Source organism: Lactobacillus kefiranofaciens (assembly GCF_900103655.1).
In the GTDB taxonomy this organism is placed as follows: Bacteria; Bacillota; Bacilli; order Lactobacillales; family Lactobacillaceae; genus Lactobacillus; species Lactobacillus kefiranofaciens.
This window is the reverse complement of record NZ_FMXC01000003.1, coordinates 1-115,343: the sequence shown is the minus strand read 5'-3', so window position 1 is coordinate 115,343 and position 115,343 is coordinate 1. Positions and strand designations below refer to the sequence as shown.

102 protein-coding genes, 2 tRNA genes, 1 other RNA gene and 7 pseudogenes (1 of these 112 running past the window's edge) are annotated in these 115,343 nt (G+C 37.1%); 16 read left to right on the top strand and 96 right to left on the bottom strand.

All coding sequences use genetic code 11. The features are described from left to right. The 8 genes from BLP58_RS02730 to ezrA form a co-directional block, all read right to left on the bottom strand. Positions 1–765 carry the 5' portion of a helix-turn-helix domain-containing protein gene (locus BLP58_RS02730; RefSeq protein WP_025084086.1) on the bottom strand. It extends 15 nt beyond the left edge of the window, so only the first 765 of its 780 coding nucleotides appear in the window; its start codon is at positions 763–765; its stop codon lies off the left edge, out of view. Between the two features lie 149 nt (positions 766–914). Then, complete coding sequence (locus BLP58_RS12265) at positions 915–1,307, bottom strand: hypothetical protein (protein ID WP_226908564.1); 393 nt, start codon at positions 1,305–1,307, stop codon at positions 915–917. Positions 1,308–1,318: 11 nt separating this feature from the next. Next, positions 1,319–1,741 (bottom strand): helix-turn-helix domain-containing protein, encoded by a 423-nt coding sequence (locus BLP58_RS12260; protein ID WP_025084084.1) that lies wholly within the window; start codon positions 1,739–1,741, stop codon positions 1,319–1,321. A gap of 14 nt (positions 1,742–1,755) precedes the next feature. After that, complete coding sequence (locus BLP58_RS02720) at positions 1,756–2,466, bottom strand: pseudouridine synthase (protein WP_003626193.1); 711 nt, start codon at positions 2,464–2,466, stop codon at positions 1,756–1,758. Positions 2,467–2,748: 282 nt separating this feature from the next. Further along, a complete protein-coding gene (locus tag BLP58_RS02715) occupies positions 2,749–3,333 on the bottom strand; it encodes a helix-turn-helix domain-containing protein (protein WP_226908565.1) in 585 nt (194 codons plus the stop codon). A gap of 57 nt (positions 3,334–3,390) precedes the next feature. After that, entirely contained in the window at positions 3,391–4,608 is a 1,218-nt protein-coding gene (thiI, locus tag BLP58_RS02710; protein WP_013854356.1) for a tRNA uracil 4-sulfurtransferase ThiI, read from the bottom strand. Then, positions 4,608–5,768, bottom strand: a complete 1,161-nt coding sequence (locus BLP58_RS02705; protein WP_013854357.1) for a cysteine desulfurase family protein — start codon at positions 5,766–5,768, stop codon at positions 4,608–4,610. Before BLP58_RS02705 ends, thiI begins: the two co-directional genes overlap by 1 nt. An 87-nt stretch (positions 5,769–5,855) precedes the next feature. Continuing rightward, the gene (gene ezrA / locus BLP58_RS02700) at positions 5,856–7,568 is read right to left on the bottom strand and encodes a septation ring formation regulator EzrA (RefSeq protein WP_013854358.1); all 1,713 of its coding nucleotides are present in this window, start codon (positions 7,566–7,568) and stop codon (positions 5,856–5,858) included. A 282-nt stretch (positions 7,569–7,850) separates the two neighbouring features. Between ezrA and rpsD the strand changes: the two genes are divergently transcribed. The 5 genes from rpsD to BLP58_RS02675 all read left to right on the top strand — a co-directional run bounded on the left by rpsD (position 7,851) and on the right by BLP58_RS02675 (position 11,453). Beyond that, complete coding sequence (gene rpsD / locus BLP58_RS02695; protein ID WP_013854359.1) at positions 7,851–8,462, top strand: 30S ribosomal protein S4; 612 nt, start codon at positions 7,851–7,853, stop codon at positions 8,460–8,462. A gap of 87 nt (positions 8,463–8,549) precedes the next feature. Then, entirely contained in the window at positions 8,550–9,017 is a 468-nt protein-coding gene (locus BLP58_RS02690) for a YueI family protein (protein WP_013854360.1), read from the top strand. Beyond that, the gene (locus tag BLP58_RS02685) at positions 9,017–10,312 is read left to right on the top strand and encodes a replication-associated recombination protein A (RefSeq protein ID WP_013854361.1); all 1,296 of its coding nucleotides are present in this window, start codon (positions 9,017–9,019) and stop codon (positions 10,310–10,312) included. The genes BLP58_RS02690 and BLP58_RS02685 overlap by 1 nt, the downstream gene beginning before the upstream one ends. A 333-nt stretch (positions 10,313–10,645) precedes the next feature. Further along, on the top strand, positions 10,646–10,927 hold the full coding sequence (locus BLP58_RS02680; RefSeq protein WP_013854362.1) for a hypothetical protein: 282 nt from the start codon (positions 10,646–10,648) through the stop codon (positions 10,925–10,927). A 61-nt stretch (positions 10,928–10,988) separates the two neighbouring features. Further along, a complete protein-coding gene (locus BLP58_RS02675; RefSeq protein WP_013854363.1) occupies positions 10,989–11,453 on the top strand; it encodes a universal stress protein in 465 nt (154 codons plus the stop codon). Between the two features lie 59 nt (positions 11,454–11,512). On the opposite strand, the gene BLP58_RS02670 is transcribed toward BLP58_RS02675, so the two are convergent. The 8 genes from BLP58_RS02670 to BLP58_RS02635 form a co-directional block, all read right to left on the bottom strand. After that, positions 11,513–14,503: an SEC10/PgrA surface exclusion domain-containing protein gene (locus tag BLP58_RS02670; protein WP_013854364.1), complete on the bottom strand. Its 2,991-nt coding sequence runs from the start codon at positions 14,501–14,503 to the stop codon at positions 11,513–11,515. A gap of 233 nt (positions 14,504–14,736) precedes the next feature. Continuing rightward, on the bottom strand, positions 14,737–15,921 hold the full coding sequence (locus tag BLP58_RS02665) for a zinc ribbon domain-containing protein (protein ID WP_013854365.1): 1,185 nt from the start codon (positions 15,919–15,921) through the stop codon (positions 14,737–14,739). Between the two features lie 14 nt (positions 15,922–15,935). Further along, a complete protein-coding gene (locus BLP58_RS02660; protein WP_013854366.1) occupies positions 15,936–16,364 on the bottom strand; it encodes a hypothetical protein in 429 nt (142 codons plus the stop codon). 39 nt (positions 16,365–16,403) lie between these two features. Further along, positions 16,404–16,982 (bottom strand): hypothetical protein, encoded by a 579-nt coding sequence (locus BLP58_RS02655; protein ID WP_013854367.1) that lies wholly within the window; start codon positions 16,980–16,982, stop codon positions 16,404–16,406. A 240-nt stretch (positions 16,983–17,222) separates the two neighbouring features. Then, entirely contained in the window at positions 17,223–18,494 is a 1,272-nt protein-coding gene (locus BLP58_RS02650; RefSeq protein WP_013854368.1) for an RNA-guided endonuclease InsQ/TnpB family protein, read from the bottom strand. 324 nt (positions 18,495–18,818) lie between these two features. Further along, positions 18,819–20,600, bottom strand: coding sequence for a Rib/alpha-like domain-containing protein (locus BLP58_RS02645; RefSeq protein WP_013854369.1), 1,782 nt, complete (start codon positions 20,598–20,600; stop codon positions 18,819–18,821). Between the two features lie 53 nt (positions 20,601–20,653). After that, positions 20,654–21,493: a zinc-ribbon domain-containing protein gene (locus BLP58_RS02640; RefSeq protein ID WP_013854370.1), complete on the bottom strand. Its 840-nt coding sequence runs from the start codon at positions 21,491–21,493 to the stop codon at positions 20,654–20,656. Continuing rightward, positions 21,441–21,632 carry a zinc ribbon domain-containing protein gene (locus BLP58_RS02635; RefSeq protein ID WP_158306207.1) on the bottom strand — a complete coding sequence of 64 codons (192 nt, stop codon included), beginning with the start codon at positions 21,630–21,632 and terminating at the stop codon, positions 21,441–21,443. Before BLP58_RS02635 ends, BLP58_RS02640 begins: the two co-directional genes overlap by 53 nt. A 527-nt stretch (positions 21,633–22,159) precedes the next feature. On the opposite strand from BLP58_RS02635, the gene BLP58_RS02630 reads away from it, so the two are divergent. Further along, on the top strand, positions 22,160–23,317 hold the full coding sequence (locus BLP58_RS02630; protein ID WP_013854372.1) for a glycoside hydrolase family 3 protein: 1,158 nt from the start codon (positions 22,160–22,162) through the stop codon (positions 23,315–23,317). 33 nt (positions 23,318–23,350) lie between these two features. On the opposite strand, the gene BLP58_RS02625 is transcribed toward BLP58_RS02630, so the two are convergent. The 21 genes from BLP58_RS02625 to BLP58_RS02530 all read right to left on the bottom strand — a co-directional run bounded on the left by BLP58_RS02625 (position 23,351) and on the right by BLP58_RS02530 (position 39,495). Next, positions 23,351–24,322 carry an Lreu_0056 family protein gene (locus BLP58_RS02625; RefSeq protein WP_013854373.1) on the bottom strand — a complete coding sequence of 324 codons (972 nt, stop codon included), beginning with the start codon at positions 24,320–24,322 and terminating at the stop codon, positions 23,351–23,353. Positions 24,323–24,337: 15 nt separating this feature from the next. Next, complete coding sequence (locus tag BLP58_RS12725) at positions 24,338–24,565, bottom strand: Lreu_0056 family protein (protein WP_373852435.1); 228 nt, start codon at positions 24,563–24,565, stop codon at positions 24,338–24,340. Between the two features lie 10 nt (positions 24,566–24,575). Then, the gene (locus BLP58_RS02620) at positions 24,576–25,361 is read right to left on the bottom strand and encodes a hypothetical protein (protein WP_013854375.1); all 786 of its coding nucleotides are present in this window, start codon (positions 25,359–25,361) and stop codon (positions 24,576–24,578) included. A gap of 110 nt (positions 25,362–25,471) precedes the next feature. Next, positions 25,472–26,665, bottom strand: a complete 1,194-nt coding sequence (locus BLP58_RS02615; protein WP_013854376.1) for an FtsW/RodA/SpoVE family cell cycle protein — start codon at positions 26,663–26,665, stop codon at positions 25,472–25,474. Positions 26,666–26,686: 21 nt separating this feature from the next. After that, positions 26,687–26,914 carry a DUF2969 domain-containing protein gene (locus BLP58_RS02610; RefSeq protein ID WP_013854377.1) on the bottom strand — a complete coding sequence of 76 codons (228 nt, stop codon included), beginning with the start codon at positions 26,912–26,914 and terminating at the stop codon, positions 26,687–26,689. Between the two features lie 8 nt (positions 26,915–26,922). After that, a complete protein-coding gene (gene yidD, locus BLP58_RS02605; protein WP_025084080.1) occupies positions 26,923–27,216 on the bottom strand; it encodes a membrane protein insertion efficiency factor YidD in 294 nt (97 codons plus the stop codon). 16 nt (positions 27,217–27,232) lie between these two features. Beyond that, complete coding sequence (locus tag BLP58_RS02600) at positions 27,233–28,222, bottom strand: rod shape-determining protein (protein WP_013854378.1); 990 nt, start codon at positions 28,220–28,222, stop codon at positions 27,233–27,235. Between the two features lie 86 nt (positions 28,223–28,308). Beyond that, positions 28,309–28,539 (bottom strand): DUF1146 family protein, encoded by a 231-nt coding sequence (locus BLP58_RS02595; protein WP_025084079.1) that lies wholly within the window; start codon positions 28,537–28,539, stop codon positions 28,309–28,311. Between the two features lie 62 nt (positions 28,540–28,601). Next, positions 28,602–29,063: a F0F1 ATP synthase subunit epsilon gene (locus tag BLP58_RS02590; RefSeq protein WP_013854380.1), complete on the bottom strand. Its 462-nt coding sequence runs from the start codon at positions 29,061–29,063 to the stop codon at positions 28,602–28,604. 11 nt (positions 29,064–29,074) lie between these two features. After that, positions 29,075–30,514 carry a F0F1 ATP synthase subunit beta gene (gene atpD / locus BLP58_RS02585; protein WP_013854381.1) on the bottom strand — a complete coding sequence of 480 codons (1,440 nt, stop codon included), beginning with the start codon at positions 30,512–30,514 and terminating at the stop codon, positions 29,075–29,077. Positions 30,515–30,536: 22 nt separating this feature from the next. Then, on the bottom strand, positions 30,537–31,499 hold the full coding sequence (locus BLP58_RS02580; RefSeq protein ID WP_013854382.1) for a F0F1 ATP synthase subunit gamma: 963 nt from the start codon (positions 31,497–31,499) through the stop codon (positions 30,537–30,539). 12 nt (positions 31,500–31,511) lie between these two features. After that, complete coding sequence (gene atpA / locus BLP58_RS02575) at positions 31,512–33,023, bottom strand: F0F1 ATP synthase subunit alpha (RefSeq protein WP_013854383.1); 1,512 nt, start codon at positions 33,021–33,023, stop codon at positions 31,512–31,514. A gap of 14 nt (positions 33,024–33,037) precedes the next feature. Then, positions 33,038–33,586 (bottom strand): F0F1 ATP synthase subunit delta, encoded by a 549-nt coding sequence (locus BLP58_RS02570; RefSeq protein ID WP_013854384.1) that lies wholly within the window; start codon positions 33,584–33,586, stop codon positions 33,038–33,040. After that, positions 33,586–34,095, bottom strand: a complete 510-nt coding sequence (gene atpF / locus BLP58_RS02565) for a F0F1 ATP synthase subunit B (protein ID WP_013854385.1) — start codon at positions 34,093–34,095, stop codon at positions 33,586–33,588. The genes BLP58_RS02570 and atpF overlap by 1 nt, the downstream gene beginning before the upstream one ends. A gap of 55 nt (positions 34,096–34,150) precedes the next feature. Continuing rightward, positions 34,151–34,375: a F0F1 ATP synthase subunit C gene (atpE, locus tag BLP58_RS02560; protein ID WP_013854386.1), complete on the bottom strand. Its 225-nt coding sequence runs from the start codon at positions 34,373–34,375 to the stop codon at positions 34,151–34,153. 20 nt (positions 34,376–34,395) lie between these two features. Continuing rightward, the gene (gene atpB / locus BLP58_RS02555; RefSeq protein WP_013854387.1) at positions 34,396–35,109 is read right to left on the bottom strand and encodes a F0F1 ATP synthase subunit A; all 714 of its coding nucleotides are present in this window, start codon (positions 35,107–35,109) and stop codon (positions 34,396–34,398) included. Positions 35,110–35,232: 123 nt separating this feature from the next. Then, positions 35,233–35,862 (bottom strand): uracil phosphoribosyltransferase, encoded by a 630-nt coding sequence (gene upp, locus BLP58_RS02550; RefSeq protein WP_013854388.1) that lies wholly within the window; start codon positions 35,860–35,862, stop codon positions 35,233–35,235. Positions 35,863–35,947: 85 nt separating this feature from the next. Beyond that, positions 35,948–36,949 carry an L-threonylcarbamoyladenylate synthase gene (locus BLP58_RS02545; protein ID WP_013854389.1) on the bottom strand — a complete coding sequence of 334 codons (1,002 nt, stop codon included), beginning with the start codon at positions 36,947–36,949 and terminating at the stop codon, positions 35,948–35,950. Positions 36,950–36,955: 6 nt separating this feature from the next. Continuing rightward, complete coding sequence (prmC, locus tag BLP58_RS02540; RefSeq protein ID WP_013854390.1) at positions 36,956–37,798, bottom strand: peptide chain release factor N(5)-glutamine methyltransferase; 843 nt, start codon at positions 37,796–37,798, stop codon at positions 36,956–36,958. Further along, positions 37,791–38,879 carry a peptide chain release factor 1 gene (gene prfA / locus BLP58_RS02535; protein WP_013854391.1) on the bottom strand — a complete coding sequence of 363 codons (1,089 nt, stop codon included), beginning with the start codon at positions 38,877–38,879 and terminating at the stop codon, positions 37,791–37,793. Before prfA ends, prmC begins: the two co-directional genes overlap by 8 nt. A 16-nt stretch (positions 38,880–38,895) precedes the next feature. Next, positions 38,896–39,495, bottom strand: a complete 600-nt coding sequence (locus tag BLP58_RS02530) for a thymidine kinase (RefSeq protein WP_013854392.1) — start codon at positions 39,493–39,495, stop codon at positions 38,896–38,898. A gap of 181 nt (positions 39,496–39,676) precedes the next feature. On the opposite strand from BLP58_RS02530, the gene BLP58_RS02525 reads away from it, so the two are divergent. Continuing rightward, entirely contained in the window at positions 39,677–41,029 is a 1,353-nt protein-coding gene (locus BLP58_RS02525; RefSeq protein WP_013854393.1) for a Mur ligase family protein, read from the top strand. Between the two features lie 85 nt (positions 41,030–41,114). On the opposite strand, the gene BLP58_RS02520 is transcribed toward BLP58_RS02525, so the two are convergent. Then, positions 41,115–41,187 (bottom strand) — tRNA-Gln (locus BLP58_RS02520). 8 nt (positions 41,188–41,195) lie between these two features. Continuing rightward, a tRNA-Glu gene (locus BLP58_RS02515) sits at positions 41,196–41,267 on the bottom strand. A 91-nt stretch (positions 41,268–41,358) separates the two neighbouring features. On the opposite strand from BLP58_RS02515, the gene BLP58_RS02510 reads away from it, so the two are divergent. After that, on the top strand, positions 41,359–42,372 hold the full coding sequence (locus tag BLP58_RS02510) for a serine hydrolase domain-containing protein (protein WP_025084078.1): 1,014 nt from the start codon (positions 41,359–41,361) through the stop codon (positions 42,370–42,372). Positions 42,373–42,452: 80 nt separating this feature from the next. On the opposite strand, the pseudogene BLP58_RS02505 reads toward BLP58_RS02510, so the two are convergent. The 3 genes and pseudogenes from BLP58_RS02505 to BLP58_RS02495 all read right to left on the bottom strand — a co-directional run bounded on the left by BLP58_RS02505 (position 42,453) and on the right by BLP58_RS02495 (position 45,995). Then, positions 42,453–43,842: pseudogene (locus BLP58_RS02505) on the bottom strand (MFS transporter). A gap of 125 nt (positions 43,843–43,967) precedes the next feature. After that, positions 43,968–45,305: a glucose-6-phosphate isomerase gene (locus BLP58_RS02500; protein WP_013854395.1), complete on the bottom strand. Its 1,338-nt coding sequence runs from the start codon at positions 45,303–45,305 to the stop codon at positions 43,968–43,970. A gap of 87 nt (positions 45,306–45,392) precedes the next feature. Then, complete coding sequence (locus BLP58_RS02495) at positions 45,393–45,995, bottom strand: VanZ family protein (protein WP_013854396.1); 603 nt, start codon at positions 45,993–45,995, stop codon at positions 45,393–45,395. A gap of 145 nt (positions 45,996–46,140) precedes the next feature. Between BLP58_RS02495 and BLP58_RS02490 the strand changes: the two genes are divergently transcribed. Continuing rightward, positions 46,141–48,318: an LTA synthase family protein gene (locus BLP58_RS02490; RefSeq protein ID WP_013854397.1), complete on the top strand. Its 2,178-nt coding sequence runs from the start codon at positions 46,141–46,143 to the stop codon at positions 48,316–48,318. Between the two features lie 26 nt (positions 48,319–48,344). Here the strand turns inward: BLP58_RS02490 and BLP58_RS02485 are convergent, their stop codons facing one another. From BLP58_RS02485 to BLP58_RS02410, 16 genes are all read right to left on the bottom strand, one after another. Then, entirely contained in the window at positions 48,345–49,799 is a 1,455-nt protein-coding gene (locus tag BLP58_RS02485; RefSeq protein ID WP_013854398.1) for a sensor histidine kinase, read from the bottom strand. Positions 49,800–49,801: 2 nt separating this feature from the next. After that, the gene (locus BLP58_RS02480) at positions 49,802–50,524 is read right to left on the bottom strand and encodes a response regulator transcription factor (RefSeq protein ID WP_013854399.1); all 723 of its coding nucleotides are present in this window, start codon (positions 50,522–50,524) and stop codon (positions 49,802–49,804) included. Then, a complete protein-coding gene (locus BLP58_RS02475) occupies positions 50,524–50,916 on the bottom strand; it encodes an SdpI family protein (RefSeq protein WP_013854400.1) in 393 nt (130 codons plus the stop codon). The genes BLP58_RS02480 and BLP58_RS02475 overlap by 1 nt, the downstream gene beginning before the upstream one ends. Before the next feature lie 34 nt (positions 50,917–50,950). Further along, entirely contained in the window at positions 50,951–51,916 is a 966-nt protein-coding gene (gene manA, locus BLP58_RS02470; RefSeq protein ID WP_013854401.1) for a mannose-6-phosphate isomerase, class I, read from the bottom strand. A gap of 160 nt (positions 51,917–52,076) precedes the next feature. Continuing rightward, positions 52,077–52,445: a transfer-messenger RNA gene (gene ssrA / locus BLP58_RS02465) on the bottom strand. A 51-nt stretch (positions 52,446–52,496) separates the two neighbouring features. Next, on the bottom strand, positions 52,497–53,681 hold the full coding sequence (locus tag BLP58_RS02460) for an acetate/propionate family kinase (protein WP_013854402.1): 1,185 nt from the start codon (positions 53,679–53,681) through the stop codon (positions 52,497–52,499). Between the two features lie 24 nt (positions 53,682–53,705). Beyond that, positions 53,706–54,707: a class I SAM-dependent methyltransferase gene (locus tag BLP58_RS02455; RefSeq protein ID WP_013854403.1), complete on the bottom strand. Its 1,002-nt coding sequence runs from the start codon at positions 54,705–54,707 to the stop codon at positions 53,706–53,708. Positions 54,708–54,879: 172 nt separating this feature from the next. Further along, positions 54,880–55,398, bottom strand: coding sequence for a ComGF family competence protein (locus tag BLP58_RS02450; RefSeq protein WP_013854404.1), 519 nt, complete (start codon positions 55,396–55,398; stop codon positions 54,880–54,882). Further along, the gene (locus tag BLP58_RS02445) at positions 55,388–55,657 is read right to left on the bottom strand and encodes a hypothetical protein (protein WP_013854405.1); all 270 of its coding nucleotides are present in this window, start codon (positions 55,655–55,657) and stop codon (positions 55,388–55,390) included. The genes BLP58_RS02450 and BLP58_RS02445 overlap by 11 nt, the downstream gene beginning before the upstream one ends. Next, a complete protein-coding gene (locus BLP58_RS02440; protein ID WP_013854406.1) occupies positions 55,657–56,076 on the bottom strand; it encodes a hypothetical protein in 420 nt (139 codons plus the stop codon). Before BLP58_RS02440 ends, BLP58_RS02445 begins: the two co-directional genes overlap by 1 nt. Next, positions 56,066–56,410 carry a competence type IV pilus major pilin ComGC gene (gene comGC, locus BLP58_RS02435; protein WP_013854407.1) on the bottom strand — a complete coding sequence of 115 codons (345 nt, stop codon included), beginning with the start codon at positions 56,408–56,410 and terminating at the stop codon, positions 56,066–56,068. Before comGC ends, BLP58_RS02440 begins: the two co-directional genes overlap by 11 nt. A 5-nt stretch (positions 56,411–56,415) precedes the next feature. Then, the gene (locus tag BLP58_RS02430) at positions 56,416–57,420 is read right to left on the bottom strand and encodes a type II secretion system F family protein (protein WP_013854408.1); all 1,005 of its coding nucleotides are present in this window, start codon (positions 57,418–57,420) and stop codon (positions 56,416–56,418) included. Then, positions 57,386–58,360 carry a competence type IV pilus ATPase ComGA gene (gene comGA, locus BLP58_RS02425; protein ID WP_013854409.1) on the bottom strand — a complete coding sequence of 325 codons (975 nt, stop codon included), beginning with the start codon at positions 58,358–58,360 and terminating at the stop codon, positions 57,386–57,388. Before comGA ends, BLP58_RS02430 begins: the two co-directional genes overlap by 35 nt. A gap of 190 nt (positions 58,361–58,550) precedes the next feature. Beyond that, positions 58,551–59,279, bottom strand: coding sequence for a YebC/PmpR family DNA-binding transcriptional regulator (locus BLP58_RS02420; RefSeq protein WP_013854410.1), 729 nt, complete (start codon positions 59,277–59,279; stop codon positions 58,551–58,553). A gap of 83 nt (positions 59,280–59,362) precedes the next feature. Continuing rightward, positions 59,363–59,884: a VanZ family protein gene (locus BLP58_RS02415; protein ID WP_013854411.1), complete on the bottom strand. Its 522-nt coding sequence runs from the start codon at positions 59,882–59,884 to the stop codon at positions 59,363–59,365. Between the two features lie 86 nt (positions 59,885–59,970). Next, entirely contained in the window at positions 59,971–60,159 is a 189-nt protein-coding gene (locus BLP58_RS02410) for a type Z 30S ribosomal protein S14 (RefSeq protein WP_074484237.1), read from the bottom strand. A 376-nt stretch (positions 60,160–60,535) separates the two neighbouring features. Here BLP58_RS02410 and BLP58_RS02405 point away from each other — a divergent pair, with 376 nt between their 5' ends. After that, positions 60,536–62,161, top strand: coding sequence for an APC family permease (locus tag BLP58_RS02405; protein WP_013854412.1), 1,626 nt, complete (start codon positions 60,536–60,538; stop codon positions 62,159–62,161). A 48-nt stretch (positions 62,162–62,209) separates the two neighbouring features. On the opposite strand, the gene BLP58_RS02400 is transcribed toward BLP58_RS02405, so the two are convergent. The 4 genes and pseudogenes from BLP58_RS02400 to BLP58_RS02385 form a co-directional block, all read right to left on the bottom strand. Next, positions 62,210–63,166: an alpha/beta hydrolase gene (locus BLP58_RS02400; protein ID WP_013854413.1), complete on the bottom strand. Its 957-nt coding sequence runs from the start codon at positions 63,164–63,166 to the stop codon at positions 62,210–62,212. A 154-nt stretch (positions 63,167–63,320) separates the two neighbouring features. Then, positions 63,321–64,796, bottom strand: a pseudogene (locus tag BLP58_RS02395) (glycoside hydrolase family 1 protein). Positions 64,797–64,869: 73 nt separating this feature from the next. Further along, on the bottom strand, positions 64,870–66,858 hold the full coding sequence (locus BLP58_RS02390) for a beta-glucoside-specific PTS transporter subunit IIABC (RefSeq protein WP_013854414.1): 1,989 nt from the start codon (positions 66,856–66,858) through the stop codon (positions 64,870–64,872). Positions 66,859–66,985: 127 nt separating this feature from the next. Further along, complete coding sequence (locus BLP58_RS02385) at positions 66,986–67,822, bottom strand: PRD domain-containing protein (RefSeq protein WP_013854415.1); 837 nt, start codon at positions 67,820–67,822, stop codon at positions 66,986–66,988. A 227-nt stretch (positions 67,823–68,049) separates the two neighbouring features. Here BLP58_RS02385 and BLP58_RS02380 point away from each other — a divergent pair, with 227 nt between their 5' ends. Beyond that, positions 68,050–69,195: a glycerate kinase family protein gene (locus BLP58_RS02380; protein WP_013854416.1), complete on the top strand. Its 1,146-nt coding sequence runs from the start codon at positions 68,050–68,052 to the stop codon at positions 69,193–69,195. 11 nt (positions 69,196–69,206) lie between these two features. On the opposite strand, the gene BLP58_RS02375 is transcribed toward BLP58_RS02380, so the two are convergent. From BLP58_RS02375 to murB, 12 genes and pseudogenes are all read right to left on the bottom strand, one after another. Further along, positions 69,207–69,674 (bottom strand): low molecular weight protein-tyrosine-phosphatase, encoded by a 468-nt coding sequence (locus tag BLP58_RS02375; RefSeq protein ID WP_013854417.1) that lies wholly within the window; start codon positions 69,672–69,674, stop codon positions 69,207–69,209. Further along, complete coding sequence (locus BLP58_RS02370) at positions 69,671–70,387, bottom strand: hypothetical protein (RefSeq protein ID WP_013854418.1); 717 nt, start codon at positions 70,385–70,387, stop codon at positions 69,671–69,673. The genes BLP58_RS02375 and BLP58_RS02370 overlap by 4 nt, the downstream gene beginning before the upstream one ends. Before the next feature lie 12 nt (positions 70,388–70,399). Continuing rightward, on the bottom strand, positions 70,400–71,209 hold the full coding sequence (locus BLP58_RS02365) for a Cof-type HAD-IIB family hydrolase (RefSeq protein ID WP_013854419.1): 810 nt from the start codon (positions 71,207–71,209) through the stop codon (positions 70,400–70,402). Positions 71,210–71,218: 9 nt separating this feature from the next. Next, entirely contained in the window at positions 71,219–72,034 is an 816-nt protein-coding gene (locus tag BLP58_RS02360) for a Cof-type HAD-IIB family hydrolase (RefSeq protein WP_013854420.1), read from the bottom strand. Between the two features lie 100 nt (positions 72,035–72,134). Next, the gene (gene glmM, locus BLP58_RS02355; RefSeq protein WP_056956868.1) at positions 72,135–73,511 is read right to left on the bottom strand and encodes a phosphoglucosamine mutase; all 1,377 of its coding nucleotides are present in this window, start codon (positions 73,509–73,511) and stop codon (positions 72,135–72,137) included. A gap of 30 nt (positions 73,512–73,541) precedes the next feature. Continuing rightward, positions 73,542–74,501 carry a CdaR family protein gene (locus tag BLP58_RS02350; protein ID WP_013854422.1) on the bottom strand — a complete coding sequence of 320 codons (960 nt, stop codon included), beginning with the start codon at positions 74,499–74,501 and terminating at the stop codon, positions 73,542–73,544. After that, entirely contained in the window at positions 74,498–75,340 is an 843-nt protein-coding gene (cdaA, locus tag BLP58_RS02345) for a diadenylate cyclase CdaA (protein WP_013854423.1), read from the bottom strand. Before cdaA ends, BLP58_RS02350 begins: the two co-directional genes overlap by 4 nt. A 38-nt stretch (positions 75,341–75,378) precedes the next feature. After that, a pseudogene (locus tag BLP58_RS02340) lies at positions 75,379–76,452 on the bottom strand (ABC transporter substrate-binding protein). Next, on the bottom strand, positions 76,449–77,264 hold the full coding sequence (locus BLP58_RS02335; RefSeq protein ID WP_013854424.1) for an ABC transporter permease: 816 nt from the start codon (positions 77,262–77,264) through the stop codon (positions 76,449–76,451). The pseudogene BLP58_RS02340 and the gene BLP58_RS02335 overlap by 4 nt, the downstream one beginning before the upstream one ends. Then, a pseudogene (locus tag BLP58_RS02330) lies at positions 77,261–78,074 on the bottom strand (ABC transporter permease). The gene BLP58_RS02335 and the pseudogene BLP58_RS02330 overlap by 4 nt, the downstream one beginning before the upstream one ends. Further along, complete coding sequence (locus BLP58_RS02325; protein WP_034536155.1) at positions 78,064–79,161, bottom strand: ABC transporter ATP-binding protein; 1,098 nt, start codon at positions 79,159–79,161, stop codon at positions 78,064–78,066. The pseudogene BLP58_RS02330 and the gene BLP58_RS02325 overlap by 11 nt, the downstream one beginning before the upstream one ends. Positions 79,162–79,226: 65 nt before the next feature. After that, positions 79,227–80,123, bottom strand: a complete 897-nt coding sequence (murB, locus tag BLP58_RS02320) for a UDP-N-acetylmuramate dehydrogenase (protein WP_013854427.1) — start codon at positions 80,121–80,123, stop codon at positions 79,227–79,229. Between the two features lie 98 nt (positions 80,124–80,221). On the opposite strand from murB, the gene BLP58_RS02315 reads away from it, so the two are divergent. Further along, positions 80,222–80,755: a 3'-5' exonuclease gene (locus BLP58_RS02315; protein ID WP_013854428.1), complete on the top strand. Its 534-nt coding sequence runs from the start codon at positions 80,222–80,224 to the stop codon at positions 80,753–80,755. A gap of 36 nt (positions 80,756–80,791) precedes the next feature. Here BLP58_RS02315 and tsaE read toward each other — a convergent pair whose 3' ends face one another. Genes tsaE through BLP58_RS02300 form a run of 3 tightly spaced genes read right to left on the bottom strand, consistent with a single transcriptional unit; the run spans position 80,792 to position 82,970 of the window. Then, complete coding sequence (gene tsaE, locus BLP58_RS02310) at positions 80,792–81,271, bottom strand: tRNA (adenosine(37)-N6)-threonylcarbamoyltransferase complex ATPase subunit type 1 TsaE (protein ID WP_013854429.1); 480 nt, start codon at positions 81,269–81,271, stop codon at positions 80,792–80,794. Next, positions 81,271–82,260: a phosphate acetyltransferase gene (gene pta, locus BLP58_RS02305; protein ID WP_013854430.1), complete on the bottom strand. Its 990-nt coding sequence runs from the start codon at positions 82,258–82,260 to the stop codon at positions 81,271–81,273. The genes tsaE and pta overlap by 1 nt, the downstream gene beginning before the upstream one ends. Before the next feature lie 11 nt (positions 82,261–82,271). Continuing rightward, the gene (locus BLP58_RS02300) at positions 82,272–82,970 is read right to left on the bottom strand and encodes a uracil-DNA glycosylase (protein ID WP_013854431.1); all 699 of its coding nucleotides are present in this window, start codon (positions 82,968–82,970) and stop codon (positions 82,272–82,274) included. Between the two features lie 67 nt (positions 82,971–83,037). Between BLP58_RS02300 and BLP58_RS02295 the strand changes: the two are divergent. Both BLP58_RS02295 and BLP58_RS02290 read left to right on the top strand, forming a co-directional pair. Further along, positions 83,038–83,913, top strand: a pseudogene (locus tag BLP58_RS02295) (Cof-type HAD-IIB family hydrolase). Positions 83,914–83,925: 12 nt separating this feature from the next. After that, entirely contained in the window at positions 83,926–84,447 is a 522-nt protein-coding gene (locus tag BLP58_RS02290; protein ID WP_013854432.1) for a hypothetical protein, read from the top strand. 332 nt (positions 84,448–84,779) lie between these two features. Here the strand turns inward: BLP58_RS02290 and tpiA are convergent, their stop codons facing one another. The 5 genes from tpiA to BLP58_RS02260 form a co-directional block, all read right to left on the bottom strand. Beyond that, the gene (gene tpiA / locus BLP58_RS02285; RefSeq protein ID WP_013854433.1) at positions 84,780–85,538 is read right to left on the bottom strand and encodes a triose-phosphate isomerase; all 759 of its coding nucleotides are present in this window, start codon (positions 85,536–85,538) and stop codon (positions 84,780–84,782) included. 25 nt (positions 85,539–85,563) lie between these two features. Further along, a complete protein-coding gene (locus BLP58_RS02280) occupies positions 85,564–86,775 on the bottom strand; it encodes a phosphoglycerate kinase (protein ID WP_013854434.1) in 1,212 nt (403 codons plus the stop codon). Between the two features lie 112 nt (positions 86,776–86,887). Further along, positions 86,888–87,904 carry a type I glyceraldehyde-3-phosphate dehydrogenase gene (gene gap, locus BLP58_RS02275; protein WP_013854435.1) on the bottom strand — a complete coding sequence of 339 codons (1,017 nt, stop codon included), beginning with the start codon at positions 87,902–87,904 and terminating at the stop codon, positions 86,888–86,890. A 53-nt stretch (positions 87,905–87,957) separates the two neighbouring features. Then, on the bottom strand, positions 87,958–88,989 hold the full coding sequence (locus tag BLP58_RS02270; RefSeq protein WP_013854436.1) for a sugar-binding transcriptional regulator: 1,032 nt from the start codon (positions 88,987–88,989) through the stop codon (positions 87,958–87,960). 413 nt (positions 88,990–89,402) lie between these two features. Next, entirely contained in the window at positions 89,403–90,893 is a 1,491-nt protein-coding gene (locus BLP58_RS02260) for an LBA0864 family S-layer associated protein (protein ID WP_013854437.1), read from the bottom strand. Between the two features lie 159 nt (positions 90,894–91,052). Between BLP58_RS02260 and BLP58_RS02255 the strand changes: the two are divergent. Then, positions 91,053–92,499: pseudogene (locus BLP58_RS02255) on the top strand (APC family permease). A gap of 21 nt (positions 92,500–92,520) precedes the next feature. Here the strand turns inward: BLP58_RS02255 and BLP58_RS02250 are convergent. Beyond that, entirely contained in the window at positions 92,521–94,149 is a 1,629-nt protein-coding gene (locus tag BLP58_RS02250) for an SH3-like domain-containing protein (RefSeq protein WP_013854438.1), read from the bottom strand. 192 nt (positions 94,150–94,341) lie between these two features. Between BLP58_RS02250 and clpP the strand changes: the two genes are divergently transcribed. Next, a complete protein-coding gene (gene clpP / locus BLP58_RS02245) occupies positions 94,342–94,926 on the top strand; it encodes an ATP-dependent Clp endopeptidase proteolytic subunit ClpP (protein ID WP_013854439.1) in 585 nt (194 codons plus the stop codon). A gap of 49 nt (positions 94,927–94,975) precedes the next feature. On the opposite strand, the gene whiA is transcribed toward clpP, so the two are convergent. The 13 genes and pseudogenes from whiA to glgB form a co-directional block, all read right to left on the bottom strand. Further along, positions 94,976–95,911, bottom strand: coding sequence for a DNA-binding protein WhiA (whiA, locus tag BLP58_RS02240; RefSeq protein ID WP_013854440.1), 936 nt, complete (start codon positions 95,909–95,911; stop codon positions 94,976–94,978). Then, on the bottom strand, positions 95,904–96,947 hold the full coding sequence (locus BLP58_RS02235) for a gluconeogenesis factor YvcK family protein (RefSeq protein ID WP_013854441.1): 1,044 nt from the start codon (positions 96,945–96,947) through the stop codon (positions 95,904–95,906). Before BLP58_RS02235 ends, whiA begins: the two co-directional genes overlap by 8 nt. Positions 96,948–96,958: 11 nt before the next feature. Then, positions 96,959–97,840 carry an RNase adapter RapZ gene (gene rapZ / locus BLP58_RS02230; RefSeq protein WP_013854442.1) on the bottom strand — a complete coding sequence of 294 codons (882 nt, stop codon included), beginning with the start codon at positions 97,838–97,840 and terminating at the stop codon, positions 96,959–96,961. Between the two features lie 89 nt (positions 97,841–97,929). Further along, on the bottom strand, positions 97,930–98,472 hold the full coding sequence (locus BLP58_RS02225) for an HdeD family acid-resistance protein (protein ID WP_013854443.1): 543 nt from the start codon (positions 98,470–98,472) through the stop codon (positions 97,930–97,932). Between the two features lie 66 nt (positions 98,473–98,538). Further along, positions 98,539–101,379 (bottom strand): annotated as a pseudogene (gene uvrA / locus BLP58_RS02220) (excinuclease ABC subunit UvrA). Further along, the gene (uvrB, locus tag BLP58_RS02215; RefSeq protein ID WP_013854444.1) at positions 101,369–103,417 is read right to left on the bottom strand and encodes an excinuclease ABC subunit UvrB; all 2,049 of its coding nucleotides are present in this window, start codon (positions 103,415–103,417) and stop codon (positions 101,369–101,371) included. The pseudogene uvrA and the gene uvrB overlap by 11 nt, the downstream one beginning before the upstream one ends. 104 nt (positions 103,418–103,521) lie before the next feature. Beyond that, on the bottom strand, positions 103,522–105,246 hold the full coding sequence (locus tag BLP58_RS02210) for a phospho-sugar mutase (RefSeq protein ID WP_013854445.1): 1,725 nt from the start codon (positions 105,244–105,246) through the stop codon (positions 103,522–103,524). A gap of 107 nt (positions 105,247–105,353) precedes the next feature. Beyond that, positions 105,354–107,129 carry a glycoside hydrolase family 13 protein gene (locus tag BLP58_RS02205; protein ID WP_013854446.1) on the bottom strand — a complete coding sequence of 592 codons (1,776 nt, stop codon included), beginning with the start codon at positions 107,127–107,129 and terminating at the stop codon, positions 105,354–105,356. Next, positions 107,129–109,522, bottom strand: coding sequence for a glycogen/starch/alpha-glucan phosphorylase (locus tag BLP58_RS02200; protein WP_013854447.1), 2,394 nt, complete (start codon positions 109,520–109,522; stop codon positions 107,129–107,131). Before BLP58_RS02200 ends, BLP58_RS02205 begins: the two co-directional genes overlap by 1 nt. A 10-nt stretch (positions 109,523–109,532) precedes the next feature. Then, a complete protein-coding gene (gene glgA / locus BLP58_RS02195) occupies positions 109,533–110,963 on the bottom strand; it encodes a glycogen synthase GlgA (RefSeq protein ID WP_013854448.1) in 1,431 nt (476 codons plus the stop codon). Between the two features lie 3 nt (positions 110,964–110,966). After that, positions 110,967–112,115: a glucose-1-phosphate adenylyltransferase subunit GlgD gene (gene glgD / locus BLP58_RS02190; protein ID WP_013854449.1), complete on the bottom strand. Its 1,149-nt coding sequence runs from the start codon at positions 112,113–112,115 to the stop codon at positions 110,967–110,969. Continuing rightward, positions 112,105–113,250 carry a glucose-1-phosphate adenylyltransferase gene (locus BLP58_RS02185; protein WP_013854450.1) on the bottom strand — a complete coding sequence of 382 codons (1,146 nt, stop codon included), beginning with the start codon at positions 113,248–113,250 and terminating at the stop codon, positions 112,105–112,107. The genes glgD and BLP58_RS02185 overlap by 11 nt, the downstream gene beginning before the upstream one ends. Before the next feature lie 5 nt (positions 113,251–113,255). Then, a complete protein-coding gene (glgB, locus tag BLP58_RS02180) occupies positions 113,256–115,172 on the bottom strand; it encodes a 1,4-alpha-glucan branching protein GlgB (RefSeq protein WP_013854451.1) in 1,917 nt (638 codons plus the stop codon). Between the last annotated feature and the right edge of the window lie 171 nt (positions 115,173–115,343).

The window sequence follows — 115,343 nt, the reverse complement described above, 5'->3', positions numbered from 1 at the left end:
CCAAACCAGATAATTATCGTAGCCGTTTTTCTGTAACACTTGAATTATTAAATTTAATCGTTTTTGATCATGATTAATTAAAGCTAGATAATATATGGCAACTAACTTTTGGAACATAATCACAGGATTAGTTGGCAAATCCTTTATAAAATGGATAGTTTCTAGCACTGCGCCGAGAGCTTTTTCCTGATACAAGCGCCCTAAATAATTCATCATTACATTTGCTAGTGCAACTAACGTTGAAGAGTTATTCAAGTTGATGCTGTCCCTATTTTCCCAAATATCTGTAATTAAAATTTTTAACTCATTCGTATCATACAAAGACATAAAACTAGCCATATTCCATAACGCAGTTTCATCCCACTGACCTAATCTACCAAAATTGCTTTTTATTTTTCTCCGAGCCGCATCAGAAAGATGAGCCTTCTTATTCAACAAGGTAGCAATAATTGCGGTTAACTCTACCTCAAAACCAGGTTCGTCTGTCTGCACTTTTTTCAGCCATGCAAGATTGCGATTATTAATAGCTGACTGAATGCAGCAATATTGAATGCTGCGTTGCATTGACTGATCAAACACGCCGAAGAAATCTCGTATAGAAACATGATTTTGCTTCAAAATCGCTAACAGATCATCGATATTAATTTCACTTTTTCTATTTTCTACTCGAGAATAAAAAGATTCCGTTACTACTCCAGCACACATCTCTTTCTGCGTTAAGTTCAAAGAATCTCGTATTTCTCTTAGTTGTTCTCCAATAGTCAAACTTTTTACCTTATTTGTTTCATATTTTTAATATATAAACAATTGAGATAAAAGTCTCAAAATCTTCCAAAACGACTATTTTTATTAAAAAAAGCAAAAAAATCGCATCCCTCAAGCTAAAAAATAGCTCAAAAGATGCGATTTATTTATTAATCAATTTCGATATCATCAATTATTGACGCATAACCACAGTCTTGAATAATTGATTTTAAAGATCTGGCTTTCTGTTCATCACCACTAAAAACAGCTTGATAGAACTTACCTATCAACTTTTCCAAGCCAATTGCAGGATCTACCGGCAATTCTTGCAAAAACTTAAATGTACTTTCCGCATAACTTTTATCAGCATCTTGATGATAGCAACAATTCAAATAATTTATCGTAATAAAAGCCATAAACTGCAAAGTAAAGGTATCGGTAGCGGGATGTTTACGATATGCAGCATAAGCAGCCTCTACGAACTGCTTTGAATCATTAACATCCAAGAAAATTACTACCTGACTCAAAAAATGATAAGATGTCTGATCCCAACTTTCATTCAAAAACAACTTCTTTATTTTTTCTTCATTTCAGGAGAAATTTTATCATTTGAACGTAAGGCCCAAGCATAAGCTAACTCAAGTTTGAATTTGAGCCATTGCGGAACTTGTACCCCACCATCTTCAATTCTCTGTTTGATTTTATCTAACGCCTTTATATCTCTTCTATTTTGAGCAAAAGTAATCTCACTAGTTAACTCAAAAAATGGTCCAGTAGATGACTGATTATTAATTTGTGCAAAAAAGCCAGTAACATCAAAACGATGAACCGACAAAATGATGAACCGACAAAATTCAATTAAAGTTTCAGCATCAATCGCATGGACACCGCGTTCAACTTTAGAATAAAAAGATTCACTTACAATTCCCGCTGCCATTTCTGTCTGACTTATTCCTGCATGCAAACGCACACTTTTTAGTGCCTCACCGATTGTCATCTCTTTATTCCGTCCTATTTAATCTTGCTTACATCATCTAAACTCAATTCAATATAATTACCGCGCTTTAAATCTTTCGGCAACTTCAATTTACCCATTGAAATTCGTTCAAGTTCAACTACTTTCATCCCTACCGCACCAAACATGCGCTTAATTTGATGATATTTTCCTTCACGAATTTTAATCTCAATTTCAGAGCTATCATGCTCTTCATCTTGGGCAAGAATCTTCAACTCTGCTGGCTTAAGTTTAGTTCCATCACCTAAAGTCATGCCACTAGCAAAGGTCTTCACCGTTTCGTCATCAGCCACACCCGCAATTTTGGCACGATAAATTTTATCAACGTGCTTATTAGGTGCAAGCAATTCATGATTTAGTTGACCATCATTAGTAAGTAACAGCAAGCCGGTTGTATCTTTATCCAATCGTCCTACCGGCGTAATTCCTTGATATTGATCCTGCGGCTTGAGCAATGAGATTACCGTTCTTTGACTACGGTCTTCAGTCGCTGAAAGTACGCCCTTGGGCTTGTTCATCAAGAAGTAATGATATTTTTGATAATTGACCTCTTGGCCATCTACCAATACTTCATCGGATTCCTTAACCTGCTGTTTTGGTGTTTTTACCACATCACCATTTACAGTGACAATGCCTTTTTTAATTAAAACGTGCACTTCTTTTCTGGAGCCGACATTCATATTAGCTAAATATTTATCAATGCGCATGAGAACTATCCTTTTTAGTAATCGGTACATTTTGCAAACAAAAAGTAAAATTATCTTCCTCCAATAAGCGGGTATAGAAATCTACTTTCTCAGTATCATTGTCAAATAAAGCCTTATAAAGTCTGATTATTACTCTACGTTGATAAAAGCTTGCTTCATATGGAATATTTTTATCAAAAAAAGCAAATGTTTCTGCGCATAATTCCTTATTAAAGTTGTGTATATACGCATACATTAAGAAATCGATTGTTAAATCAGCAATGCCAACTATATTTGTATAACTTAAGGTATTTTCTGAGTTTTTTCATAGCTTTGATAAGCAGTATGAGAAAAATTGAGTACTTGTTCTGGAGTTAAGGCAATAAAAGCCATCCCTAAATATTCATAGTTAATAAATCCCCAATTATCTCCTTTATATAAATGCTTAATCTTCTTTTTAACCGGTTCTGATATATCATCGGTTGAATGAGTTATCCACGTAGTCATTAACTCCAATACATAAGAGATCCAAATATAATACGGTTTACCTTGTTCTTCAGCTTGATCAATCTCTTTTTTTAGTTGACCTAATTTCTCTAGATCTCTTTTATTAGCACTACGTACTATTTTTTTCACCATAAAGCCAGCATCCAATATACTCTTTTTATGCGGTGATTCCTGCATTGGACCATCCAGCGTTCTGGAGAAGAATTGAACTGGATTAATATGATTTGCTTTCAAAACCTCAACCAAGGTATCGGCATCAATATTATGGACACCTCGTTCAACTTTGGAATAAAACGATTCTGAAATAGCTCCTGCCGCCATTTCAGTTTGAGTAAGTCCAGCTACCAATCTAGTTTCTCTTAGTAATTTTCCGATCTTCACTGTTTTTTACCTTTTTCTACAAAAAATGCCAACAGATCATTCTGTCGGCATAACTTTTTACAACAAATCTTGATCTTCTTCGATCTTATCGTTGATAAATTTTTCATTTGGATAAATTGGCATTACTTCAATTCCATCCATCGCTCTTTGAATCAAGCCTTCAACATCAAGACGAGCTTCGTATTCACGAGCCTTATCAAGCTTTGGCTTAGTCTTAGGACGTGGTGGAGCAAAGATAGTACAACAATCTTCAAATGGTTGAATTGAAAGATCAAAAGTACCAATATCTTCTGCCAATTTAATAATTTCAGTCTTATCCATTGTAGCAACTGGACGAATAACTGGTGTAGTTGTCACATCGTTAATAGCAACCATTGATTGCAAAGTCTGTGAAGCAACTTGACCAACAGATTCACCGTTAAAGATTGCAAGACCACCGCGCTTAGCACGAATACGGTCTGCAAGTTGCAACATGAAGCGACGTTGTACAGTCATCAAGTAACCTTCTGGCAATTTTTCCTTGATAGTTTCCTGAATTTCAGCAAATGGCACAGCGATAAAGTTAATCTTACCTGCATAGTTTGCCAAAATACCAGTTAATTCCTTAGCCTTAGCTAAAGCTTTTTCAGTAGTGTAAGGTGGACTGAAGAAGTGCACCATTTCAATATCAACCCCACGCTTCATTGCAAGATATGAAGCAACTGGTGAATCAATACCACCACTAAGCATCATCACAGCCTTGCCAGCAGTACCAACGGGCATCCCGCCGATACCATGAAGCAATTGGTTAGAAATATAAACAGCATCTTGACGCACTTCGATTCTAAGTACTAAATCAGGGTGCTTCATTTCAGCCTTCAAGTGGTCGATATGATCGAATAAATAATCACCAACCAAATTGTTAAGTTGGTTAGTATCATATTCAAACTTGTGATCACTACGCTTAGTATTAACCTTAAAAGTCATGCCAGGCTTAAAAGTTTCCTGCATTAATTCTAAAGAAGTCTTTTCAATATCTTCCAAAGTCTTAGGAATTTTGATAGCTGGTGAGTAGGTTTGAATACCAAATACTTTCTTAAGGCGCTTATCTACTTCCGCAAAAGGTGCGCCATTTAAAACAATATGCATCCGGTCGTGACGAGGGTGAAAGTCAATTTGAGGAAAATCTTTTAAAACTTTTTCAATGTTGCTAGCTAAGCGATTGATGAAGTCCTTGCGATTCTTTCCCTTAGTTGAGAGCTCCCCATAACGGACCATAACTTCTGTATATTCCATTAATTTTCTCCCAAATGATTAATTTTAGCAAAATGATTGTAAATCTTATCAAAGACCTTGATAAATTCGTCTGCTTCAGCAAGCGTATTAGTTTCATCAAAACTCAATCGAATTGCACTCGTAGCAATCTTATCATCAATTCGCATAGAAACCAAGGTGCTGGCTTCATCTGCAGTCTTTGATGCACAAGCAGAAGTAGTTGAAGTATAAATATCTTGATCTTCCAAAGTATGGACTAAGGTTTCACCACGAATTCCTTCTAATGCAAAGCAAAGAATATGTGGTGCAAAACCGTCACTTACTGGTGAAAAGATATCAATTCCTGGCTTATCTTTCAAATAGTCAACGATTTTTGCCTTAATTGCTGCTTCGCGGTTTGCTTTTTCAGGTTCATTTTCTAACAAAAGGCGGATAGCCTTAGCCATCCCGGCAATTGCTGGTAAATTCTCGGTACCAGAACGCAATCCTTTTTCTTGACCACCACCATCATGAAGTGGAGACAGCATCTTGCCTTCTTTTTTATAAAGAATGCCAATCCCTCGTGGTGCATGGAACTTATGAGCTGACAAACTAGACAAATCAACTCTTGGCGTAAATATCTTATCCCAAATATTCTTTCCTAATGCTTGTACATTATCTACATGGAATTGAATAGTTGGATAATTCTCTAATAAGTCGCTAATCTCATCAATCGGTTGGATCGTGCCAATTTCATTATTAACTCCCATGATTGATACCAAGGTTGTATCAGAATCAAGTGCGTTTCTAAGGTCATTAACATTAACTCTGCCTTCTTTATCAACTGGCAAACGTGTTACACGCCAGCCTAAATCCTCTAAGGCAGTAAAACTATTAGCAACCGAAGCATGTTCAACACTAGAAGTAATAATGTGTTTGCCAAACTCACGCTTTTGAATCGCGGTTCCCTTAATTGCAGTATTATTAGATTCCGTGCCACCAGAGGTGAAGAAAATTTCATGCTGCTTAGTTCCCAATAAATCTGCAATTTGTTTACGTGATGCTTCAAGCAATTGATGAGCACGATCTCCCATCTTATGCAAGCTTGAAGGATTACCCCAAATATTAGTTGCTACCTTATTATATGTATCTAAAACTTGAGGATCGATTCTTGTTGTTGCACTATTATCAAAATAAATCACGATCAAAACTCCCCTATTAAAAAACGGTCAAATCTTTGACCGCTTCAATGACTATTAAATTTTAGCTTAAATTATCCAATACTTCAATTATTCATTCTTTTGTTCTGAATAATAAGCATTTTCTAGTCTTTGATAACTACCTGGCTCTGCTTTTTCCAATGCAGTAGCAATTGTATCTAAGGCTTCCTTATAATTAAACTCATCAAACAACTGTAGGGCTCTCTTTTGTGCCTGCTTCATTGTATCTTTATCAGCGTATTTGTTTGAATATTGCATAGTCAACTCAACCAAATTAGCCGAATTAATGATATCATCAGCTTCACGCTTTAGCCGTTCAACGTCATCTGAAATTTGAATCAATTCAGACGAGATTTTTTCCATATTAATTCTAACTTGACTAAGCTCATCACTAACATGACCAATCTCATTTACGACCAAAGTATACATCTGCACAAAACTGTCTGGATTACCAGGCAAATTGCGTCTTTCTAGTCGGCGATAGACTAGAGAAACTTCTTGCTTAAAGCGCTTGATTGAATCATTAGCAACATTTTCCGAATCATACAGACCATCAACGTCAGTGGACATCTTCGCTTGTTCTTGATCAATCTCACGCAGACGATCAAGCATCTGAAGCCAAGAATCTTGAATAGCGGAATAAACACCCTTGCCATCGGCAATACTTTGCGTGTCAACAGTATATTGCCGGTTCATGTTGTTGACTTCTTGTTCTAATTCCTTGCTCTTCTCTAGCTCACCATGAGTTAGTTCATAGCTTTCATCAATGTGCTGCAACTTTTCTACCAACTTTTTGGAAGCAGCTTGTTGATGCGCAATTAGCGTCAACATTTTATTCTGATTTTTTTCAACGAAAGGGCGAGCCTTATATTCCTTAGCTAGCACGTCATACAGCTGATCAATTTCACCAGAAATCTTCTTATTAGCTTGATCCAGATCTTCAACCTTGGTTTCTGCTAATAGTTTGCATGCTTGATCGATTTCATCATGAATTTCTTTGATCCTAGCTAAAACATCAATGTCAGTAATATAGTACTTTTCTGAAATCATCTTTTTATATACATTTGATAATTCCTTTAATTGATCTTGAAATACTACTGCTAATTGATGGTAAGCCTCTTTAATCTTAGGCAATCTCTTTTGCAAAGCTCCTAATGACATACGAATCTTAGACAGAACTCGCTTAGCCTCAACATGATCTCCTTGAGAAGAAAGATTCTTAGCTTCCTCAAAGTCCCTTTCCATCGACGCCAATTGGTCCTCAATCTGATCAATGGCATCACCATATTCAAAAGACCCTGCTAAAACTGATTTTCTTAATTCACGGTAAACCTTAATCAGCGCATCATACCGAATTTGATTTTCCTTATTGGACTCAAGCAATTCAGTAAAAACTGCCTTAGTATTACGAGCATCTTCCAAGGTGGGCTTGATAATTTCTTGGGCTTGCTTAATATTTTTTCTAGATTTAAAGAGCTTATAACTAGTATTTTCGTTTGCAGCTTCCTCAATTAATTTTTGCACCTTTGGCAATTTCTTCGTGGATGCTTCAACGTAGCTTTTGCGCCAAGTATTTAATGTGGTTAAACTTTCGCCAGCCAGATCCATCTTATCTAATCGTTCAATTGCGTTCTCTAGATGCATGTTTTCAATTTCATTTAAAGCTGCATCAACGACTTCAATCTCGCGCAGCTGCTTGCGATTAGTTAACAGCATAGCTGCAATAACGACAATGATCAGAATCACAACGGCAATGATAATAATAGCTTGAATTGATGACATTGTTTATCCTCCAAAACTAACATAATTATAACAAAACATGAGCTAAAGAGGTGGAAAAGCTGATCTATTTCTTGATTTATTATTCTAAAGCCTCTATAATACTATTCGTGTAAAATATTTGCAGCAATAAGTGACAAGAACGTCAACATCTTGAAACTCTTAAGTGAACGAGTAACCCGCGCTGCATTGGGCGAAAATGTAAATCCAAGATGCACGAATGTTGAGCTTATTCGTAATATTTTACTCCAGAAATTATTATTTTAAATTTTATGGAGGATTTTTATGTCAAGATATACAGGTCCAAGTTGGAAACGTTCAAGAAGATTGGGTATCTCCCTTTCAGGTACTGGTAAGGAAATTTCCCGTCGTAACTACGCTCCAGGTCAACACGGTCCTAACAGCCGCGGTCGTTTGTCAGAATACGGTCAACAATTGCACGAAAAGCAAAAGTTACGTTGGATGTATGGCTTAAACGAACGTCAATTTAGAACTTTGTTTAACCGTGCTGGTAAGATTCGTGAAGGTGAACATGGTACTAACTTCATGATTTTACTTGAACGTCGTTTGGACAACATCGTTTACCGCCTTGGTTTAGCTACTACTAGAGAACAAGCTAGACAATTAGTTAACCACGGCCACATTACCGTTGATGGCAAACGTGTTGACATTCCTTCATACGAAGTCAGCGTTGGTCAAGTCGTTGGCTTGAAGGAAAAGTCAAAGAACTTGCAACAAGTTAAGGATGCCTTAGATGCAGTTACTGCTCGTCCATCATTTGTTTCATTTGATGACAACAAGATAGAAGGTACTCTTGTACGTTTACCAGAACGTGACGAAATGGAACCAGAAGTTGACGAAGCTCTTGTCGTTGAATGGTACAACAAGTTACTTTAATACTTACATTTTATTTTGTCAGAAAAGCCTTTCCCCACGTCGGGAGAGGTTTTTTTGTTACAATAATTTAGAAGAAAGGATGGTTCGATGACTGAAGATTTAAATAAACGTGTTGAACAAGCTGCACAAGGGATCACCCCTCAAACTAAACCCGATGAACGCCGACGTTATTTAGGTTCTTTGCGTGAGCGAGTTTATGTACGAATGAATAATACCGAAGTTAAAGATTCTAAGTTAACTGCACTCTTTTTGCAGCATATCGCTGATTTTAAGAAATATACGATTTTAATTAACGGTAATATTACCGATGATGGCTTCTTAGGTGAAGTTGAAGCCAATTGTAGCAAATATAGTATTCCTTTTACTTTAGTTAATAATGAAACGGCGAAGACTGGCCCTGAAGATTCAGCCGTCCTGGTAGTGGCTAAATATGCAATTAACCGGCCACGAATTGAAATTGCACAAGTTTTTGCACCAGAAATACCTAAAAGTGAATTAACTGCGCCAGAGAAAAAAGAAGGCTTTTTCCACCGCTTATTTCATGGAGATAAATAATGAAACCATTAGCTTACCGCATGCGCCCACAAAATCTGGATCAAGTTGTGGGGCAGCAGCACTTAATTGGTCCCGGTAAAATAATTCGGCGAATGGTCGAAGCACGTTTGCTTTCGTCTATGATTCTTTATGGCCCACCTGGCATTGGTAAAACAAGCATTGCTAGTGCCATTGCTGGATCAACTAAATATGCTTTTAGAAAACTTAATGCAGCTACTGATAGCAAAAAGCAACTGCAGCAAGTAGCTGCCGAAGGCAAAATGAGTGGAACTGTGGTTTTATTATTAGATGAAATTCATCGTTTAGATAAAACTAAGCAGGACTTTCTTTTGCCTTTACTTGAATCTGGACAAATAATTTTAATCGGAGCTACTACAGAGAATCCATATATTTCAATCTCCCCTGCCATTCGTTCACGTTGTCAAATTTTTGAATTAAAGCCTTTATCTAGTGAAGATGCTTCCCATGCAATTGATCGTGCATTAACAGATAAGGAAAACGGCTTAGGCAACTACCAAGTTAAACTAACTGATGATGCCCGCAAATTGCTAATTGAAAAAGGAAATGGTGACTTACGATCAACTTTAAATAGCCTAGAATTAGCAGTTCTATCTACTAAGCAAGAGCTAAAAGATAATCACCAAGACGATTCACAAATCACGATTACGCAACAAGAAATGGCTGATTCCATTCAAATGAAAGTGCAAAACTTTGATGCTTCAGGCGACGGTCATTATGATCTTGTATCTGCCTTTCAAAAATCAATTCGTGGTTCTGATACAGATGCAGCTCTGCATTATCTTGCCCGTTTAATCGAATCAGGAGATTTAATCTCAATCTGTCGTAGGCTAACGGTTATCGCCTATGAAGATATCGGCCTGGCCAATCCTTCAGCTGCCCAACATGCAATTACCGCCATCAATGCAGCACAGACGATTGGCTTGCCTGAGGCTCGAATTCCTTTAGCCAATGCCGTGATTGAACTAGCTTTATCAGCTAAGAGCAACAGCGCAATGACTGCCATCGATGCGGCCATTAATGATGTAAAAACTAAAAAGATTGGTTCTATCCCTGATAACCTAAAAGACGCCCATTATTCTGGCGCTAAAAAATTAGGTCATGGTCTCAATTACATCTATCCTCACGATTATCAAAATGACTGGGTAGCACAACAATATTTGCCTAATAATCTAAAAAATGTCAGTTACTTTGCTCCTAAAGGCAATTCTAAGATCGAAGCTAGGTACAAAGCAATCTATCAAAAATTAAGGCAAATGCAACGAGATAATTTGTAAATTCTTACTCCGGCTATTAAGTTAGCGCATTCATTAAGGTTGACAAATCGGAATTGATCCCTTAGTATAATAAGTAATCTGAGTTGATCGACAAGCTTAAATGTATAAAGTTGACCGATCAAACTATAAGACGTGGGAGTTAGCAAATAACTACCGAATCGGAATACTACCTCTGCGTAGGATCCATATTCGCTGCGATGTTAACTCAAATTTTGAACACTGCGGGTTCAACAAGCGTCATTATGCTATGTTTAGTCAACTCGGATTTTTTTAGAATATTAAGGAAGACGGTCTTAGTTGACCGTCTTTTTCTGTAATTGGAGTTTTCAATTTATGATAATTAAAATTGTAATGATCATCTTTATCCTGCTCTTGCTACTGACAGCTAGCTATATGTGGCGCCAACGTAACGAACGCTTCCTAACCTATGATGCTAGTAGCGATCCACGATTAAGCAATCTTTTAAAATGGACTGCTATTGCATTAGTAATTGAAAGCGTAATTGGCATAATTCTTTTAGCTTTAGGCAATAAATATTTAAATCTAATCACGCTAGCTCTAGCCTCTTTAACCATTCTGGCCTTTAGTTTATCAATTACCTCCAAGAAAGAATAATTATTTTCTAATAATAGGTGAAATTTTGGTAAAATAGATATTAGGAAGAGGTGTTTAGAAAATGCTTTCACAATATAAAAATATTCAAGTTTCTGTCGATGGTTCTAAGGAAGCTGACTTAGCTTTTAGTAAGGCTGTAGCCATCGCCAAGCGTAACCACGCAACTCTAGAAATTTTACATGTAATTGATACTCGTTCTTTCCAAAATGTTTCCAGTTTTGACTCAGCTATGGTTGAACAAGTTTCTAAAGATGCCGAAAAGAGAATGAAGGACTACAAGGCTCGCGCTGTTAAGGCCGGTGTTGCAGATGCTCATTACTCAATTGAATTTGGTTCACCTAAGACGATTATTGGTCATGACTTCCCTAAGAAGCATAATGTTGACTTAATTGTTGTTGGTGCTACTGGCCTGAACGCGGTTGAACGGTTATTAATCGGTAGCGTTACCGAATATGTAACTAGAACTTCTAAGTGTGACGTTTTAGTTTGTCGTGCTGAAGAAATTGCAAACGCTTTGGAACAATAATTATTTATCCAAAAAGAAAGGGATTCAAGTTTTTGATGCTTGAATCCTTTTTTGCTAGATTAATTTTCTTTTATAAAAGTTTTTACATATTTAATTGAAATCCATTGCTTTTCTGTTCCTAAGCGAATCATCTCTTGACCATCAATCCACTTAATTGCCCAGACTTTCCAGCTGGTACCTGGCTTTATAAATTTATCCGTAAAATTACCATTGGCATCTAATAATGGAATTTGATCCAGATTATTGATTAATTGAACAATTCCTAAGAATTGATGTTCATCGTTAAACTTACTTGAAAGCGATGCAACTTTTTTTACTTCATCGGCAGATACCCATACATTAGCTAAAATTCTGTAAAAATATTTTCCATTAATTTTCTTTTGATCTAAAATTTGCCAATAAGAATCAGTAAAAATTCCCACAGCGTCTTTTTGACCTTGATCATTATAAGAATCAGCTGTCCAGTTGCAATTATTATTAACAATTGGCAAATAAACTATTCTATTATCTTCTTCACCAGCATCATTTGAGGCTTTAGATTCATGATCCAATTGAGGCTTAATTACTAAAACTGGTCTTTTAACATGATCCTGTGCTAGAGCTATAACTCGTGTATTAACTTTTTTAGCTTGAGTAATTGGTTGCATCTTTATCTTTTCTTTATTTTGCTGCTTAACATTGACCATTTTATGACTATTCTGTTTAATTTCTTTTTGTTCTTCAGCTACTCTTTGCATCTTTTGCATCATTTCTACATTTTGCTTAGCATTTGACTCATCTTCTGCCACTTTTTGTAATTTACTTTGTTCCTTCTTTAAAAGATCCTTTGCTTGATCAAAAACTGCTTTTTGTTTATCAAACTGCTCCTGCAGCTTTGTTGCTTGACCCTGAACAGTCATTATTTCCTCCTGATGCTGTTCTTCTTTGTCTAAAACATTCTGAGATAATTGAACTGCCTTTTCGGCTTCATTAGTAAAACTAATTAACTTATTCTGCTTTTCGATCATTTGCTCCAAATTTTGTTTTTGATGTTGCACCTTTTTAGCTAAATTGTCTAATACTGTCTTTTGTTTCTGATATTCTGCCTTTTTTTGCTGATAATCTTGAACATACTTATCTTGAATTGCATTAAACTTTTTCAATTTATCTTTAGCTTCTGTCAGAGTACTATTATCACTTACCAATTTTTGTTTTAAATCAATTAAGTTCTTCTTACCAGTTGCTAATTCCTGTTGTTTCTTGCCTAATTTAGTTTGAAAATTAACCAAATTAGCTTTAATTTGTACAGCTTGAGCTTTAGTACTCGAATAAGAAAGTTCAGCATTCATGGCTTTATTCGTTAAATCAGATAATTGGTTTTTAAATTGATTTAACACTGCTAATTGATTGCCTTGTTTTTGCTCTAACTGAGTAATCTCATTCCTAATCTCAAGATCAGCATCTGGATCCTTAATCCAGCTGCCACCATTGTGCTTAGAAATATCAGCAACACCAGTATAAGCAGTTCCACCCCCAGCTATTGCATGTTGACCTGATGTTACATTAATAAAATGAGTGGTCACAAAATCATAATCATTTTCTTTTTGATTAGATAAACTCAAAGCATAAGTAGCAGGATCTTCTTCTAAGAAATTATTAGCGTGGTGATACTCAGGATTAGAGCCCGGATTGCACACATTGCCTAAAAGCATCCCCTTTAAATTATCATAAAGATTTCTCTTAGCATCAGTCATCGTAATCGGTTTATCCAATGGAGCAAAGAATGCATACATATCTTCAATATAATTATTATTAATTTTCAGCCCATGCTTATTTGCTTCACGCACAATTCCTTCAACATAATGTCCTTGCCTATTCGATCTACCATGATCATCATAATCTTTAGCAATATCATCTGCTAAAGACTGGGTATTCATACCATAAGTCCATACAGGCAAATTCAGCTGTTGACGAGCATTATTAATAATCCGCATAGTGTATTCGCTCAATTGGCGTTCCTGAATGAGGGTTAAATGCTTAGGATTAACCAGTTCATTATCTTCGTCTTGATTCTCACGCTTAAATTGGTTTTGACTTTCATGATAAGCATTCTCAGATTTTTTAACAATTGCAGCCCAATTTTGGTCAGTTGACTGATCGTCCGCATCTCTTAATTCTTGCAAAGTATACGGCAAACGGACTGAATTTTGATATTGAACATTTTCATCTAATTTAATTCTTAAATTAGCTAATTTCCCTTGTTTACCATAAATTTGATCATACTCGATTTGCTGTTTAGTAACTTTGGCTTGTTGCTTATTTTTAGCTTGTTGTGCTTGTTGATTAATGCTAGCTGCTTTACTTAATTCTTGGTCTGTCTGGTTGTTTAACTTAGTTGCCGATTCTAATTTTTTATTCAAAGCAGCAATCTCTTTTTGATTAGCAGTATTCCGACTAGTAGTTACTGCAATATCTTGATTATCTTGTTCTACCGCTTTTTGAGCTGAAGCATAAGCATTAGTTAATCTTTCTTTTTGCTCATTGTCAAGCTTAAACTGGGCCTTTTGAGCTACTTGTTCAGCATTGGCAGTTATCTTTTGTTGCTTAGCTAAATCAGTTTGCTTGTTAGTATAATTTGTTTTAGCTTGTGCTACCACTTGTTTTTGATTAATTACATCTTGCCTTGCTTGAGAAGCAGTCTGCTTATTCTGCTCAACTACTTGGTTTTGATTATTAATCTTAGCTTTCGTCTGTGCCAAATTGCCTTGTTGGTTTAGTTCATTTAATTTATCACTAGTTTCACTCAAGTTTTGCTTAGTAACATTTACGTTGTTTTCAGCTACCTTGGTTTGAGTTTGAGCTGAAGTGACAAATGCCTTTTGCTGCTTATATTTTGTTTGTACTTCCTGTAATTTATTTTGGGATTGAGCCAAATTTCGTTGTTGATCTTCACTGCTAATCGTAGCGGCAGAAACCGTATTGGGTTGTTGAACCGCAGCTAATGTAACACCCGCCCCTAAGGCTGCACCAGCAAGTACTACAGATTTAACATCGACTACTTTTTTGGTCATAATAAAAAAACCCTTCTCAAAAATCTAAGTAGCTAATGATACTTAATTTAAAGAAGAGGCTTTCTAATTTTAATTACAAAAAGACGACATCAAAACTAAGAAAGCTTCAATGTCGTTTAATTTCTTAATTAAATACGATTGAGTTTTCTCTTCCTTAAAAATTAGTATTAAGCTTTTGTTTGAACACTTTTACTGTATAACTTTTAAGAAGAAAATTCAATCTTTATTTTTAATTAATCTGCATTATCGGAATCATCGCCATTAACTATTTTGGCAAAACCATTTTTCAGATCTGCATTTTCAGTTTCCTTGACAGATACATCATCACCGTTTGTAGTCTGATCAACTAAGACAACAGGCTGATTATCATGAATACAGAACAAATATGTGATATGTGATTCATCACTATCCCCATCATAATTAAAGATAGAAACAACATGATAGTCATCGTCTTTCTTTAATTCTGGATCCCAGCCAATATTAATAACCTTATTATCATCGGTCAATTTAAAGTCTGTATCTTCAAAAATATCAGGATACTTTTGACCCGCATTCGTCTCTAGAGCGTCATCACCATTATACTCATCATAATCTTGATCCATTTTATCGCCGAAATCGTCCATAAAATCTGCTAGCTGCTTTTCTTTAGCATCATCCCAAGACAACTTATCTCGACTCTTAGTTTTTGAATTTAGCTCACTATCAGATTTTTTAGGAGTTGTTTTTTTAGTAACAACTTCAACTTTTTTGCCTAAACTTCTGACTTCATTTTTATGAGGACTATGAGCTACTTTTTTAGCTAAAGTATGGAAATATACTGGCTTTTCTGCTCCTTTTTTACTGTTAATATATGTTATTTGCGCATCGCTAGGATTATTAACGTCAGAAACCACGTATCCTAAATCTGGTGTAACAACATATACTGCTCCGCCTTGAGGTGCCTTGACATCATAGTCACCGAAATTATATTCAGGATACGAAGAAATATCTAACTCTCCCATTTGACATTTATCATAAGCTTGCGCCCAATCTGAATCATCAGGAAAGTTCATATGAGCATAAGCAATCGTAAACCCAGCAGTATCTTTAGAGGACATTTTCTTATTAGGCGTATACCCAATTCTAGCTGCAGCGTGGTCAGTTTTTTCCTTACGAGAAATAAACGGTAACGAATTATTCATATTTTCACTCTGCAAGGTGAAGAATACCACTCCTGCCGCTGTTAACATTACTACACAAGCAACAATTATCAGGCAATTGCGTCGTAGTTTACTGTTTTTAGTCTCTACATTATTTGTTTGTACTCTCTGCACATTCTCAAGCTGAGAGGTAGTAACATTAGAAACATCCGTCCCACATTTGTCACAATATTTATCATTAGTCGTTAATCTATTACCACATTTAGGACAATATTTCATTTATTGAAATCCCCTTAATTCATCAATTTCTTTAATAACGCATTTTCATGTTTCTGATATTTTTGAGTAAAACGCTGCGCATCGCTACCATTTCTAAAATATAAACCAGCTGGTCCAGTTGAACCTTCTAACAAACACTGTACACCATCTATATTAATCAAACTATATGCCATTGCATCAGTTTGTAAGGCTTGAGCTGGAACACACGCAATCCCATCATTATTTTCTCGCACGGCAAAAAGCTTATTGTGATACTTTTCGCCAAATTGCTTCAAACTTTTAGTAGAATTAGGCATTTTATTCAACTTATAAATAGTTTTTCCATCAATAGCATTAACGGTAATTGGCAGTCTCTGCCCTAGCTCTTCTGTAAACAATCCCGCAGCTATCCAATTGCCTTGTAATTTAGAAGAAATGGTAACTGGCTGCAGACCATTATTCAAACTAGTTGATCGACGTGAACTAGAATTTGATTGCGTACTTTAACTATTTTGCTTAGATTGACTCTCCTGTTGCGTTGCCATTTGTGTTTCAAGATGCATTTTTTGACTAATTGCTTTTGCTACAGCCAATTTACCTTGCTTCTTGACATATTTATATATCATATGTACATTTGTGGTTTCCAATTTTTGCTGATCATTACCTAAAATAATTTTACCTTGCATTGGCGTTTGTTGATTGGTGAAAATCAAATATGCTTCTTTATTTACAATATAAAGAGCTTGATTATTTTGTGGAGTCACAGTGTAATTATCAAACTGATATTTAAGATAACGATCAACTTCAAGCTCGCCATTATTAGCAGCTTGATAAATCTCACTCCAGCTTTGATCATCTTCATATCGTAAATGAGCATAAACAATAGCTAATCCAGCAGCTTGCTTAATAGTTAAATCAGCAATTTTATCATTCTTTTTACTAATATTGGTAGCTGCTTTGTGAGTTACTACCGTCTTTTCACTGTTATTTCTTAAAAAGAACAGTGTTAAGAAAATTCCCAACAGAATTAGTACTACTATTATTAAACTAATTAAAATTTTTCTCTGTTTCTTTACATCCATATCCAAATCCTTATTAATACTATCAAATTTATTTTACTACGATTTAAATTATGACCTGCCACCCATCAAATAGATGGGTGGTCTCTTTGTTAGAGCTTTTCTGCGAACAGCCTGACTTGTACTCTCCATTCAAAAATGTCTGCTCAAATATGCTTGAGCTTTGTGGCTTTTTAATTCCCACCAGAGCATAGCGGTCGGCCTATCTTAGCAAGGCTTGGCCCCAGCCTGTATTGTTTTCTTTTAGTTAATTGCCTTCGCCAAGATGTTCTTGGAGGCATTCACGTCCCGATCATGATCTGCCTGACAAAACGGGCAAGTCCAGCTTCTGACTGCCAGCCAGTCTCTAGTTTTCATGTGGGCAAACTGCGGATTTTTTCTGCCGCATGCCGAACAAATCCGGCTAGTGTACTGTGGCGCTACCACAATCAGCTTCTTGCCGTACCATTCGCATTTATAAGCCAGCAATCTTCTGAACGTTGCCCAAGAAGCATTGGCGATATTGTGAGCCAGCTTGTGATTGCCCAGCAGATTCTTGACTTTCAAATCTTCAATGGCAATCACATCGTAGCTTTTAACCAGTTCAGTGGTCACTTTCTGTAGGTAGTCATATCTGACGTTTATGATCTTAAGCTGGTACTTGCTTTTGGTCTTTCTCAGCTTTTGCCAGTTGGCATAGTCGTACTTGTCTATCTTATTCTCACGTTCATGATTGAATCGAGCTACTCGCTTCTCGATCGCTGTGCGATTGCGGTCGCAATGACTTTGACGCTTGATCATTTCTTTTTCCAGCTTAAAAGTATCAGGCACATTAAAGCGGCGGCCATCACTGGTTACTAACCACTCTCTCCCAAGCCCGACATCAATACCAACCATCTTGCCTGTCTTGGTAGATTTTGCACTATATTGAGCCAACTGTCGCTTGTTTTTCACCACGGAAAAGCTGATATAGTAGCGGTCTAAATCTTGTCGATAGGAAATTACGGCTTTCTGAATGCGAACATTTCTCAAATTATGCAAAGAACTGGTTCTCAGAATAATGCCATTCTTCCTGCCAATTCTTAAATGATGCGGGCTAAGCACTTTAATCTGCGCCTGAGCACCAGCTTTAGTTTGATACTTAACGTTTTTAATCGTGGCTGTTTGAGAATAATACTTACGGCTTTTAAACCTAGGCTTGCCTTGCTTGATCTGCTTTTTAGTTAAAAAGGCCCACATAGCATCGCTAAAGCGTTCGACCGTGAATTGCAAGGAGGTGCTGTTAATCCGCTTGAGCCATTCATGCTCTTTACGCATTAAAGGCAGCCAACTCTTCAAGATTCCAATCTTGGGAAACTTAAGCTGAGAATTAGCCTTATAGCGTGCCTCAAAAGTAGCTACGAATTGGTTCCAGACAAAGCGGTTGGCGCCAAACAGCTGCCAAATCCAGGCGATTTCTTCGCCCTTTGGATAAATCCGATACTGTCTAGTGCCAAGCTGAATTTCTTGTTCAGCCAGCTTGGTTTTAAAAGCCATAATTTCATCTCCTTTTTTTGAAAATAATGACATTATTTGCGTATTTAATTTTACCATTGAAAGAATAAATTTAGGCAAAAAAGGAGGAGAAAGACCAAATTCATCCCCTCATCAATAGATGGGGAGGTATTCTTTGTTCTTTCTCCTAACTGTTTGTTCTTATTGCATAAAACTCACAAAAAAAGTCCCGAATAATCGGGACCAACTCAATCTTAAAATATAAAAATGTTCAAACAAAAAATACTAATTTTTAAGAAAGAGCATTATGAGGATTTACCTCACGAGTAGTATAGCAAAAAAATGACTAATATGCTAATGAAATTCTTAGCTTTCTGATTCATCTGTGAAAACTAACTTTTTTGCTAAGCTATTAATTTTTTTCATGCTATTTACTACTTCTAACATTTGATAATCATACGCACGAACAGGTTCACTTTCATTTGCATCAAAAAATGACACCAAACGTTGACTACCTTTGTCTTGGTAGCCAATACCTACGCCTTTTTCAAAAAGATAAATATAATTTTTCCCTTGGGCTGTGACAGTGGCATCCCCAAACGTATAACTATCGTAACGTCCAATATTGTAATTATTATTGCTTACTGCATCATAAATATTCTGCCAATTACTGTCTAGTTTAGAATCATCATTTCGATCAGCATAAATCAAACTTAAAGCAATTAATTGTTTAGTAGACAATGCCGCAGCCTTTTCCTTAAGTGTTTTTGGCTGCTTGGTTGTAACTTGGGATTGAGGCGAATTATTAGGATTCATCATTTGGTAGACCTCATAGCCTATTCCTGCTAAAACTATCACTCCAATAGCAGCAAAACAAGAAATTAAAATTTTCATTCCTTGTCCTGTTTTCTTCTTAAGCTGAGAAATATTTTTTTGAACTTCTGGACTAGGAGGGGTGGCAACTACCTGAACTGGTCGCGTTGGTTGACGCACCGGTCTTTCTTTATCTTCTACGTATTCTTTATAGGTAGAGACACCAATTGGGTTAAGCTGCGGCTTTTTATACCAATTCGGATGCTTAGCTTGGTCGTCGGTAATTTGCACATCAACATAGGGCCACTTTTCATCTTGATAAGTATTAGTTAAATAAACTAACAGATCATGATATTGCTTTAAATTTGCTAAAGCCGATGTATGATTAAAGATTGCCTTACTATTATGAGATCCAATATTGCCATAATTTTTAATTGAAAAGCACAAATCCATCATTCGTTTAGGCAATAAACGCAAATGAGCAATATAACCCAATTTATTATTTAAATTTGCGGAATTCCAATTTTCACCCGGATTAATCTGATTAAGATTCAATAACTGATCGGTAAATGACTCTAGGCCCTTTCTAATAGTATTAGCCATTTGACTATAGAAGCCATGTTCATATAATTCTACAGCCTGTTTGACATTTTTAGATAAAGCATCACCTACAACAATATTATTTTTTAAGAAATCAAAATTGAAGTCTTTCAGAGTCAAGTTTTTTATTCCGGAAGCATTTTGCTCAGAAGGATGAGGATCGGCTGGCGTTAAATGTGGCACTACATTAGATACATCTTTTTTTGACTGCTCTGGTGACTGAGAATGCGAAATCAAATAATGTACCTTACGTTCCTTAAATGAGCCATCAGGAAAAATTACTTTAATTTTGGCATTTGTATATTTATTTTGACTGGTATCAGGCGGATAAACCCATTCATACTTTGTATTACCTGGAAAATCCTTACTATTCTTAAAGACTTTGTGCATTCCTTTAGAGCCAGGAATAGAACTGCCATGTTCCAATACTAAACCATTTTTTACACTTAAATTATACTTATCAGCATCTTTTTGACCAGTAGTCTCATCATTCTGTGATAAAACAGTTCCATAATTAGTATCGTTCTTTAAAAGCCATGATTTTTGATCACCAACACGATAAAAAGTTTTATCATTAATCTGCTTAACTTCAAATACTGTTAAAGATTCTCCATTTCTTTTAGTTTGCTTCTGCTTAATACCACTAGCATCATACAGATACGCATCTTTTCGATCTGAAGTTACTACTTTTATCGTTGAACCAAAACTCGGTTCTTGATTATGATCATTATTCATGACTATTTCTCCTCGTATCACTTATACCATAAATTATAGCAGAAAAAATACTGTTAAATCGGAATTGACTTAACAGTAAAATGGTATTTACCGGGAAATACTAATTGCAATTTCTTAGCATACTTTCCATCATCGCTGCTCAACTTACCAATATTTTTACCATTCATAGAAACTTCAGAATTACCATGATTAGTTTCTACTTGTGGTTGGAAAGTTTTTACTTGTAACTGATACTTAGGGAAGATCAACAAATAATGTCCATTCTTAACCAAAGAAATTTGATCATTAGGATCGATATCTTCCTTAAGTTTCTGCGCCATTTTAGTAACAGCCGTTTGATGATCTTTATAATAATTTTGCAAAGGTCTAACCGTATCATCAGTTACCTTCATTGAAGGCGTATCAGCAGTAATATATTGAGCCATGCCTTTATTAGGATCTCTTAAGCTCGAAGTAATCCACTCGATCTGATTATTCTTGCTGTAATGTTGCGTACCCCATGCATAAAATGCGATGAATGCTACTACTAAAACTCCTAATAATGACAATAAAACCTTAGTAAGAGGCTTCATTGGCTTACGTACTTTTTGTGTCACTTGCGGTGTAGCTACTTGTTGACGAGTTGCCTGAGGTTGAGACTTAGGCATTTGTTTGGTAACTAAATTATACCCACAGTTATTACAAAAAGTTGCTCCCTGCTTTAATGGATGTCCACAGTTGGGACAAAAGATCTGCACTTTAGGATGAGATGTTGAACTCTTAGGCTTTTCAGCTGAAGCGCCATTCTTCTCAATTGGTTCTGCCTTTTTATCAGAAACTGGTTTATCTTTTTTCTTTTCGTCAGAATGAACTGAATCCTTCTTTTGGCTCAGAAGTTTCTTTTCTGTTACCAACCCGAGTCATTTTAGGCTCACTTGCTTGTACACTATGTTCTTCTGAATCTAATGGTACATTTCTAAGATCTGCACCACAATTAGTACAAAAATTAACACTCGGTTCCATTTTAGAACCACAATTTGGACATGTCTTCATCTTAAATTCCTCCATGTATCTATGTCTAAACACTATTCTATTCTAAGCTAAAAACCTTTATAAAAAAACAATATATTTAAAGTTTTTCTAAAAAGATTTAAATTTTGTAAAATTTCACCACTACCCACTTCATTATTTAATGTACAAACAATGAAATTTTGTCTGTTTTTCCAAAGCATCTTCAACCTGGGTTAAAACAAGTATCCAAATAAACTTCATTTGTTCCAATTTACGCATCAAAAAACTCCCTTCTATACACATTAGAAAGCCAAATGCAAACAGATAGAGAGTCATTAATCTATTTTAAGACATAGAAAAAACACTGAAAGAAGAAAACTTCAGTGCTCACCTAATAATCATTAAAAGCGTAGGTTGAGTTTTCTCTAACTTAAAAATTAGTATTTAGCTTTTGTTTGAACACTTTTATCCTAGTCCTTAAGTTTCAAAAAAGCAATATATTTTTAAATTTCATTTCACTAAAAACCGACATGCGATAAACTAAAGATTGTAATACGAGGAAGGAACAAATGAAAAAGAAAACATTATTTTTTATTACATTAGCAAGTGCAATATTATTAGTTACTGGATGTAGTCATGAGGTCAAAAAGGTGTCTAAGTCTTCTAATAAAACCAGTCAAGTGGCTAAGCCAAAGAAGAAAACTAAAAAGCCAGATCGAATTAAACAAATTATGAGTAAAATGACGCTAGATGAAAAAATCGGTCAATTATATTTTGCTCATAGTACTGGTAATTTTTCGCAGATGAAACATAATGTTAATAAGTATCATTTAGGTGGCACAACGCTTTTCGCACCTGATTTCAAAAATAAATCAAAAGTGCAATTTATCCAGGAAATGAGAGAATACCAATCATCGAGTAATCACGGCTTGTTAATTGCAACTGATCAAGAAGGCGGTACGGTCACCCGAATTGACAGCAATCCTAAGATTTCTTCTAGAAAGTATCCTAGCCCACAAGAAGTTTACAACTCACATGGTCTACAAGGAATTCAAAAAGAAGACAGTGAAGTGGCGCATATTCTCCACCAAAACGGAATTAACATGAATTTCGCACCTGTGGCTGATGTTGCCAAGAATAAAAATAGCTTTATCTACAATCGAACTTTAGGTCAAAATTATGAGATAACTGCTAAATATATTCCTGTTGCAGTAAAGGCGATCCAGAGTCAAAAAGTAGCTAGTTGTTTGAAACATTTCCCAGGTTATGGTGATGCAGGTGATACTCATACCGGTTTTGCTCAAATCAACAAGCCTTGGACTAACTACGAAAATGAAGATTTGTTACCGTTTAAAGCTGGCATTAAAGCAGGAGCAGATGGGATTATGGTCTCACATATCGTAATTAAGAATCTAGATTCCAATTTACCAGCATCCCTCTCCCCAGCCGTACATAAATTGCTACGCTACAAGTTAAAATACAATGGTTTAATCATTACCGATGATCTACAAATGGGGGCTATTACTGATTATGCCAAAGAACATCATACTAATGCTGATCTTTTAGCACTAAAGGCTGGTAATGATATGTTACTTGGTGGCAATTATCAAACAGGTATTTCCATCATTAAACGTGCAGTTCAGAATGGATCGATCAGTAAAAAGCAAATTGATCGCTCTGTTAGAAGAGTTCTATTGTTGAAAGAAAAATTAGGTATTTTAAAATAAAGAAAGATAGGAGTTCTACTCCTATCTTTTCTTTTATCTTATTGATTTATCTGGTGTTAACTTGCTTGCTAATTTGTCGACGTATTCTTTTTGCTCATTAGTTTGATAATATTCCTCTAATAAGTCTTGAAGTTGTATTCGTATCTTCTTTGTTGGCGCATCCGCTTCATCTGCAGCCTTATCTAAATCAAGATATTTAACAGTTACCATATCTCCATCTATTTTAAATTCAGTCGCACTACCACCATCAGCACCTAATTGTAAGCGATAATATTCACCACCATTATATAAATCCGTTGAATGATCTTTTAAGTTCAAATCTATACTTTCTTCAAGATCATTGCTTTTTGCATGACTAAGCGCTGCCATAATAGCTAACTTTCGTACAGGAACTGCTGGTACTTGCCTTATACGATTTATCTTGTTTAGTTGCTTTAGATTATTCTTTTTGATTTCATTATATGCTTCAATTGTATTCACTTGACCCAAAGTTCTCTTGCCGTCTGAAAGTACCAATTTAGAGTCACTATTCTTCTTATTTTTATCAGTAGTAAAAACTACTCGATTATTGATCACATAAATATAGCTATTTCCCTTAGCTGTTATAGTAGCTCCATTTATATCAATTTGTTTGGTACGCTGAACCACCATGTTGCCTTTAAGTGCTTCATTGTAAGTTTTATCCCAAGCTAGATTCTTATAATGATTATGCGCATAGACTATACTTAATCCTGCTAAATCTTTTTTAGGCATTTTATTAACTGCAGCAATATTTTGTTGTTTATTATGATAAATGTAAAAGCCTACTGCCCCAGCACCAACTATAAATAATAGGAGAAATAAAATAATGATTCCGCTTTTTTTAATACCTTGACGCGACTTGAGCTTAACATCACTATCACCAGAATTAATACTTAACTCATTCTCTAGCCTTTGCCCACAATAAGGACAAAATTTGGAATTTGGCTCAAGTGGCTTACCACAATTAGGGCAAAAATTATCCATTTTGTTTTAACTTTCTTATTTATTAGATGCTGCCTTAAGCTTGGCATCATATTGTTGTTGCGTTAGTAATCTATTAGCTAAATTATCAACTTCGGCTTTTTCATCATCAGTTGAATAATACTTTTCTACCAATTTCGTTAACGGAATACGCTTAGTGATCATTGGCGAATCTCCTACACTTTGACCCGTCAGATCATTATGCTTAGTTATTAAAATATCTCCTTCTCGTTTGAATTCTACAATAGTTGTTGGATCACCATGTCCATCTATATAATATGCTGTCTTTATAATATGCTGTCTTTTTGGAATTATATCCTACACACATTGTCCCCGTTAAATTTGTTGGATCTAATTTATTACTCTTTTTAATACAATCTCTTACCCATTCTTTATCCCCACGGGCAAAACCGGCAAAAATTGCTAATTGCTTAATTGAAAATTGAGGGATCTTACTTTTGGTTGCTGATGAACTCTTTTCATTATCAGTTACATGACTACCTTGTGAGATATTCTTAATCATTGCCTTAATCTTATCAGCATACGCACCGAATTTTTCTTTCAACTCAGACTTGGCATTAATCGTTTCACCATCATTAGTAACCTTGACGTCATCTTTTTCAACTTCAACATCAACACTGCCGAACTTATTAGTCAAAGTATATGTATTACTTGAATTTCGCTTAGCACTCAAATCACCATTATTCAGATCTTCACTAATATCATCAACTAATTCAGCATTATTTTTTATATGGCGACTTTGAACGTAATTATCATGGGCATAAGCCATATATCCCATCAGCATCCATTCATCGATTGAATACTGATCATTATTTTCAGTAGTCTTTTGAATATTGGGCTGACTATTTTGATTATTTCGGCTTCTTGTATTTCTCTTATTTTTCTTGATCGTTAATCCCATTGCACTTTGATGTGAACCCTGTTTCACTGTAGCTTTTTGATTTCTATTAAAAATCAGAAAAACACAACCCACAATCACGACGATTCCAATGACTATACCTATAATCGCTTTCTTTTTCATATTATCCTCCATCAAATTCTACAATAATTCCATTCTACACCCAATTTAAAAAGTAAAATAAAAAAGTATCAAACAATGCTATGTTTAAATACTTTTTATTATATTCAATTTTAAAAATCGCCAGCCGTACTAAACATGTAGTCACGGTTATGAAACTTCATGGATAAGATTAATCCAATACCGATCATATTCCCTAATAATGCAGAACCACCTTGGGAAACAAACGGTAAAGGAATACCGGTTAGTGGCAATAAATCAATGTTCATCCCAATATTTTCAAAAACATGGAATAAAATCATCATAATTACGCCAGTAGAAATATATGAATAAAAAATATTTCTAGTATCAAATGAGATCTTGACCATTTGAATAATTAAGTACAAATAAACCAAAATCAAGGCTACACAACCGACAAAACCAAAATTCTCACCAATTACTGAGAAAACCATGTCTGAACCACGAACGGGTACATAAACACTGGCCTTGCCAAAGCCATTACCAAAAATCTGACCAGAGCCAATGGCCTTCATACTCTGCCATAATTGATAGGCACCGGATGAAGTATCTCCAGATGGGTCAAGCCAAGACTTAATTCTCTCAAACTGATAGGCTTGGAAAAAGTGTCCTAAGAAAGCTTGTCCACCGGGCGTTACTACTAACAAAATAACAGCAACTGCACCTACAATAACAATACCGTACAACGGAATAATAATTTTCCACGAGATGCCCGATACTAAAACTACGCCACCAACGATAGCAATGAAAACTAGCATAGTACCGAAATCATTTTGCAATTTTAGCAAAACTGCAACTGGAGCTAGCCAAGCAATGATCTTACCTAGCAATAACCAATCAGTTTTAATGGTATGACCGTACTTGTCATTATGGTCTTTAACTACACGCGCCAACATTAAGATGAAGGCAGGTTTCATTAATTCTGATGGCTGAAAGGTAACTGGTCCTAATTTAAACCAACTCTTAGCACCAGTATCAGCTGCTACACTACGATTATATAAGAATAAAACCGCAATCAGTAAAAATATCCCAATACCAAAAAATATGGGTGCAATCTTAAATAGCTGTTCAGCATCAAATTGCATCACTACGATGACAATTACAGCTGAAATTAGATACCAGACTCCCTGCATTAGTACTGCTCTAACTGGCGAACCAATATGATTTGGATCTCCCAAAGCAGCTACATAAATACAATACAGGCTGATCAGAGCCAGGATAACCACAGGAATAATGATATTCCAGGCCAATCGGTCCATCAGACTTGTTTTATTTTCAACTTTTGCCATTAAATAATCACTACTTAAATATTACTTTTCATGTAATGTGAAGTATGAAAGCAAATCATTAATACTACTTTCAAGACTATTAGCAAATAAAACATTGCTAGTCTTAGAAGTGGTAGCACGATAACGACCTTCACCTTTTTCAATTAAACCAATGGACTTCTTGTTAGGAATAACAACTTCCCAAGTTGGCAAACTCTTACCTTTAAGTTCATTAACTTCAATATCAATATTTTCTAACTTTTTAGACATAAATCCTCCTACTTGCTTTCCGGATGAAACTTTGAAGCAATAATCTCGTCTTCATATCTCTCCGGATGTGGATTTCGAAAAATAGTAAAATTATCAGGAACTGGGTCCACCCCACCTCGAATAAATGGGTTACATCTTAGTATACGACAAATCCCCATAATTAACCCTAAAATTGGACCATGTTTTTTTAAGGCATCGATCATGTAATTAGAGCATGTAGGATAATACCTGCAACTAGGTGGAAAAAGAGGTGAAATCAGCGTTTGATAGATTTTTACAATAAAAATCAAAATTTTACGCAAGTATTTTTCTCCTTACTTAGTGTCGTTGATGTTTTTCAATATTCTTAAGCAACGTACCAGTACCTAAAGCAACAGCTTCCAAAGGATGATCAGCTGTTAATACTGGAACCTGCAAATAATAGGAAATCAACTTATCAATATTCTTAAGCAGTGCTCCACCACCCGTTAACATAATACCACGATCAATGATATCAGCTGAAAGCTCAGGTGGGGTAGTCTCTAAGACCTCCTTGGCAGCAGCAATGATTGACATTAAGCCACTGTGCAAGGCTGACTGAATCTCAGGTGCGGTAACTGTCGTCTGTTTAGGCAAACCATCAACTACATCACGACCGCGAACTGTAATCTCTTGATTCTCATCAGGCTCAAACGCACTACCAATTTCAATTTTAATTTGTTCAGCAGTTCTTGAACCAATCAGTAGATTATGCTTATTCTTGATGTAACTAATTACGGCTTGGTTCATCCGATCACCGGCATAACGCAGTGAACGTGAAGTAACAATCTCGCCCATTGATAAAACTGCAACATCGGTCGTACCACCACCGATATCAATTACCATATTGCCTTGCGGCTTAAAAATATCTAGGCCTGCACCAACTGCAGCTACCTTAGGTTCAAAATCAAGATAAACCTTGCCGCCCCCTGATTTTTCAGCGGCCTGAATAATTGCCTTTTGCTCAATCGACGTAACTCCAGTAGGAGCACAAATCAGAATATTAGGCTTAGACATAAAGCCTTTAACGTTTAATTTTTCAATAAAGTATGACAGCATTTCCTCGGTAATATCAAAATCTGCAATTACTCCATTCTTCAATGGACGAATCACCCGAATATTACCTGGAGTTCTACCAACCATCTCATAGGCTTCTGAACCAACTGCAACTACCTTGTTAGTATTAGTATTTACAGCAACAACAGAAGGTTCATTTAATACAATACCTTTACCATAGACATTGATTAGTACATTAGCTGTTCCTAAATCAATTCCTATATCTCGTGCCACAACAATAGCCCTCCATAATTATTCATGGTCCATTTTACCATAAATAACCTTGAGTTTCCTTTACTGATCTTGTTTTAAAACAATCTTTAAAACAAATTACTTAATTGCATTGAAGTATCGATAAAAGTAATCACAAAATTACCAACCAAAAATCCTAATGCAATAGCTAAGAATAAATACAGTAATTGTGTCTCAAAAACATGTCCTTTACGAATAATTTTTTCTAATTGAACAGCCTTCATTGCCTGAAATGAAAAACCAATAGCAATTAGATAAATAATAATACTAATAATAGCGTGAACGCCTAATTGAAACATATCTTTTCCTTGTTAAATTAAAAAAAGACGGATGCAGATTTTGCATCCGTCTTCTCATTATGTTAGTGTCCTCTAGTGTTGTAAACACTGATTCTGTTAAGTGCCCGTCTTAAAGCAACTGCAGCACGTTTCTCAGTACGTTCATCATGTTTTTCACGTGCTTCTTTCAAACGTTTTTCGGCTCTTTCCTTAGCGGCTTGAGCACGAGAAACATCAATATTTCTAGCACGTTCCGCACTATCAGCGATAATCGTAGCTACGTTATCCGAGAACTCAATATAACCGCCACTAATAGCGATATGATCAATTCTTGAATTCATCTCACGACTACGCTTAACCTTCACTTCACTAATGACAAGAGGCGTTAATAACGGTACGTGATTGTACAAAATTGAACGCTCACCATCAATAGCACGGACATCAACGATGCTTCCACGGTGGGAATAAATCATTCCGTTTGGAGTTACAACATCTACTTTAAAAAGTTTCTCTGGATCTGCAAAAAGTTTCTCTGGATCTGCCATTTGACATCACCCTACTTTTCTAGCAATGCTTTTGCTTCTGGATCACTTGGAGTGACTCCCATCTTTTGTGCTTTTTGCAAAACATCTTCAATAGGACCAACGCCACGGAATGCATCTTCTGGTAAATCATCAAGGTGTCCATCCAAAATAAGTTTGAAGCCCTTGATAGTTTCCTTAATTGGTACATATGAACCTGGCACGCCAGTAAATTGTTCTGCAACGAAGAAGTTTTGTGATAAGAAGAATTGAACTTTACGTGCACGAGCAACAATCAATTTTTCTTCATCTGACAATTCATCCATACCCAAAACAGAAATAATATCCTGTAATTCGTGGTAACGTTGCAATACATGCTGTACCCGAGTAGCAACTTCATAGTGTTCCCTACCAACAACTTCTGGGTCAAGAGCACTTGATGAAGATTCTAGTGGATCAACGGCTGGATAAATACCTTGTTCAACTAAGCTACGTTCCAAGTTGGTAGTAGCATCCAAGTGTGCGAATGTTGTAGCTGGAGCTGGGTCAGTATAGTCATCAGCAGGAACATAAACAGCTTGAATTGAAGTAATTGAACCCTTCTTAGTAGAAGTAATTCTTTCCTCCAATTGACCCATTTCTGTTGCCAAAGTTGGCTGATAACCAACGGCACTAGGCATACGACCAAGCAAAGCGGAAACTTCTGAACCAGCCTGAGTAAACCGGAAGATATTGTCGATAAAGAGCAAAACGTCTTGACCTTCAACATCTCTAAAGTATTCAGCAAGCGTCAATCCAGTTAAAGCAACACGCATTCTGGCACCAGGCGGCTCGTTCATCTGACCAAATACCATGGCCGTCTTACTTAAAACGCCTGAAGCTTTCATTTCAAAGTAAAGGTCATTACCTTCACGGGTTCTTTCACCAACACCAGTAAATACGGAAATACCACCGTGTTCTTGAGCGATGTTATGAATTAATTCCTGAATGATAGTAGTCTTACCAACACCGGCACCACCGAACAAACCAACTTTACCACCACGTACGTATGGTTCAAGCAAGTCAATAACTTTAATACCTGTTTCAAGAATCTCACGACTGGTAGTTAAGTCTGCGTACTTAGGTGCATCTTTATGAATACCTTCACGTGGATGGTCTTTAGGAAATTCTGGACCACCATCGATCGGTTGACCTAATACGTTAAATACACGTCCTAAAGTGTCTTCACCAACAGGAACTGAAATTGGGCCGCTAGTGTCTTCGACCTTCATTCCACGACGAAGACCATCGGTAGATTCCATGGCAATCGTTCTTAAGACACCATCACCAAGCTCAAGCGTAACTTCAAGGACAATGCTATCATCCTTGGATTTGATTACACGCAAAGCATTGTTAATATCAGGTAAACTCTTATCAATTGGGAATTTTACATCGACAACTGGTCCGATTACTTGAACGATTTCACCTTCACTCAAAACATCTACCTCCTTTTCTTTTTTACTCTAAGGCATTAGCACCACTGATAATTTCAGTAATTTCAGTAGTAATTTGTGCCTGTCTAGCACGATTCATTTTTGTAGTTAAATTTGAGACCAAATCATTTGCATTATCAGTCGCACTCTGCATTGCTGTCATTGAACTAGCATGTTCAGCAGTCTTGGCATCCAAGATGGCACCATAAATAGTTGAACGTGCATATTGTGGCAGCAACTTCATCAATACACTGTTAGCATCTGGTTCGATATCATATTCTAATTCTTTATGAGCTTCAGCTTCTTTAACGCCAATGTCTAAATCGACGATTGGCAACATCTTTTCAACACGAAAAGCAGATGATAATGAGTTAACGTGGTGAGTATAACATACGTAAAGTTGGTCATAAACACCATTTAAAAACATCTTAATCGCGGTTGAAACGATTGGTAAAGATTCATCGAAAGTTGGTACATCAGAAACTCCATCCTTTTCGTAAACAACATTAATGTTGTTCTTCTTAAAGAATTGAGCACCTACTGAACCAACAGCAAGAACTTTGATCTCGTGTCCCTGAGCACGTTCGTCCTCAAAGATACTCATCATATTCTTGATTACATTACTGTTATAAGAACCTACAAGACCACGATCCCCACTGATTACTAAGAAACCAGTAGTTTTAATATCCTTGCGAGGCTGAATCATATCAGCTGTAATTCCCAAGCCAAAAACATCAGTATAATCGATTTTGGCAATGTTGTTTTTATCGATCGCAATATCTTGTTCACGTAAACTATCAACAACTTGAGAACTAATCAAACGAGAAATAGTCTGACGAATATGATCATTATATACTGTATAACCTTTATCATGACCTTCTGTTTGATTCAACTTTGATGCCGAAACCATGTGCATGGCTTCGGTGATCTTACCAGTTTGTTTAACTGAAGCAATTTTTTTCTTTAACTCAAGTAAAGATGCAGGCATATATTCTACCTCCTATTTCTCACTTGGTGTAAAGCTCTCACTGAATTCCTCAACAACTGCTGACAACTTCTTGTCATCTGGCAACTTACCAGTCTCACGAATAGTCTTCAGTAAATCAGCATGACTACTGTCAAAGTTATCAAATAATTCACTTTCAAAACGACTAATATCTTCAACTGGAACTGAGTCAAGATAGCCGTGAGTCAAAGCATAAAGAATCAACACTTGTTTTTCAACAGGAATTGGGTCATGAAGTGGTTGCTTCAAAACTTCAACCGTTCTTTGACCTCTGTTCAGTTTAGCTTGGGTAGCTTGATCAAGATCACTACCAAATTGAGCGAAACTTTCAAGTTCACGGTAAGCTGCAAGATCAGTACGTAAAGTACCAGCAACTTTCTTCATTGCTTTAATCTGCGCATTACCACCAACACGAGAAACTGAGTTACCAGCATCGATAGCTGGACGAGTACCAGCAAAGAACAAATCACTCTGCAAGAAAATCTGACCATCAGTAATGGAAATTACGTTAGTTGGAATATATGCAGAAATGTCGCCGGCTTCAGTTTGAATGATTGGCAAAGCAGTCAATGACCCACCACCAAGTTTGTCACTCAACTTAGCACTACGTTCAAGTAAACGTGAGTGTAAGTAAAAGACGTCACCAGGGTAGGCTTCACGACCAGGCGGACGACGAAGCAACAAGGAAAGTTCGCGGTAAGCGACAGCTTGTTTGGATAGGTCATCGAATACGATTAATACGTCCTTGCCATTGTACATAAATTCCTCACCCATAGCGGTACCAGCATATGGTGCAATGTAAAGCATTGGTGCTGGTTCACTTGGGCCCGCTTCAACAACAATGGTATAATCCATCGCGCCAAAGCGCTTTAAAGTTTCTACTTGAGTTCTAACGGTTGATTCCTTTTGACCAATAGCAACGTAAATACAAATTACGCCTTGTCCCTTTTGGTTAAGAATGGTATCAATAGCCAAACTAGTTTTACCAGTTTTACGGTCACCGATAATCAATTCACGCTGTCCACGACCAATTGGAACTAAGGCATCGATAGCCTTAATACCAGTTTGAAGTGGTTGCTTAACTGATTGACGGTCCATAACGCCTGGAGCTTTAGCTTCAATAGGACGAGTCTTATCAGCCTTAATTTCACCTAAACCGTCAACTGGTTGACCCAATGGGTTAACTACTCTACCGATTAAAGAATTACCTACAGGAACTGACATGATTCGACCAGTTCTTTGAACACGGTCACCTTCACGAATATTGTCAAATTGACCTAAAATAATGATACCAACATCATTAGAATCAAGGTTTTGGGCAATACCGTAAGATCCGTTATCAAATTTTAACAACTCACCGGCTAATGCATTATTAAGTCCGTGAACACGGGCGATACCATCACCAACATAAGTTACAACACCGACTTCGTTGATGTCGAGCTTATCATCGTAATGTTCAAGTTGTTGCTTGATCAAGGAGCTAATTTCTTCCGCTTTAATGCTCAATGGTTTCACCTCTTTTAATTATTATCAATTATTTGCGCGCGGATCTTATTCAGCTTAGTTTTAACTGAACCATCGATCACGCGATCCTTCACTTGAAGAACCACGCCGCCTAAAATACTTGGATCAACTTTATTCTCAAGACGCACAGCATTCAAATTATATTTCTTAGCGAAACTATCACCTAAACGCTGTAGTTGATCATCATCCAATTTAACTGCAGTAGTTGCAGTACCAGATGCAATCTTTTTTTCATCATCATAAAATGCTACGAATTGATCAATAATATCAACCAAATCTGCAAAGCGGTTATATTCAAGTAGTAAATTCAAAAAGCCTTGAACTTCTTCTGAGAAGCCCTTTTCAACTGCCGTTAAAACCGACTTTTTATCCTTACTGCTTAAAATAGGATCACTTAAAACGCTGATAATTTGTGGATTAGCAAGTACTGCCTTTTTTAATTCCAACATTTCATCATAAACGTTATCTAGCACTTTATTATCTTGCGCATAGCCGAACAAAGCGGCACCGTAGCGTGCAGCTACTTCTTCTCTACTTAAAGCCATTAATCATCCAACCCCTTAATAAATTGGTCGACTAAATCTTTTTGGTCTTCAGCAGATAAATTCTTAGCAATTACTTTTTCGGCAATTGCTACAGAAATATCAGCAACTTGGTCACGTGCAGAATTCAAAGCATCTGATTTAGCTTTAGCGGCTTCTTCATTAGCCTTCTTGACAATTGCTGCAGCATCATCATTGGCACTTGCTACGATTTCTTTACTTATGTTTTGCGCATTGTTTTTAGCTTCAGAGAGAACCTGTGTTGCTTCTTGTCTTGAGTTCTTCAAGGCAGCTTCACGCTCGTTAGCAAGCGTTTCAGCTTTTTTACGATCACTTGCGGCTGAATCCAAGTCATTAATAACTTTTTGCCGCCGTTTTTCCATCATATCAGATACTGGACCCCAAGCATAGTGCTTAATGAGAAGCATCAAGATGGCAAAACAAATCAAATACCAAATGGCATTGCCCAGGTAAATGTGATGTGAGGCTGCAAATAATGTTTGAATAGTCATTTACTGCCCTTCTCTCTTTATACTTAAATTCCTTTAGTTAAAAACTTTTTTCTGATTAAAGGAAAAGAATCAAGAAGGCAACAACGATAGCCAAGATAGGAAGGGCTTCGATCAAACCAACACCGATAAACATTGTTGATCTTAAATTACCTGCACTTTCAGGTTGGCGAGCCATACCTTCAAGAGTCTTTGAAATAACCTTACCGTTACCCCATGATGCAGCTAAAGCTGCTAAACCAGCTGCAATGGCTGCAGCAAGATATTGAAAAGCTTGTGACATAAATTTATACCTCCAAAAACTTATTCTGTAGTAACTTTTCTACCAATGTAAACCATTGATAAAGTTACGAAAACATATGCCTGGATAGAGCCAATGAAGACAGAGAAACCTTGCCAAATCATGGCTAATGGAGCTGCAAGAATCAACGTAAATGGTCCACCAGCATGTGCTAGATCATTACCGATTAATGTTAGCAGAACTTCACCAGCATAAATATTCCCATATAGACGCAACGATAAGGTTAAGAAGTTGGTAAACTCTTCAATTAAATTAATTGGGAGCATAAAACCAACTGGCTGCGTGTAATTCTTTAAATATCCGCCTACGCCAAATCGTTGAATACCAAATGTGAACGATAGAAGCAAGGTCATCATTGCAAACGACATTGTCGCTACTGGATCAGCAGTTGGTGATTTTACAAATACCCAATCATCCACTTTAACTTCAAGAAACATCCCTAATTGGTTCATAAACCAAATGAATAGGAATAAAACGAAAGCATATAATGACAAGTGGTTCTGCGCATCTGGATCACTAACATTAGATTTTAGAATGCCATTAGTGAAATCAAGTAAATACTCGAACACATTCTGTCTTTTATTAGGTTTCATTTCAACTTTCCGTGAAAGCCAAATGCAGATAAATAAAACTGCTAAAGCCATTAGCGTTGAACTAATGATCCCAGTAAGATCAAAATCCAAGCCTATGAATTTAAAAACAAATGATTTCTCCATTACTTCGTGACCTCCCTTCTCGTGTTGAATAAAACTCGAACACATAAATCATCTTAACACCAAAAAAGTTATTTGTGTAAAATGAAAGCGCATTTTAGAGTAAATTTTTCTTAAAAAGAGAGATTACTTAGTACCAAATAATCTGTCCCCTGCATCACCTAAGCCTGGGAAGATGTAGCCATTAGACATTAATTTTTCATCTTCGGCTGCGGCGTAGATATCAACATCAGGGTTAGCCTTTTGGACAGCCTTAATACCTTCTGGTGCTGCTACCAAAACTGCCAGCTTAATTTCCTTAACGCCACGCTTTTTCAATGCAGCGATAGCATCATTAGCTGAGCCACCAGTTGCAAGCATTGGATCAACGACCAAGCACTCACGTTCAGCAATGTCCTTTGGAGCCTTAAAGAAATATTCATGTGGCTTCAAAGTCTTTTCATCACGATACATACCAATAACCGCAATCTTAGCTGATGGTACCATTTCAAGGACGCCATTCAGCATCCCCATACCAGCACGCAAAATTGGCACAATTGTCAACTTCTTACCAGCAATTCCTTTTTGAACCGTCTTACCCATTGGTGTTTCAATTTCGACATCTTCGAGTGGTAAATCTCTGGTGATTTCATAAGTCATCAAACCACCGATTTCACCAACGATTCTACGGAATTCATTTGATCCCGTATCCTTGCGACGAATAATTGTCAATTTGTGTTGAATCAATGGGTGATCCAAAACTACGAACTTTCCCATATATGCCTCCTATAAAAAAATAATCTAGTCATTAAATATTTTAATCAAAAACGCAAAGGGTTTAAAGCCCTTTGCGTCTTATTTTTTATTTATTGAAATGATGTCCACCTGCAGCTTTATTCAAACGATTCATATAGGCCAAACTTTCTTCGCCTTCATCGAATCCTTGAACATAGATGGTTTCGATATCATCTTTATCGTCAAAATAACGTAGACCACCAAACAAATTATGGTCAGCATCAACCAAATTATTGCCCAAATCAAATTTATTTTCGCCAGGCAAGTCAATTTTATCCAAAACAGATTTTAATGCTGCCACTCCAGTTTTAGCATTAAAATCAATCTTACTAAAGTCAGCTGGATTATCAACAACAGTAACTGGTTCACTCGGCGCATAATGACGATACTTCATTCCTGGAGCCTTTGGCACTTCTTTATCTGAGACTTTACCAGTATTAATCAAAACTTTTTCGCCTAAAACTTTACTTAATTCTTCTGGCGTAATTTCACCTGGACGAAGTACGATAGGCGTTTTTACTGACAAATCAATAATTGTTGATTCAAGACCTACGCGAGTCGGACCATCATCAATAATCCCAGCAATCTTGCCCTTTAAATCATGATAAACATGCTCAGCAGTCGTTGGACTAGGCTTAGTAGAAGTATTAGCAGATGGTCCTACAATTGGATAGCCTAATTTAGCAATTAAATCATGCGTCAATTGATCATCTGGGCAGCGAAAGGCTACTGTATCTAACCCACCAGTAACAGCAGTAGGAAGAGTACCTGGCTTTACAAATAAAAGCAAAGTCAACGGACCTGGCCAGAAATGCTTAATTAGCTTCTTAGCTCTTTCAGGTACTTCTTTAGCGTAGCGTTCCATCGTCTTTTCATCAGAGACGGTCACAATTAGCGGATTATCGCTAGGACGGCCTTTAGCAGCATAAACGCCCTTAACAGATTTTTCTTTTGTTGCAATCGCACCTAAGCCATAAACAGTTTCAGTTGGAAAAGCTACCAATTCGCCTTTTGTAAGTAAATCAACGGCTTCATCAAGTTGATCTTTCTTAAAAATCTTTGTTTCCATAATCTTTTATTTTTGCCACCTTCCATGAACCATGCGTGGCTTATCTGCCATGTCGTTTCTAAATTCAATCTCAAAATCAGGTAATTCTTTAGCAAACAATTCTTTTAATTGTTCTTCTTCGCTAAAACCAAATTCTAAGAAGAATTCACCATGACTATTTAAGTGCTCACGCACCTGTTTTGCAAATTTTTTATAAAAATCTAAGCCATCCTTACCTGCAAATAAGGCTTCTTTAGGTTCATTTTGCAAAACATTTTCATCCATGACGTTTTTCTCGGTCGTCTTAATATAAGGTGGATTAGAAATGATTAAATCGAATTTTTCCAAACCGATTAATACATTGGCTTTGCGCGTAGTAACATCCAAACCATAAGTCAAAAAGTTCTCTTCACTTGTTCTTAAAGCGGTATCAGTTATATCGCTAGCATATAAAATTAAATCTGTAATGCTTTTTTTCTCAGCTTCTTTAGCTAGTGCTACAGTAATGCACCCTGAACCGGTACCCAAATCTAAAACCTTATCTCCCGTTTTAAGTGATTTAAGCGCCCATTCGATTAATTCTTCTGTTTCAAAACGCGGAATCAAAACACCACGCTGCACCATAATCTTATAGCCTAAAAACCAAGCATAACCCAAGATATATTGCGGTGAAACGCCCCTAGCTAATTTCTTGATATCCTTATTAGCTTGCTTGATTTGATCTGCAGTTAAGACCATGTCCTGCTTCATCTCAAACTCGCTTGGCGTTAGATTAAGTTGCTCGGCTAATAGAAAGTCAATATCTTCTGGACGCGCATTTTCAGCAGCCTCTCCTGCTTTAATACGCAGCTCCTTCAATGTTTTAGGCATTTTGATCAGCCAACTCCTCTAATTGTTTCGTTTGATTATAAAGAATCAATGCATCAATAATTTCATCAAGTTCACCGTTCATTACTCGATCAAGCTTGTTAATAGTTAAACCAATGCGGTGATCAGTAACCCTATTTTGTGGGTAGTTATACGTTCTAATTCTTTCTGAACGATCCCCAGTACCAACGGCATTCTTACGCTTAGCATCATATTTAGCCTGGTTTTTGCTTTCATAATAATCGTAAACACGTGATTTCAAAATTTGCATGGCTTTTTCACGGTTTTGCTGCTGACTACGTTGATCCTGCATCGCAACTACAATTCCAGTTGGCAAGTGAGTCATTCTTACGGCACTTGAGGTCTTGTTAATATGCTGACCACCGGCACCACTTGAACGGTAAACGTCAACCCGGATATCCTTAGGATCAATGTCAATATCTACCTGTTCATATTCTGGCATAACAGCAACAGTAGCAGTTGAAGTATGAACACGGCCCTGAGATTCAGTTACTGGAATACGCTGAACACGGTGAGCCCCGTTTTCATACTTTAATTTTGAATAAACCTTGTCCCCCGTAATCATGATGGCAACACGCTTATAACCACCAACTTCTGTTGGTTCAGAATCAATCATTGAAACCTTCCAGTTTTGCCGTTCTGCGTATTTTTCATACATTCTCAGCAAATCACCAGCAAACAATGAGGCTTCATCACCACCAGCGGCACCACGGATTTCCATAATGATATCCTTATCATCATTAGGATCCTTAGGCAGCATCAAAATCTTAATTTCATCTTCCAGTTTAGGAATTTCCTTTTCGATTTCCGCATTTTCTTCTTTAGCTATTTCAATCAAATCATTATCTGATTCGTTGGCAATAATTTCTTTATTATCAGCGATTTCCTTTTTATCTGCCTTGTACTTCTTGTATTTTTGAACAACTTCGCGCAAATCGGCTTCTTCTTTAGAAATCTCCATGTAGCGCTTGGTATCATTGATAACTTCTGGATCGGCCATCATTTCTTGAAGTTCTTCATAGTGAGCTACCAAGCCCTCTAATTGAGCCATAACTTTATCCATAAATTACTAATCCTCTCTATTTCTTAAGACCTGGGTGAAAATAGTGATAACGGCAAACTGGGTAATAGCTTTCATCGCCACCAATTTGTACTTGTTCACCTTCATATACAGGCTTTCCATTATTAATTCTTAAATTCATTGTTGCCTTGTGACCACAATAATGGCAAATGGTCTTCATCTCTTCTATCTTATCAGCAAAAATCAATAAATTTTCGCTACCTTCAAATAGATGATTTTGAAAGTCATTCTTTAAACCAAAAGTCATCACTGGAATATTAAACTCATCCACAATTTTAGCGCATTCTAAAACATGATGTCTTTTTAAAAACTGCGCTTCATCAATTAAAACACAAGCTAGCTTTCCATCACCATCAGCAAGGTCTTCATCATTCATTTTTTTAATATAATCAAACAAATTCATTTGCTCGGTAATTGGAATAGCCCGACGGTGCAACCCAATTCTAGAAGCTACGGTCCCTACGCCACTACGGTTATCAAGTCCACTAGTCATCAGGGCAATCTTGCGACCTTGAGCTTCATAGTTGTGCGCCACTTTCAAGATTTCAATTGTCTTACCGCTACTCATCGCGCCATAACGAAAAAATAATTGCGCCACTTTTTGGCTCCCCCTCTCTTTGAAAAAAGTCTTCGCTTTACTCCCCCTCTCTTTGAAAAAAGTCTTCGCTTTAATAGTATAGTTGAAAAATTAATTTTGTGCAGTCAAATAAACATGAAAAACTCGTTTTCGTGCATGCTCTATGCTAAACTTAGACATAGTTTTAAAGTGAGGGATGTACATGAGTTTTAAATCAGGAATCGCTAAAATTGCCGGAAAATCCAGTTACTGGTTCTTGCATAACGTCTTAAAGGGCGGCACAAGTTTTCCCGGTAAATTAGCAATGAAAATTGATCCGGCAGTCCTTAACTCTTTAGCTAAGGGTTATGAAACAGTTATCGTTACTGGAACCAACGGTAAGACAATGACAACTGCATTAATTGTTGAAGCCTTAAGAAAAAAATATGGCGACGTATTAACCAACCCTTCTGGCTCAAATATGCAGCAAGGAATTGTTACTGCCTTTTTGGCTCATAAACATAAACGAGTTAAACGCAAAATTGCGGTTCTAGAAGTTGACGAAGCCAACGTAAAGATGGTTACTAAATTGCTCCATCCTAGTGTCTTTGTTTTAACTAATATTTTTCGGGATCAAATGGACCGCTACGGTGAAATCTATACTACTTATGACAAAATTGTAAACGGAATTAAGTTAGCACCTGAGGCAACAATTATCGCCAATGGTGATGCAAGCATTTTTTCTTCGGTAGAATTGCCTAATAAAAAGATTTTCTATGGTTTCAAGTTAGCTGATGATCAACCAGCTAATGATTTTAAGGCTCCAGTGAATACCGATGGTGTCCTTTGTCCTAAGTGCGACCATATTTTGCATTATCATGAACGCATCTATGCCAACTTAGGTGATTTCTTCTGTCCTAACTGCGGCTATCATCGCCCTGATTTAACCTTTACAGTGAATAAAATTGTTGATCAAACCCCTAACAGCCTAAAATTCCAAATGGGCAATAAGCAATACTCCATTAATATTGGCGGTACTTACAATATTTACAATGCTTTAGCTGCTTACTCCGTTGCCCGTCACTTTGGTTTAACTGAGGCGGAGGTTGCCCAAGCATTTGCTGAAAATAAACGGATTTTTGGTCGGCAAGAATTAATTCATTATGGCGGTAAAGACATCGACCTAATCTTGGTTAAAAATCCAGTTGGACTTGATGAAGTATTGCACATGCTCAATACTGAAAAAGATGATTATTCACTAGTTGCTTTGCTTAACGCTAATCATGCTGATGGGATTGATACTTCTTGGATCTGGGATGCAGATTTTGAAGGATTAGATCGCAGCAAGATTAAAAAGGTCCTTGTCGGCGGTCAACGCTGGCATGATATGGGCTTTAGACTGGAAATTTCTGGCTTTGATCCTGGAACAATGAGTACTAATCCAGACGATGATAGTCTAATCGAAGAAATTAAGAAATTACCAACCAAAAAGGTCTACATTCTTTCAACTTATACTGCAATGTTAGCGTTAAGAAAGAAAATGGCAGAAAAGAAAATTATTAAAGCTGGTATGTAGAAAAAAGCTGGAAAAATCCAGCTTTTTTATTTTTGACTAAAAATAAAAATGACTTGAGATAAAACTCAAGCCATTTTTCAAACTATTGAGATATTGGGGCTCGAACCCAAACATCCAGGAACCAGAATCCTGTGCCTTACCAATTTGGCTATATCTCAGTAATAGATCACCCGTACGAGAATTGAACTCATAACTCCACCTTGAGAGGGTAGCGTCTTAACCATTTGACCAACGGGCGAATCAACACTCATAATTATGCTTTTTTCTTCTGCGCTTGTCAAGTCATTTTGCTATAATGTAAGTGTCAATATTTTTCAGGATGGTTAAAAATGATTGATTATAACAAAACACAGCATTTAATTGAATCAATGGTCTTTGAACGAGTTGTTCCAGGTGTAAACTATACTTTCATCAAAGGCAAACAAATTTCCACTTCAACTACTGGCTTTGCCAGTATTTACCCAGAAGTAACGCAACTTAGTCCTTTTGCAGAATATGATTTAGCAAGTTTGACCAAAGTTTTGGCAACAGAAAATGTGCTCCTAAAACTTTATGACCAAGGCAAACTCAACTTTACTGAACCCTTACAGGAATTCGTTCCTGAATTTCATGATCCGCGCATTCGGCTTTATCATTTGCTAACACATACTAGCGGCATTCGCGGTTGGATTCCCCATCGTGATGAATTAAGCCATGACGAACTTCTAAAAGCGATTGTTAATCTTCCCGTTACAGATGAGTTCGAACACAAGATGCGTTACGCAGATACAAATTTCATTCTCTTGGGATTAGTTATTAAAAAAATCTTTGGCAAACCTGTCCAAGCAGTTGCCACACAAGAAGTGCTTAAGCAAATGCCACTAGAAAACACAACCTTTGCCCCACAAAAAGATGATTGTATTCCCACTGCAATCCTTGATGGTCAGGTATTGCAAGGCATCCCTCATGACCCGAAGGCCAGACAATTAAAGGCCGACTGCGGTTCAGCAGGACTTTTTTCTAACATGCGCGATCTAATTACCTTTGCCCAAGGATACCTTGGCTTAAAACGAGATATTTTGCCTTACAGTCAAGATACAGTCAGCCTTTTATTCGACAACAAAAATCCCCAAGGAGTTAAACCACGTTCTTGGGGCTGGGATTTGCGTTTTGATCCGCATGAGCATTATCCGATTATCTTGCACACAGGTTTCACTGGAACTTTAATAATCTTAGATCGGCTTAAGCGCAGTGGCCTAATTTTATTAACTAACCGCGTTCACCCTACTGGACACAACACTATCTTTCTAGCCATGCGCGAAAAAATAATTCGTAATTTTCTAAATGAAAATACCAAAATATAGAATAAAAAGACGACTGTGTGTCAGTCGTCTTTTTATTCTCTCACTAAATTTCATCATCTGTATACTATTATAACTTATTTTTAAAGAGCTGTCTTGCCATTTTCTGCTTTAAACATTCTAAAATAGCTAACTAAGATAATCAGACTAATTACTAACGTAAACCAAAATGCTGCCTGACTACCCTGAGCCGTAGCAAGGACATAAGAAGTATTATTTTGCTTTTGTCCCGCAGCAATAATGCTAGCTAAGATAGTAGTTCCTAAAGAACCGGCAAGTTGTTGACTAGTTTGACAAATTGCTGTTGCGTCCGCACGAAGTGCACCCGTTTCCATCTTAAGCGACTCGGCTAAGGTATTGCTAAAAGCCATTCTATGACCTAACATCATTAGCCCATAAATAACAATGATCATCAAACTAGTCAAATTCATGCCTAAAACAGCAAATAATAGGTAGCTAAGGGCCATTAGACTACCGCCAGCATAGAGTGGCAGCTTAGCCCCCAACTTTGTCGTAGAGACTGCCAAAATAAGGATTAAGCAGTCCCGCAATGATACTGCCAGGAAGTAAGACCAATCCACCAATCAGCGAACTTTGTTTGCCTACAATCTGAATGTAATTAGGCAAAACAAAGCTGATCCCTATATTGTTAAACTGCAACAGAAAATAAGCTAAAGCGCCAAAAATAAATGATTTTTGCTTGAAAACTGCCAAATCCAGCATTTTCTTTGAAGAACTTTTAGCTCTTTTAACAAATAATCCTAATAAAATGGCAGTTACTACTAGTAAAAGCCAAAATAAGGGATTCCCTAAACCACTGCTAATTTGATTGACTCCAACAGTCAGTGTAATAAAAGCTGCTGATAAAATAATAAAAGACAACCAATCAAAGCTATTTTTCACCTGCTGATGATATTGTCCTACTACAAAAATACCTGCCAGAAATACAACCAAGGTTATGATCGTAACAATTACAAAAATCCAACGCCAATTTAAATAAAAAGTCGTCACACCGCCAAAAGCTGGTCCCAAGGTTGGCGCCATAGCAATTACTAATCCGGCAATTCCCATATAAACGCCCCATTTAGCTCGTGGCATAATTTCTGTTACCAAATTAAACATCAATGGCGTACTTAATCCTGCACCTAAGGCTGAAATTAGGCGTCCTAATAGCAAAACGGGAAAGCTTGGTGCAACTGCACTGATCACACTACCAACCATAAAGCCCAAGCAGGCAACGACAAATAATTGTTTAGCCGTAAAACGATCATTTAAATACGACGAGCAAATCATAATAATCGCAATTGCTAATAAATATCCCGTCGTCGTCCACTGAATCGTGTCCAAACTAACATGAAATTGTCTCATCATTGTCGGAAAAGTGACGTTCAAACTCGTTTCTGTCAAAATCCCTACAAATGACATAAATGCAGCTGATAAAACAGCTAAAATATTTTTGGTTTCTTTCTGCATAAAACAGCTCCTCTACCCACAGAAAAAGAGCAGAAAACTTAATTCGTTTTCTACTCTTTCTTTAACTAACTTACGTTAATTATATTAAACTACATACTATCAAATATGCTGAGTATAGCTATTTTTTAAAGACGCTTAGCTAAATCGTCGTGTAAGTTTTCATAACCTGGCTTGTTAAGAAGACCAAACATATTACGCTTGTATGCTTCAACACCTGGTTGGTTGAATGGGTTAATACCGTTCAAGTAACCTGAAATAGCAATTGCTAATTCGAAGAAGTAAATCATGTAACCAAGAGTATGAGCTGATTGGTCTGGAATGTTAACAGTCATTACAGGAACACCACCATCGGTGTGAGCTAAAACAACACCTTCATAAGCACGGTCGTTTACGTAGTTCAAGCTCTTGCCTTCCAAGAAGTTAAGTTGGTCAAGGTTCTTTTCATCACTAGGAATCTTAACATCATGACGTGGGCTTTCAACACGAATAACAGTTTCGAACAAGTTACGTAAACCTTCTTGGATGTATTGACCAAGTGAGTGCAAATCAGTAGTGAAGTTAGCACTTGATGGGTAGATACCCTTTTGATCTTTACCTTCTGATTCACCCATCAATTGCTTGCACCATTCACCAAACATTCTTAAAGTTGGTTCGTAGTTTTCAACAATTTCAGTAGTGTAGCCTTTGCGGTAAAGAATGTTACGCAATGCAGCGTATTGGTAAGGGTTTGCCTTGGATAAATCAGTATCAGCGTAATCAGCACGAGCATCTGCTGCACCCTTCATCAATTCATCGATGTCTGCACCTGAAGCAGCAATTGGAAGTAAACCAACAGCTGAAAGGACACTGTAACGACCACCAACATCATCTGGAACTACGAATTCTTCGTAGCCTTCTGCGTCAGCTTCGGTCTTCAAAACACCCTTTTGACGGTCAGTAGTTGCGTAAATTCTCTTAGCAGCTTCTTCTTTACCATACTTCTTGATTAACTTGTCTTTAAAGATTCTAAATGCTACTGATGGCTCAGTAGTAGTACCTGACTTAGAAATAACGTTTACGCTAAAGTCCTTGTCGCCTAACCATTCAATCAAGTCATAAAGGTATGAACCTGAAAGTGAGTTACCACAGAAGACAACAGTTGGCATACCGTTCTTTTCCTTGCCGTAAAATGCACTGTTCAAGAATTCAATTGCAGCTTGTGCACCAAGGTATGAACCACCGATACCAATACAAATCAAAACTTCTGAATCTGATTGGATCTTCTTAGCGGCCTTCTTGATACGAGCAAATTCATCCTTATCATAGTCAACTGGTAAATCAACCCAACCACGGAAATCATTACCAGCACCAGTACCATCACGAAGTTCAGCATTAGCAGCGTTTACCATAGCTTGCATTTCGCTTAATTCATTTTCGTGAACAAATGGAGTAAGTTTACTACTATCAAATTTAATTAAACTCATAAATCTGCTTCCTAACTATTAAAAAAATTTTACAGCTCTATTTTAACAATCTTGTCTATTGAATACCAGTATCATTTACAAGCGCATTCATAGTTTTTGAAAAAATTTATAAATTCCATAGCCAATAACTGCGCCACAAGTATTAAAAAACACATCATCAATATCGCTAACTCCCGTTGCCAAAAAGAACTGAAGCATTTCAATTCCAATTGAGGTCAACATCCCTAATATGGCAGTTTTGATAAATGATGCTTTTTTTGAAAAAACAATTGGAAATAAGATCCCAAATGGAACAAAGCACAAAATATTGCCAAAAGAATTATAAAAGAAATCTAGTCGACTAGGTGCATAAATTAATTTCCAAGTCTCCTTCATAAAAATGAGATTAATATCACTTAAGGGCCTGCTGAAATGAAAATCAATTTGCCACGGAAAATAAGTATCGCGAAAAGTCGTTAACATTAAAATCAAAATTAAATAAAAGGCAAATAGCCACACTCCCGCCTCAGACCTCACACTTCTGCGATGGCGAATCAGCAATAACCAAAAAAGGCGCAAAATAGCAAATATCAAAAAATAAAAGATCGTCTTATCCAGCGCCAAAAATGTTAATTTGACTAATGCAAAATGATTAATACTAGTTGCGTATTGTTTTGCCAGGAAACTATATAACGGGCCGAGAAATAGCATGCCTTGCCTCTTTCTAAAATATTCCTTTTAGATTATACCCATTTTTTTAGCTGGCAATTATTAAAAAAAAGATAACTCTTCACAAATCGTTGTTTTAACCAGCTCTAACCATTAAAATTAGAGGTTGTTAAAGGAGCGCGTATCAATGAAGAAAAAACTCACGCATTTTATTCAAACAAGGACTGGCTTTTTAACATTATTAGTATTTTGTTTTTGGCTAAAATATCTTTTTGCCGCTTATCTTGATTTTAATCTTGGACTAGCGGATCCATATCAACACATCATCATGTGGCTAAGTCCGATTGGCACCGCCGTTATTTTGATCAGCTTAGGTTTTTATTTTCCTAAACCAATCATCTCTTATATTGCAATGCTAGTCATGGATTTTGCCAATACAGCACTATTATTCGCAAATATTATTTATTACCGACAATTTTCCGATTTTTTGACCATTAAGACCATGTCCAATGCTGGCAAAGTCTCGCAAGGACTAGGCAAAAGCACCGTTGCGTTGCTTCATCCTAGCGATATCTTCATTTGGATTGATTTAATCATCATTATTGCGTTATTAATTATGCACAAAATTAAAATTGATCAAAAATCCTACGGTATTTCCACTCCTTTTGCCGTTACCTCTGTAGGGGCACTTATACTGACCTTTAACATTTTCCTAGCTGAAACTTCCCGACCTCGTCTTTTGCGTAATACTTTCGATCGCTCTTATGTAGTCAAATATCTAGGCATCGATACTTTCACAGCCTATGATGTTTTCAAAAGCGCACAGAATGTTCAAGTTACAAAAAATGCTAATGCTTCAGATTTAAACAAGATCTTAACCTTTACTAAAAAACAACACGCGGCTCCCAACCCTTCATATTTTGGCGTAGAAAAAAAGCGCAACGTCATCATCATTCACTTAGAAAGCTTCCAGCAATTCCTAATCAATCTGAAGATTAACGGCAAGCCTGTAACGCCATTTCTTAACTCACTTTATCAAAATAAACATACGCTCAGTTTTGCCAACTTTTATCACCAAGTCGGCTTAGGTAGAACTAGTGATGCAGAAAATATGTTAGAAACAGGTACCTATGGCATTTCTGATGGTTCACTCTTTACCTCGCTAGGTTCAGAAAATACTTTTCAAGCTGCACCACAGATCTTGCGTAATGACGGCTACATCTCTGCTGTTTTTCATGGTAACGTAGGCAGTTTTTGGAATCGCAATGACGTTTATAAAAATATGGGCTACAACTATTTCTTTGATAAAAATTATTATAGTCCCGAAGCCAAAGACGCTAGTGGCTACGGTTTAAAAGATAAGTTGCTATTTGCCGAAAGCATTAAATACCTCGAACAAATGCAGCAACCATTTTATGCAAAATTTATCACGGTCACTAATCACATTCCATTTGAATTAGATAAAAAAGACCAAGATCCTAACTTTAAAACAGCAAACACTCGCGATCAAACTATCAATAATTATTTCGAGACAGCTCACTATTTAGATGAATCAATTCGCGAATTCTTTAATTATTTAAAATCATCAGGTCTATATAAAAATTCAATGATCATTATCTATGGTGATCATTACGGCTTGAGCAATTCTGAAAATGAAACGTTAGCTCCTATTATTGGCGAAAGTTCCGACACCTGGAATACCTATAATAATGTTCAAATGCAACGTGTACCATTTATGATCCACGCTAATAATTTAAAGGGCAAAATTAGTCATGAAGTCGCGGGAGAAATCGATGTTCTGCCAACTTTGATGCATTTACTAGGCATTAGCAATAAAGATTACGTTCAATTCGGTAGCGACATGCTCTCGCCGCACCGCCAAAACTGGATTGTCTTTCGTAACGGTACAATTGTTAGTCAAAAGTACATTATTGTTGGAGCTAAGGGAATTAAAGGCACGGTTTATAATCACATTAATGGCAAGCAAATCATTAATTTTACCCCTCAGGAGAAGCGAGAAATTACTGAACTGGCTAAAAAGGCTAAGGAATCATTGCATTATTCTGATTTGCTTAATAGCCACAACTTGCTTCGCCTCTACACCCCTGCTGGCTTTGTTCCTACTGATCCAACTCAGTTCAACTACGCCTTGAATTATCAAAAGATGATTGCATTGCGCGACGGCTTGGCTAATAAATCTACTTCACTCTACAGCAAGCATCATGGTACAACCACCAAACTGTATCATACAGATGCTCCTGAACTGAAAAATAGACAGCAAGAAATTACTCAAATCCCTGAAAATATTAAAGATAATAAAAACAAAGAAGACAAAAACAATTCAAAAGAAAATACGCAAAATTAAAAGCCTGGGAATTCCCAAGCTTTTTTCTAATTCTTTTTTACAAATTGTTCAAAACCATGATCATAAAAGGTGACAGTAAAGGTTGATCCTTGACCAGGTTTGGAATTTACGGTGACGTTGCCTCCATGTTGTTTAATCAAAGAAGACACAATAGCTAATCCCAACCCGGATTCACCAGTACCCATTCGCGCTCTTGAAGGATCAGCTTTAAAGAAACGTTCAAAAATGTACTTGATCTGGTTGGCACTCATTCCAATTCCATTATCTTGCACAGATAATTGGGTACCATGAGCAATCCTTTTGCCTGAAATTTCAACTTGCCCATCATGAGTAAATTGAATGGCATTCTGTATTAAATTAACCATTACTTGTGTAAAACGATCACGGTCTGCATAAATTGGCAGCTTTTCGGGGCCAGTGACAATTAATTGATCATTAGCCTTTTTGGCATTTTGACTAAGTTGCGATTTTAAGTCTTGCAGGATCGGCATAGCATCAAAATTAGTTTTAATTAACATAATCTGATTATTACGGATTTTCTCATAATCCAGATTTTCATTAACCAGACGAATCAACCGCTTAGTTTCTCTTTGCATTAAAGCAATCGATTTGGGCTTAGATTCTTCTGGGATCGCGTCATATTGTAATCCTTCCAAGATACCATTAATAGTTGTTAGCGGCGTTCGCATCTCATGTGCAGCATCAGCCATAAATTGATCACGCCGCGTTTCCTGAGCCTTGATTTCCTCATTCGATTGCTTCAAAGCCTGCACCATTTTATTAAAGTTTTCAGCTAGCTGATCAATCTCATCACTATCTTTATGTTCAATTTGAACATTGAAATTACCAGCCGCAACCTTTTGCGTTGCTCGAGACAATCGCTTAATTCGCTTAGTTGAATAATAGGAAATAATAAAACTGAGGATCAATCCAACAGCTACAGTAATCAACAAAGCCCGTAACAAATTACGCTTAGCTAGATAAATCGGTCGCTCAACTCGCTTAACCCTAGAACTGATCCAAGCAACACCAACAAGATTTTTATCATTCATCCATGGCACTAAAACGCCGGTATATGCATCCTTAGTTGAGGCAATTGGTGAAGTTTCATTATGGTTATTCTGAATTCGGATCTCTTGTCCATTTTTTAAAGTTGAGAAAATATTCTTAGATAGTTGAATTCTAGCATTTGTTTTCGGATAAATTTGTTCATTTTGATCATTAAAGATCCGTAAATGAACATCTTCTCCGCGCAATACAAATTCCAATTGATCTAAGAAGTTATTGCTTAAACGAGCTGTACCAGCCTGGCTATCAGCTTCTGCAAGAGCACCTAATGAATTAGCATAGCCTTCCATCCGTTGATAGTTTTGCATATAAGCTTGATTTCGCGCATAGCCAATTCCTGAATAGCCAATAATCGAAATTGTAGTCACAATGATGAGCAAAAACCCCAACATATTTTGGTAAATTAGTTTCATCCTTATTTTGCCTGTGAATCGTCAAACTTATAACCAACGCCCCAAACCGTTTGGATTACCTTAGCTCCAACTTTTTCAAGTTTTTGGCGTAATTTTTTGATGTGAGCATCAACTGTTCGCTCTTCACCATAATATTCATAACCCCAAACCAATTCTAAAAGCTGATCACGCGAAAAGACTTGCTTAGGCTTCTGAGCCATTGTATAAAGCAAGTCAAATTCTTTCGGCGTCAAGTCAGTTACTGGTTGATTATCAAATAAAACTTCACGTCTATTTTTAGAAATTTTTAGATGATTGGTTACGATTTCATAATCCAAGTCTTCCTCTTGTGCAGTTCCTGGCTCCTCTTCCATCATTACTCGACGATGAAGTGCCTTGATTCGCGCAATTAAAGCAAGCGGACTAAAGGGCTTAGTAACATATTCATCCGCACCAATGCCTAGTCCTAGCACTTGGTCGGCTTCACTGCCCCTAGCAGTCAGCATGATAATTGGGACAGTTGGCGAAATTGCCCTAACTTCCTTAGCCACTTGAATGCCATCTTTCTTAGGTAGATTCAAATCCAAGGTAATTAAATCATACTTAGCTGCATTTTTCTTAAACATATCGACGGCTTCGACACCATCGACAGCAATATCTTGTTGCCAACCTTCTTTTTTGAAAAACATTCCCATCATTTCAGCAACTGAATTATCATCTTCGACCATTAATATTCTTAAATTCATTATTGATCCCTGAATCCTTTTGTTCTCTTACGTTTCACTTGATCAGGATCAACATAGTCATGTGGCAATTCATGCCTTGTAGATAAAAATTTCTTCAAACTTTTTTCAGTATAAACAATCGGCAATAAAATAAATAAATAAAAAGTTAATAGCCAAACGAGAAAATAGCGATCCCAATTCAAAAAGTGAATAATTACTCCAATCACAGCTTGAATTAAACCGAAGAGAATACAATACCAGCTCGCCCTCTTCTGAGCGAACTTAAAACTCTCCTTGTTAACTTGCGCAAGATAAGATAAATAGCCATAAATTCGATTAGGCCTCTTAACTGGCAAAATCAGCCAAATTATCCCAATTACCATCATAACTGAGCCACAAGCGACATAGATCACAACTTCTCACTCCTAATTCTGATAAATTAAACGGTTATTTCTCACCCGGTGCAGACATAACTATTCTCATTTTACCAGTGAAAGTGAAATTCTTCATCTCATTTGGAACAATTAAATTGGTTCCCATCTTCAAATCATATGATTTGCCATCAGCTTCTAATTTTCCTTCGCCTTTAATGACTGAAACTAACAGGTATGGATGATTTTTAAGGCCAGTCTTCCAAGTATCATCAAGGTCAATTTGCCATAAATAAAAGTGTGGCGAAACTGGTGGCTCAACTAAAGTCTTTATTTCTGCATCCTGATCTGTATCAGTTTTAACATCAAGCTTTGGGTCAACATGTGGTACAGTAGTAACATCAATTGACTTTTGAGTATGAAGTTCACGCTTCTTACCTGTCTTTTTATCAACACGATCGTAATCGTAAAGACGGTAGGTTACATCGCTTGATTGTTGAGTTTCAATAACCAAGCAACCTTTAGTCAAGGCGTGAATGGTGCCTGCTGGGACGTAGAAGAAGTCGCCAGCTTTAACTGGAACTTTTCTTAATAATTTATCCCATTCACCATTGTGAATCATATCGGCTAATTCTTCCCGAGTCTTAGCATGATGACCATAGATAATGTAAGCACCTGGATCTGCTTGCATAACATACCAGCTCTCGGTTTTACCCGAATCGTTTTCTACCTTGCGAGCATAATCATCATCCGGGTGTACTTGAACTGATAAGTTATCGTTAGCATCCAAAAACTTTACCAATAATGGAAATTCCTTAGCTTTAGGATTACCGAATAATTCAGGATGTTCCAAATAAACTTCTCTTAATGACTTACCTTTAAGTGGGCCCTCAGTAACAGTGGAAGCATCGTCTTTATAACCAGAAATAATCCAGGCTTCGCCGACCTTCCCTTCTGGAATATCATAGTTAAAAATATCTTTTAATTTACGTCCACCCCAAATTTTTGGTCTAAAGTACGGGGTTAAAAATAATGGTTCCATTTAAATCACCTCATGTAAAGTATATACTTTGCAGCCATAAAAATGAAACCCTTTTCTTACTTATATGTTAACTAAATGTTTTGTATGTAAAGCTGATTATTTTACTTATGACCTTTTTCATAATAAAAAACCGTAAGTTCAAAACTTACGATTTTATCATCTATGGAGATGAGGGGAGTTGAACCCCTGTCCAAACGCATCTCGTCATTGACCTCTACGATCATAGTTATATTACTTGAACTTCACTAGCCCAAAACGCCATATAACAGGGCTAGGATGAGCTAGCTAACCTGTTAAGACTCTTTTCAACTATTCAGGTGAGGTAGTTAAACGTAACTCGCTAAAGTTGATACTCGATTCCAGCCACGAGTAAACCGAAAAAGAGCAACGCATGCGCTAAATTAAGCAGCTAATGCGTAAGAATTTTTGTTATTTGCAGTTATATTTAACTGTAACGTTTTTACGTAGACGTAACCTACGAACCGCAGTCAATGCGGGTCTACGCCTGTCGAATCCCAAAAACATCCCCTTGAGACTCTCTTATTTTAGCACAGACTTACACTAACTGCCAATAAAAAGCTTAATTAATATGTGTTAAACGCACAACATCACGTTCAATGATTAGCTCTTCATTGGTTGGGATTACCATAGCTTTAACTTTTGAGTTAGGCTTGGTAATAAAGTTTTCGCCATTTTTTCCATTAGCTTCTTCATCCGGAATTACGTCCAGATATCTAAAGGCATCCATCACAGCTTGACGTACGCCAACATCATGTTCACCAATACCAGCAGTAAAGACAATAGCATCTACTCCGCCCATCTCGGCAATATAAGCACCAACATAACGCACAATTCGATTAATGAAGATCTTTCTGGCTAATTTAGCACGATCCGTATTGCTCTCACGCACATCACGCATGTCAGGAGAAATACCGGATATGCCCAATAAACCTGACTTGTTATTCATAATATGAATCATTTCATCAATTGACTTATGTTCAACATGCATTAAATGTTGAACAACAGATGGATCGATGTCTCCTGTTCGAGTAGCCATTGTTATCCCAGCAATTGGACTAAAACCCATTGAAGTATCAAAAGATTTACCATCCTTCACAGCAGTCACTGAAGCACCAGATCCTAAATGACAAATAATCAGTTTCAAATCTTTTAAATCTTGACCCATCATTTCAGCGGCGCGTGGAGCGGTATAACGAATTGAAGTACCATGTGCGCCATATTTACGTATGCCATATTTCTCATGGTATTCATATGGTAATGAATACAAATAATGGACTGGATCTAAGCTTTGGTGATATGTCGTATCAAAAACGGCCACTTGAGGTACATCAGGCAGAACATTCATGAATGCTTCGATCCCTCGGCCTTCTGCGGGATTATGAAGCGGAGCATAATCTTCTAATTCATAGATGTGGGACAAATTTTCTTTGGTAATAATTGTCGAATCCTTAAAATATTCGCCGCCATTAACTACTCGGTGTCCGACACCAACAATTTCATTTAAATCACTCACTACTTTAAATTCTTTTAAAAACTTCAGTAGTAGATTAACTGCAGCTTCTTGATCAGCGATATCTGTTTTTTCAACGTGCTTGCTACCATCAGCCAACTTAATTTCAAAAGAAGCATTATCCAAACCAACTCGATCAGCCATGCCTTTTGCAATTACTTTTTCGTCTGGCAATGAAAAGAGCTTATACTTAAATGAAGAACTACCCGAGTTAATAGCCAAAACTTTTTTCATAAAAAATTATTCCTCTTCTTTCAATTAATGAGTTATTTTAGTATACCATTCATCCAATTTTACATTAAAGCGGATTAAAGCTTCTTCTTTCTTTAATGAATCCAATTTGGTTAGCAATACTTCACTACTTGTAGCATGATCGCCATGATTTTGAAAGACTAGGATTGATTTCTGATTAAATTTATTCTTAAACATGTCATCCGGCAATTCCACAATTGCTTTAAGATAAACTTTTTTAGTCAACCATGGCATAAATTCAGCTCCGATTTTACCAGATAAGATAGCCTTAGGCACAACTAAAAACGCGTACCCATTAGGCTGTAAGTTTCTAATAATCTGTTCAATTAACAATAAATGGGCAAAAGAGTGTCCTTTTTCCGCCCTATTTTCATAATTCTTAGCATTTTCATCAACTGGATAATAACCAATCGGCAGATCACTAACGATTGCTTCTGGATTAGGACACATCCAAGGCATTAAAGCATCTTGACAATATAGGTCAATATCGATGTTATTCAGATGAGCTGCTACATCGGCTAAATTCAGCATTTCTTCATCATTATCGATTCCAACCAATTGGTAATTATCTTTTGAGTGATTCAATGCTTTTAACTGGGAAACAATCGAAAAGAGCAAGTTTCCTGTTCCAACTGCTGGATCAACCACTTCCATTTGCTCGTCTTTAAGCAATTTATGCATGAGCATTGCCACCACAGTTGAAATTGCTGGTGGCGTGGGCATTTGATTGGCATCTTGACTATCATCATTGATCGCTTTTAAGGTCAAGAAAGTAAAAACTTGGACCTTATTCTTTTGACTAATTTGATCATAATCAAGTGTCTGATATTTTTTACTTAACTGCGCAACTGTTTTCTCATCAGGTGCTCCGTTTTCTACTTTTATTTTTCCCTGTTCTAGATTATCAAAAGTCTCAACTAAAGCTTCTGTAAAGGAAACATTTAAAGCTGCCTGCAAAGTTTGCACACAATCTAAAAATTGATTAAAAATCTTCTCAAAATTTTCCATAGCGTCCCTCCATACCTTAATTATTTTATAGAAAGGCAAGATGAGGTTCAAGAAAAGTCATTTTTTCTCAGTTAAATAATTAATAATCATTAGATTATTTTGCATGTTGCTGTAATACACTTCTTGATAGAGCTTGATAAACAATAGAGTTGTAATTAGCACTAAGATGCTGCTAAGCAGCGCGCTTGCTTTTACTTTTCTTTTTCTTATTTGTCGTAATTTTTTCATCGTTATCTGGCTTTTCATCTAGTTGAAAAACTAACTCAGATTTTCCTTTCCTTTCTTCTACAACATGGATAATAATCTGATCTTTTCTTGTCTCGAATTTAGCACTTTCTACATTAAATAATAATGGCATATAGCCACCAGTAGTCTTTTGGGCTCTGAGTACTTTACTCTTTGCATAATAGGTTAAATGGTAAACTTCCTTGTTACCTTTTTTATCAACTCTAGCAAACGCCGTGTTTTTAGAATTAGCATCCTTATCAATAGGATAAACAGTCTTAGTATCTGGGGAATGCATAAAATTATTCAGCTGAACATAAGCATAGGTTAATTCATTAACATGCATGCTTTCACTCAGATTTGCTCTGCGAATACTTAAAAGCAAATTCTGCAAAATCGATAAAATTAAGATAGTGATAAATAAGGAAAAAATTGCTTCCGCTAGCGTAAAACCACTATTTTTCAATAATAAATTCTTGTTTAGCTTCCTTATCATAAATTCGGTGCTGTCCTGCCTTTTCATAAATTCGATCATGAACTACTATTTGCCGCAAATGACTACTAGTGAGGATGTGATATGCATACGCGCGATCAGTTTTCAATTCTAGACTACGACCATTTTTTTGACTCTGGACTACAGTCAAATATAAACAACTAACTGCCACTACTGAAATGATAACTGCAACCATGCTTTCTACCATCAAGAACCCCTGCATCTTTTTCATCAGCTAATTCGCCCCCAGAGCATTTGATATTTGATTTCTTTCTTCAAACCATAACCAGCAAAGATCACAGTGCGCGGATTAGAACGACCACGGCTACTGATCACGAAGTTATCCAGACCACGAATATTAATATTACGATCAAGGTCGATTTGTTTGCCCGCCGATTGCTGGAAATTCCCACCATCTAAATTGATACAATGCCTGCTCTTAATAAACCTAACCGTAGTTGCCTCACCCTTGATCGTACTGATTCTCGATGCATGGTCTAGTGCAGCAGTTACTTCTTTAATCGTATTATCGAAAAGCAGCCTTTGCTGATATCTTGTTAGTTGTAAACTGCCTATTAATAAAATTCCGCAACAAATGCCTAAAGTAATGACGGTTTCTAGCAGAGTAAAAGCTTTTAAATTATTTGGCATCATCTTTCAAACTGGCAATAGTGATCTTTTTAGCCTCTGCCTTTTTAATTTGTTCTTCAGTTAAATATTTTTTACTTTTTAGATCTTCAAAACTGGTTGGCTCTTTGCCCTCATCGTCTTTATAGAGCTCAACCTGCGTTCTCAAAGTAGTCTTGAACGCATCATTAGTCCTATTCTCTGCTCTTCCCTTTTGTTCCAATAAATTGGGAGCAATCAACAGAATCAAAATTACAATAATGGCAATTACGACTACCATTTCAATTAAAGTAAACCCTGCTTGGCGACGATTTTTGTTTAATAAATTCAATAAATATTTTTTCACGTTTTTCTTCATTTTTTCTACATCCCTTGCATCATCGAATACATTGGCAATAACAGCTTCAAATACATCCCAATAATGCATAAACCGATTAATATAAAACAAATAGGTTGAACATTTACAACCATCTTTTCAATTTTCTCCGTTAGGTCAATAAATAAACTACGTCCTAACATTAAGCACCTTTGACTCAAACTTCTTCTGTCTGATCCAGCCTGTAACAAAATTAACAAGCTATTAGGCAAAAAGGTCTCTTGCTTAATAATCTGGGCTAAGCTTTTTCCTTCAATTAATTCGTGCCCAATTCGCTGACCTAAGGCTTGCTGTAGTGAACCTTCCTCTAGCTGCGAAGCATATTCGCACATTCTCTGCAGTGAAAAACCACTTGCTAGTAACATTCCAATATCATAAACCAATAAATAATTCACATAGAGTAAAATTACTGGTCCAATCAAAGGGTATTTGGTCAATTTTTTCAATGAAGCGTAATCCTGCTTATTCAGCAAATTCACAATTCGAGCAAAGAAATATATTCCAACAATTACTAATCCAATTAACCCTAGCATTACCACATCACCAGAATGCTCACTAGTATTGTTGAATTGAGTTGTAATAAACGACTGCATAAATACTAAAAGAATAACCATCATAATAGCTAAGACAAGCGGATATGATAATTCCGCTCGTAGTTTCTTGACCTGCTCTTGCTTTAATCGCGTCAACGTAGCCAATTGATTTAAGCATTCCGTCAAATTTCCCTGCTGCAAGGCCAAATTTACCTGTGTCACCGTTGTCATAGAAAAACCTAACTTAATTAACTCTGCACTAAAATTGGCGTCATCTTTCATTCGCTTAGCTACTTGCTCCATCAATTTTTTACGCTTAGGCCACAAGGCTGGCATTAACTCAATAGAATTAATGAGTGAAAAGCCATTAGCCAAACTATGCTTAAGATAGTCCAAAAAGGCTAGCTGTTCAGCGCTAGTTAATTTATCCTTCTTGGAACTTGCGATATATTTCTTCATCAATTTCTCCTCCTTTCCGCAATAACTGCATATTTTCTTGCCAATTAACAAATTCACCGCGAACTTCCTTAGTTAACTCTGCTTTTAATAAATCGCCAGTGGCAATATCTAGCAAGCATTTTAAGCCAACCTTACTAGGTAAAAGACGCTGATAAGACACAGCCGTTAAGCAGTTAGCCAATTCATCCGTCCTAATTCCTAACCCCTCCAAGCGTGAAATAGTCTGCAATGTGCTTTTGGCATGAACTGTTGCTAAAACTAAATGTCCACTTAAGGCCGCATCAACGGCCAAACGTGCTGTTCCTTGATCACGAATTTCTCCAATAATCAAAATATCTGGGCGATGTCTCAAAGCCGCTTTGAGTAAACTTTGATAATCGATTCCGGCTTTGTTATTGACCTGTGATTGCAAAAAAGAGGCTTCATGAACTTCAACTGGATCTTCAATTGTCATTACTACCTTGTTTTTACTAATGCTTTTAGCAACTTCATACATGGTAGTAGTCTTGCCTGAGCCAGTGGGGCCACTTGTAATAATCAGTCCTCGATAATTAACCAATTGCTTAATCTGCTCCAATTGCGTTGGTAAAAAGTACTTACTATGCTCAATACCATAAATAATACGGATAACCAATGATTCTTGATCAGAAAAATCACCTAAACTAGATAAACGCAAATAATATTCATCCTCTTCATAGAGATATATCATTGCTCCAACTTGCGGACGTCGATGTTCAGCAATATCCATTTGTGCACTATATTTGAAATAGTTAATAATTTCTTGACCTGCACTTAACGCAAAAGTTTTTTGTCGAATTGTGCCTTGACTCAACCTAAAATCAACGACTATTTTTTCTCTTTTAGGAAAGAAAAATATATCGCTAGCCTTTTGACTAATTGCTAAAGCAAGTAATTCATTGATGATTTCTTTCGTTTTCATAAAAATCCTCCTTTTTTGCCTCACACTATTTATTACGCAAAAAAGAGTCATTTTTTTCTCTTAAAAATAAAAGAATTTACAAACAGTGATAAACGTTGATCTATCGCTATTTGTAAATTAGATTTTTATTAAAATATATTACAAAAAATAACTTAGCCAAATTGCTAAGTTACTTTTGAATGATTGTTAATTAGTCTTCATCAGCTGCTGCAGTGTAAACATTTTGTACATCGTCGCTGTCTTCCAAGGCATCAACTAAGTGTTCAAATTGTTCCTTCTTATCTGCTGGAACTGGAGTGGTGTTTTGTGGAACCATAGTTAATTCAGCATCAGCAAGCTTATAGCCATCCTTAATCAAAGCATCACGAACTGCTGCCAATTGCTTAGGATCAGTGTAGATTTCATAAGCGTCATCGCTAGTTTGAAGATCATCGCCACCAGCGTCCATCACATCAAGCAAAACTTGATCTTCGTCAGCATCGGTAGTTGAACGATCAATTACGATGTAACCCTTGCGGTCGAACATGTAAGCTACTGAACCCGTAGCACCAAGTGAACCACCGTTACGAGTAAATGCAACACGAACGTCAGAAGCAGTACGATTCTTGTTGTCAGTCAATGCTTCTACAAAGACAGCAACACCACCTGGAGCGTAACCTTCGTAAGTGATTTCATCATAATGTTCCTCTGAGCCGCCTTCGGCCTTTTTGATGGCACGCTTGATGTTGTCCTTAGGCATGTTGTTAGAACGTGCCTTGTCAATTACCATACGTAATGTAGGATTCCCATCAGGATCAGGACCACCACTCTTTGCAGCCATGTAAATTTCACGAGATAACTTTTGGAAAATTTTACCTCTCTTTGCGTCTTGCGCATTCTTACGGCCTTGAATATTGTGCCATTTTGAATGTCCTGACATAAGGATCCTTCTTTCTTTTTTCTAAAAATATTAACGTTATTATCTTAACTCACGACATCTTAAAATTCAATGCTAGCTAGCACTTAAACTGACTTTTTCTGATCATGAATACTGTTTTTCACATGGATAATTATCATAACCAAAATAATAGCCGTTAAAGCGCCAGTGCTATCTAAAATCACATCATGGACACTTGGGGTTCTGTCACCAGTCAAAAATTGGTGATATTCATCAAAAGCCGCAAACGCAATTGTCGCAAACCAAGTTAGAACAGGTGCTACCCACTTAATTTTAAAAATGCGCCGCATCCCTAAATAGCCAAAACCTCCCAACAAAAAATATGAACCAAAATGCGCCATTTTACGCAAAACAAATTGGGCTAACCCCGCTCGGCTGTCAACCTGCACATTGTGAACTCGACCCCCATAAGTAAAATTCCAACCTGCTACGATATTTTCTAACCAGCCAAAATAATGATTAATTTTATTATCATGAATTTCTTGTTGTTGATAAGTCATTGAGCTTGAAATAAACAATGCAATTAACACAAATAAAGCCAATAATAAAAAAATTTTTTCTCGTTTAGTAAAATGAAACTTCTCCATTTTTAAGCTCCTTTCTCTTGTTTTTTATTTTTACTTTAACAAAAAAACGAGCCAAAATGACTCGTTTTAGAAAAATTTTAGTTTTCTTACCAACTGGCTTTTTTCACGCCTGGAAGTTGTCCTTTATGTGCCAAATCTCTCATGCACTCTCTGCAAAGACCGAATTTGCGGTATACAGAATGTGGACGACCACAGCGTTGACAACGTGTATATTCTCTAGTGCTGAATTTGCTTTTTCTTTGATTACGTACTATTTGTGAAGTTTTTGCTACGATAATATTCTCCTATCTAAGTTTTCTAATCTTTTCTGCCGTAGGCTCTGGTCTTGAAGTTAACCAAATTAATCCCAAAATAATAATTCCAATTGCGATTAATTGCGTTGTCATCTATATTCCTCCCATATATGTATTTGATTATTACTTACTTTTTACAAGCTATATTATACATACTTACATAAAATAAGTAAAATCCTTAATAAAAATAGAAAGCATTTAACACTAGTCATACTCATTTTTTACCGTTAAAATCAAAGATAGTATTAATTATAAGTGGGAGAAATTAATGCGCGAAAAATGCAAAAATAAGTCACCAGGTAATAACTTACTCATGAAAAAAACATAATTTTTATTTTTAGAGAAGGATGAGAATTACTTGGACGATTTAACTTCAACTAATAAAATGAAGACCATTACCTGGCCAATCTTGACCTTGATGGCTTTATGTACTGTTATCGGCTTAGACGATATCATGTACAACTTTCAAAACCAAGGGATGCCTGTTATCACCTCGTGGATTATCATGTGCTTGCTTTACGTAACACCATATTCATTAATGGTAGGGCAACTTGGTTCTACTTTTGATAAAGAAGGCGGCGGACTTTCATCATGGGTCCGTGGGACTGACGGTGAGTTTTTAGGTTATTTCACCGCTTGGACTTATTGGGCTGCCTCAATTCCTTACGCAGTTGACTCTGCTAACGAAATCATCGTTGACTTAGGCTGGGCCCTAACTGGAACCAAAGACTTTCAAGACAAGATTCCAACATCTTTATTTGCTATCTTAACTTTTGTAGTATTTATTGTTTTCATCATTGTCGAACACCATTTTTCCAACTCAATGGAATTTCTTTCCACTATTGGTGGCGGACTGATGATCATCATGGTTATCCTATTCGTGATCTTGGCTTTCTTTGGTTTAGTCAAATCTGGTGGTCACATGGCAACCAAGAACTTCGGTTTCCATTCAATTGTACCTGACTTCAACTTGCACTACTGGTCAACAGTCGGTATGTTAATTTATGCCATGAACGGTTGTGAATTGGTTGCACCATACGTAACCAAGATGAAGAAACCTAAAACTGATTTTCCTAAAGCTATGATTGCTTTAGCCGTAATGACCGCATTTTTAACCATCTTAGGTTCATTTGCTTTAGGTATCTACTTCGATGCCAACCACATTCCAAACGATTTAAAGATGAATGGTGCCTATTACCTCTTTGACATGCTAGGCAAGCAATTTGGAATCGGACACTTCTTGCTTTACTTCTGGGCTTGGACATCACTCTTCTTCAACTGTGCTTTGGTTGCCGTCTTGCTTGATGCGATGACCAGAATGTTAATTTCTGACACCGGCGATAAGTACATGCCTAAGTTTTTACGCAAAAAGGATAAGAATGGCTTACCAATTAATGGTTATATCTTAACTGTTGCCCTTTCATCATTCATTATGATTTTAGGTATTTTCTTACCTGACATGAATGATATCTTTAACTGGTTACTGAATCTTAACTCAATTATTTCCCCAGGTGTTACCTGCTGGATCTTCTATTCATTCATGCGGGTTAGAAAGAATGCCAAGAAGTATCCATCAAAATATGTTTACATTAAAAACGATAAGGCTGCCTGGTTGGTCGGTCTTGCACTTTTAATTGTGACCGCTGTCGCAACGATCCTTGGCTTTGCTCCGCAAGATGTCAAGCAAGGAACAGGTCTTTGGTGGTACGAATTAATCATTAACATCGTTGCCGTAGTCGTTTTAATCGGACTGGGCGCAATCTTGCCAGGTATCAGACGCCGTGAAGTTGAATACGGTATTGCTTTTGACAAAACACAATGGATTTGGATGGGTATCTTAATTATTGGTTCAATTATTTTAGATATTTGGCTAGGTTCAACCAAGATTCCAATGAGAATTGCAATGATCGTTATCGAAGCTGTAATAGCTTTAATACTTACTTGGCTTGTTGGTCGCAGAAAACCTGCTACTATTGCTAAATAGACAGACATTAAACTCAACAAAAGAGGGACAAAATTCGGCCCTCTTTTCTTATACATATTTTTGCAAAAATTTCTTCACGCGTTTTCGGTATTCTTTCGGATAAGTTTCAAATGATCGTGCATGACCTGCTTTCTTAGCAATCCAGCTTTCTTTCGGACCATTTGCGGATTGATAATTTTGTTTGATCATTCTAGTTGGAACAAAGTTATCTTTGCCGCCATGAATAAACAACATTGGTTTATCATTTTTCTTCACGGAATTAACCGCTGACGCGTCCCCTAAATAAAAGCCTAAATTTGCTTTACTCAATCCACTAAGCAAATTAACTGCCATTGTAGCCACCGGTCCAGGTAAATGATATAAATCTTGCGCTTCATGTAAAAACTCTGATTTTACATCGGTATAACCACAATCCTCAATATATACCTTAACTTGGCTGGGCATCTTTATACCACTAGTCATCATCGCCGTGGCACCACCCATGCTGACACCAAAAATAACTATTTTTTGGTTCTTGCCTTCTTTAGCGACATCTTTTTTAACCCATTTACGCACATCATATTTTTCCGGCCAGCCATAGCCGATGTACTTCCCCTGGCTTTGTCCATGAGCTCGCGCATCTGGCATTAAAACATTGTAGCCTAGCTGATGAAACATCGCTGCATAGGGACCCATCGAATCTTTATTATTGGTAAATCCATGCAATAAAATTGCTGTTTTGGTTGATTTCCCATTGGGAATATAATTTGCATCTAGACGGTAATTACAAGTAGCTGATTTAAGATACCACTTTTGTTTATTAGCATTAGCATACCACTTCTTCTGCTGAGCTAATGGGTCTTTTTTAGTATGATGCGAATACTTATTCAAGACGCTTTTTTCTCCAGGTACAAAAGCCTCATTAAAGAAATATGCTTCACCAGCTCCAATTATTGCCAAAAAGACGACCACGACTATCCCAAATATTAGCCAAACTTTTCTGTATTTCTTTTTATTCCTATTCAAAATGTCAACTCCTATATATAATTATTTAGAATTAATTATACGCTTTTAATTTTCATATGATATATTAACATTTCTATAGTGTTCTTTTTTGATATCAAAAAAAGCGATGAACTTACCCTGTTCATCGTTCTTTATTACTATTTAGTTTTTACGCTTATGCCAAATCTTCACCGTTCGAAGCAATTACTTTCTTGTACCAGTAATATGAATCTTTCGGCATTCTCTTAAGTGTGCCCTTGCCTTCATCATCACGGTCAACATAGATAAAGCCATAACGCTTAGACATTTGGCCAGTCCCGGCAGAAACTTCATCGATACAGCCCCAAGTAGTGTAAGCACGAACGTCTACACCATTCTCAATAGCACGATTCATTGCCTCAATGTGCATTCTGAGGTAATCAATTCTGTAATCGTCATGAATCTTGCCATCGGCACCAATCTTATCAACAGCACCCAGTCAATTTTCAACTACCATTAATGGCAAATCATAACGGTCATACATGACTTCAAGGTAATATTGCAAGCCATCTGGATCAGTTGCCCAGCCCCATTCAGAATACTTAAGATATGGGTTCTTGGCACCAGCTGCAAAGTTGCCACCGACCTTGTCTTTTACTTCATGTGTAGTAACTACGTTGGACATGTAGTAAGAGAAGGTGTACATGTCAACTTTGCCTTCAAGCATGTCTTTCTTATCTTGTTCGGTAATATCAAGATGCACATTGTGTTCCTTCCAAAGACGCTTAGCAAAGGTTGGATATTTACCCTTGCATTGTGCATCCCCACAGTAAAAGATATTTTGTTCCCACATGTGGCGGTTTAATAAAATATCCTTCGGATCTGGCGTAAGTGGATAGTCAACAATCCCACAAATCATGTTGCCGACAACATAGTTAGGATCAATTTCATGAGCTAATTTTACTGCACGAGCACTAGCAACGAATTGATAGTGCAGCTTTTGATAAGCATGTTGGTAAGCTGCATCATCAGTTACATTATTGCCAAATGCACTAAGCATCAGTAAAGTTGAATTAATTTCATTGAAAGTCAACCAGTACTTTACTAAGCCCTTGTATTCTTCAAATAATGCTTTAGCATACTTAACATACATATCAATCATTTCACGATCGCCCCAGTCATGATACTTTTCACTGAGGTAAAGTGGATCTTCATAGTGAGAAATCGTAACTAATGGTTCGATATTATACTTTTTGCATTCTTCGAAGACTCCCCGATAAAAGTCAAGTCCTGCTTGATTTGGCTTTTCTTCATCCTCCTTAGGGAAAATTCTAGTCCAGGCAATTGAAAGACGGAAAGTCTTAAACCCCATGTCGGCAAACATTTTAATATCTTCTTTGTAGTGGTGGTAGAAATCGATCGCTACATGGTTAGGATAGTATGAATTAGGATCAATTGTACCAACGGCACCTTCAGGTAAGCCTTGACCTGGAGCACTAGCTGATTTTTCTAACCTACCATTCAACTTATAAGTAAGCATTCTTGGTGCCTTAAGACTACCAGCAGTCATAATATCTGTTACTGATAAGCCCTTACCATCAACATCATAAGCACCTTCGATTTGATTAGCAGCAGTAGCGCCGCCCCATAAAAAGTTCTTTGGAAATATCATTTTTAATCTCTTTTCTATTTTTATCTTTTATAATATTTATCTTAGCTGAAAGCGATTACTTTTGTAAAGCTCATTAATTTAACTGAACTTGACCATTAACCGTAGTAACATTTTGCTTTTCTGGAGCGATTAAGCTTAAAACTTTTTGACCAGCCTTAACTTCACCAGTAGCAATTTGCTTAATATCCTCATAATCTTTTGAATTGGTAATGACAATTGGCGTAGTTACCGAATAGCCTGCCTTCTTAATCGCATCAATATTGAACTTCACTAATTCATCTCCAGCTTTGACTGCTTGATCTTTTTTAACCAAAGTTTTAAAGCCTTTGCCTTGCAAATTAACTGTATCCATACCAATGTGCATCAACACTTCTGCACCATCATTGGTTTTCATACCAATAGCATGACCGGTCTTAAAGGTCATAATAATTTTACCGTCGGCTGGTGCATGAAGGATTCCAGTACTTGGTTCAATTGCGATCCCTTTACCCATTGCACCGCTTGAAAAGACATCATCTTTTACTTCAGAAAGTGGCATTGCCACACCATCTTCTGGACTTACTAAACTAGTAGTTGCAACTTGTGGAGTTACATTTAAAGCAGCACGTTCTTCTGCTTTCTTAGATTGTTTTTCATTGTATTCTGCATCAACTGACTTCTTACCAAAGAGCATTTGAAGAGCAAAACCAACGATAAAGGCAACAACACCAGCAATTATTACACCGATAATTGGAGTCATTGAACCACCTTTAGGATTTACAAATGCTGGAATAGCAAAGAATCCCATTGAAGGTAAAATATAAATTACAGCGTGAAAACCACCAATGATTGCACCAGAAATGGCACCACCGATACAACTTAAAATAAATGGAGTTTTTCTTGGTAAAGTAACACCATAAATAGCTGGCTCAGTTACACCAAAGATACCTGAGAAGAAGGCACCGATGGCTGTGTCCTTTAATTTCTTGTCCTTAGTTTGTTTAATAATAGCTAAGACAACACCAACTTGTGCATAACATACCATTAAAGTTAAAGCTAAAATAGGATCATATCCTAAAGCTGACATATCTGCTGTGGCAACAGCAACGATTCCCCAATGAACACCGAAGATAACAAGCACTTGCCAAAGTGCACCAACAATAAGACCAGCAACAATTGGACTAAAATTGTAAACACTTTGCATTACAGCACCAATCGCATCACCAACCCAGGTCATTACGGGCCCAATTACGATGAAAGCAACTGGTAAAGCAATAATCATAGTCACTACTGGGACTAAGAACATTTGAACCACAGTTGGAATCCACTTTTTAGCCCAATGCTCAATAATTGAAGCAAACCAAACTGTAAAGATGACGGGCAACACAGTTGAAGTATAATTCATTGTGACTACTGGAATACCAAAGAAAGTAGTATGAATTTCAGAAGCAAATGGAGTGCCACTAAACAAAGTTCCTAATACTGTCTTGCTTGAAGCTAAAGCCACCATAGTTGGATAGGTCAAAACAGCACCGATAGCGAGACCAATAAACTGGTTCATATGGAATCTACGAGCTGATGTAACACCCAAGAAAATTGGTAGGAAATAGAAAATACTATCACCAATGGCATAAAGAATTTGATAAGCACCCGAAGTCTTAGAGAGCCAGCCCATTGCAGCTACTGAAACAACTAAACCTTTAATAATACCGCCAGCACTTAGTGGTGCAAGGATATCAGTAAAGATCCCTGAAATTAAGGCAACCGCTTTGTCAACGAAACTAGAATTGTCATCTTCACCATAATCATCTGGCACTTGACCGCCACCAGAGAAGCCACCTTCTTTTAAGACAGCATCATAAACATCAGCAACTTCATTACCAATGACAACTTGGTATTGACCACCGGCCTTAACTACCGTTACAACGCCATCTGTATCCTTTAATGCATCATCATCTGCCTTTTTCTCATCCTTTAACTTAAAACGCAAGCGCGTTGCACAGTGGATAACACTATTAACATTATCCTTGCCACCAACATCTTGAATGATGGTCTTGGCTAATTGATCATAATTCTTAGCCATTGCTTTTTCCTCCTCAAAATAAAAACCCAAGCTACTCAAAAACTAGAGAGCACCATGCTCTGCGTCTTTCAGTAACTCGGGTTCATGCCTAATTCTCTTAGTAACATACCTAAGTAACTTAGATATTCTATTGTCTCGATGTTACCCTAAAAATGTGCAACACCAAGTAAAATTTGTCGTCTGAATCTAACGTCCAGCCCATTTTTGAATGTAAGTAAGTTGCGATCCGCTCCGCTGTTTCATAAGCTTTATTATACTTAATCTTAGTAAAAGACAATAAAGATGGATCAAGTTGGGGATTCTTTTTCTTATCTTTACGCAATAGTCGCACTAACAAAATACGTAAATGAGTAATAAAACGACTATAGCTGAAAGAAGTGGTATCGATTGTGATTTGATATTGAAATTGAATGATATTAATAATTCCACTAATCAACTTAGTAATCTGCATTGTCTCTTGAACCTGCGCATCATCAGAAGCGGCATTCACCAAATGGTAAGTCATAAAAGTTGTCTCACTTTTTGGCAACTTAATGCCCAATTCTGCATTGATTAACGTAATTACTTTAGCGGCAACTGCATATTCTTTTGGAAAAAGATTTTTTACTTCCCATTCATTATTAGCGGGATCAATATCAATATTGTCATTGATTCTAGTTACAGCAAAATCAATATGATCAGCTAGTGCTAAAAACTGGTAATCAGTGAATTTAGTTTGTAAAAGTGGTTCAACCATTTCGATTACTTTATTGGTAATATCAATTGTCTGTGGTCGAAATTCTTTTACTTGCTTAACTTCATTCGAATTCTCTGTTGTTACAAAGCGGCGTTCAATCTTTGATTCATCGATCTCTTGACCTTTTTTTAAACCAAAGCCAACGCCCTTGCCAAGCACAATCTCCTCTTTACCATCATCATCCTTTACTAATGCGGCACTATTATTAAATGTCTTAAGAAATATCATCACGGAATCACCTTTTAATTCATCTGAGCTATCAAAAAAGCTACTACGAATAAATTATACACTAACAAAGCATATAAAATTATCACGCAGTAGCTAAGACCTGATCGAATCAGAAATCCGCTCACTTACAGTTAATATAATAGCAATTCATGTAAGCGGTGTCAATAGACTTTTATAAAAAAGTTGCTTTAAAATATAATTAACGATTAATAACGAGGTACAAATCAATGAAATTTATTCTAGCTCCTGATTCATTTAAAGAAAGCATGACGGCTAAAGAAGTTTGCCAAGCTATGGAAAAAGGCATTAAAAAAGTGATGCCTCAGGCAAATATCGTTTCCATCCCCATGGCAGACGGCGGTGAAGGTACCACTGATTCCTTAATCGATGCAACGCATGGCAAAAAAATTCACGTTACTGTTACTGGACCACTAGGAGAAAGGGTTAAAGCTTACTATGGCATCTTAGGCAATGGACAAACAGCAATTATTGAAATGGCACAAGCAAGTGGCCTCGCCTATGTTCCTCAAGAAAAAAGAACGCCAGAAACGATTAAGAAAACTACAACTTTTGGTACTGGTGAATTGATTAATAACGCCCTAAAACATGGCGTTAAACGAGTGATCATTGGCCTAGGTGGAAGCAGTACCAACGATGGTGGCAGTGGAATGGCACAAGCCATTGGCGTTAAATTCTTTAACAAGGATAATCAGGAAATAACTGCTAAATTAGGTGGTGGAATTTTAAAACAAATTGCCCGCATCAATTTGTCTCATCTTAATCCCCAAATCAAAAAGACTGAATTTTCATTGGCAAGCGATGTTACTAATCCCTTACTAGGATCAAATGGCGCTTCAAGCGTATTTGGACCACAAAAAGGTGCAGATCAAAACACTATACAAGAATTAGATCAGAATCTTCGTCACTATGCTCAAATCATCAAACAAACTATTGGCAAAGATGTTGCCAATATTCCAGGTAGCGGCGCGGCTGGTGGATTAGGCACCGGCTTACTTACTTTTACTAACGCTACAATTTATCCTGGTGTCAAGTTAGTCGCTCATGAAGTTCATCTTGAAGAACAATTAAAAAATGCCGACTATGTTTTCACCGGTGAAGGCGGCACGGATTTTCAAACTAAATTTGGCAAAACGCCTTATGGTGTAGCCCAAATTGCTCAAAAATACGATATTCCCGTTATTTCATTAGCTGGATATTTAGGCAAAGGATTAGATCAATTATATAGCCAAGGCTTCACTGCCATTTTTGGTATCTTGGCTAAGGCCGAAAACATCGATGAGGCTTTAAAAGATGGTCCCCAAAACATAACTAGAACTACAGAAAATATCGTTCGTTTAATCGTAAAGAAATAAGATGAGCATTTCTACTCATCTTTTTCTTTAGCTAATTTATCTACCAGTGCCTCACAGCCACGGTAAATTTCTCGATAGGCAGTATCAAAATCATTCGTATACCAAGGATCATCGATATCATCATAGGAGCCGGCAAATTCTAACAATTTATGTTCCTTACGATCTGGATCACCACCACTAATTCGATTCATATCTGCAAAATTCTCTTCATCCATACAAATCAAATATTCGTATTTCTGATAATCACCTGCAGTCATTTGACTTGCGCGATGCCCGTGATCAAATGGCATATTATTCTTTTCCATTTCTCGCTGTGCCCGTGAATCAATTCCATATCCAAGTGCATCCTGCGTCGTTGCCTTAGATTCGGCTACGTACCGATCACTTAACCCTTTTTGTTCAATTAAGTGCTGCATAATCGCCTCTGCCATGGGCGAACGACAAATATTACCATGACAAACAAATAAAATCTTTTTCATTGCTTTATTCCTTTCGTTAATTTCAATAAGATTGGCCAGATAATAACTGCTAACACACCTATTGCTAAGCCAGCCCAAATACCTTGTGACAGAGTGACAACGATTCCACTATAAACCTGCGTTTGCAATGTCGTCATCATTTCATTTGCGGCATACCATAATGCGACAAACGACCCCAAACTAGCAAGCACCAGAGGAACTGCCGCAGAACTACGGCCCAAAGCAATCAAAATTATTGCTAATAAAAAGAGCAAAATTACTATAAAAATGGAATATTTATAAATAGTGATTGCATGATCAACATCTGCTGCTCTTTCTTTCAATTTATTATTAACTTGTTTTACTAAATACTCGTTAATAATTTCTTCTAACTTGCTCTTACTGCTTAAGTTTAAATCATTAACCGTTAATTTTCCTTGTTTATCATACTTTTCACATAAACGATATAAATCAGCATATGACATATCTATTTGATATTTTTTCGGCAACTGCTTAAGTAGCGTTTCCTCTAACCCAGATGTCTCTAGAAACTGTATCCCTGCCTTTAAATTAGGATTATCCGAATCTTCTACTACTCGATCAATTACAGCTCGTCCCATTGCATGCGTGTCATTGATTTTAAGACTAATCACGCTAGTCAGCAATAGATAAGCGGAAATAAAAGCACAGATAATCATGACTACTCGTAAAACAATGGTTTTAATATATTTCATTAAACTTCACTTCTAATTAAAAATAAATTTATTAATTGCAACAGCAATTCCGGCTTCGTCATTGGACCTAGTTACATAATCTGCTTTTTCCTTGATCTCACTAATGGCGTTTCCCATTGCAATCTTCTTGAATTCAGGTATTTCAAACATAGACAGATCATTGCCTTGATCACCAAAGACCATAACCTCGCTATCTTTTATTCCTAATTTTTGTGCTAATTGATGGACGCCTTTTCCCTTAGAAGCCTCGCGCTTATTAATTTCCCAAATTAGCGGATCACTACGAGCAACATTATAATTTTCAAGCCAAGCAGGAAAATTCTTGCCCATTTTGTCCAACTTGCCTTCAGGACCGGTATACTCAGCTTTAATGAAATGAAAATCTGTCGGTACTTCGTCAAAATCCTTAATCACGAAAGGTGCGCCACTAAGAAACGACATTTTCGCCATCTTTAGTGACAATTTCCGGTCTAACGTCCAATAATCATGTTCCTTCATAAAGTGCAAATTAACACCAGGATTTTGTTTCTCAAGTTTAACAAACTTTTTAAATTCCTCATAATCAAATTGATGACTAATTAAAACATTGCCAATAAACGACTGAACTAAGCCACCATTATATAAAACAGCATAATTATGATCACCAGTTATCCCTAATTCCTGCATATAAGGAATTACACCAGGAAGCGGTCGTCCTGAAGCTGGCACAACTTTAATCCCAGCTTGATCAGCCTTTTGCAAAATTTCCTTAGTTTCTGCTCCAATTTGATTATCTGACTGAAGCAAAGTACCATCTAAATCTACTGCGATTAGTTTAATCATTTTTATTCCTTACAATACAAATTTTTTAAGTGCCTTAGCAATGCCGTTATGATCATTATCATCAGTCACATAATCTGATTTTTCCTTAATCTTGCTAATAGCATTACCCATCGCAATTTTCTTAAATTCTGGATTAGAAAACATTGAAATATCATTGCCTTGATCGCCGAAGACCATTACGTCTTTTTGAGCAATTTTTAGACGGGATGCTAAATTCATCAAAGCATTGCCTTTAGAAGCGCCTAATGCATTCAATTCAATAATACTATCCCAACTACGAACAATATCATAACTGTCAAAAGCCCAAGATGGCAATGAATTCCAAAGTTTTTCAACTTGATCACTGCCTTCAATTGAAGTAAAACCAACTTTATTAAAAGTAAAATCTTGTGGGATATCTTTACGATCTCTAACCTTTATAATGTTATTGGTTGAAGCGGCATTAATTTGCATTTGAATTGATAAATCATGATCACAAGTCACAAAGCATTTAGTTGTTTCAAAATGAACATTTACATGACTTAAACGCTGAAATCGCAGCATATTGTTGAAGTCTTGATAATTTAATTCTTGACTCATCAATACGCGGCCACCAATAGTTTGCACAACTGCTCCATTAAAAACAATTGCATATTGATCATCTTTATCAAGCCCCAATTGCTGTGCATAGGATAATACTCCCGACAGCGGTCTACCACTAGCTAGAACTACCTTAATGCCATTCTCTGTAGCGATACGCAACATTCTTTGCGTTTCAGGTAAAATTGTACTACTACTAGATAATAAAGTACCATCCAAATCAACTGCAATTAATTTAATTGCCATCTTCAACATCCCCTTTAATAAGCAAAAATTTAAAAGCTATTTTTAATTATACAAAAAGCCGTGAGTCAACTCACGACTTTTACTTATCAATATTTAATATTTAGTTGCCCATTTCTTGCTTAACAACCTTAACGATGCGGTCTACATAAGCATCAGTTTCTTCTTGAGTTGGGCCTTCAGCCATTACTCTTAAGAGAGCTTGAGTACCTGATGGACGTACAAGCACACGACCGTTGCCAGCCATATCCTTTTCAACTTCATCGATCACATCAAGGATTGGTTGGTGCTGCTTCCAGCTCTTCTTATCAGCAACTGGTACGTTAACCAAGCATTGTGGGTAATCCTTAAAGTCCTTCAAAAGTTCACTAAGTGACTTGCCAGTCTTCTTCATTACTAACATTAAGTGGAGACCTGTAAGCATACCGTCACCAGTGTTGTGGTAGTCACTCATGATAACGTGACCTGATTGTTCACCACCAAGGTTGTAACCATGTGCACGCATTTCTTCATAAACGTAACGGTCACCAACTTGAGTACGAACGTTCTTAAGACCTTCTTTTTCAAGAGCCTTAGTGAAGCCAAGATTACTCATTACAGTAGTAACAATCGTATCCTTCTTAAGACGACCATGTTCTGCCAAGTATGAACCAATGACGTACATAATGTGATCACCATCGACTTCATTACCGTTTTCATCAACGGCAATGCAACGGTCTGCATCCCCATCGAAGGCCAAGCCAAGTTGTGCGCCTTGCTTAACAACTTCTTTTTGCAAATTTTCAGTATGAGTAGCACCACAATGATCGTTAATGTTCAAGCCATCTGGATGCGTGTAGATAGTAGTGAAGTCAACGCCACAATCAGCGAATAATCTTGAAATAAGGGCACTTGAAGCACCGTTAGCACCATCGATAACGACCTTGATGCCATCCAAGTCTTCTGGAATAGTATTTTCAATAAATTGTAAGTACTTAGCTGAGCCTTCGTGGAAGTCAGTTACAGTACCTAAACCCTTAGCTGAAGGACGTGGTAAGGTATCTTCTTTAGCGTCGATTAACTTTTCAATTTCGCCTTCCATTTCATCTGAAAGCTTCAGACCGTCACTACCAAAGAATTTAATACCGTTATCTTCAACTGGATTGTGTGAAGCTGAAATTTGTACACCAGCATCGGCACCTTGGGCACGAACTAAGTATGAAAGACCTGGGGTAGTAATCACACCAACTTCAAGTACTTCGATCCCCACTGCTTCAAGTACTTCGATCCCCACTGATAGAAGACCTGAGATCAGTGCATATTCAAGCATTTGACCTGAAATACGAGTATCACGTGATACTAAAACCTTGGCTTGTTTGCCGTCTTTCTTATTCTTAGTTAAGACATAACCACCATCACGACCTAATTTAAAAGCCATTCCTGGAGTTAAGCCTTGATTGGCTACGCCACGAACACCATCAGTTCCGAAATATTTTAACATTTATTAAACAACCTTTCTTAATTATCCAAATTATTTGCTTGCATCCTTCACTTTAATTGTTGTTTGTACAAATGGAGGATCTGCCTTAGCAACACCTTCAGGCAATACCAAGAAATAATTCTTAACCGTAGAAGAAGTAATTCCCTTTAAATCAATATCAACGTTTAAATCCTTAATCTTCTTTAACGCTGACTTACGCCCATACAAGGTGATTTCATCTTTCTTAGCCGTTACTGAATAAACCTTCTTACTATCTTCATTTTTTGGTTTTAAATTCAATTTAACGGTCTTCTTAGAAAGAGAAACTGGAAGTCTTGCAGTAACAGTAGCTGGATTAATCACGACATTCAGCTGTCGACCCTTCTTATCCTCAGCTATCAACATCACTTGACGTTCATAACTATGATTAAGACCATTAGGTAAGGCAAGTTTAGCGACAATCTGATCAATCTGATCGACTTCCCCTCTTGCACCTGTAATTTCAACTTGTTGCGGATCAACACTAGCTGAGCCAAAATCATACCCACTTGCCACAGCTTTCTTATTATACTCTATTTGTACTGGCATGGTACGAGATTTTCGTCGTTCAATGTCAACATTTACTTGCGCTGGATTAATTGTATAAGATAATTGATTATTAAGCCCGGTCACTTGCACCTTGACGGTTTGCTTACCTGTTTTTTTATTAGTTAAATCAATATACGCACGGAAACTTTGTGTATTAACAGTTGACGTTACCAAAGCATTCGGTCCTTCTAAAGTAACTTTTACTTTTTCAGGATAGCCAACTACATAATATTTATCTGTATCAACCGAAACTTGCAAGGGCACGCTAATTGTTTGCATTTCATTAGCGGTTTGTTTAGTTTTTTTAGGTTCACCTTGAGTAACAAAGCCAGTTTGTGTTGAATCAATATAAACTACTAATAAAATTGCAAACAACAATGAAATGATCATTATAAACCAGCGCTTATTCCAAATATCTTTCATTTGCTTGCACCCCATTTCCAGACCCTGTTAACTACACGGCGAATCCATGGAAGCTTCTTTTCTTCTTTAGGAACTAGCTGGGCATTGAGATACTTTAAATATTCATCTCTAGATAGATCAACTAAGAAACGACCATTTCTAGTAATAGTTACCCCACCAGTTTCTTCTGAAACCACAATTGTGACGGCATCCGTTACCTCAGAGATTCCAACTGCTGCTCGGTGACGAGTTCCTAAACGTTTAGGAATCATTGTATTATCTGACAAAGGCAAATATGCAGCGGCTACAGCGATGCGATTATTATTAATAATCACAGCTCCATCATGTAGCGGCGTATTAGGGATAAAAATGTTAATCAATAACTCGCCCGTGATATCTGCATCTAGTTTAATTCCAGTTTCAATATAGTCATCAAGACCGGTATCTTGTTGAATCGTAATTAATGCACCGATCCGTCTTTTAGACATATATTGAATAGCTTTATCCAGCTCTTGGACCATCTTAACAGATTGAGCGTGGGCACTCTCACCATGTCCGTTAAAAAATGGCGTACGCCCTAGCCGTTCAAGTCCACGGCGAATTTCAGGCTGAAAGATGACAATAATCCCAATCACGGCCCAAGAGACGATCTGATCGACAATACAAGTCAAAGCATGAAGCTGAAGCAATCCAGCAATGATCCTAACGATAAAGATGAAGACAATCCCCTTGGCCAGTTGGACGGCCTTAGTACCACGAATTAACATGATCAAACGATAAACTAAATACCAAATGATCAAAACATCTAGTACTATTGATAAATTATTCCAGGTTAATAAATTAGAGTAATTAAAATGCATTGATGGCTCCTTTCTTCTTTAATTATAACTGACCTATCTCAGCGTGCATACATTTTAAATTCTAAAAACAGATCATTATATTCCTGCGTTTTCTTGGGGCCTAAGTCTTTAAAAACTTGCAAATGCTTAATAGTTTGCTCATTAGGATAAAATTGCCGATTGTCTCTCACTTTTTTAGGTAAAAATCGCTTTGCAGCGTTGTTGGGAGTTGCATAACCAACATATTCCGCATTTTGAGCAGCATTTTTAGGTTCTAACATAAATTTGATAAATTTAAAAGCCGCTTTTTTATTTTTAGCAGTTTTAGGCACGACAAAATTATCAAACCACAAATTAGAACCTGGCTGAGGAACAACATAATGCAAATGAGGATTGCTTTCCATCATTTCATGTGCCTCGCCAGACCACGTAACCCCGATGGCTGCTTCATTCTGAATCATGTACATCTTCATTTCGTCAGAAATAATCGCTTTAATATTAGGTCCTAAACTATTTAGTTTAGTTTGAGCTAGATGCAGTTTTAAACTACTGGTAGTATTCATCGAATAGCCTAAAGAAACTAATGACATGCCCATCGCATCCCTAGCTGAATCAACTAATAAAATTTGATGCCGATATTTTTTAGCCCAGAGATTATTCCAAGTCTTAATCGAGCCTTTTCGGACAAATTTATCATTATATACAATGCCAAGCGTACCCCAGAAATAAGGTATGGAATAGTTATTTCCCTGATCAAATGATTTATGCAAAAAACTTTTACCAATATATTTCATATTTGGAATCTATTTTTGGTCAATTCGATCAAGCAAATGTGCCTTCCGCATCTTAGTGACCATATATTCAGAAGGAATAGTTAAGTCATAAGCCGTTCCGCCTTGCTTAATCTTGGTATACATCGCTTCATTAGAATCAAAAGTCTCATAAACTACATGATAGCCAGTTTTTTGTTCAAATTTTTTAATTAGTTTGGGATCAAGGTAATCACCCCAATTATAGATAATTAAGTTTTGATGATTTCCTTTAGTAGCTGGCTTTTCTAAATGATGCGACCAACCAGCTAGTCCTAAACAAACCGCGAGAATGATGATGACTGCAATGCTAATCTTTTTCATTTGACCAATCCCCCAATCACGCGATGATTCTTGCGTCTATTCTTTTTCGTAGTAATGAAATAATAAATTCCCACTAAAAGAAGAACAAAGAGAAACATTACCGTACTTAAAGCATTAACTTCTAGATCAATCCCCTGACGAGCTCTAGAATAAATCTCAACTGATAAAGTTGAAAAACCGTTGCCAGTTACAAAGAAAGTTACCGCAAAATCATCAAGAGAATATGTTAGTGCCATAAACATTCCTGAAAAAATTCCCGGCATGATCGTGGGAATTAAAACATTACTGAAAACCTGCCAAGAATTCGCTCCTAAGTCTCGTGCCGCATCAATTAATGACATGTCCATCTCGTTTAAGCGAGGCAGAACCATCAATACTACAATCGGAATTGAAAAAGCAATATGGCTAAGCAAAACTGAACCAAAGTTAAGCCCAATCCCTAAAGCTGTAAAGAAGATCAAAAAGCTAGCCCCAATAATAACATCTGGTGAAACCATGAGGACATTATTCAAAGCTAAGGTAGTCTTTTTGTGAACTTCTTTTTTCATCCCATTAATCGCAATCGCACCCAAGGTGCCAATTACAGTAGCAATTAAACTAGATAAAAGAGCCAGCAAAATCGTTTCTAAAAAGATAGCTAAGAGGCGATTATCTTGAAAGAGAGTCTGATAATGCGCCCAAGTAAAATGCTCAAATTTATTCATATTTTCTCCACTTGAAAAAGAAAAATAGATCAAGTAGAAAATTGGAACATAAAGTAAAACTAAGGTTAAAGAAAGATAGATTCGAGCAATTAAATGTCTTCTTCTCATAAGTCTACCTTCTTTCTCTTCGCTTTTTTACTAGTAAAGGAGCATTACCAATACCATCAGGACAATCAAAATTACTCCGATTGTAGCCCCCATGTTCCAATTCATCGTTGTCATAAAATACTCTTCAATCGCTGTACCTAATGTAATAACGCGATTACCACCGATCAAACGAGTCAACATGAATAATGAAAGTGACGGAATGAAAATAGCCTGCACGCCGCTTTCTACGCCAGGTCTTGATAAGGGCCAAAGAACATAACGGAAAGTTTGCCATCTACTAGCTCCTAGGTCCTCAGATGCCTGAATAACTGCCGGATTAATTTCTTTAATTGCATTAAAAATGGGCAAAATCATAAACGGGATCTCAATATAAGTTGCGACAAAAATAAAAGCAAAATCCGTAAATAAAATATTCACCGGTCCGATTCCAAATAAATGCAAAAACTTATTAGCCAAACCGTTGCTTCCTAAAATTCCAATAAAAGCATAAGCTTTAAGCAATAAATTAATCCATGTAGGTAAGATAATTAATAATAACCACAATTGTTGATTCTTCATTTTAGTCAAAAAATATGCGGCAGGATATGAAATCAGCAATGTAATTAACGTAATTAAAAAAGCATACCAAAAGGAATTGATCATCATTTTCAAAAAAGTACCATTTCTGAAGAAAGTAACATAATTATTCAAAGTAAAGTCGTTGCTGCTATTAGTAAATGAATACCATAAAATGAGTAAAATCGGCAAGATTACAAATAAAATAATCCACATTAAATAGGGTATTAAAAAGAAAGCTTTTTTAGTTTTCATTTTCATCCCCCTCATATTTTTCAATTCTGGCATCAAAATCTTTTTGACTTTCATTCAAACGCATAACGTGAATATCCTCTGGATCAAAGAAAAGTTCAATTCGTTGACCCAGTTTTACGCCATTAGTTGAATGGATTAGCCATTCATTTTCGTCAGCATCCATCGCTTTTATTTCAAAGTGATCTCCCAAAAACAGTTGCGTTTGTGCGGTAACCACAATCTTGCCTTTTTCCGGAGCAACAATATCTAAATCCTCAGGTCGAATAACAACTTCTACCTTTTCATTCGACTTAATCCCGCCGTCCGCACATTTAAACTGCCGATTGGCAAATTCTACTTCATAATCTTTAATCATCCGACCAGACAGAATATTGGAATCGCCGATGAATCGGGCTACAAAATCATTCACTGGTTCGTCATAAATCGCCACAGGACTACCACTTTGCTGTATCTTGCCATCATTTAATACAAAAATCTCATCACTCATCGACAAAGCTTCTTCTTGATCATGAGTAACGAAGATAAAAGTGATGCCCAATTTCTTTTGAATTGCCCTTAATTCAAATTGCATATCTTTACGCAGACGCTTATCCAAAGCAGATAATGATTCATCTAATAACAACACTTTGGGTTCATTAATAATTGCCCTAGCAATTGCCACTCTCTGTTGTTGACCACCGCTTAATTCTGAAATCTCTCGATTAGCATAACCATCAAGACGCACCATATGCAGCGCTTCTTTAACAGCTGGTTTAATCTCGTTCATTGCTTTCTTTTTTATTTTCAGACCAAAAGCAACATTCTCAAAAACATCTAAATGTGGAAACAGAGCATAATTTTGAAAAACGGTATTAATGTGGCGCTTGGCTGCATCTAAGTTAGTAATGTCTTTACCCGCAAAAAATACCTGGCCACTACTTGGTTGAGAAAAACCTGCAATGATACGCAAGATAGTTGACTTCCCCGATCCACTTGGTCCTAATAATGAATAGAATTTACCCGACTCAATCGTTAAATTAATGTCCCGCAATGCAACGAAGCCATCGTCATATTGCTTAGTAATATGTTTCAACTTAATAATGTCCATATCCATCCCCATATAAAAAATAGCTACAAGTTTTAGTACCTGTAGCTTGTTTCTCGTCAATTATTCTATTTTTCTTTACCGATAATTCTTACTTCAGTATGTAAATCTATGCCAAACTTTTCTTTAATTACTCGTTGAATTAAATGAATCAAATTCAGATAGTCAGTTGCAGTGGCACCGCCCTTATTAACGATAAAACCTGCATGCTTGGTTGAATCCTGTGCCCCACCAATTTTTTTACCTTGCAAGCCAGCCTTAATAATCATTGGTCCTACAAAGTGTCCAGTTGGCCGTTTAAAGACGCTCCCGCAAGATGGATATTCAAGTGGCTGCTTATAACGACGTAGTGCATTTAAATAATGCATTTGGTCTAAGATCTCCAGTCTATCTTTTGGTACTAGCTTAAAGCTAGCAGTAAGTACAATATCACCAGTTTCTTGCACTATCGAATGACGATAAGAGAAGTTCATTTCTTGATTAGAATACGTCTTAAATTCACCACTGCGAGTTAAAACATGAACGCTATCTACAACTTCTTGCATCTCACTACCATATGCGCCAGCATTCATGAAGACACCGCCACCAATACTACCAGGAATGCCTGCGGCAAACTCCATCCCACTTAAGCCATGATGAGCTGCTGCAAAAGCAGTATCAATAATTCGAGCTCCTGCATCTGCAGTTACCTGATTACCTTCTACCTTAATTTCTTTTAATTCAGTTAAGATAATAACTAATCCGTCAATTCCGCCGTCGCGGATGATTAGATTTGAGGCATTACCGATAATCGTTAGTGGAATCTTATCTATGCGAGTAGCTTTCACTAATTTCTCTACTTCAGCAGTATTTTTTGGAAAAGCCAAGTATTCAGCTGGACCTCCTGTTTTAGTAAAAGTATATCTGCTTAATGGAATTTGCTCTTTAATATCAATTCCTTGTTTTTTTAAATCAAGTAATTCCAAAATGAATGCCTCCTTATAGTTTCTTGTCTTATTTTACCGCAGAAAGAGCTTAGCTTCACTAGTAATCATGCTATACTTTAGCAATAAGGAGATTTTTTATGAATTTTATTGCAATGGACTTTGAAACTGCTAACCATTACCCTGAAAGCGCATGTTCACTAGCACTAGTAATGGTTAGAAATAATCAGATCGTTGATCGTTTTTATACAGTAATTAATCCGCAAATGCCCTTTGACGCACGCAATATTCAAGTGCATCAGATTACTGCTGACGATGTTAAAAATGCACCAACAATGGCCGAAGTTTGGCCTAAAATTACGGGCTTATATCAGCCAGGTATGCTAGTTGCGGCTCACAATGCCAGATTTGACACAAATGTTATGCGGCAATCTCTGGCTCGCTACAATATTGAAGAACCGCATTATTTAGTTATTGATACTCTAACGACAAGCAAACGGTTTGAACCTGATTTACCTGATCACAAATTAGACACGGTTTCCAACGCGCTAGATGTTGAACTTTGGCATCATCACAATGCTTTAAGTGATAGTGAAGCCTGCGCGGGTATTTTAATAAATCAAGAAAAACAGTTTGGCGCTGAGCCAATTAAAAATCTAATTTATCAAATTTAAAAAAGATTGGAAAATTCGTAATCCAATCTTTTTACTTTATTCATCATATTCAGTTAGGGCAGCTTTTACCCATTCTTCATTCCGTTTGCCATGTGGATCAAATTTAACTACACGCTTAGTAGATTCCCAGCTGTCATCGACTCTGGTAAGCGTTAATTGAAGATATTCATTAGGCAAATCATTCATCACTAATTGGGGCCACTCAATCACGATCAATCCGGGCTCTGCCAAGTACCCTTCTAAATCGATTGAAGATAAATCATCATCTTCCAAGCGATAAAAATCCATATAAAATAAAGGCAGTCTGGCTTCACGATATTCTCGTACAATTGTAAAGGTGGGACTTTTAACTGGACGCCGAACGCCGAGTTCTCTGCCTAATCCTTGCGTCATGGTTGTTTTCCCGGCACCTAAATCACCATTCAAAAGCAATAAATCATGCGGTTTAGCAGTTTTAGCTAAAGATGCCCCCAATTTTTGCATGCTTTCTGCCGAATTAATTTCTAATTTTGTCATTACTTTTCATCCTTTGCCAGAGCCTGTGCGGCAGTTACAATAGCCAAATCATAAATATCTTGCTCACTACAGCCGCGAGACAAATCATTTACTGGAGCGGCTAATCCTTGCAAAATTGGACCTACAGCAGTAAAACCACCAAGTCGTTGTACCATCTTGTAAGCAATATTACCAGACTGTAATTCTGGAAAAACAAAGACATTGGCATGTCCAGCTACCTTTGAACCTGGAGCTTTCTTTTCACCAACGGCTGGAACAAAAGCAGCATCAAATTGTAATTCACCGTCTGCTGGAATTTCTGGATAATTCTTTTGAAACATTGCAGCTGCATCATGAACCTTGTTTACCATCGGTCCTTCAGCAGACCCCTTAGTTGAAAAGCTTAAGAAAGCAACCTTAGGATCAATTTCAGCCATTTTCGCCGTTTGAGCTGACTGATAACCAATTTCAGCTAATGTTTCTTCATCGGGCTCTATATTAATGGCACAATCTGCAAAGATATATCTTTCATCACCCTTTTCCATCACAAAGGCACCCGACACACGATGCATCCCCTCTGCTGCGTGAATCAATTGCAAAGCTGGCAAAACAGTATTAGCAGTTGAATGAGCCGCACCTGAGACCATACCATCAGCTAGACCCATTTTAACCAACATCGTGCCAAAGTAATTGCCTTTAGCCAATTTTGCCTTTGCTTCTGCAATACTAGTGTTCTTATGTCTAGCTTTAACAAATGCATCAGCCATAGCATCAAGTCCACTATAATTGTTCTGATCATAAATCTTAACGCCGGCAATATCTAGATTATGCTCAGCAGCTATTTTTTTAACTTTGTCCGGATCACCAATTAAAATTGGCTCAACAATGCCATCTTGGTTTAAATTTGACACTGCTGTCAAAACTCTTAAATCATCGCTTTCTGGAAAAACAATCCGCTTCTTGTTTTCGGCTTGTTCAACTTGTTTTTTAAATAATGAAAATACACTCATTTACATACCTCTTATGCTAAATCTGATTTACTTACTGTCTCAGGTAATTGCCAATCAATTGGCGTTTCTCCCAAATTAATTAATGCTGTATTGCAGCGAGAGAACGGCCGAGAACCGAAAAAGCCACGATCAGCTGAAAATGGACTTGGATGGGCTGATTTAATAATAAAATTCTTACTCTGATCAATTAATAGAATCTTATTCTGAGCAAAACGTCCCCACAAGATAAAGACCACCTTGCCTCGTTTGCTTAATGCCTTGATCGCAGCATCAGTGACATCTTCCCAACCTTTACCTTGATGACCATTAGCATGACCATATGGAACAGTCAACACAGCATTTAATAGTAACACACCTTGATCTGCCCATTTCTTCAAATATCCATGATTGACTGGCCGAGCACCCACATCATCGTACAGTTCCTTATAAATATTCTTCAATGATGGTGGCAGCTGCATGCCCGGCATCACCGAAAAACTCATGCCATTAGCTTGTCCTGGATTATGATATGGATCTTGCCCTAAAATAACCACTTTTGTTTGCGCAAAAGATGTTAATTTAAAAGCTGTAAAAATATGATACATATCAGGATAAATCTGTTTTGTAGAGTATTCTTCCTTCAAGAAGTTATGAAGTTCGTGATACTTCTCACTTGCAAAAACTGGATCCAATATCTTGTCCCAATCATTACCGATTAATTCTTTAGCCAAGTCTTACACCCTCTTTTCTCATCCTCTTTATGGTATCATTAATTTAATAGTAATTGGGAGGAAAATTATGATCAAATTAGTTGCTTGTGATTTAGATGGTACACTTTTTAATTCAGAGATGGCAGTCTCCAAAGCTAATGCACAAGCTGTGAAAAATGCACAAAGAGCAGGCATTGAATTTTTAATTGCCACAGGTCGCGGGCCACGTGAATCTAAATCTGTTTTAAAAGATGCTGGTCTACACACAGGTTTTATTAATTTAAATGGCGCACTTGTTTTCAATGAAAAAGGCCAGCTAATGATCAAACGCGGTATTCCAATTAATAAGGCTAAACAATTAGTACAACTTTTTCATCAAGAAGGGTTTTATTTTGAAATTCTTACTGCTAATCAAATTTATACTGAAGATTTAAATCAAAGAATTTCTAATGTAGCTCACCTAATGGTAGATTTAAATCCTTTGCTTAACTTTAAACAAGCTGTAGCTATTTCCGCAGGGAATAAATCAATTTTGAATATGAAGCAAGTTAATAGCTTTGCAGAATTATTGCGAGACCCTCAAATTGAAGTTATGAAGATTATTGCTTTTGACGCTTGAGGATATGAAGCTTTTACCGACGTCAAAAAATCAATCGCAAAAATGGGGAATTTAGTCGTTACTTCCAGTTCTTCTGCCAACATTGAAGTCAATGACTGTAATGCTCAGAAAGGAATTGCACTTCTGGACTATGCTAAATTAAAAGGTATTAAACGAGAAGAAATTGCTGCTATTGGTGATAATTTAAATGACGAGAGTATGATTCGGGAAGCAGGAACCGGTGTTGCTATGGGAAATGCTATTCCAATGATTAAAAATCTTGTACAAGTTGTCACTAAGACAAATAATGAGGATGGGGTAGCCTATATTCTTAATCACTTTATTACTAATAAGAAACAAAAATAGAGGTGATCAAGCATGCTCTTTTGGTTAGAACTTAATCAAGAAAAAGCTTACGGTCAAATTCCCGTAGTAGGAGAAAATGGAAAAGTCCAATATTTTATTCAAGGCAATCTTGATAATCCCAACCATACTTTATATTTAGAAAATATTGCTAAAGATGAAATTGGTCGTTTGTTTACCGATGGGTGTGGGATTATTGCCTCTTTCACGATTGATGTAGTTAATCACTCTCTAGTGGGAATTAAAAAATTGAATACACCTAATACCAATATATTTTATCTTACTCAATTAAAATATATAGTTACTGGCAGCATTAAACGTGGTACCTATACTTTTCGTTCTGGATTCAAAGATGTAGCCGATGTTGAAACAATCGTGGGAGATCATGGAGTAGTATTAGTCTGCGATATTTCCAAACCAGAGGATGTTCCATTCATATTGCTTACCTCAGTATTATTTACACAGTGGCACGTTACTCCGTTAAAGCTTCCTACCTTTCCACCAATCGGAAAAAAGTTTGAAATTAATCCAAATTAGTATTAAAAAAAGCAGTTATGAAAATTATCATAACTGCTCTTCTAGAAAGTGATATAGATATAGATGTATCTTCTGCCATAAAGTTTGTATTTATTAAGTAATAAGGAATTATTGGGCAGAGACTGAATAATGAGGTTTCAATCTGTGTGAATCTCAACCTCCACTGCTTATTATACTTCCTCTAGGAAAAAATACAAGGGGTTTACTGTTATTATTTTCAATTGACTTTATTTATATGATGCATATTAGCAATAGCTTTTATACCAAAAGGTTATTTAAACACAAAAATAGCTCCTGCCAAATGCAGAAGCTATTTTTATTTTGATATCAAATTAGCCTTGGTAGTTTACCAATTCTAAGTATGATTCAGGCTTAAGTGAAGCACCACCAACTAAGCCACCGTCAATGTCAGGCTTTGACATTAATTCCTTAACGTTAGCTGGTTTTACAGAACCACCGTATTGAATACGAACGTTTTCTGCAGTTTCTTCATTGTACAAGTCCTTAACAGTTTCACGAATAGTCTTGCACATTTCTTCAGCTTGATCTGATGAAGCAGTCTTGCCAGTACCAATAGCCCAGATTGGTTCGTAAGCAATAACAAGTGAAGATACTTGATCAGCAGTAAGACCATCTAAAGCAGCCTTAATTTGACCAACAACCCAGTCTTCTTGCTTGTTAGCTTCACGAGTTTCAAGTGATTCACCACAGCAAATGATTGGCTTCAAGCCATTAGCAAAGATTGCTTTAGCCTTCTTGTTAATGTCTTCGTCAGTTTCGTGGAAGTAGCCACGACGTTCTGAGTGACCAATAATTACATAGTCCATACCCATTTCTTTTAAGACCTTAGGTGAAGTTTCACCAGTGAAAGCACCTTCGTCTTCAAAGTAACAGTTTTCTGCACCGATATGTAAGTTTGAACCCTTAGCAGCTTTTCTCAAAGCATCAAGGTCAACTGCAGGTGCACAAATAAGTGATTCTACCTTACTTGGGTCTGGTAACTTATCCTTAACAGCATCTACAAATTCAGTAGTTTGTTCAGGATTCATGTGTAACTTCCAGTTACCAGCAATAATTGGTGTACGACTCATTAGTCTATTATCTCCTTACCTTAAATTACTTGTCTGAAATACATGCAATACCTGGTAATTCCTTACCTTCAAGGTATTGAAGTGAAGCACCACCACCAGTTGAGATGTGGGTAATCTTGTCAGCAACACCAGACTTCTTAACAGCAGAAGTTGAGTCACCACCACCGATAATAGTTGTTGCATCAGTTAAGTCAGCTAAGGCATCAGCAATTGCATAAGTACCCTTAGCGAAGTTAGACATTTCAAAGGCACCCATAGGACCATTCCAAACAACAGTCTTAGCATCCTTTAAGATTTCCTTGAACTTTTCAACAGTCTTAGGACCAATGTCAAGACCCATCATGTTGTCAGGAATATCGTCACCAACAACCTCACGTGAAGCATCGTTTGAGAATTCAGTTGCAGCTACGTTGTCAACTGGAAGAACGATCTTGCCGTCAGCTTCTTTCAAAAGTTCCTTAGCAAGTTCAACTCTGTCCTTTTCAAACAATGACTTACCAATCTTGTGACCTTGAGCTGCTAAGAAGGTATAAGCCATACCACCACCGATTAAAATGTGGTCTGATTTAGGAATTAAGTTCTTAATTACAGCGATCTTGTCTGAAACCTTAGCACCACCAAGAATAGTTACAAATGGGTGAACTGGGTTTTCAACAGCGTTACCTAAGAACTTGATTTCCTTTTCCATTAAGAAACCAGCTGCAACAGGCTTGCCATCTTTCTTCATAGCAGTAGCAATACCAACGTTTGAAGCGTGGTTTCTGTGAGCAGTACCAAAGGCATCGTTTACGTACATGTCACCAAGACTTGCCCAGTATTCGCCAAGCTTAGGATCGTTACCTGATTCACGCTTACCAAAGTCATTGTCGATATCTTGGAATCTAGTATTTTCAAGAACAACAACGTCGCCATCGTTCATCTTGCTGATTGCTTCTTCAACTTCCTTACCTTCATTTGATGGTACAAAAGTTACAGGCTTCTTAAGAAGTTCGCTTAAGCGTTCAGCAACTGGCTTTAATGATAATTCCTTCTTGTCAGCATCTGACTTTACACGGCCCAAGTGACTTAAAAGAATTGCCTTACCACCATGTTTAATGATGTATTTAATTGTTGGAAGTGCAGCAACGATACGGTTGTCATCACCAATAACACCATCTTTAATAGGAACATTAAAGTCCACACGCATTAAGACCTTTTTGCCTTTAACATCAAGATCGTCAACGATTAATTTAGCCATTATAATCCTCCGATTATTTTGATATTTTTCCTTCAAAAAAAGGCGGAAGGAAGAATCTCCCTCCGCCTTCTCAATTACCACTTAACTATAATCAGTTAATGTCAATTAATGATTAAAGAGTAGCAAAGTGTAATAAAGTACGAACCATTTGGCAAGTGAATGAGTATTCATTGTCGTACCAAGTAACAGTCTTAACTAATTGCTTGTCACCTGCAGTAGTTACCATAGTTTGAGTTGGGTCAAAGATTGAACCAGCAGTCATGTTGATAACATCGCTTGAAACAATGTGATCACCGTTGTAAGCGAATGATGGGCTTTCGTACTTCTTAATAGCTTCGTTAACTTCGTCAGCAGTAACCTTCTTCTTCAAGATTGATACTAATTCAGTTTCTGAGCCATCTGGAACTGGAACACGTTGTGCGTGGCCGTTCATCTTACCGTTCAAGTCAGGCAATACCAAACCGATAGCCTTTGCTGAACCAGTAGTATGAGGAATAATGTTTTCGGCAGCAGCACGAGCGTCTTGTTCCTTACCACTACGAGCAGGACCGTCCAAAGTCATTTGACTACCAGTGTATGCGTGGATAGTGGTCATAGTAGCAACTTCAATACCGAATTCCTTGTTCAAAGCGTTTGCCATTGGAGCAATTGAGTTGGTAGTACATGAAGCAGCTGAAACAATCTTGTCGTCAGCAGTCAAAGTGTTTTCGTTTACTGAGTAAACGATAGTCTTCAAGTCGTTGCCGGCTGGAGCTGAGATCAATACACGCTTAGCACCTGCGTCAAGGTGAGCTTGTGCCTTAGCCTTGCTAGTGTAGAAACCAGTACATTCAAGAACAAAGTCAACACCGTCATTCTTAACCCAAGGAATGTTTTTTGCTTGTGGTTCAGCGTAAACACGGTACTTCTTGCCGTCAACAACGATTGAGTCATCAGTTGATGAAACTTCGTGGTTGAAAGTACCATGAGTAGTGTCGTACTTAAGTAAGTAAGCAAGCATCTTTGGAGTAGTCAAGTCGTTGATAGCAACAACTTCGATGTCCTTAGTTTCTTCACCTAAGTCCATAATACGACGGAATGCTAAACGACCAATACGGCCGAAACCGTTAATACCAATTTTAACTGTCATAACCTAAAGTCCTCCTTAAGAACTATAAACAACAATTTATTTTAAACGGGATTTTATTTCCCCTTTAAAATCATATTTGAGGCGCCCTCATCAGTAATTAACCAGGTTTGATGAGGCGCATTAGGCATATAAGCTTTGATTGCCTTGGCTTTTCTAGCACCACAGGCAAAGGCAAATATGTGGGGTATTTTATATAGGTTCTCAAACTGTAATCCAACCTGGGCGATACGGTCGACAACCTTGCCGTTTTCATCGAAAAAACACCCGAAACATTCGGTGACGGCTTTTTTTTCACGAAGCTCAGAGAGCTTAATTGAGTTATAGCCTCTGCGCCGTGCCATTTCTTGAGCTAACCCAATTCCATGAATCACGGCATCACTTTGTGAAATATCTTGTAGAACATCTGCAATCGAGGATTCACGTATTAATGACTTATAAGCATCATCTGATACCTGTTCTGGCAAATATAAAGTCTTATAAGTACCTGACGTCTTAGCAGCCATCTCTTGGACGATTGTATTACTTTGCGTTTCTACATTTTCGCCCAAAGCGCCTCGACCTGGAACAAACTCGAGTTGGCGATTATTTCCTAAACCAGGAGATAAATACCTCGCCGATTTTGCTAAAGATGTTCCCCCTAAGAGTGTAACGATTGAATGACCTAATGGCAAGAGTAAATTCAATGCCGAACTTAATTCTTCCCCCATCTCTTCAAAAACTCGATCCTGTAGATCGGCATTGCCTGGAACAATCAATGTTCTCTCAATGCCGAGTTTCTTTGCTAGTGCAACTTCCGTTTCACCAGCATTGAAAAGACGGTCAAGCAACGGACCTGCATCTTGCAGAGTCTTTTCACCTTTTTCAGTTAAAAACATACCAAAACTTTTTATTTCAATCAAACCTAAATGACTTAAATATTCTGTCTCAGTACGAATATTTCTCTCTGAAAGTCCTAGATGCTGAGCAACACTGCGCCTACCGATTGGAGCGTGCAACGCAATTTGTTCAAGCACAAGATATCTTTGTCGAAGAATCTTTAAGACGTCGGGAACGAGCGCTTCGAGCAAAGAAAAGTCCGAATTCATCGTTCCCTCCTTTCCCTAGGACGTTAGTCGACCATCACTGTGTCACTTGCTGTCCCAGATTGCTTAAAAATATAAGAGAAACGTACAATCATTTAACTTATACATTTTCCACTCGACATTGTTAGTATAACAAGGTATTTTCCGTAATTCAAGAAAAAGATGCGCCAAATTAATTTTTAGTAAATTAAGTAAAATAATTTTTATTTACCTTGATTTTTTGATATACTAACTAGGGTATCATTTGGACTCTTAGTGTAATGGATCGCACATAAGATTCCGGTTCTTAGAATCTGGGTTCGACTCCCAGGGGGTCCATATTAAAAAAGACGAGGTGAAAATCCTCGTCTTTTTTATATAATTTAAACAATAAAAAGAAGCTGTCTAAACGGACAGCTTCTTAATTAATTTAAATTCTAGTCTTTACCTGAAGTTAATTCAGCTCTTTGTGCAAATTGAACATAGAGTCTTGAACCAGTTGCTGACATCCCTTCGATTTCACGCTTAGTGTTGAAACGGTAGTGCTTCTTAGCGGTGCCATTTTCACCAACCTTAAAGATATTGTTGTTAAAGCCGATGTAGAAATTACCATTGCCGTAGGCAAAGCCTTGAACTGGTGAATTTGAAACAAATCTGCCCTTAGTTGCACCTACTTCAGTTGCATCCCAGCTGTCGCCATTTCTAGTCAACTTCCAGTATTCATAGTTGTCATAGCCACCATTGTGAAACAACGCATACATAGTGTTGTCACCAACAAAAGTTGCATTGTGGATGTAACGGTTGGAAGCAATTCTGACAGTCCAAATCTTGTTAATCTTCATATCGCTCTTACGGATTTGCAAAACTTCTTCAGATTTAGGACCATTGTTGTACTCATTATCATTAGCTAAAACGTAAATGTAGCTCGATGATGAGCCTAAAGATTGACCGTGACCTAACTTAATATAAGTACTAACCTTAATATTCTTAGCATATGACTTAAAAGTGCCCCAGCGCATTGTGGTCAAGTTTTGAGCTGCATATTTACTCTTCAATGCATTTAAATTGTATGAAACTAAGTGTCCATGTTGGTCATGACTGCTAGTAAACATTGAAGTAGTAAAAATACCATTAGAAACAGTCATTCCTTCTGGGATAACCCCAACTTGCCCCATCGCATCGCCAGCTTGACCATAACCTAAACTAACGAAACGAGGTTGGAAAAGTCGAGTTCTTAAAGTTAAGCCATTGCTTCTGAAAGTGTTGCTAGTAGTTTCTGAACGGTAATGATGAGCTGCATTCCAGTTTCTAGATGAGCCCTTTGAGCCACCATTCCAAGTTTTAATAGTCTTAAAGCCCTTCTTTGGGGTCTTATCTGCAGATGCATCTTGACCATTATAAACTGAAACTTTTACAGAAGCCTTAGCCTTACCATAGCTGTAATTTACTGTTGTTTCCTTAGTACTTACATGTGCTTGTGAAACATACACCTTGCTTGGATCAACTGCAGTACCTTGACTATTAGTTACATAGTTAATTGCATCACGTGTTGGAAATGCATAACTGAAATTTTTAACTAATGAGACTTCGTTTGCTACTGAAATTTTATTTCTAGCAAAAAAGTTTTGATTTACCCAACCCACATCATGGCCATCAACAATAATTCTCCAGAAAGTGCCTTTCTTGGTTGACATCGACTTCTTTGATTGAATTTGACCATACTTAAAGTACTTAGTTGAAGTAAACTTGCCAGATGTACCCTTCCTAGAAACATTGTGATAAATAGCGTAATTACCATTACCAGCAATCTTAGTAATTGCACGACTATATGTAGCTGCATTAGCTTGATTGCTACTTACTGCTAATCCGCAACTAACTAAAGCTGCACCAACAATAGCTGAAATAAAAAATCTCTTCTTATTTTTCATAAATACTCCTCTTTTAAAAAATTAGATTTATTGTACCACCTTTTTCACAAAAATGAACACTTATTGACAAAAATCCCATAATACTTAGATTTTGTAACCGCTTATGTTATATAATTAAAAAGTTCACATAAATGTATTATTAATATAGGAAGAAAATTTATGATTGAATCACAAAATAATCCCAAAAAGATGATGTGGACAACTTTAGCAATGATGGCCTTCTCCACTGTGTGGGGCTTTGGTAACGTTGTTAATGGTTATGTCTACTTTGATGGAACAAGGGTCATCTTCAGTTGGGTTGTAATGTTTCTACTCTACTTTGTTCCTTATGCCCTAATGGTCGGTGAATTAGGCGCCACCTTCAAAAAAGCTGAAGGCGGGGTTTCATCATGGGTTAACGCTACTATGGGTGCCAAATGGGCCTATTATGCTGGTTGGACTTACTGGGCCGTTCATATCGTTTATATTTCAAGTAAAGGTACCGGTGGATTAAGAGCCATGGCCTGGGGAATTTTTGGTAATACTCACTGGTATGACGGTTTGCTATGACGGTTTGCCTACTGCTTGGACTCAATTTGCTACTTTGGTAGTATTTTTATTCTTCTGCTGGGTTGCTAGTCGTGGTGTACCTGTTTTAAAGAGTCTAGCTACAGTTGCGGGGTCTTCGATGTTCATCATGTCTATTCTTTTTATTATCATGATGTTTGCAGCCCCAGCAATAAATCCACATGCTGGTTTTTATAACATTAATTTTAACTGGAAGAACTTAATGCCTACTTTTAACGTTAAGTACTTTACCTCGCTCTCAATCCTAGTCTTCGCCGTTGGTGGCTGTGAAAAAATTTCGCCTTATGTTAATAAAGTGCAAAATCCAGCCAAAAACTTTCCTAAAGCAATGATGGCTTTAGCAATTATGGTTATGGTTTCTGCAATTTTAGGAACTTTTGCGATGGCTTTAATGTTTGATCCTAAGGTGGTTAACGCTAACCTCAACGAATATATTTCAAACGGTGCATACATGGCCTTTCAAAAGCTAGGCGAATATTACCATGTTGGTGGCTTGTTTATGTACATCTATTCATGGTGTAACGTGATTGGACAATTTTCAACTTTAGTAATCAGTATTGATGCACCACTTAGAATGCTTTTAGGTAGCAAAGAAGCTAAAGCCTTTATTCCTGAGGGCCTGCTTAAGCTTAACAAGCATGGTGCATACATTAACGGTATTTGGATGATCGTAATCTTGTCTGGTGGTTTAATTGCTATCCAAGCCCTTGTACCTAATGCTCAAGCGGTGATGGCTCAATTGGTTAAATTAAATTCAACTACTATGCCACTACGTTACCTTTGGGTATTCGCAGCCTACGTTGCTCTAAGAAAGCAACAAAAGAAATTTGAAACCAGCTATCAAATGACTAAGCATCAAGGCCTAGCCTATACTGCCGGTATCTGGTGTTTCCTAGTTACTGCTGCTTGCTGTATCTTTGGGATTTACTCACCAGATCCATTTACTTTATTCCTAAACATTATCACGCCAATTATCTTAATTGTTTTAGGCTTGATTTTACCGGGAATTAAAAAGTATCAAGAATCTAAGGCTAATTAATAATTAGTGCAATAAAAATAATTACTTAGTTAACTTTTGAGTACTTTCCAATAATTCAGCACGCTGAGCTAAGTTAGTGTAAAGACGATTATTTTCAACTGCAATACCTTCGATCTCACGACCAGTATGGAATTGATAAGTATCTTTAACTTCACCATCTTTGGCAATCTTAGCAATTACATCATTAAATGCTAAATAGAAGTTATCATTCTTAAGATCATAAGCAAAGCCTTGAGTGTAAGTATTTGAAACAATACCAGTCTTAGTTGCACCTAACATAATTGGATACCAGTTATCACCTTTACGGTTGAATTCCCAGTATTCAGTTTGATGCTTATCCTTATTGTAAGTAGTAGTATACATCTTGTGATCATCAACAATTACGCCATTCTTGAAATAACGACCTTCTGAATCATTACCATTCCAGCACTTAAATGTCCAGATCTTGTTGATACACATATCACTCTTACGGATCTGAATCAATTCTTCTGAAGCATTGCTCTTGTAAGAAGTCTTATTATCATTGTTGATTACATAAATGTACTTCTTAGTTGATCCCATTGCCTGACCGTGACCAACTGGAATATATGGACTTACCTTAATATTTTTCACATAAGAATTGAATTTCTTCTGTGACATATCAAGTAAGTATTGCCCATTAAATGCATTAGTCAAATGATTTAAGTTATAGCCTACGATATGACCATTGGCAACGTTTGTCTTGCTTAATAAGCTAGTGTAAAGCCAGCCATTAGACATTGTAATACCTTCTGGAATATGACCTACACGGTTAATTAAATCGTCATCATCAATATCTCTAGCTACACTTAATAGTACTGGCTGGAAGAAACGCGTTCTAAAGGTTAATCTACTACCTTCACTATTGTAGGTATGCTTAGATTTATCTGGGGCAAAATCAGTCTTAGTTACATAATTAGCTGAACTACCATAATATTTCTTCCATGATTTCAAATTACCACTAAATGGCTTAGCCGTGACGCTATCTGCATCAGCAACGCCTTCTTTAGTACTTTTTCTTACAGTTACCTTAACAGTAGCTTTAGCACTACCATAACTATATTTCACATGGTAAGTACCTGGTTCTGAGCAATCAATTCCATCTTCAGAGATAGTAACATCTTGATTGTCAATAACTGTTCCCATATAGTTAGTCACATAACTAATTGCATCGCTAGGGTCAAATACGGAATGACTGTTTCTAACTAAGGTTACAGTCTTAGGAACTGCAATAGTATTTCTAGTAAACCAATTTTGGTTAACGTAACCCACCTTACGGCCATTTACATAAATTCTCCAATAAGTCGCATTACTAGTCTTAATACTCTGATCAGATTGAATATGAGCATATTGATAATTGCTTGCATCCGCAATCTTCTTACCAACTGGCTTACCCTTAGCAATCTTTTTATAAACAGGATAACTCTTGCCGCTACCCACTTTAACCATCAAGTCATAAGAAGTACTGGTCTGTGTAGATGCTTTCTTTTCACTATCTTTTGCTGTGCTATCCTTACTAGTCTTAGTGGTTGAAGTCTTAGCTGCAGACACTGGATTAGCATAACCCATTAACAATCCAACACTGAGTGCTACCGCTGACGTCGCGGTTAAAATTTTCTTCGAATATCTCAAGCCTATCCTCCATACTATAATAATTTATATTTTACTATTTTATTATAATATATAAGAGTAATCTTCTAAAATACATTTTCAATACAAGTGAGCGTCTTTATTTGACACTTTTATTACGAAGTGATTTAATTAGCACTGTACTTGAATGAGTGCTAATTAAACAACGAATTAAAAAATTTAGGAGGCAGATATATGCTAGTACCTACAGTTATTGAACAAACTGCTCGTGGTGAACGTGCATATGACATTTACTCACGTTTGCTAAAAGATAGAATCATCATGCTTAGTGGTGAGATTAATGACCAAATGGCTAACTCCATCATTGCTCAATTGCTCTTCTTGGATGCCCAAGACAACACCAAGGACATTTCCCTTTACATTAATTCACCAGGTGGTGTCATTACTTCCGGTTTAGCCATCATGGATACGATGAACTTTATTAAATCCGATGTTTCCACTATTGCTATTGGGATGGCTGCTTCAATGGCATCCATTCTTTTAACTAGCGGTACCAAGGGCAAGCGTTTTGCTTTACCTAATTCAACTGTCTTGATTCACCAACCATTAGGTGGTGCCCAAGGACAACAGACTGATATCCAGATTGCAGCTAATGAAATCCTGAAGAGTCGGAAGAAGATCAACGAGATTTTGCATGAAACTACTGGTCAACCACTAGAAAAGATTCAAAAAGATACCGAACGTGACAACTACTTAACTGCTGAGCAAGCTAAGGAATACGGCTTAATTGACGATATTATGGTTAACAAGAAAAAATAATTAAATCTTCGTTATTCAAAAAGAGGTTCAAAAATGAACCTCTTTTTTTCTACACCCGCAAATTATCAGCTAATTCATGTAGCTTTTTAAATCGATGATTAACGCCAGACTTAGAAATTGGACCATCAGGCAATTTATCAGCTACTTCCTTTAAGGTCAACTCGGGATGAGCTAATCGAAAACGGGCTAAGACTTGCAACTTCTCTGGTAAATCATCCAAACCTTTTTCCTGTTGAATTAACTGAATGTCTTCCACCTGTTTTGCGGAAGCAGAAGCTGTTTTTTTCATATTAGCTGTATCACAATTTACTAAGCGATTAACTGAATTACGCATATCACGCATGATTCTTAAATCCTCAAAATTAAGCATCGCATTTAAAGCACCAACGATATGCAAAAAGTCGCCAATTTTTTCTGCTTCTTTAAGATAGACGATATATCCACTGCGTCGTTTAATAATTTTAGCATTTAAATAAAAATATTTATTCATTAATGTAGCCAGATCTTCATTATGATCCTCATAGGTTGAATAAATTTCTAAATGATAGCGACTAGTCTCCGGGTTATTAACGCTTCCTCCTGCTAAAAAAGCTCCGCGCAAATAAGACATCGCACCTTCACGAGAATCCATGATTCTTTCGGGAATTCGTGTGACCAAGCCCCTTTCAGAATCCCAAATTCGTAAATTCTTCAGTATTTGTTGAACATCTTGATTTAGACGAACCAAATACTGATTATTTTTCTTTAATTTCATTTTACGCGAAACAATCAATAAAGGCTCAATACCATATGCTACCTTAATCAATTTAAAAATCCTACGGGCAATTGCTGGATTTTCTGTAGTAATATCCAAACTAAATTGATGATCGTGTAAATTTAAAACACCGTTCATTCGCAAAAAAGCAGCTAACTCTGCTTTGGCATGCTCTGGATGCATCTCAAGCGAAGTTAGCTCCTTTTTGACCTCACTAGCATAACTAGCCATTATTTTCCTTCATTCTTTTACGTGTCATTGCTTCAAATGCCAAGTTCATAATCTCATGAGCAACTTTTTTTCCATCATGAAAGACCAGGCCATGACGCTGATCAAGAAAATCATCAGTGATTACACGACACTCTTGCTTTCTTAAACCTTTGAAGTCATTTTTTACCGGTTCAAGATAGGCGTCATAATCTTCTGGGTGAAACTTACTCATATCAATTTTAGCCCCATTAACCAAGGCTGTATTGATATAATGACCACCTAAATGATTGTTAATCACTTCAACGTGCTCTGAATCACTAAAATGATCAGTCTCCCCACGTTGAGTCATAATATTACAAATATAAATTACCTCGGCTGGGGTCTCACGAACCGCTTCGCCCAAATTAGAAATCATCAGATTAGGCAAAATCGAAGTAAACAGGCTTCCTGGTCCCAGTACAACTGCATCAGCTTGCATAATTGAAGCCAACACAGGTAAAACGGCTCTAGGTTCATCATCAGAATCTGTATCTGTAACCCACACGCGCTTAATGCGTTTATCTTTAGATGTAATTTCAGTTTCTCCGGATTCTTGGCTTCCATCCACAAATTCAGCATTAAGAGTTAATGGCTCATTAGAAGCTGGAAAAACATGTCCATCAATTTTCATCATTTTAGACAGAGATTGAACTGCATCAAAAATATTACCATGCATTTCATTTAAGGCGGCAATAATCAAGTTACCGATCGCATGACCCGAGAAAAAGGCATCTGAAGAATCAAAACGATATTGGAAAATATCTTTTTCTTCCTGTGGCAAATCACTTAATGAAACTAAGACGTTTCGGATATCACCAGGTGGAACAACGTTGATAAAGTTTCTAATTGAGCCTGATGAACCACCATCATCAGAAACGGTAACAATTGCCGTAATTTCTGCATTTTGATCTTTTAATGCATTCAGAATTACCGGTAAGCCTGTACCTCCACCAATCACAACTACTCGTGGGCGTCTGCCTTTAATTACTCGAACAATTCTGGTTTCTCCATATGGCATCCCCCGCACACCTACTTTCTAATATAACGACTCACTTCACGGTGAGTAATATCAACTGGATATTTTTTAGCTAGATCACGAGCTAATTGCTGAGCAATTGACACGCTGCGGTGCTGCCCACCAGTACAGCCAATAGCAATAGTTAATTTTTCTTTTCCTTCTTTAATGTAGCCGGGAATAGCTGTTTCCAGCAGATCTAGCAGTTTCTTATAGAAGACTTGCGTCTCTTTTTTATTCATTACATAATCAAAAACCCGCTTGTCTAAACCGGTAAATGGCCGCAATTCTGGAATATAAAATGGATTAGGCAAAAAACGCACATCCATCACAATATCGGCATCAATTGGCATTCCATACTTGAAGCCAAAGGACATTACCTCAATAGAAAAAGGCTGACGTTTGCGGTCACTGAACGTATTAATTAATTTTTGCTTTAATTCTTTAGTTGATAAATTTGAAGTATCAATAATATAGTTAGAACGATTCTTAATTGGAGTTAAGATATGTCGCTCTTCTTGAATGCCGTCAAGCAATCTGCCTTTACCATTATTAGCTAATGGTGACAGACGCCTAGTTTCTTTATATCGAGCAACTAAGACATCATCTGAAGCATCCAAAAATAGAATAGTAGCTTGAACATTGCCATTATCCTCTAATGAATTAACCTCATCCAACAAGTCACGATAAAATGTTTTTACTCGTAAATCGATTACTGCCGCAACCTTATGAAAGTCATTAGAATTATTAATTAAATCCCAAAAACTTCCGAGCAGAGTCGGCGGCAGATTATCAACAACAAAGTAGCCCATATCTTCCAAGGCATGAGCCACAACAGTTTTACCTGCACCACTCATCCCCGTCACAATTAATAATTGTTTCTTTTCCTCAGCCATGGTAATTCCTCCCAGTTAAATTATATCATACCGGGTGTTTCACTAGAGTGCAAAAAAAGAAGCCTTATGGCTTCAATTTTTATGATTAATTAACGATGCATAAATGATACTACAATTTGATTGATTCCAAATACCAATAGCCAAAATGCTACTAACCAGACCAGACTCAATGCAGCTAAGACTGGATTAAAGATTAAACAAACAGCAATAACTAAACTAATGATATTCAAGATTAAATTAAAAATAAAGTAACCCGTTGAAAAATCACGTAAATGCCATGAAAAAGCAATCCCAACAACTGAATCAACAAAGAACCAAATTGCAAACAAATAAGCGATGGTCAAGCCACCAATATCATATGAACATAAGAATAAGATACCAATAATAATATCTAAAATGCCTGAGATAAGTGCCACCCAGCTACGTGAAAAGAATGCACGAAAACGAGAGTATCCTGCTAGCCAAACTAATCCTTGTACAATTGATACAATCCCAAAAATTAATACAAAAGCATGCAACCCCTTGGCTGGATGTCTAAGAAGCAAGAATGCTACAACTACCATCAAGATTCCTGCAATAAAGGCACCCCAGTCAAAGCCGCGATTGTCTCTTGAACTAGAAAACATATCCATTTACTATTCCTCCTTGTTGCCTATTTTACTCTTATTCAAGAATAATAAAAATACTTGACTCTAGGTCTAATCTTTGGCTTCCTTAGTTAATTTTGTATCGCGTTCTAAAACGGGCTTTAAGTATTGGCCAGTATAGCTTTCTTTAACCTGAGCTACTTCTTCTGGCGTACCGGTTGCTACAATATTGCCGCCGCCTTCACCGCCTTCGGGTCCAAGGTCAATTAGCCAGTCGGCATTTTTAATTACATCTAAATTATGTTCGATAATTAAAACCGTATTTCCTTCATCTACTAACCGCTGCAACACTTCCAACAAACGCTTAATATCATCCGTATGAAGGCCAGTAGTCGGCTCATCTAAAATATAAAAGTTTTTACCAGTTGATAATTTTTGCAATTCTGCAGCTAGCTTCATTCTCTGAGCTTCACCACCGGATAAAGTTGTCGCGGACTGACCCAGCTTTACATAGCCTAAACCAACATCCACAATAGTCTGCAATTTACGTTCAATCTTCGGAATATTTTCAAAGAATTTTCATGCTTCATTGATGGTCATATCCAGAACTTGAGCAATATTCTTTTCTCGATAAGTCACTTCCAGCGTTTCTGAGTTATAGCGCGTCCCATGGCAAACTTCACAAGGTACATAGACATCCGGCAAGAAGTTCATTTCAATTTTAATAATTCCGTCACCGTGACAAGCTTCACAGCGTCCGCCCTTAACGTTAAATGAAAAGCGGGCCTTGGTATAGCCTCGCATTTTAGCTTCATTGGTTTGGGCGAACAAGGTTCTAATATCATCAAATACACTGGTATAAGTTGCAGGGTTGCTCCGAGGAGTTCGTCCAATCGGACTTTGGTCAATATCAATTATTTTTTCAATATTCTTGTAGCCACGAATCGACTTGTATTTACCAGGTTTAGTAGAATTATTATTTAATTTTTGTGCTAAAGCACGCTTCAAAATCATATTCACTAAAGTGGATTTACCAGAGCCAGAAACACCACTCACCACAATGAATTTCCCTAATGGAAAATCAACGTCGATATTCTTTAAATTGTTTTCTTGTGCACCGGTAATTGTAATCTTTTTACCATTGCCCTTGCGTCTAGTTAAAGGAACTGGGACAAACTTTTTGCCAGAAAGATACTGTCCAGTTAAAGACTTAGGATTTTCTTCAATCTCTTTTGGCGTTCCTTGTGCCATCACTTTACCACCGTAAACACCGGCACCTGGGCCCATATCAACCAAATAATCAGCTTGGCGCATTGTTTCATCATCATGTTCTACCACAATTAAAGAATTGCCTAAATCACGCATTCTCTTAAGCGATGCGATCAAACGATCATTATCTCGCTGGTGCAAACCAATTGAAGGTTCATCTAATACATACATAACGCCAGACAAATTGGAACCAATTTGCGTAGCTAAACGAATACGTTGGGCCTCCCCACCAGATAAAGTATTAGCTGAACGAGACAATGTTAAGTAATCAAGACCTACGCTATCTAAGAATGACAAACGATCCCGCACTTCTTTTAAAATTGGTTTTGCAATCATTGTCTCTTGTTCGCTTAACTTAACACCCTTAAAGAAATTCAAGGCCTTGTTAATTGATAAATCTGAAGCTTCTGCAATGCCCTTGCCCATTACCTTAACTGCTAAAGCTTTTTCATTAAGACGTTTGCCATGACAAGTTGAACAGGTTAGTTCTGTCATATATTTACCCATTACATCACGCATAAATTTGGACATTGGTCGTCTGTAGCGTCTTTCAACATTATCCATTACGCCTTCAAATGGCTGCGTAGTATCATTAACGCCAAAATCTCCTGTCACATGAAATTTAACTTTTTTAGTTGAACCATGCAAAATTATGTCTTTTTGTCTTTTAGTAAGCTTGCTAAAGGGTTTATCCATTGGAATCTTTAATGCAGCACAAGCTTGCTCCAGCATTTCAGTATAATAATTGGAATTTTTCCATGGTGCAAGTGCCCCTTCAGCTAAGGTTTTGCTTTTGTCGGGTACAACTAAATCTTCATCAACCGCTAATTTCATCCCTAAACCGTCACAATCGGGACAAGCACCAAATGGAGCATTGAATGAAAATAGTCTTGGTTTCATTTCGCCGACAGTGAAGCCGCACTTTGGGCAGGCATAATATTCTGAAAAATTGAGCATCTTGCCGCTAATGACATCAACATTCATATAGCCATCTGATAAGCGCAATGCTGCTTCAACGGAATCAAATAATCTAGACTTAATGCTTGGCTTAACAATTAAACGATCAACTACGATATCAATTGAATGACGCTTATTCTTTTCCAAAGCAAATTCTTCGCCAATCTCATGCATCTCGCCATCAACAATTACCCGAACATAACCAGCACGTTGAACTCGCTTAAAGACTTCTTTATGTTCACCACGTTTAGCTCTAACTACCGGTGCCAATAATTGAATTTTGCTTCTTTCAGGCAAAGCCATAATTCGATCAACCATTTGATCAACGGATTGACGCTCAATCAAAGTGCCATCATTAGGACAAACTGGATGCCCTACTCTAGCCCAAAGAAGACGCAAATAATCATTAATTTCAGTAACCGTACCCACAGTAGAACGCGGATTATGAGATGTTGTCTTTTGATCAATAGAAATCGCGGGATTTAGACCATCAATAGAATCAACGTCGGGTTTATCCATTTGACCCAAAAACTGTCTAGCATAGCTAGAAAGAGATTGCACATAACGGCGACGTCCTTCAGCATATAAAGTACCAAATGCCAGTGAGCTTTTGCCAGATCCTGACAAACCAGTAATTACGACAAGCTTATCTTTAGGGATCGTTAAATTAATATCTTTTAAATTATGTTCACGAGCACCGCGAATAACAATTTTATCATTTGCCATTAAAAGTCTTTCCCTTTCTAGTCTTAGGTTTTCTTGACGATTGCTGCAAATCCATAATAGCGTCCCGCAAATTGGCGGCCTCTTCAAAGTCTAACTTCTTAGCAGCTTCCTTCATTTGCTCCGTCAGATTCTTAATCATTGTCTTCTTTTGTTTAGCCATCAACTCATCAAAGTTTAAATCAGCAAAACTATCTGATTTTTCATCCTTAGCTTTACTATCTGGCTTAGTAATTGAAATGATATCTTGCACTGGTTTAATAATCGTCTTCGGTGTAATACCATGCTCTTTATTAAACTCTTCCTGAATTTTACGTCTACGCTTAGTTGCCTTAATAGCGGCCTTCATGGAATCCGTAATCGTATCAGCATACATGATTACTTCACCATTGGCGTTACGAGCAGCTCGTCCCATCGTCTGAACAAGCGGCCGGTACGCACGCAGGAATCCTTCTTTATCAGCATCCAGAATGGCAACTAAGGAAACTTCTGGGACATCAATTCCTTCACGCAACAAGTTAATTCCAATCAACACATCAAACCTGCCTAAACGCAAATCACGTAAAATCTGCATTCTTTCTAGCGTCTTAATATCTGAGTGCAAATAGCGGACCTTAATACCTAAATCTTTTAGATAATCGGTTAAGTCTTCCGCCATTTTTTTAGTCAAAGTAGTTACAAAGACACGCTCATTGCGATCGATTCGTTTATTAATTTCACCAACTAAATCATCAATCTGCCCTTCAATCGGCCTTACTTCAATCTTCGGATCAAGCAGCCCAGTCGGCCGAATAATCTGTTCAACCTTATGATCCGTACGCTCCAATTCATAATCACCAGGCGTAGCCGATACATATAAAATCTGATTTACATGTTTTTCAAATTCGGATAGCTTCAATGGTCGGTTATCTAAAGCCGATGGCAAACGAAAACCATAATCAATCAAGGTCTTTTTACGGTTGCAGTCTCCATTGTACATGGCCCGAATTTCAGGCATGGTAGCATGAGACTCATCAATTAAAATCAAAAAATCATCCGGGAAGAAATCTAGCAAGGTATAAGGTGGCTCGCCTGCTTTTCTGCCTTCCATATGACGAGAATAATTTTCGATCCCGTTGGTATAGCCAACTTCGCCCATCATTTCCATATCATAGGTGGTCCGCTGCTTGATTCGTTCAGCTTCCAGCAGTTTGCCTTCACCTTCAAATTTCTTAACCTGCAGCTTCATTTCTTTAGAAATCGCCTTTAAAGCGCGACGCATTTGTTCATCGTTAGTCATAAAGTGCGTAGCTGGGAACAGCGAAATACTTTCTCTTTCTCCGATCACTTCACCAGTTAAAGAGTCAACTTCTACTATCCGATCAATTTCATCACCAAAGAATTCAATCCTATAAGCATGATCAGAATTGCCAGCTGGGAAAATTTCGACAACATCGCCACGAACACGGAAACGACCACGCTGAAAATCAATATCGTTACGGTCATACTGCAAGTTCACTAAATCGCGCAATAGAGTATTACGTTCATATTCTTGCCCTTCATGAATCATCAATACGCTTCTAGCATATTCCTTTGGATCACCCAAACCATAAATGCAAGAAACAGATGCAACGACCACGACATCATTACGTTCCATTAATGCGGAAGTAGTCGCATGTCGCAATTGATCAATTTCATCATTAATGGCTGAATCTTTTTCAATATAAGTATCAGATTGTGGTACATATGCTTCTGGCTGATAGTAATCATAATAAGAGACAAAATATTCTACTGCGTTATGTGGAAAGAAACTCTTAAACTCCCCGTACAACTGTCCCACCAAAGTTTTATTATGAGTAATCACTAAAGTTGGTTTATTTAAGTTGGCGATAATATTAGCCATAGTAAAGGTCTTACCTGTACCCGTAGCACCTTCCAAGATTTGTTCTTTATAACCCTTTTTAAAACCGGCCGTTAATTTATCAATCGCCTGCTGCTGATCACCAGCAGGTTTAAACTTAGATACTAATTCGAATTTGCGATCTTTTTGTCGTTTAATCATGGTAAAAAACTCCTCATGAAAAAAGTTGGACCTGATTGTCCAACTTTTTAATTAGTATTTATATTTTACTACCGCGAACGTGCTTTCGCACGGAATATGCTCATTTATTTAAGTAATTCAGCTAATACAGCTTGATAATCCTTAGCAGCCTTTTCTGCAGTTGCAATATCCTTCTTGTTAACCCCAACATAGGCCTTAATTACAGGTTCAGTACCTGATGGACGAAGAGCAACCCAAGTTTCATCATCTAATAAATACTTCAAAACGTTTGATTCTGGGAAGCCTTCAAGTGGAGTTGCCTTGCCATTTTCAATCGTTTCTTTCTTCAAGAAGTCTTGAATTTTAAGTACCTTGCTGCCACCAATTTCAGTCAAGTGTTCATTGCGAAGCTTGCTCATTAGAGCGGCCATCTTCTTTTGACCACCAATACCAGGCATCTCAATTGCCTTAGTGATTTCATAAGCAACACCGTATTTCTTCCAGATCTCTTGTAAGCCATCAAAGACGGTCATGCCCTTAGAAGCATAGTAGCTAGCGACTTCCGCAAACATCAAAGCCCCTTGCATAGCATCTTTATCACGGGCAAATGGTTTAAACAAATAACCATAGCTTTCTTCAAAGCCCATTAGGAACTTAGCATCCCCAGCCTTCTTCATGCGATCAACTTCTTCACCAATGTACTTGAACCCAGTCAAAACGTGCTTAGTCTTAATGCCAAAGTCTTTAGCAATCTTAAATGGCAAAGCACTTGAAACAACGGAAGTGACAATTTCGTAATCAGGGGTTAATTGACCATTTTCCTTCATATGAGCCAACAAGTAGTATGCCATTAAAGTAGCAATTTGGTTACCAGTTAAAACTTGGAAGTCGCCGTCGCTCTTACGAACAGCAGCACCCATTCTGTCGGCATCAGGGTCAGTAGCAATGATCACATTAGCATTAACCTTATCAGCTAGCTTAAAGCCGGGCTTAAACACATCACGGTATTCAGGATTTGGCTTAATCGTAGTTGGAAATTCTGGGTCAATAATTGATTGACTTGGAACAGGAATTACATTGTCAAAGCCACCTTGTCTAAAGGCACGATCATAAAGCATCTTGCCTGTACCATGAAGTGGGGTATAAATGATCTTCAGCTTGTCGGCATTAGCTTTGACCATCTCTGGGTCAACGGTAACTTCCTTCAATTCATTTAAGTAATCTTCATCAACATCTTCACCAATTAATTGCAATGTGCCGTTTGCACGCAATTCCTTAACTGGCGTAGCCTTAACGTCAAAAATATCAGTTACCTTTTGAGCGTAGCTAAACAAACGATCAGCTGGTTCAGGAGCCATTTGCGCACCATCTTCGCCATATACCTTATAGCCATTATATTGCTTAGCATTATGAGAAGCGGTAATATTGATTCCCGCAAAAGTATGCAAATGACGAACGGCATAAGATAACTCTGGAGTTGGTCTCAAGTCATCAAACAAATAAACGTGAATGCCATGTGCACCAAGTACACGAGCTGCATGTTCAGCAAATTCTCTTGAATGATATCTTGAATCAAATGAAATGGCAACGCCACGCTTTTTAGCTTCTGCACCATTTTCATAAATCAAACGAGCAAGACCTTCAGTTACACGACCAACGGTAAATAAGTTGATTCGGTTAGTACCAGGTTCAAGACGCCCTCTCATACCAGCCGTACCAAAGTTGATGTCTTGACCAAAGGCATCATCAATCCATTTTTCATCTTTACCTAAAGTATCCAATTGATCCTTTAAATAATCTGGTAAATTAGTGGCTTGTTGCCATTGTTCATAAATTTCCTTAGCGTTCATTTTATCCTCTATTCATTCAATAATATGGATTTTTATAGCTGTCTTTTTATTCTATTTCTATTATCTAATAATCATTATAAGACTTATGCTTAATTAATTTAACTCAATTACAGATTAAATTTTTCAAAAAGTCCTTGTCTTGCAGCTAGCTTCTTGCCTAAATCATTTTTAACAATAATCTGACGCACTTGATCTGGTACGGCATAAAAGATGGCCTGACCGAAATTCAACTGATGTTCGCTTTCTGTTTTATTAAACCAAAACAAATTAACCTCTTTAGTATCGTAACGAACTATTGCTGTTAAATTCTGGGTGGTACTGATTATGCCAATTCTACCATCAACTAAAAGTCGATTTTTTCGTCTTCTTCGACACCATAGCTGCGTAATTTGCTCCAATTTTGCACTTTCTCTATTCCAAGGAAAATATGCTCGATTCTGTGGATCTTTACCTCCGCTTAAACCAGCTTCATCCCCATAATAGATGCACGGCACACCCGGAAGCATCATCATAATCGCCAATGCTAAAGCAACCAGATCTTCGTTTTCGCCCAATTCATTCTTAATGCGGGCAGTATCATGGGTACCAATATTGTTTAAACAGTTCTTCAAAAATGCTGCTGGATAGTCTTCGACAATACGTAAATATCGATCAATAATTCGCATTGCTTCTTCGTGATCCTGTGAACGCAAGATTTCTAAAATAAAGTTACGAACAGGATAATTCATCGTACCAGTTAAATTGTCGCCACTTGTATATGTCCTCAGTTCATTATTAACATACTTATGGCTGGCATCTTCCCAGACTTCACCAATTAGAACCTGACAATCCAATGCACTTAATCGTCTTCTAATCTGTCGCAAAAATTCCATGGGCAGTTCATCTGCTATATCTAGACGCCAACCGTCGACTCCTAGGCTAGTCCATTTGACTAATACCCCATCTTCACCATAAATCAGATTTTGATAACCAGGATTTGCTTTATTTACTTTAGGCAAATTAGTGATTCCCCACCATGAATCATATTCTGTGGGGTAATTCGTGAAATAAAACCAAGAATAATACGGACTAGCCTTACTCTTAATTGCCTCTTGAAAATAGTGACTATGATCACCAACATGATTAAAGACGCCATCTAAAATCAAGTACATGCCATTTTTATGCAACGCATGTACTAAACTAATGAAATCAACTTCAGTCCCCAGCATAGGATCAATTTTCATAAAATCATTAGTATCATAACGGTGACTGCTTTCTGCCCAAAAGATAGGATTTAAATAAACAATGGTAACTCCTAATTTCTTTAAGTAAGGAATTTTTTGCTCAATTCCTTTTAGATTACTGCCAAAAAAATCCCAGCGCACAACATGACCTTTTTCATCTTTGACATAGAAAGGAGTATCTTCTTCAGTTGCATAGATAAAACTATTTTTCTTTTTCCCCAGGATTTCGCCATGCGGATTACCATTATTAAAACGGTCCGGAAAGATCTGATAAACAATTCCATCTTGATACCAATCTACTTGTGGAACCTCTTCATCATAGCAAGTTAACTGATATTGCGCTAAATTCTGATTGCTAGTAACCAGCTCGCCTTCACCACCAAGTGCTTCCTGATAATAAGATATTTGATTGCTTTGCTTTATTTCAAAATAATAATGATATAAACCCGATGTACCAATCGTTACCTGTACGTGGTAAGTCTGCTCATCTGTCTTTTTCATTGGATATAGTACAGGTGTTTCTTCAGCCTTAGTGAGCCATAAATTAATATAATCAACCGGTTCATCAATTTTGACTCTCCAAGTCACTGTAGTTCTAGCCTTAATCGCTCCAAAAGGACTCTTATATTCTGTATCCCAAGCGTTATATTTAATCTTCATTAATTAAGCTTCTTCAAGCCCCAAATGTCTTTAGCATAACGGGCAACAGTATTATCTGCGTTAAATTCTTCTGAATGAGCTATATTAACCAAAGCCTTTTGAGTCCAGCTGCGTTGATCATGCCAGTTTTCTTCAATCTTCTTTTGTGCTTGCAAGTAGCTTTCAAAATCAGCTAAAACCAAGAATTCTTCATTTTCTTGTAAGAATGAATCATATAAAACTCTGCCTTCATTAGCTGCCTTACTAAAACTACCATCAATTAAAGCATCAACAGTTTCCTTCATGACTTGATCAGAGTTGTACATATCCCTTGGCTTATAATCATGCTTATTATAATAGTCATAGACTTGATCCTTATTCAAACCAAAGATAAAGATATTATCTTGTCCTACTGCCTTAGCAATATCAACATTAGCACCATCCATTGTCGCTACAGTCAATGCACCGTTAGCCATAAGTTTCATGTTACTAGTCCCACTAGCTTCTTTCGTAGTAGTAGAAATTTGTTCACTGATATCAGCCGCTGGAATGATCTTTTCGGCTAAAGTAACGTCATAATTTTCAAGGAAAATAACCTTCAACTTGCCATGAATGCTTGCATCATTGTTAATGACATTAGCTACTTCGTTGATAACTTTGATGACATCTTTAGCATAAGTATAGCTTGGAGCAGCCTTAGCACCGAAGATAACCACTCTCTTAGGATGATCAATGCCGTTCTTCAAGTCATGGTAAAGCTTAATAATGTGCAACAATTTCAAGGTTTGCCGCTTGTATGCATGAAGTCGCTTGATTTGTACATCGAAGATAGCAGTTGGATCTACAGTAATCCCCGTTGTCTTCTTAATAAATTTAGCTAATTTTTCTTTATTTTCTAACTTAATTTCGTTAATCTGCTTTAAAACTTTAGCATTCTTGTATGAATCTTGCAAAAGCAGCATCTTAGCGGAATCAGTCCGCCAATCTCGCCCAACAGTTTGATCAAGCAATTTAGACAACTTTGGATTGGCAATCTGCAACCATCTGCGCAAAGTAATTCCATTAGTCTTATTGTTAAAGCGTTCTGGATAAAGTTCGTAGAATTCTTTCAATACTTCAGTTTCAAGCAAGTGAGTATGCAAAGGTGCAACGCCATTAACCGAGTGAGAACCAATAATTGCTAAGTGGGCCATTTGCACATTGCCGTTATTAACAATGCGTGTATCATTAATAACGCTTTCTGCAACCTTACCAGTCAAAGAAATGACATAGCGTCGATCGATTTCGGTAATAATCTGCATAATTCTTGGCAATAATTGAGTCATCATATTAATGTCCCATTTTTCCATTGCCTCTGCCATAATCGTATGGTTGGTATAACTTATTACCTGTACGGTAATCTTCCAAGCTTCATCCCAATCAATGTGGTACTCATCTACTAACAGCCGCATTAACTCAGCTACAGCCATAGCTGGATGAGTATCATTAATATGAACTGCAACGTACTTAGGCAAATTATGCATATCATTTTGCTTAAGATCCTTAGTGTAGTAACGCAAAATGCTCTGCAAACCAGCTGAAACAAAGAAGTATTCCTGCTTCAAACGTAATAAACGACCACTATAACTTGAGTCATCTGGATAAAGAATCGAAGTTAAATCCTCTACTTTACGTCGATCATCAATAGTAGGGTAATTAATTTCTTCTGATTCTGGAATTTCAGCATCCCATAAACGCATAGTGTTTACTATTCCAGTATGGTAGCCCACTACAGGGATGTCATATGGAACCGCCTTAATCGAATAACCACCATTATATTCCGGAGTCATCCAATTATCTTTTTGAACTAAGTTAACTTGTCCGCCAAAATGAACTAAGACAGACTTGTTGTCTCGCATAACTTCCCAATGATTATGCTTTTGCAACCAATCATTAGGCAATTCTACTTGATAACCATTTACAAACTTTTGCTTAAACAAGCCATACTTGTAATGAATACCGTTACCGTTGCCTACATAACCTGTCGAAGCTAAAGAATCCATAAAGGCTGCTGCTAAGCGTCCTAGGCCACCATTACCTAGAGCCATATCGGGTTCCTTAGCGGCAATATCGTCAAGATTCAAGCCTAAATCTTTAAGAGCTGATTTAACAGTATCCATCCAACCTAAGTTTAAAAGATTGCTTCGCAAGAGCGTTCCTGGTAAAAACTCAATTGAGAAGTAGTAAACCTGTTTTTTGCCTTCATGTGCTTCTTTAATTCTAGTTTCACGCCAATTTGGTGCATAGCCATCACGCAGAACATTGCTTAAGGCACTATATAGTTCGCCTAAACTAGCATGTTCCACATCAACAGCAAACTGACTATCGAGTTTTTGCTCTAACTCTTTCTTAAATTCTTCTTTTGTAATTTGCATAGATACTTCCTTAATCTACCAATTCTCCGTACATCCATTGGTAATCACTAGCGGATTTATGCCATGAAAAGTCTGACTTCATCGCCGTCCGTTGCATCTTAAACCAAATATCCTTTTCACCATAAGCAGCGAGCATGTTCTTAATTGCTTGGACCATTTGATAACCGCTAAATTCTTTAAAGCCGAAACCAGTCCCTTCATTTTTGGTCTTATCATATACCCAAACCGTATCAGCCAAACCACCAATTTGGTGGACTACTGGTAAAGTACCATAATGCAAAGCAATTAGCTGTGATAATCCACACGGTTCAAATGCGGAAGGCATGAGGAAACTGTCTGCACCAGCATAGATTCTTTGCGCAAGCTTAGTATCAAAAGCTAAAGTCAAACTCATCTTGCCTGGATGACGTTTAGCGATTTCACTTAAAGCATGTTCATAGAATGGATCACCATTACCTAAAATTGCAACTTGTACATTGAATTTCAAAATATTATCAAGCTCATCTACCAATAATTGACAACCTTTTTGGGCTGTTAATCTAGTAACCATCCCAATCAATGGAATATGAGCTGCCCGCTTTAAGCCTAGTTCTTTTTGTAAAGCGATCTTATTTTGCACCTTCTTGCGCAATTTTCTCACATTATAATTAGCTTTAATATCTGGATCAGTTTCTGGATTATAACGCTTGAAGTCAATCCCGTTCAAAATGCCAGTAACCTTGTGTGAGCACATCCGCAAGATACCATCTAAGCCTTGACCAAACTCAGGCGTTTGAATCTCACGTGCATACGATGGACTAACAGTCGTTACTCGATCAGCGTATAAAATACCCGTCTTCATCCAATTAACATCACCGCTTTGACGAACAATGCCGCTATCAAACCAATCATAGCCCATATTGAAGAAACCCGGTAATGTTTTGGCATTATATTTTCCTTGGAATTCTAGGTTATGGATAGTTAGAACTGTCTTAATACCTCGATATGCATCGACAAAGCCCCATTTTTCATGAAGCAAAAATGGAATGAAGGCTGTGTGATAATCATTACAATGCAAAATACTAGGAATAAAATTGAATCGCTCCATCATCATAATGACTGCTTGCTGGAAATAAGCGAATCGCTCGCCATCATCGTAATAACCATAAATTCCTGGACGCTTAAAGTAATACTCATTGTCAATAAAGAAGTATGTTACGCCGTGATGCTTATACGTAAAAATACCACAATATTGATTACGCCAGCCAACTGGTACGATAAAGTTTCCTTGGTATTGCATCTTTTGACGGTATTTATCTGGAATATCTTGGTAAAGCGGCAAAACTACGCCCACATCATCGCCACGTTCAGCTAATTCATTAGGTAATGCTCCTAATACGTCACCCAAGCCACCAGTTTTGACAAATGGTGCACATTCAGCACCTGCAAATAAGATTCTCAAAATTTATCCTCTATTTCTAATCCAATCGTCATTAACATCATCATATTTTCTGATTACAATTGGCTTTTCTAGAGTTCCTTTAATTGTAACGCCTGCTTCAATTGTAACGTCTTTATCCAAAATAGCATACTCAACATGAGCACCCTTTTTGATATTAACGCTCGACATTACAATCGAATTAAGAACCCAACTGTTTTTATCAATTTCTACGCGTCGTGAAATCACACTGTGCTTCACTTCACCGAATACCCGGCAGCCAGTCCCAAAAATGGAATTCTTCACGATTGAGCCGGCTGAATAATAATTTCCTACTTCATTTCTAATTCGAGTAATTACCTTTTGATTGCCTTGAAGCAAAGAAGCAAATTGCTTTTGATCCAGCATATCCATATTGGCATCGAAGTAACTCTTAATATCACGAATATTTCTTAGGTAGCCTGTATATTCATAAGCCGTTGATCTATATTTAGCTGCTAGGGCTGCCAAAAGTTTAGAAATATCTGCAGTTGAATCGCTCATTTGAGCCTTCTCAAGCTGCTTTAAAATCCAGTCGGTGTTTGCAATATAAATATTCAAGCTCAAATTATATTCAAATTGCTTTTGCGTATCCATCATCTGCTGATTAGCCAAAATATTATTGTTATTATCTAGCACAAATACTTGATCATCAAAGGCTAAGCTATCATGCTTTACTTTTTTAAAGACACCAGTAATCTTGTTGCCATTTTCTTGGTGATAATGCAAAACTGATTGCAAATCAAAATTACCAACCATTTTATTGCCAATAAAGACAGCATAAGGGTAACTTGTCGTTTTTAAAAATTCGATGATATCAGCAAAATATGGCTCACCAGAAACTTGTCGCTGAATTATTTTTTGGTAAAAATCAATATATTGATACGAGCCGATCGTATCCAGTCCCCATTCTTTACCGCCACCTAAATGGTCAAAGTATGATCTGACCTTCTCTTGATTGATTAATGCATAAACATTGTTAATTCCGGCATTAACGATGCTTGACAATGGGAAGTCCATTAATCGATACTTACCTGCAAAAGCTAACGTTGATAGCGAGCGCTCATCCGTTAATGGCTTGAGTTCCTTATATTCATGTTGGTTGCTGAAAATGGCACTCATTTTATTATTCTTCATTTTGCAATACCCCTACTCTCTCTGAATTTCCAACTACAGCAATTTTACCCTTTTCATCTTCAACGACTGCGCCAGTACCAATTTCGGCGTTTTCACCGATAATCGCATGCTTAATTACCGCATTTTTACCAATCTTAACTCCAGGCATAATGACGGAATCGATAATCTGTGCACCCTTCTTCACGTCAACATTGGTTGACAAAATCGAGTGCTTAACAGTCCCATCAACGAAACAGCCATCAACTACCATTGAATTATCAATCTCAGCATTGTCAGTAATTACTTGAGGTGGTGCAATTGGGTCTTTAGAATAAATTCTCCATGAACGATCATAGAGATCCAAAGCATTATCAGTATCCAAAAATTCCATGTTGGCTGCCCATAATGAATCGATGGTACCAACATCCTTCCAATAACCCGAAAATGGATAAGCAAAAACACGTTCATCACTCTTTAAGTAGTATGGAATAACATCCTTACCAAAGTCGATCATGTCGTCATTAGTTGAAAAGGCGGTAGTTAAAACTTCACGCAATCTCTTCCAGTTAAAGATATAAATCCCCATAGATGCATGATTGCTTTGTGGATGTTCTGGTTTTTCACAAAATTCTATAATTCGATCACTTACATCAGTATTCATAATGCCGAAACGATGAGCTTCCTTCATCGACACATCAATTACCGCAACAGTTAAAGAAGCATTGTTCTTAATGTGATCTTCCAGCATTAATTCATAATCCATCTTGTAGATATGATCACCTGATAGGATTAATAAATACTCTGGATCTTGACGATCAATAAAATCAATGTTTTGGTAAATCGCATGAGCCGTACCTTGGAACCATTTGCTGCCACGACTATCTGTATACGGCTGCAAAATTGTAGCACTAGAATTCAATCCATCTAATCCCCAGCTAGCACCATTACCAATGTGATTGTTCAAGGTAAGAGGTTGATACTGCGTAATAATACCCACATCATGTACACCGGAATTTACGCAATTACTCAACGTAAAATCGATAATTCGATAACGACCACCAAATGGAACGGCAGGCTTAGCCTGATTCTGTGTTAACTTGCCTAATCTGGTTCCTTTCCCACCAGCTAAAATCATTCCCAGCATTTTATTCTTCATAATTATTACTTCCCTCCTCTTTGACTATGTTTGCGCCGTAGATGTCTCTTAATATTGACCTCTTTAGGTTTCAAGATCAATGCACTAAATCCAGGGACATCAAGTTCAACTTGATATTCCATATTCTTAAACTGCTTCTTTACCGTCGTGCAAATTTGCGCTGCTTGATTCCAATGACCACCAAACTCTACTCGAGCAGTATTCAACACTTCCTTGTACTCACCTGAATATGGCACGCCAATTGCAAACTTCTTTCGCTCTACCGGTGTAAAGTTCAGAATGATAACTAAGAAATCCTTTCTTCGCTTCCCTTGACGAATAAAAGATAGAACTGACTCATCCTTATTATCAGCATCAATTACCTTTAAAGCAGTTTCCTTTTGCTCTAATTGCCATAATGACGGCTCATCCAAATAGAATTGGTTCAAGACACGATCAAATCTTCGCATCTTATTATTCAAAGGATCTTGTAATTCAGACCATTCAAGTCCTTCATTAAAGCGCCATTCCAAGTATTGCCCAAATTCACTCCCCATAAACAAGAGCTTTTTGCCTGGATAGGTCATCAGCATAGTATATAAATTCCGCAATTGAGCAAATTGTTGATCACGCTTGCCCCACATCTTATTCATTAAACTTCGTTTACCATGCACAACTTCATCATGCGATAATGGCAAAACAAAATTTTCACTCATCCGATACATAAACGAAAAGGTGGCTAAATTGAAGTTGAATTTTCTAAATAAAGGATCCATTTCATAGAAACGTAAAACATCATTCATCCACCCCATATTCCATTTAAAATCAAAGCCTAACCCGCCATCTTCAATTCGGCCTGTAATCTTAACTTGAGCTGAACTTTCTTCAGCAATCATCAAATCCTCTGGATGCAAACCCTTCACCGTACGGTTCAGCTTATGCAAAAATTCAATCCCCTCTAAGTTACGATTGCCGCCATACTTATCTGGTTGCCATTGACCAGGCCCGCGATCATAATCGCGGTAAAGCATATTAGATACCGCATCTACACGCAGACCATCTAAATGATAATATTCTAGCCAGAATAATGCGCTTGAAAGCAAAAATGATTGTACTTGCGGCTTACCTAAATCAAAATTAAGTGCGCCCCAGCCTTTATTTTCAGCACGCCATTTTTCTGCAAATTCATAACAAGGCGTACCGTCATAATATGCCAAAGCATCATTATTAATACAAAAATGCCCTGGTACCCAATCGCAAAAAACTCCGATATTATGCTGGTGACAAGCCTCTACGAAGTCTTGCAATTCACTAGGCGTACCATATGTACTACATAATGCAAAATAGCCCGTTGCCTGATACCCCCAAGAAGCATCAAGTGGATGCTCAGTTAATGGCAGAAATTCAATATAATTAAAACCTTGTTTTTGCACATAAGGAATTAATTCTTTTTGTAAATCTTTCAATGTATAAAGTGAACCATCAGCATGTCTCTTCCATGAGCTAGCGTGCACTTCATAAATATTGATTGGCCTAGCAAAATGATTCATCTGCTTGTTTCTGCCAATCCAAGCAGCATCGTGCCAGTGCTTTTCTGGCAAATTCGCTACAACTGCAGCATCCCCCGGACGATGTTCAAATTGCGTTGCCATTGGATCAATCTTCATGACTTCTGTACCATCAGCTTGCTTAACCAAAAATTTATAAAGTTGGCCAATTTGGGGCTGGTCAGTAATGACCGTCCAAATTCCTTGTTCATTTTCTGACATTGGCAAAGTCTTTTGCCAATCATTAAAGTCGCCAACTAACCAAACTTGGCGTGCTTTTGGTGCCCAAACACTGAACCTGAAGTTACGATCTATCTGATGACAACCCAAAATATCCTGTAGCTGAAGCTCAGTACCAGCGCCGAATTTGCGATACCGTTCTTCAAGAATTTCCATAAATACCTCTTCCTTTTAAAATGAATGCGCTTTCCACTTTTAATATACCACTATTATAAGACTTTATTTATAATATAGGCTCTATAATTTTTCCTGTTGATGACTTATCAATATGATAAGCTGTTAACAGGTTTTTTATTGCATAAAAAAGGAGGACATAGTCCCCTGTAA

What these genes read in the sequence shown, in the direction of transcription:
- BLP58_RS02650 (WP_013854368.1), bottom strand. Translation starts at nt 18,494, where the DNA reads ATGGCTTTTAAAACCAAGCTGGCTGAACAAGAAATTCAGCTTGGCACT.
- BLP58_RS02385 (WP_013854415.1), bottom strand. Translation starts at nt 67,822, where the DNA reads ATGATATTTCTTAAGACATTTAATAATAGTGCCGCATTAGTAAAGGAT.
- BLP58_RS02680 (WP_013854362.1), top strand. Translation starts at nt 10,646, where the DNA reads ATGATAATTAAAATTGTAATGATCATCTTTATCCTGCTCTTGCTACTG.
- BLP58_RS02625 (WP_013854373.1), bottom strand. Translation starts at nt 24,322, where the DNA reads ATGGATAATTTTTGCCCTAATTGTGGTAAGCCACTTGAGCCAAATTCC.
- upp (WP_013854388.1), bottom strand. Translation starts at nt 35,862, where the DNA reads ATGGGAAAGTTCGTAGTTTTGGATCACCCATTGATTCAACACAAATTG.
- glgD (WP_013854449.1), bottom strand. Translation starts at nt 112,115, where the DNA reads ATGAAGAATAATAAAATGAGTGCCATTTTCAGCAACCAACATGAATAT.
- BLP58_RS02235 (WP_013854441.1), bottom strand. Translation starts at nt 96,947, where the DNA reads ATGCCATATGGAGAAACCAGAATTGTTCGAGTAATTAAAGGCAGACGC.
- BLP58_RS02365 (WP_013854419.1), bottom strand. Translation starts at nt 71,209, where the DNA reads ATGATTAAACTAATCGCAGTAGATTTAGATGGTACTTTGCTTCAGTCA.
- gap (WP_013854435.1), bottom strand. Translation starts at nt 87,904, where the DNA reads ATGACAGTTAAAATTGGTATTAACGGTTTCGGCCGTATTGGTCGTTTA.
- atpF (WP_013854385.1), bottom strand. Translation starts at nt 34,095, where the DNA reads ATGACTATTCAAACATTATTTGCAGCCTCACATCACATTTACCTGGGC.
- BLP58_RS12260 (WP_025084084.1), bottom strand. Translation starts at nt 1,741, where the DNA reads ATGACAATCGGTGAGGCACTAAAAAGTGTGCGTTTGCATGCAGGAATA.
- BLP58_RS02645 (WP_013854369.1), bottom strand. Translation starts at nt 20,600, where the DNA reads ATGAATAATGATCATAATCAAGAACCGAGTTTTGGTTCAACGATAAAA.
- BLP58_RS02205 (WP_013854446.1), bottom strand. Translation starts at nt 107,129, where the DNA reads ATGAAGATTAAATATAACGCTTGGGATACAGAATATAAGAGTCCTTTT.
- BLP58_RS02620 (WP_013854375.1), bottom strand. Translation starts at nt 25,361, where the DNA reads ATGAAAAAGAAAGCGATTATAGGTATAGTCATTGGAATCGTCGTGATT.
- uvrB (WP_013854444.1), bottom strand. Translation starts at nt 103,417, where the DNA reads ATGATTAAACGACAAAAAGATCGCAAATTCGAATTAGTATCTAAGTTT.
- BLP58_RS02670 (WP_013854364.1), bottom strand. Translation starts at nt 14,503, where the DNA reads ATGACCAAAAAAGTAGTCGATGTTAAATCTGTAGTACTTGCTGGTGCA.
- whiA (WP_013854440.1), bottom strand. Translation starts at nt 95,911, where the DNA reads ATGGCTAGTTATGCTAGTGAGGTCAAAAAGGAGCTAACTTCGCTTGAG.
- BLP58_RS02390 (WP_013854414.1), bottom strand. Translation starts at nt 66,858, where the DNA reads ATGGCTAAGAATTATGATCAATTAGCCAAGACCATCATTCAAGATGTT.
- BLP58_RS02440 (WP_013854406.1), bottom strand. Translation starts at nt 56,076, where the DNA reads ATGCCAAATAATTTAAAAGCTTTTACTCTGCTAGAAACCGTCATTACT.
- BLP58_RS02580 (WP_013854382.1), bottom strand. Translation starts at nt 31,499, where the DNA reads ATGCCTGCATCTTTACTTGAGTTAAAGAAAAAAATTGCTTCAGTTAAA.
- BLP58_RS02290 (WP_013854432.1), top strand. Translation starts at nt 83,926, where the DNA reads ATGCTCTTTTGGTTAGAACTTAATCAAGAAAAAGCTTACGGTCAAATT.
- clpP (WP_013854439.1), top strand. Translation starts at nt 94,342, where the DNA reads ATGCTAGTACCTACAGTTATTGAACAAACTGCTCGTGGTGAACGTGCA.
- BLP58_RS02495 (WP_013854396.1), bottom strand. Translation starts at nt 45,995, where the DNA reads ATGCTATTTCTCGGCCCGTTATATAGTTTCCTGGCAAAACAATACGCA.
- BLP58_RS02270 (WP_013854436.1), bottom strand. Translation starts at nt 88,989, where the DNA reads ATGAATTCGGACTTTTCTTTGCTCGAAGCGCTCGTTCCCGACGTCTTA.
- comGA (WP_013854409.1), bottom strand. Translation starts at nt 58,360, where the DNA reads ATGAAAACGAAAGAAATCATCAATGAATTACTTGCTTTAGCAATTAGT.
- BLP58_RS02430 (WP_013854408.1), bottom strand. Translation starts at nt 57,420, where the DNA reads ATGAAGAAATATATCGCAAGTTCCAAGAAGGATAAATTAACTAGCGCT.
- BLP58_RS02655 (WP_013854367.1), bottom strand. Translation starts at nt 16,982, where the DNA reads ATGGATGTAAAGAAACAGAGAAAAATTTTAATTAGTTTAATAATAGTA.
- BLP58_RS02525 (WP_013854393.1), top strand. Translation starts at nt 39,677, where the DNA reads ATGAGTTTTAAATCAGGAATCGCTAAAATTGCCGGAAAATCCAGTTAC.
- BLP58_RS02460 (WP_013854402.1), bottom strand. Translation starts at nt 53,681, where the DNA reads ATGAAAAAAGTTTTGGCTATTAACTCGGGTAGTTCTTCATTTAAGTAT.
- glgB (WP_013854451.1), bottom strand. Translation starts at nt 115,172, where the DNA reads ATGGAAATTCTTGAAGAACGGTATCGCAAATTCGGCGCTGGTACTGAG.
- ezrA (WP_013854358.1), bottom strand. Translation starts at nt 7,568, where the DNA reads ATGTCATCAATTCAAGCTATTATTATCATTGCCGTTGTGATTCTGATC.
- atpB (WP_013854387.1), bottom strand. Translation starts at nt 35,109, where the DNA reads ATGGAGAAATCATTTGTTTTTAAATTCATAGGCTTGGATTTTGATCTT.
- BLP58_RS02510 (WP_025084078.1), top strand. Translation starts at nt 41,359, where the DNA reads ATGATTGATTATAACAAAACACAGCATTTAATTGAATCAATGGTCTTT.
- BLP58_RS02545 (WP_013854389.1), bottom strand. Translation starts at nt 36,949, where the DNA reads ATGGAAACAAAGATTTTTAAGAAAGATCAACTTGATGAAGCCGTTGAT.
- BLP58_RS02445 (WP_013854405.1), bottom strand. Translation starts at nt 55,657, where the DNA reads ATGAAAAAGATGCAGGGGTTCTTGATGGTAGAAAGCATGGTTGCAGTT.
- BLP58_RS02490 (WP_013854397.1), top strand. Translation starts at nt 46,141, where the DNA reads ATGAAGAAAAAACTCACGCATTTTATTCAAACAAGGACTGGCTTTTTA.
- BLP58_RS02690 (WP_013854360.1), top strand. Translation starts at nt 8,550, where the DNA reads ATGACTGAAGATTTAAATAAACGTGTTGAACAAGCTGCACAAGGGATC.
- BLP58_RS02675 (WP_013854363.1), top strand. Translation starts at nt 10,989, where the DNA reads ATGCTTTCACAATATAAAAATATTCAAGTTTCTGTCGATGGTTCTAAG.
- BLP58_RS02380 (WP_013854416.1), top strand. Translation starts at nt 68,050, where the DNA reads ATGAAATTTATTCTAGCTCCTGATTCATTTAAAGAAAGCATGACGGCT.
- BLP58_RS02480 (WP_013854399.1), bottom strand. Translation starts at nt 50,524, where the DNA reads ATGAATTTAAGAATATTAATGGTCGAAGATGATAATTCAGTTGCTGAA.
- tpiA (WP_013854433.1), bottom strand. Translation starts at nt 85,538, where the DNA reads ATGAGTCGTACACCAATTATTGCTGGTAACTGGAAGTTACACATGAAT.
- BLP58_RS02210 (WP_013854445.1), bottom strand. Translation starts at nt 105,246, where the DNA reads ATGAACGCTAAGGAAATTTATGAACAATGGCAACAAGCCACTAATTTA.
- cdaA (WP_013854423.1), bottom strand. Translation starts at nt 75,340, where the DNA reads ATGCATTTTAATTACTCTAATTTATTAACCTGGAATAATTTATCAATA.
- prfA (WP_013854391.1), bottom strand. Translation starts at nt 38,879, where the DNA reads ATGGATAAAGTTATGGCTCAATTAGAGGGCTTGGTAGCTCACTATGAA.
- rpsD (WP_013854359.1), top strand. Translation starts at nt 7,851, where the DNA reads ATGTCAAGATATACAGGTCCAAGTTGGAAACGTTCAAGAAGATTGGGT.
- rapZ (WP_013854442.1), bottom strand. Translation starts at nt 97,840, where the DNA reads ATGGCTGAGGAAAAGAAACAATTATTAATTGTGACGGGGATGAGTGGT.
- BLP58_RS02595 (WP_025084079.1), bottom strand. Translation starts at nt 28,539, where the DNA reads ATGTTTCAATTAGGCGTTCACGCTATTATTAGTATTATTATTTATCTA.
- BLP58_RS02665 (WP_013854365.1), bottom strand. Translation starts at nt 15,921, where the DNA reads ATGAAATATTGTCCTAAATGTGGTAATAGATTAACGACTAATGATAAA.
- pta (WP_013854430.1), bottom strand. Translation starts at nt 82,260, where the DNA reads ATGAGTGTATTTTCATTATTTAAAAAACAAGTTGAACAAGCCGAAAAC.
- BLP58_RS02635 (WP_158306207.1), bottom strand. Translation starts at nt 21,632, where the DNA reads ATGAAGACATGTCCAAATTGTGGTTCTAAAATGGAACCGAGTGTTAAT.
- BLP58_RS02350 (WP_013854422.1), bottom strand. Translation starts at nt 74,501, where the DNA reads ATGAAAGATATTTGGAATAAGCGCTGGTTTATAATGATCATTTCATTG.
- comGC (WP_013854407.1), bottom strand. Translation starts at nt 56,410, where the DNA reads ATGAAGAAAAACGTGAAAAAATATTTATTGAATTTATTAAACAAAAAT.
- BLP58_RS02200 (WP_013854447.1), bottom strand. Translation starts at nt 109,522, where the DNA reads ATGCAAATTACAAAAGAAGAATTTAAGAAAGAGTTAGAGCAAAAACTC.
- BLP58_RS02500 (WP_013854395.1), bottom strand. Translation starts at nt 45,305, where the DNA reads ATGAGTTTAATTAAATTTGATAGTAGTAAACTTACTCCATTTGTTCAC.
- thiI (WP_013854356.1), bottom strand. Translation starts at nt 4,608, where the DNA reads ATGGAATATACAGAAGTTATGGTCCGTTATGGGGAGCTCTCAACTAAG.
- atpE (WP_013854386.1), bottom strand. Translation starts at nt 34,375, where the DNA reads ATGTCACAAGCTTTTCAATATCTTGCTGCAGCCATTGCAGCTGGTTTA.
- glmM (WP_056956868.1), bottom strand. Translation starts at nt 73,511, where the DNA reads ATGTTAAAATATTTCGGAACTGATGGTGTTCGTGGCGTAGCCAATCAA.
- BLP58_RS02415 (WP_013854411.1), bottom strand. Translation starts at nt 59,884, where the DNA reads ATGGAGAAGTTTCATTTTACTAAACGAGAAAAAATTTTTTTATTATTG.
- BLP58_RS02485 (WP_013854398.1), bottom strand. Translation starts at nt 49,799, where the DNA reads ATGAAACTAATTTACCAAAATATGTTGGGGTTTTTGCTCATCATTGTG.
- BLP58_RS02260 (WP_013854437.1), bottom strand. Translation starts at nt 90,893, where the DNA reads ATGAAAAATAAGAAGAGATTTTTTATTTCAGCTATTGTTGGTGCAGCT.
- BLP58_RS02280 (WP_013854434.1), bottom strand. Translation starts at nt 86,775, where the DNA reads ATGGCTAAATTAATCGTTGACGATCTTGATGTTAAAGGCAAAAAGGTC.
- BLP58_RS02615 (WP_013854376.1), bottom strand. Translation starts at nt 26,665, where the DNA reads ATGGCAAAAGTTGAAAATAAAACAAGTCTGATGGACCGATTGGCCTGG.
- BLP58_RS02420 (WP_013854410.1), bottom strand. Translation starts at nt 59,279, where the DNA reads ATGTCAGGACATTCAAAATGGCACAATATTCAAGGCCGTAAGAATGCG.
- BLP58_RS02335 (WP_013854424.1), bottom strand. Translation starts at nt 77,264, where the DNA reads ATGAGAAGAAGACATTTAATTGCTCGAATCTATCTTTCTTTAACCTTA.
- BLP58_RS02325 (WP_034536155.1), bottom strand. Translation starts at nt 79,161, where the DNA reads ATGGACATTATTAAGTTGAAACATATTACTAAGCAATATGACGATGGC.
- tsaE (WP_013854429.1), bottom strand. Translation starts at nt 81,271, where the DNA reads ATGACAAAATTAGAAATTAATTCGGCAGAAAGCATGCAAAAATTGGGG.
- BLP58_RS02685 (WP_013854361.1), top strand. Translation starts at nt 9,017, where the DNA reads ATGAAACCATTAGCTTACCGCATGCGCCCACAAAATCTGGATCAAGTT.
- BLP58_RS02360 (WP_013854420.1), bottom strand. Translation starts at nt 72,034, where the DNA reads ATGGCAATTAAATTAATTGCAGTTGATTTGGATGGTACTTTATTATCT.
- manA (WP_013854401.1), bottom strand. Translation starts at nt 51,916, where the DNA reads ATGGAACCATTATTTTTAACCCCGTACTTTAGACCAAAAATTTGGGGT.
- BLP58_RS02370 (WP_013854418.1), bottom strand. Translation starts at nt 70,387, where the DNA reads ATGAAATATATTAAAACCATTGTTTTACGAGTAGTCATGATTATCTGT.
- BLP58_RS02570 (WP_013854384.1), bottom strand. Translation starts at nt 33,586, where the DNA reads ATGGCTTTAAGTAGAGAAGAAGTAGCTGCACGCTACGGTGCCGCTTTG.
- BLP58_RS02720 (WP_003626193.1), bottom strand. Translation starts at nt 2,466, where the DNA reads ATGCGCATTGATAAATATTTAGCTAATATGAATGTCGGCTCCAGAAAA.
- prmC (WP_013854390.1), bottom strand. Translation starts at nt 37,798, where the DNA reads ATGCCTAAAACATTGAAGGAGCTGCGTATTAAAGCAGGAGAGGCTGCT.
- BLP58_RS02610 (WP_013854377.1), bottom strand. Translation starts at nt 26,914, where the DNA reads ATGTCTAAAAAGTTAGAAAATATTGATATTGAAGTTAATGAACTTAAA.
- BLP58_RS02225 (WP_013854443.1), bottom strand. Translation starts at nt 98,472, where the DNA reads ATGGATATGTTTTCTAGTTCAAGAGACAATCGCGGCTTTGACTGGGGT.
- BLP58_RS02375 (WP_013854417.1), bottom strand. Translation starts at nt 69,674, where the DNA reads ATGAAAAAGATTTTATTTGTTTGTCATGGTAATATTTGTCGTTCGCCC.
- BLP58_RS02590 (WP_013854380.1), bottom strand. Translation starts at nt 29,063, where the DNA reads ATGGCAGATCCAGAGAAACTTTTTGCAGATCCAGAGAAACTTTTTAAA.
- BLP58_RS02630 (WP_013854372.1), top strand. Translation starts at nt 22,160, where the DNA reads ATGAAAAAGAAAACATTATTTTTTATTACATTAGCAAGTGCAATATTA.
- BLP58_RS02455 (WP_013854403.1), bottom strand. Translation starts at nt 54,707, where the DNA reads ATGGAAAATTTTGAGAAGATTTTTAATCAATTTTTAGATTGTGTGCAA.
- BLP58_RS02185 (WP_013854450.1), bottom strand. Translation starts at nt 113,250, where the DNA reads ATGAAGAATAAAATGCTGGGAATGATTTTAGCTGGTGGGAAAGGAACC.
- BLP58_RS02315 (WP_013854428.1), top strand. Translation starts at nt 80,222, where the DNA reads ATGAATTTTATTGCAATGGACTTTGAAACTGCTAACCATTACCCTGAA.